The organism is Staphylococcus schleiferi, from assembly GCF_025558325.1.
GTDB classification, from domain to species: Bacteria; Bacillota; Bacilli; order Staphylococcales; family Staphylococcaceae; genus Staphylococcus; species Staphylococcus schleiferi.
In genome coordinates this window covers 288,358-403,700 of the sequence record NZ_CP094712.1, presented here as the reverse complement: position 1 = coordinate 403,700, position 115,343 = coordinate 288,358, and the positions used below count along the sequence as shown (strand labels likewise).

Below are 115,343 nucleotides of genomic sequence, written 5' to 3'. Positions count from 1 at the left end.
GTATAGGTACTACATGGCGCACAACAACTATGCAGTAGTATCGATGGGCGCTCGTTTTCTCTTTCCCAGTTCATGATCATTTTTCGTAAAACTTTATCATAATTAATTTTTTGGTTTTTCATTTTATCTAGTATTTGTTCTGCTTGAATCATTTTGCTCCCCCACTTATAAAAAATATCATTGATACATAAAATATAACATAAATCACTAACGCAATGAATGATTCACTTGAGCTCAATGATAAGAGGATTCGCCGTTAACAGACCCGATGATGACCTCAAGAATATATTTTTTACTTCAGACTCGCCCTTTATGTTATAATACTTTTTAGCTCGTAAATGAGGTGATTAAATACTTGAGCTTTTATGAATATATGCAGATTTACATTGGTGATGATACCCCATTAGGTGATTTGGCGAGACATATGCATGCAGATGCTAGATTTCCTAAGGAGCTTCATACGTCCGATGAAATATTAGCATGCTTTCGTGAAGCTTCATGTCTCGGTCAATTGAATTTAGCTGTTATTAAACGAGCGATTGCAATTTATTTGCAATTTGGACAAAGCTAAATGAAGACCTCACATTCACTTTATATGGAATGTATCACCTCTAACAACGCCTCTTGCGCTCAAGTCAAGAGGCGCCTTTTTTATTTAGTTACTTCTCTCTAAGCATCAGACGCCAATAAAAAGCGCCTGACCTTCAATGTAAATCCATACATCTTAGCCAGACGCTATCCTAAGTGACTCAGAAACATCACCCGTAACCTTTTGTCTCATTATTCTATTGTCATTAGATTTAACCTTCCCGAAAAATTTGCTTCATTGAACGTCCACGTGACCGCTCATCAATCATTTTGTCTAAATACCGAATTTCTTTCATGAGTGACGGTTCCATTTCTTCAATCCGTTCACCACAAATTATCCCTTTTATTTTTTTACGCTGTGGATTCAGGTGTGGCGCTTGCTTAAAAAACATCTCAAATGTCGTTCCATTTTTTAAATTTGATTCAAGCATATCTTGAGAATAACCTGTGAGCCAACAAATGATTTCATTAACATCTTGATACGTACTCCCTACTTTATTCATTTTACGCACATAATAGGGATAAACTTCATTTACTTCCACATGATAAATATGGTATGCCATCGCATTCACGCCACCTTTGTTTTCACTTTAATGCTCAAATTTCATATGAATCAACCAAGCAAAACGATTTTGTTGTTCAAATTCTGCAGTGCCATTTGCCGCTTCTACAATCTTTTCAAGTTCATCTTTAAATGGATAGTATTCGGTTTGTAAGTCCTCGACTAAATTGACATACATTTTATCTGTGTAGTATTGAATGATTTGGTTTTTATTCATTTCCGATTCAAATAACGTATCAATAAAAACGATATGGCCATTTGGTTTTAAAAATTGTTTCATATAATTCAGTGCTTCTTGTTTGCCTTGATGATCTAAATGATGAAAGGCAAAACTCGACACGATGGTATCGAATTTTTTCTCTACTGGAATTTTTAAAAAGTGACCTTCTATCACATGGATGCCTTCTTTTTGGTTGGCAATGGCTCTCATATCTTCTGATGGGTCAATTGCCGTCACGTCTAAGCCTTGATTGATTAAATGTTGGGTTAAATTCCCTGTTCCTGCACCAATTTCTAATACTTCACCTGTTGATAATTGTGCAATTTGGTCTAACATCTTTGAATAACCTTCAAAGACATCTTTATATTCGTTTTCTTTGCTCGTATTAAATACCGTATCATCATATCTTTCTGCCCATTTTTCAAACACGTCCATGAATTCCATAGCAATCTCCTTTTTATTTCTTAGTAATTCGATATGTATTATATACTAAAAAGTTCGCTCTGCCAATCACTTCAAATTATCGTCACAATCTTTGACTCCATTTAGTTAAAAATGACTTTCGTAAGCATTGGATGCATGACGAAATTCCTTACAATTCGTTTAGATATTTGAATACAAAAAGGTGTAAGCCACTTGGCGCAATGCAATTTTTGCGCTATGACTTACACCTTTTATTTTGATTCACTTTTGATTTTTAAACTCAAACGAAAAATACGTTTAAAATATTATTCCAATATGTTACTCTTATCAGCTTTATCTGCAAGTCCTTGTGCTAAAGGATCTAAATAAGGTTTACCAATGAGACCTACAAGGAAGAAGCCGACACCAAAGGCTGTGAGCATTGTTAATTTAAAAACTAAAATTTGTGGTACAGGGCCACCTACTGCTTCTCTCAATGCATCAATACTATATGAGAACGGTAAGTACGGGTGGATTGTTTGGAAAAACTGAGGTGTAACCTCAATTGGGAACGTCCCACCGCCGCCGGCAATTTGTAATACTAATAATACGATAGCCAGCGCTTTACCCGGGTTACCTAATACAGAAACCAATGTATAAACAATAACCGAGAATATGATGGCTGAATATAAACAAATGGTAATAAAGAGCCATACTGACTCAACCGATGCTTTCAGAATAACGATGTCCCCTATTGAAACAATAAGCGCTTGAATCATGTTCATAACGACAAATAGTCCCATTTTACCTAAATAAGTCTCACGTATTGTTAAATATGGCTTCAATTCAGGATGCTTATTATGTGTTGTAAGCAAGCTGACAAGCAACAGTGCACCTACCCAAATAGAGAGTGCTGTATAGAATGGTGTACTTGCTGAACCGTAATCTTTAACTGGGAACACATTTTCTTTTTGTAAATCGATTGGATTTGAAATGACGCCCGCTTGTTTTTTGAGGTCATTACGCAATAAATCAATCAACTCTTCAATCGTATTGTCTCTATCTAATTGCTTAAATATTTTATTCGCTTTTTTCAAGTCTTTTTCAACACTTGGAAAATCATTTTTAGCAAAGTCCGCAAGATTGCTTAGCGCTTCTTTCGCTTTCGGTTGGTTTGCATCAAGAATTTGACGTAAACGGTCGTATTTTGCGAATGCTGTTGGTAAATTTTCATTAACTGTTTGTGTCGTTTCAGAAATTTTGTTTTCAAGGGCAGGTAAATCATTTTTTACAAAATCAGACGCATTGTGAACTTTTTTCTTAAATTCTGGGAAGTAAGCTTGCGCTGCTGACATTGCACGAATGTACTCTGCTTCAACAGCAGGTAACGTATCACTCAAACGTTTCAAACGCTCATTGGCATCTGATAATATCGTTTGGCCGCTACGTATAATCGATTGCACCTTTTGAAGTTTTTCTTGTGCAACATTCAATGTCACTGCACCTTTGTCTAGTGCTTTACCTAAAGCGTGTGAAACATCCAATAACTTATTCGCAACATCGTTTTTCAACATCGTTTGCGCTGCTTTAATTTGTTTTTGAATATGATCTACACGTTTGATGATATCCATCGCTTCTGCTTTACCAGAATTACCTGCTGCAATAGCATCGTTTAACTTGTTCAAGCGTTTCGTTGCTTCTTTAATATCATCCTGCGCTGTTTTCAATTGTGCTTGGGCTTCACTCAAATTAACGCCTTCTGTACGTTCAACATCAGATAAAAAGTCGCGATAATCTCTAATTGTTTTATTCGCATGGTTCATACGCGCAATAAGATGAGATAACGGTTCTTTAAATTGTGAAGCGTCATTTGAGCTGATAATACCATAGCCCATATTTTTAGCAGCATCCAAATCATCTTGAGTCGCTTTTAATTGCGAAGCTGCTGCTGAATTGACATCTTGCAATGATTTTGAATAGGCAGACTCTAAAGATGCTGCATCATCATTCGATATTACTTGTCCATTTGGTAATGGTTGACCACTCGCGTCATTCGCCGTACTTACTTGGCTTGTCTGATAATGAGACTGATGCGTACTTTGTGGCGCTGTTTGAACATTTGCTTGCTGACCTTGTTGATTTTGTGCACGAGAAACGTCATTCGCTAATTGATCATTCGCTTGACTTGCGTTGTTAACAACTTCTCCATAAGCTCGAATGCGTTGCTCGATAGAAGGTAACAACTGTTGTGCTGAGTTGAGGTCTTTCAATGCTTTATCTGTGCCACCAATCGCTATGTCCACCCCTTTGTTAATTGTTGGAAAACGGTTTGGCACTTGGCTTGCAGCTTGTAAAATACGTTCAATTTCAGGGAGTGAATTATCTAATGCAACCACTAATTTTGCACGCTCATTGATTGCAGGAATACTTGCATTCAACTGGTTGAGTCGCTCAGTTGCATTGACCGCATCGTCTTTATAGCGATCTAACTCTCTGAATTTATCTGCGTATTGATCAAGCTGATCTTGATGTTCATTTAAGTAAATCAAACCTTCACGGAAGCGTTCAATTTTAGGTAATGCGTTATTTGCAGCATAAATTCCATCACGAACTTTTTTATATGCTGGAAGCTCATCTTCAAGTTTAATCCCTAAACGATCTGCTTCTTTAAGCAATACTTTCGTTACGGTTTCATTAAATTTCTGATTGGCTTTTTTCACGATCTCGCTCGAACCTGCGTCAGTCATTTTAGGCGCAATGGCGTTGAGCTTTTGGTTCACTTTATATTCCACTTTTGCTTGTTGTGGGTCTTTACGTAAAGTACCTGTAATTTGATGTGTAAATCCTTCTGGAATATAGAGCGCTGCGTAATATTTACCCATGCGTAAATCATGATCTGCTTTTTCACGACTTACAAATTGCCAATCAAAATGGGTATCTTTTTTCAAAGTATCCTCAAGGCGATTACCAACATTCAATTTTTTATTACGTACCGTATCACCCTTGTCTTCATTTACAACAGCAACTTTAATGTGGTTTGTATTTGAATAAGGATCCCATGTTGCTTCCAAGTTAAACCAAGCATAAAAGGATGGTAAAATCGCTAATCCTAAGATAATGATGATTGCACCAGGGGTCTTGGCAATCTTCTTAATGTCCATCAGAAATAATTTGATGGCGTTCTTCATTTCCTCACCTCAATATCTACTCAAACACTTTATAAATCATGATGATTCATGTAATATAAGTATGTGCAATATTTATTTATTTGTTGTTTCAAATTAAAGTTAACATATGTCAACAAGTTGCAAAGACACACCATAGTATAACAAGTTCATCCTTAGTTTGTATAGCATTTATCATGTCTTTCATATATCACTTTTTATACAAACTGAGTCGTTTCGTAACCAAAAATATGACTTACATTTCTAGGATATGAGTCTCCCTTTTTGATTGCAAGACAAAAACTATATAGAGAAAAGGAGTAACGCTTTGAAAAGTAAATTTATTTTCACAGGTTTATTGACCACAGCCCTTATCTTTCCCCCTGTCACATCAAACTTGGCACATGCTGCCTCACCTAAAGCGACAGAAACTGTAAAAGATAAAATTTCAGATGTAGATGATGAACAAGAAACATCACAAGATCGCAATCATGATGACAGTTCAAAAGAGAGTTCCTCTGAAAAATCAGATGACTCAAAACAAGATAAAAAGACAAAAGAAAAGCGTTCCAACCATAGTACGCATACTTTTGATCATCCATCTCAATCAAGTTTTTCTTCGATTGGGAATTGGCCAACGTATAAGAAAAGTAATGACTGGTTTAGCGACCTATTCCACCATTCTTTCAATAATCAAAGTGACGATGCACAAAACAGTCACTTCATAAACGAACCGCAGTCAAGTGACGCTTCATCTTCATCCGAAGCATCACCTGCTGAGAACACTTCAAATAATGAACAAAGTGCTACTCAACCTGAAGATCGTGACTTTTTCGATGCGCTTAACGATATTTTAAAAGGCACTCATCATACTACAAATGATCAACAGTCATCTTCTGACTCAGAAGCATCTCGTGATGACCAAGACACATCCGCTTCTGAAGACGATTCAACTGCAAAAGATGATTCAGTTACAAAAGATGAGAACAATAACCCTTCACAATCTGATGATCAAGACAGTGAACAACCGCAGATGAATGATTCACAGTCATCTTCAGAAACAGACCATTCAAGTGCACATGACACAACTTCAAATAAAGATGACAATCAAACAGATGCGCAACAATCAAATTCAGAAGACAAGCAAGATCAAGAGCAAAGCAGTGCTTCAACATCAAAAAGTAAAAATGATGATATGATTGATTCACTTTTAGATGAATACAGTGATAACGCAACAAAAACACATCAAAATTATCAGAAACAGAAACATAAAAATTCAAACGGTCATGATGAGCAAATCCCTGAACCCGATGCATTGAAACATTCACGTGAACAAGCACCTGCGCAAACATTTAAAGATTTGCCTCAAAATAGTCATTTACGTCAAACAACGTTATTTGAACAAATGCCAAGTCGTAATGATGCTTCATCTTCATCCGATACATTTCGCGTTGTACCAACAGAATCGACGCGTAAATTTATCAATGATATTGCCAAAGATGCACATGACATCGGTCAAAAAGAAGATATTTATGCTTCGATTATGATTGCGCAAGCGATTTTGGAATCTGATTCGGGTCGAAGTACATTATCACGCGAACCGAATTTCAACCTTTTCGGTATGAAAGGGAGCTATAAAGGAGAATCTGTAGGTTTTAACACATTAGAATCTGACGGACACTCAATGTATCAAATTCATGCAGATTTTAGAAAATACCCAGATCGTAAAGCTTCGTTAAACGATTATGCAGATTTAATTAAAAATGGTATTGATGGCAATCCTTCTATTTATAAAGGAACATGGAAAAGTGAAAGCTCCAGCTATCGTACAGCTGCTTCAGAGCTTGTCGGTACATATGCAACGGATCCACAGTACGACGAAAAATTAAAATCATTGATTAAAACTTATGATTTAACACGCTTCGATCATAAAAAAATGGGTTCATTATTAGACGAAGATACAATGAAACAAAATAGCGAAGCCGTAAGTGGTGACTTTAAACCATTCAGAGCGGCAAGTGCTTCACCATACCCTCAAGGTCAATGTACTTGGTATGTATACTCTCGAATGGCACAATTTGATAAGGATATCGCAGGAGATATGGGTAATGCGAGTGACTGGACTTACTCAGCATTAACGAAAGGCTTCTCTGTTTCAAGTGAACCTGAAGCACACACTGCTGTTGTCTTCAAACCTGGTCAATTAGGTGCGGACCGTTACTACGGTCACGTTGCTTTTGTTGAAAAGGTAAATAAAGATGGTTCTATCGTTGTCTCTGAATCTAACGTCAAAGGGCTAGGTGTCATTTCTTATCGTACAATCGATAAAGAAGATGCTGACTCTTTAGACTATATTAAAGGTGGCACTTCAAACGAATAACCTTTATTCATTACAACTTGATATACAAAAAAGAACAGCAACACAAACTGATTTGACAGTGCGTGTTGCTGTTCTTTTTATCTTCGGTTATTTTATTGTTTACGTTTTTTCAAATATTTAATTAATAAACCGATACCTAAAATGACGACAATAATACCAATTGGTAATGCTGCATTTTTAGTCATTTGACCTGAGTCTGGTAATTTAAAATTACCATTTTCATCAAATAAGTTATCTAAGAAGTTGTCACCTGTTGCGAGTTTATTTACTTTTTGGTACGGATCAATGGTTGGTTTCGGTGCAAAATCATGTTGGAATAATCCACCTAGGCCACCAGAAGGTCTTTGGTTCAGTAGTTTTCTTAATTTATCATTTGTACTTTCAGATGGTAACAATAAACGATGACGTTGATTTGTTAAATCTAAAGTTGGCAAATGGCGTAATGGCGATAAAATGTCATTAATATTAGTACGGAAATCATTTCTAACATCTTTGATTTGTTTTTGTAGTGTGAGTAAGCGATTTGCTTGTGCATCCAACTCGCCATGAATTAATTTTAGTAAATCTTTTGTATTATGAATATCCTTTGAAATACGTTGTGCAATTAATGACGCATTATCTGGATTTAAACGACCATCCAAAATAGCTTCAATCGCGTCTTTTTTATTATGCGCTTGTTTTAATAGCGCATTTAAAATATCATCGCTCGTTGCTTTACCATTGGATTTATAATACTTTTTGAGTCTACTCAAAATTTCTTGATTTGAAGGATGCCCTTCCATGATTTTTTGAGCTAATTGTTTCGCTTTTTGTTCATCAAAACGCGTACTTAATAAAGTTGTCACCAAATCTTTAGTGTGCGCTGTGTTATCCAACATACCTAACAACAACGTATCACTATGTGTTTGTTTCAAATCATCAATCGCTCGTTGCAATTGGTCGGCAATTTGTTGATTGTTTTGACCATGTGTATGAATCTGCTTTGCGATTGCTGCTGCTTGTTTATCATTATATAAGTCACTTAATATCGACTTAACCGCAGCTTGTTTATCATTGGCTGCTTTTAAACGAGATAATATTTCATCATTTTGTTGGTTCAATTGTGATGCAACAGTCTTCGCACTTTCATGCAACTTTTGTTGTTGCTTAGGTGAGAGGTCTGAGCGGCTACCAATTTTATTTTGAAGCTCATTTAAATGTTGACGTTTTTGCGCTAAGTAATCTTCAGATTGATCAGCAACCGATTTTGAAGCCATATCATCAATTTGTGATACAACGCTGTCTCGATCATTAAGCAAATCTTTTAACGCCTCATCGCGTTGATTTAACTTTTGGTGCAATGTGTTTCTATCTGCTGTTAAATCACGATCCATTTGATGAAGTTGGTCTTTTGTACCACTCAAATGTTTGCGCATTTCTTCAGCAATGTCATTGTTTGTATCGGGTTGATCGTCAGAAGTGGCATCATTTTTGGGTGTTTCATCACTCTGTTTTGGACGGTTATCACTTTGCGATTGGCCTTGTGTACCATCATTATTTTGTTCAGGCTCAGACTTTGGTTGTTCTGTCTCTTTTTTCGATAAATCATTGATTGTATCTATCAATTTCGACAAATCATCATCATCCGATGTATTCGTATGCGATGGTTGAGGGGCATCTGTTCTATTTTTGGCTTGAGGTGTTGCCTGTTGATGTCTGTCAACTTCTTTTTTTAACTGTTTGATTCTTTGATCGATACTGTCTAGTTGCGGTCTAACGTCATCCTTCGTCTCTGCATCTTTCGCTTTTTTATTTGCTGCTTCAGCTTCTTCAATGATTTTGTTAATACTTTGTTGAGAATCATCATTTGCGCGTAGAAGTTCTAAGAAATCATTTTTATAATCTGTATTCAATGAATCCATTTTATTAATTTGATGTTCTGCATCGTCAAGTAATCGTTGAATATCATCGTCTGACTGAGTTGATGCATGTGCATAAGAAGGGGAGGTTGCACTGATTGGATAATAGAATAATGATCCTACTAAACAAAGCGCGGTACCAGTTTTTAATAAATGATGGCGCACATTGACATGTCGCGTTGATTTTGACTGAGTCATGTCATCCTTCCTTTCTTTTTCATGTTACTATTATAGACCCTTCGTTGAAATTTTTAAATATTTATTATCTAAAAATGTATGAAACAAAATGTAATTGTGAAAATCTAGTTCATAATGAATGAAAAACCTTTAATATTCGCTTCATTATCAAAGAAATAAATTAGAATTGCTTACTATTTATATCTATAATAAAATTTAAAATTTTTACATAATAACAAAAAGCAACTCATGGCCACCTATTTGGACCCTCAGTTGCTTTTAAACTATTTTTTTCAAAGATTCTTTAACAAGCACTTAAATTAACCTTTGTATATCACTATATAATGCTTTAGGATCTGAAGCATTCAACAATTGCACTCATTTGTCATCTTGCATTAATGCTTTTGATAATTGTTGGAGTACTTTCAAGTGTGTGTCATGACTATGCAGTGGCACTGCAATTAAAAAGATTAATTGTGGCCATGTACCATCTAAACTCTCCCATTCTACACCTGTATCATTTTTTAACACAGCGACAACAGGCTGACGAATCGCATCTGTTTTTGCATGGGGCATCGCAATGTTCATTCCGAGCGCAGTCGTTGCCTCTGCTTCTCTAGCTAAAATAGCTTTTTTGAGTACGACTTCATCATTAACATAGCCAGCCTTTTGCAACGCATCAACCAATATATCAATCGCATGATCTCGTGAGATTGACTGATTGATGTTTAAAATCACATTCGCATCAAACAGTTCGTCAACTTGAGCACTCTCATCTTTAGCCTCTACGGGTGACACCGCTACATGCGTATCATCGCGCATTTCCTTTGTGCGTTCGTTTGGCATTTGATCTACTTGTTCGTTACTACTCCGACGTGCAACAGGTTTTTTTCTTAAAATTAACACGACTGCCATCGTCACGAAACTTCCGACTATGACCGCAATCGCAAACATAAGGATGTGATCAATGCCGCCTAAAACTGCAACAATAGGTCCACCATGTGCAACACGATCCCCGACATGACCCAGCGCCGCAATCACTGAAGCAATCATAGCCCCTATCATGTTTGCAGGTATGACGCGTAATGGATCTTGTGCAGCAAATGGGATGGCCCCTTCTGTAATACCAAACAAGCCCATCGTAAAGGAGGCTTTACCCATTTCAATTTCATTTTGATTGAATTTACTCTTTTTGATAAATGTTGCGAGTCCGAGTCCAATCGGCGGTGTACAAACTGCAACAGCAACCATTCCCATTACACTATAGTTACCTTCAGCAATTAAAGCAGAACCAAATAAAAATGCCACTTTATTCACTGGGCCTCCCATATCAAAAGCAATCATGGCACCAATAATCATCGCTAAAATGACGATATTTGCGCCTTGCATGCCTTTTAACCAAACTGTCAAAGCGCTGAACACACTGGCAATAGGTGCACCAATCACAAATATAAAGATTACGCCTACCAGAACAGAAGCAATGATTGGAATCACAATAATAGGCATAATCGGCGCCATAGCTTTAGGAACTTTTACATTTTTAATCCACTTAGCGATATAGCCCGCTAAAAATCCTGCGACAATTCCTCCTAAAAAGCCTGCACCTGCATCACTGCCATAAAAACTTCCATCCGCCGCTATCGCGCCTCCAATCATACCTGGAACGAGTCCTGGTTTATCAGCTATACTCATCGCGATATACCCAGCTAAGATAGGAACCATAAAACTAAAAGACAATGCCCCTATTTTTTCAAAAGGCTTCCAAAACGAGTCATCCGGAATTACTAAACCATGTGTTGCGGTCTTTTCGCCTCCTAATGATAAGGCAATGGCAATCAACAATCCCCCTACTACAATAAATGGGACCATGAAAGAAACACCATTCATAAGGTGCTGATAGACTGCTTGAACACCCTGATGCTTCGTAGACGTATTGTTCTCTGAAACACCTTCAGAAGATGCATTCATTTTATCACCTTGATAGATTGGCACATGTCCATCAATAACGCGTTGTATCAGAGCTTCTGGTTGATGAATTCCTGCACGGACGCTTTCTCTAATTAAAGGTTTTCCATCAAAACGTGATAAGTCAACTTGTCGATCTGATGCAATAATAATACCGTCTGCTTTTTCAATCTCTTCTGCTGTCAATTCATTTTCGACCCCGATACCGCCTTGTGTCTCAACTTTAATGCTGACACCTAGCTTTTTTGCAGCTTGTTCTAACTTTTCTTGTGCCATATATGTATGTGCAATACCATTGGGACAAGATGTGATTGCAAGTATGTTCACGCCTAACACTTCCTCTTTCTAAAATTCAAATACACCTCCATATTATCCCCTTGCTGATTGTATTTCAACGAATATTTTAAGCGCTTACAACATAGTATGTCTGATAAAGTCTTATATATAAAGCGATTTTTGAACCCATAAAAAACACATCATAAGAAAAGTGGTAGCAAATGACAGATTTGATGCATTGCTTTAAATCAAGCTTTCATCAAAAACAATCTTCCCTACCACCGTGATCCCTTCAAATTTTTGTTCAATTTAACAATGCGCATTTAAAAAATCGGATTCTGTTCCATGTGGGATTTGCATGCTTAACTTTCATCATAAACTTCAGTACAGTATCCATTAAAATGACAATGGGGACATTCGAATTTCCGTGTTGTTGATGTATGGCTTGCAAACGCCCAAGTCCATAAGTCAGGTTTGAACGTTGTCTGACAGTTTGGACATTGATATTTTACCTTGCCATAATAATCGACTGTCATACGGTACGCAACAATAGCACTATAAGTCAATGCTATAGCTGTTGGCCACGCGGTTTGGCTTTTCAAACTAAGACTGATTCCAATGACATTAGCGAATGATGCTGTAGTACCCAGGACCATCGTTTTTTGTGTTAACTGAGATAAATAAGGTTGATTTTTCATTATTTTCTCAATGTCCGATAGTGTATGCACAGGTGCTGTTGATGACGTAGCAATCATTTTTTGAATTGTTTTCATCTGCTTTAATTGAAGTTGTTGTTGCTGAATCATTTCTTCTGATGCACTTATTTTTTGTTCTAAAATTGAACGAACCGTCTTAAGTGTGCCCTCTGCATGAATCAATTTTCGGATTTCAGCCAAACTTAAACCTAAAGACTTCATCATTAAAATCAGGTTCAATTGTTCCGCTTCACGATCAGTATAAATACGATATTGATTATCTTTAACAAAGGCTGGCTTTAATAACTTTTGTCGATCATAATATTGTAACGTTCGCTTTGAAATATTGAACTTTTCAGCAAGCTCACCTGTCGAATAATGGGACATTGATCTCACCTCCTTATTTACGTTGTACACGATGACCTTACGTCATGGTCAACAATCTTATGCATAATTGCGAGCATTTTTTGAGGTTCGTCTATAAAAGGTGCATGTGCCGTATCTTGAAAGGCATAGAAATGCTTATCTTTTGAAGCCACACGATCAAAAAAGGCTTTACTATCTTCATACGTCGTTTGCAAATCATGGACACCTTGCAAAACGTAAAAAGGCACTGTTATTTCCTGGGCAATATCATTTAAATCGACATTGGCCATCTCATTCGTTAAGTGCTCAAATGTTGAGAGACTCCCTCTCACAATGTTAATCCGCTCTATTAATTTATAGTAAGGTGTCGACATCATCACTTTAAACATACGCCATAACGAATAGCCATGACTTGAAAACCCAACTTTATAACGCTCTGTGTAACGTTGGCGTACGCGACCATAGTAGCGATTTGTATTAAACTGACGCGTGAGGTGTACACGGTTTAACCGTTTAACCGCATTTTGATTGTTTTCTTCATGAGCTAAAAAGCGTAAATGATCAAGTATAAGCTGTTCATTATGAAAAACATTTCCCAGTTGCCCCATACCAATATAAGCTGCAATCACTTCTGGATAACGGTGCGCTACATGGGTACCGATAATGGTTCCAAACGAGTGACACATTAAAAACACTTTATCTTGATGAAAATGTAAACGTAAAAATTGGATAAGTTGATATAAATCATCAATGAGGTCGCACATCCCTACTATTTGACGTGTATACGACATCCCCGTCCCTCTCTGATCCCAATATACGACCGTATACTGATCCGTCAAATCAATATGGTGTGCGCGAAAAAATGGATAAAGTGGAAAACCTGGTCCCCCATGCACGACTAATAAAATTGGATTTTGTTCATCCTTTGTTTCAATAATAACGCCTTGGCGATGTCCATTTAGAGAAAGATATAATTTCTTCACTTTGCGGCCATCTGCTTCTATATATGTTTTCATCTCTACACCTCAAATCTTTCATATCAATTATAAATCATTTCTTATCCTTTAGAGTAAGCGAACACCTTAAAACCATAAAAAAAGGCTTTGGACGTGATACGCGCGTCCAAAACCGTGAAAGGATTTGTATTCAATTTGTCGATACACCATGCATTATTTTTTGTAATGATAGTCGATTGTATACGTAGAGACTTTGTTTTTAATGATTGGACTTTCTGTGTCCTCTCGATGACTTCTCACGTTTTTATGTGAGGCTTTAAAAACATCTGAAGAAAGCCAATTTTTAAATGCTTGCTCTGATTGCCAAATGGTTAAAATTTTTACTTCATCAAATTCTTCTAAATCATTCGTTTGTGTCACATACATTTCTATAAAGCCATCAATCGTTTCAATGCCTTGACGTTGATGAAAACGTTGCATCGTTTCCTGCGCTGTTCCTTTTGTTAATGTCAATTTATTTTCTGCCATAAACATCATACTTCCAACTCCTTATTCCTGATACGCATGGGCAAAAACCACTTTAGTTTTAATCAATTGTCCAAGACGCGTCAAACATCATCTATCGCACTCAAACTTTGATTATCTTCTGACACCCCTATTATATTTGATAACGATTATCAATATCAACTATAATCCAGATTTCACGTCTTCATTTCATATCAAAATGGATTTGAAGTTGTGATGAACATCACATCATAGAACATCCCCATTCTAGTAAACACCCTGTGTAACAAATGAAAAGGAGAGCGGATTGCGAATCATCTCACAGTCCCTCTCCCATTTTTTATATTACCTTTTACATTGACCTATTTTTTACGCATTTTAAGACGGGTCGTCTACTTTGATAGATAAATATTTAGTTTCTAAATAGGGTTCTATGCCTTCAATGCCACCTTCACGGCCGTAGCCACTTTCTTTCATGCCACCAAAGGGGGCATGAGCTGCTGAAGGTCCACCATCATTCCATCCAATCACACCGTAATCTAAATGATTATAAATATATAAACCTGTACGATAATCATTCGTGAAGAAATAAGCAGCGAGTCCAAATTCTGTATCATTAGCCATTCGAATGGCTTCGTCTAAATCCTCATAACGCATAACTGGCGCCACTGGACCAAACGTTTCTTCATGCATACATTTCATCTCTTGGTTGGCTTGTGTGACAACGACTGGATTAATGAAATTACCGCCTAATTTCACTTCATCCCAGCTTCTAGATAGTTGTCCGCCATGTTGTTTAGCATCTTGTAAGTGATCAATCACTTTTTCAACTGCCTTTTCATTAATGAGCGGTCCAACTTTAACATCTTCTGCCATGCCATCTCCCACTTTAAGCGCATGGACTTGTTCAATTAACTGTCGCTCATATTCATCAGCGATCGCGTGGTGAACATAAATACGATTTGCGCAAATACAAGTTTGACCTGCATTTCTAAATTTAGTCGCAATTGTTTGCGCAACCGCTTGGTCAATATCAGCATCTTTATGTACAATGAGCGGAGCAAGGCCCCCGAGTTCCATTGTGACATTTTTAACTGTACTGGCAGATTGTTCAATTAATTTTTTACCTACGGGTGTTGAACCTGTAAATGTAACCTTTTGGACATCGGGATGTGTCGTAAAGATTTCGCCTGCTGTTTTACCGCTTGCTAAGACATATGAAATTGCGTCTTCAGGTATGCCCGCTTCATGGGCAAGTTCAACTAATCGAATCGTCGTCATTGGGGTTTCAGTGGCAGGTTTACAAACAATTGTACAGCCTGCTGCGAGTGCAGGTGCCATTTTTCTAGTAATCATCGCCGCTGGAAAGTTCCATGGTGTAATTGCTGCGACCACCCCTACTGGAAACTTATCAATGATAATCTTTTTATCTGGGGTATTCGCGGGCACTGTTCTGCCATATGTTCTTTTAGCTTCTTCAGCATACCAATCGACATAAGAGACTGCGTAATCTACTTCTCCGAGTGCTTCTGCGTAAGGTTTGCCCCCTTCTAATGTAATTAATCGGGCTAAGGCTTCACGATTGTCTTTAATTAAAGCCGACCAAGCCCATAATAAACGTGAACGTTCATGGGCATCGACATCACGCCACGATAAAAATGCTTGATGTGCTCGCTCAATTTTAGAATGAATGGCTTGCTCGTCAGTATAAAGATAAGTTGCAATGACTTCACCTGTAGAAGGATTTTTGACTTCTAAATTTGACATTTTACCATCTCGCTTCCTCTCAATGAATAGATTTTAAATGTGCTCAATTTTTTTGTTATGCTTATCGTAACACTATCTTCAATTTGTTACATACTTTTCATCCTGAATATGCTAGATTATAAGTATAACTTGAGGAAAGTAGTGATTAGAAAATGACAACCGCAATTCCAAACTGTCCACAATGTGATTCAGAATATACTTATGAAGATGGGGCTGCTTATGTTTGTCCGATGTGTGCGTTTGAATGGACAAAAAATGCAGTTGAAGAAGCGGCTGCCGTAGAAATCATTCGTGATGCAAATGGCAACGAACTAAAAGACGGTGACACGGTTTCAGTTATCCGTGATTTAAAAATTAAAGGCACATCAGGCGTCATCAAACAAGGTACAAAAGTTAAAAATATTAAACTCGTCGCCCCAGAAGATGGTCATGATATTGACTGTAAAATCCCCGGTTTTGGTCAAATGGGCTTAAAATCAGAAGTTGTAAAAAAAATTAACTAACATATAAAATAAAGGATGAAACAATAAACCTTTTCTGGATTATCATTGTTTCATCCTTTTTTATTTCAAGTTAAAATGTATCTCTGACAGAAGCGATGGCCTCGTCCATAGATTGTCCAGTTGATAATGACACACTTGCGATAAAACTGCCTTCTACAATAGGCGCATCGACTTTCTCAATTCGGTAATGCCCTACATACATTTCAATAGCCATATCTAAATTCATTTCTGAAGACCCAATGTCAAAGAAACAAATCGCATCTTCTTCTAAATCATTCAATACCTCTGAGATTGTTTCAAACGAAGTCCCTATTTCACCATCATTACCACCCACGGCAATAACACTCACACCTTGTGCCATTTGTTCTAGTAAATCTTTTGTACCTTCTGCAATTTTTTCACTGTGACTAATGAGTACGATACTTGTCATTTCTTTTCATCTCCTATTAATGCATTTAAAATATATACGCTACTTTGTGCACCTGGATCTACATAGCCTAAACTCTCTTTTTTAAAGTAAGATGCACGCCCTTTAGTGGCTTCTATATCACGAGTCGCATCTGCTAATGCTTGTAATTTTTCTAAATCTACACGCTCACCATTTTCCACCGCTTCTCGCGCGCGTGAAATGACATCATACATCGTTTTTTCTTCTCGCGTTACTTTGCCGCGTTGTGCAACTGCATCTTCAAATGCCTTTAATATTGCGATTAGATTATCATGGTCAATGTCATCTTTAGCAACTTGTGACATTTTGACAAAACTAAAACCATATAAAGGACCTGAAGCGCCACCGACTTTAGACATTAATGTCATCCCTGTCGATTTGAGTAATGTCGCAATAGACTGATCATCAAGCTGTGCAGGTAGTGCCTCAAAGCCACGTCTCATATTGACGCCATGGTCTCCATCGCCAATAGCACGATCGAGATCAGTTAAATGGGCTTCTTCTCTTTCAAAGATATCTTTTAGAGCTAATAAACGTTCCTTTAAAATTGTCACATCCATTGTTACATCCTCCTATGAATTAAAATTTCGACTTGTTGTAGGCGCATTAAGTGCTGCTAAAACATGGGCATCATATGGCGCAAATGTGAGTGAAAAACCTTGCATATCTAATGAAGTCATATAGTCCCCAACGAACCATCCTTTGACAACTTTACCTTCTTTTTCTAATTGCTGCGCTACGTATTTTGTGACGATATTGAGTTCAGAAAGCGGTGTACCGCCCATGCCATTAATCATGACAATCAATGCATCACTGTCGACTTCTTGTTCTAGTTTTGTGGTTAAGCGTTGAACAATTTGGGCAATCGGTTCTATTTGAGTTCGTTCTAATCCTCGTTCACCGTGAATACCGATTCCGATTTCCATCTCATCTTCGCCAATATCAAAACCATATTTGCCTGTAGTCGGTACTGCAGGTGGCATGATTGCCATACCAATAGAGCGAACGCCTTCAAGAAACTGTTCAATTTTTGTTTTGAGTGCTTTAAGATGTGTACCTTGTTCAGCTAAATAGCCCGCATATTTATGTACCCATACGGTGCCGGCAACGCCTCTTCTTTTGTCCGCATCATCAATGGCAATGTCATCTTTGACAATGACCATTTCGACGTTAATGCCTTCCATCGCTGCCATATCTTGTGCCATCTCAAAGTTCATGACATCTCCTGCATAATTTTTAACAATTAATAAAACGCCATCACCATTATCTACTGCTTTGATTGCCTCTAATACTTTATCCGGAGTTGGAGATGTAAAAACCTCACCGCATACTGCTGCATCTAACATGCCCTCTGCAACATAGCCAGCATGTGCAGGTTCGTGACCACTGCCACCCCCTGATACTAACGCAACGCCAGATGTTTTTTTGTCTTTCCGAACGACAACCGTTTCTGCTATGACATCAATATTAGGGTTCGTATACTTCAAGCCATCTAACATGTCGTTTAAAAACTGTGTCTTTTCTTGAATTAACTTTTTCATGTTGTCACCTGCTCTCATCTTTTCTTCTATTATAACTTTCTACAATGAAAACGTTCACGTCAAACGATTATTCAACAGCAATTGATGCAAAAAAAGAGTAGCACCGTCATCTAAGCCACCTCTTAGAAAACGACACTACCCCTTTTAAACATCCCTACGACTTTATTTTACAATTGTATATTAGAAGAATATTGCTGTTAAAACTGGGACTACCGCAACAACAATAACCCCTACGAGTACAATCGCGATGCTCGCCATTGACTCTTCAACTTCGCCAAGTTCTTTCGCTGCAGCTACACCTAAAGTGTGGCCACTTGTACCTAATGCTAAACCACGTGCAATTTTATTATCGATGTGGAACCATTTTAATAATTTATTTCCTAAAGCATAGATAATAACTGCATTCAGTATAACAGCTAAAGATGTAAGTTCTTTAATACCATGAATTCCTTCAGAAACAGGTAATGCAATTGCAGTCGTTGCTGCTTGCGGAAGCATTGATGCAATGATGTCATTACCAAACTGTAACGCTTTGGCAACAAAGAAAATACCTACTAATGCGACGACCGTACCAATTCCTATACCACCTATAATACGGTGCCAGTGTTTTAAGAGCACATCACGCTTTTTATATAAAGGTATCGCGAATGAAATTGTTGCAGGTGCAAGGAAGAAATTAATCACATCGCCACCTATTTTATATTTTTCATATGGAATGCCTGTAAAGTGTAGGAATGCCACACCTACAACCATTGCAACAAATAATGGTGCAAATAAGAAGAAACCATTTGTTTTTTTAAATAAATATGTTGCAATTAAGAATGGAATGACGGATAACAAGATACCAAAATATGGGGTATTAATACCTAAATGATCAACCATGTGAGTGTGCTCCTTTCATTTCTGATTGTGCTTTTTCTGGTTTTTGTGCGTTATTTTTAGTCGTTACACGCATAATAATTTGTGATGCAAAACCTGTACATACAAGCAACAGCACTGTAGAGATAATAATGAGACCAATAATCAAAATTGGGCTTGCACTAATAATCCCTAATGAATTAACGACTGAAATCCCCGCTGGTACGAATAAAAATCCGATGTTATTCGTTAATGCTGTCCCTACTTTTTCAACTTGTCCCAATTTCACAACACCTGTGCATAATAAGATAAACAGTAAAACAAGTCCTATTACTGATGCTGGCATTGGAATCGGCATAAACGATTCAATGATACTTGAAACAAATAACACTAACGAAATCACTAAAACTTGATGCAAAAAGCTATACGTTTTTTCAACTTTTTGTTCCATCTTCACGGCCTCCTGTGTGCTTCTGATTGACTTCATTATAGTATGAAAAGAAAGGTTCACTGCGTTTTCACGCTGAAATGCAAAAATAAGGGGGTGAAATGCATTATGTGCATTTTTTCACACATTACATATTTTTCTCAATTAAATATAAAACATCTTTTAAATGTCAGCGTGACGCTATTCTATCTTCTTTTTCAATCTACAAAAATAGTTAAATCATTCTACTAACAAGTGCTACCTACGCTTCAGAAGCCTTTATATCAAGCGCTCGTACCACGAAATCCTACTTGCCGAGATGGTAGAACAAAATCAAATCAATCTTTGCTTTGTCACCATTTGTTATGTGAGATAAACACAAAAAAGACACTCAAAATTCATAATTCTGATGTGCACCCTAAATGTTAGATTTTAGGTCTAACTTTTGGGGGTCACTCCATTCCATCAAAATTTTGAGTGTCTTTTTCATTTTCTAAACTTATTAATCATTGGTTTATGATGTGAGACCCATCACTTGCTTAAAACTTTTCATATAGGAACGACTCACTTGCATTTTCACATCATTTGTCAAAGTGACCATATAGGTCGAATTAAACCAATGTTCTATAGCTTGAATGTGCTGTCGATTAATAATATTTGCACGATGAATTCTAATAAACTGCGGTGTATTCAACTTTTTTTCATATGCGCTTAAAGGCTCTGTTGTTTCAAACGTACCTTGTGTCGTATGAATCGTAGTGAGTCCTTTATTAACTGAAATACCGATTACATCAGAAAGATTCAGCATATGGATACGGTCATCAATCTCAATCGGCAAAAGTGTTTCCACATTCGTAACAGGAGGCATGTCCTGTGCCGCTTTGCTTTTTTTAAGTTGCGCCTGAACTTTTTGAACGGCTTGCTCGACGCGGCTTTGTTCGAATGGCTTCATAATATAATCTGTCGCATTTAATTCAAAGGCTTGAACAGCAAATTGGTCATGTGCCGTGGCAAACACAATCGCAGGTGGGGACTTCATTTTTTGAATTTTACGTCCTAGCTCAATGCCATTTTCATCCATTAAGTTAATATCTAAAAAAACAAGGTCGTAGTCGTCTACTAACAATGCCTCGATCGTTTCACTCACATTCTCTGCTTCATTCAAAACGTCGAAGCCACCGATACGATTTAATAAATAGATTAACTCATTACGCGCAAGAGGTTCATCATCAACTATTAACGCCCTCATGCTTTATCCCTCCTTTTGTTGATAAGGCAGCGTACACCATACCGTCGTTCCTGTGTGACTTGTATCAAAATGTAAAACTGCATCATTACTGAATAAACCTTTTAATCTTAAATTTAAATTTTCTAAAGCACTGCCTGTGCCCGATTCTGATTCAACGGCAGTTTGACCTAGTAAAGATAATTTTTCTTTCGGAATACCTTGCCCATTATCACAAACCGATATCACTAATTGTTGTTGATTTTCAACCCGTGCAACAACTCGAATACGATTGTCTTTCTTTCGCTTTGGAAAAGCATGTTTTACCGCATTCTCAACTAAAATTTGAATTAAAAATGGAGGGACAAGGGCTTGTGTCACATCCTCTGGAACATCAAAAGTCACATCAAATCTGCCTGGGAAACGCGCTTGTTCTAATGATAGATAAGCAGACACTTGGCTTAGCTCTTTTTCTAAAGTAATTGTATTTTGGCGAGAGCCTTGTAAATTTGAACGGAAGAAATGACTCAGTTCTAATAAGAGCTCTCTCGCCTTTTCACTATCGATTCGAACAAGTGCAGAAATCGTGTTCATCGCATTAAAAAAGAAATGCGGATTGACTTGTGCTTGTAATGATTTAATCTCTGCATCTTTCAATAATTTACTCTGCATTTCAGCCTCACCCAATTCGATTTGACTACTAAATATTTCAGCTAACCCTTCCGCCAATTGACGTTCTACGAAAGTAAGATTGTTCGGATTCGTAAAATACATTTTTAAAGTTCCCGTCACTTTGCCATGCATCTTCAAAGGAATCACAATGGCAGCGTGTAATGGACAATGCGGGTGTGTACATCCGATTTCACCTTTCGTATGAACTTCTTTAAGCTGCCCTGTTTGTAAAACTTCTTTTGATAAATCCGTTATAATTTCTTTTTTCGGAATGTGATGATCACTCCCAGCACCCACATGCGCTAAAATATCATGTCGATTTGTAATCGCTACGGCAGAAACTTTCATCAACTCTTTAATAATCATTGCCACATGCTTGGCAGAATCTTCATTCAGCCCTTCTTTGAAGTAAGGCAACGTCTGATTGGTTAATTGCAACACGTCATGCGTTTGTACAGCTCTCATTTGCTCTTCTTGCTTTAATGTGGAACTAATAATAGACATAAAAATAGCAGTCCCTGCACTATTAACAATAATCATTGGTAATGCAATTAACGAAATCAAATCAATCGCATAATGTTTATCTTGCGCAAACGAAAAAATACAAATCATTTGGACAATCTCCATTGTCGCCCCGATTAATGCACTTTTTCCTATTGAAGGATATTGATTTTTTTGACGTGCTTGCTGACCAAAATAACCCGAAATCAAACCGATAAATAATGAGGAAATTAAATACGTATAGGCTTCAGCGCCTCCCATATATAACCGGAAGAGCCCTGAAAAAATCCCTACGAATACTCCAACAAATGGACCTCCCACTAATCCAGCAACCCCAATTGTTAAAACACGTGTATTGGCTAACGATACATCATCATCTAAATGAAAATAGATACTTCCAGATAGGATGTCACCATTGCGAATGACAATCCCTGTAAAGTTAGACATCAGCGCAAAAAGGCTAAATATCAAGCAGAGTTGCCATTTTGAGGGCCACATTTGTCGTTGCTGCATCGTGTTTTTAAAGTAACTGGAATTCATTAAAATATAGGCAAGGATAATAATGAGACCCACACGTTCCAATAGTAATATCGTCAAATTAAACACTGAATATTTCTCCTTTTTCAACTGATTATTAATTTATTATATTTTAACATAATAAATAGAAATGACGTGTGCAATTGGATGAAATTCAAAGAAGTGGCCTATTTTACAGCAGTAATCAGTTGTAAATTCACCTTATGTATAGCATTCAAGCCTTTGCTTTAATAGTTAGATTATTGATTGGACTTTTGACTTTAATATTTGCTTGTATAAAAAATTAGTCGTTTTTATGATATTTTTTAGTTACTAAACAAACTGATATAATCACACCTATACTTAAAAACATTAAAAGACAGGGTTGGAAATGTCATTTCTAACCCCGTCCTTAAGTTAAAATCGTTTGATATAACTTATCTCAGTTATTTTAAATCTTGAAGATAACTGCGACCGAATTCTGGAAGCGGTACGCCAAAGTTATCTGCAATGGTTGCCCCAATTGAACTAAATGTTGTATCCGTATCGAGCGCTTGACCTTCTTTAAATTTCGGACTGTACATCAACACTGGAATGTATTCACGTGTGTGATCTGTGCCTTCTGCCGTTGGATCATTGCCGTGGTCAGCTGTAATGATGAGTAAATCATCTTCACGCATCGCAGCCATTAATTCCGGTAAACGATTGTCAAAGTCTTTCAAGGCTTGCGCGTAACCGGGTTTATCACGACGATGCCCATACAATGCATCAAAATCGACTAAGTTTAAGAAACTTAAACCTTTAAAGTCTTTTTGTACGATTTGCATCAGTTGGTCCATCCCGTCCATGTTACTTTTCGTACGTACGGCTTCTGTAACACCTTCGCCATCGAAAATATCATTAATTTTACCGATGGCAATGACATCGTAATCATGATCTTTAAGTGTGTTCATCACTGTTGGGCCAAAAGGTTTTAAGGCATAGTCATGACGATTACTTGTTCTTGTGAAGTGTCCCGGTTCACCAACATATGGACGTGCAATCACGCGACCGACTAAATATTTCGGGTCTTTTGTTAATTCACGTACTTTTTCACAAATGTCATAGAGTTCTTCAAGTGGAATAATCTCTTCATGTGCGGCAATTTGAAGCACAGGGTCTGCGGATGTGTATACAATCAGATCGCCTGTTTTCATTTGATGTTCGCCCCACTCATCAATCACTTGTGTACCTGAAGCCGGTCGATTCACAACGACTTTACGTCCCGTGATTCGTTCGATTTCATCAATTAATTCTTGTGGAAAACCGTTTGGATACACTTTGAACGGCTGCATGATATTCAAGCCCATCATTTCCCAATGACCTGTCATCGTATCTTTACCGACTGAAGCTTCGCTTAATTTCGTATAATACGCTTTGGGATGTGCAACTGCCCCTACGACAGGTAAGGCATCAATATTACCCAAACCTAATTGTTCGAGATACGGTAATTTTTGGTCAAATCCTTCTAACGTATGTTTCAGTGTGTGGGACCCTTCATCGTTAAAATCTTTCGCATCTGGGGCCTCTCCTATCCCAACAGAATCCATGACAATCAAATGTACACGTTGAAATGGTGCTGTCATATAAATCACTCCTCGTATAATAAGTTCGTATAATAAGTTTTAGTTTTCTAATTTAAATTTGATTTGGATATTCTTGGGTGTTCCTAGATAATGAACCTATAGACCGAAAGGACTCTAAAATAGGTATGGCTAACCACTCCTACATTGATTAATTTAATATTGTTATCGTTTAATAGTCTGCGTCGGATTCTAATCCTTGCATGATTTGAACACCTGCACTTGCGCCCACACGTGTGGCACCTGCCTCAACCATTGCGTTAAAATCTTCTAAGCTACGCACACCGCCGGAGGCTTTCACTTCTAATGCATCCCCGACAGTCTCTTTCATTAATTTCACATCTTCAGGTGTGGCACCACCACCCGCAAAGCCAGTGGATGTTTTCACAAAATGTGCACCTGCTGCTTGTGCTAATTCAGAGGCTTTCACTTTTTCTTCATCTGTCAGTAAAACCGTTTCAATAATGACTTTAACCGCATGGCCTTGAGCCGCTTTGACTACAGCTTCAATATCTTGTTGTACATCAGCGTAACGTCCATCTTTTAAAGCGCCAATGTTGATAACCATATCGATTTCATCTGCACCTTTACGTAAAGCATCTTCTGTTTCGAAAGCTTTCGTTTCTGTCGTTGATGCACCCAATGGAAAACCAATCACCGTACACACAAGCACGTCACTATCTGCAAGACGTTCGGCAGCGTATTGAACATGCGTCGGATTGACACAAACCGATTTAAAGTGATACGTTTTGGCCTCTTCAATGATTTGATCAATTTGTTGACGTGTTGATTCTGGTTTTAACAACGTATGATCGATATATTTTTCAAATTTCATATAACATGCTCCCTCATCGTATATATTTTTAATATCTTACTTAATTATACAAGTTGGTCGCTCAAAATACGATTGTTTTATATCAGATAAAATTGCTAAGCATTTAGTATTGCACACCATTCTCGTGTACATTTCAGTTGTCTTTTTTTCACATTGCTTTATTTCCTAGTTCTCCCACCGTAAAAACCTATACAGAATATCTATTCTTTATTTTTCAGAATTTTTTGTTGAAATCTGAATATTCATATGCTAACATACTCATATTCTCTCAAAACACTTTAACTCGGTAGAGAACGAAATCGAGGCGATATGATGATGCATCCTTTAATTTTAGACAAAGAAAAAGAGCTTCAGTTTTTAAATATTGCTGAATCTCGTAACTTCGAGCTCATAGACACACCTTTTATCGAAACATTAGTTTGGGAAACACTCTCTTCTGATGATCTTAAACAAATGTCTGAAAGAAGTGTTTGGCAATCTGGTTCACAGCTTTATGCTTTGCGCAATGATTTTACAGATCAACTGGTGCGCTATTACCAAGACTATCCTTTACAACATCGCGCAGTTGCATATGCTGGTTCAATTGTCCGAAATCAGCACGTCTGTACACAACTAGGCCTAGAATATTATCAACCGAGTATTCAAGAGATTCACGAGACGTTTGAAACATTTAAGTTGTACATTGAACAATGCTTAGAAGATCAAATTCAATATGTCGTAATCGGTCATTACCAATTAACGGATTTATTATTAAGCGATGTGCAACACGACACACAACTATTGACATGGATTGCACAGCGCAATATTTCTGAATTGAAATCTGCTTTAGGGCTCAGTCATCCCATTGTTCAATTGTTGTTAACACCGACACATCAACAACTCAGTTTACTGAACAGCTTATTCCCAAGCGATCACTATATTTTGCGGAGTTTGAATCGTTGGCATACCTATTTCAAATCGTTAGGTATCACCCCTATCCATCTCGATATGACACCCCAACCTCCGCGGTCGTATTATAAAGGCGCCTTTATTCATGCACATCTGAAAAAAAGCAATCTGACTTTAACAGGCGGTTATTACAAAGATACTTTAGAAGGATTTGGTTTAGGACTCACATTATAACGAGAAGGAGTGACTATTGTGTTAACTATTGCATTGGCAAAAGGACGTTTACTGAAAAGTTTGATTGCCTACTTAGAACAACAGGGGCAGATTGAATTGGCTTCACAGCTTCAGTCGCAATCCCGTCAACTTCAAATCAAAACTGAAAATTTTCGTTTTCTTTTCGTTAAAGGAAATGACGTTCCTATATATGTAGAACAAGGGATTGCGGACATCGGTATTACAGGAAGTGATATTTTAAACGAGCAGAAATATGACGTTAATCAACTTATTGCCCTCCCTTTTGGACAATGTCATTTTTCTGTCGCTGCTTTTGAAACGACAGAAGCATATCACAAAATCGCAACTTCTTATCCGAAAACAGCCCGCGATTATTTTAAATCCACAGGTCGTGACATTGAGTTAATCGAACTTTCGGGCTCTATTGAGTTAGCTTGTGTCATTGGCATGGTTGATGGCATCGTTGATATCGTACAAACCGGTAGTACACTTCGCTCTAATGGCCTTGTCGAAAAGGAACAGATTTCCAGTATACAAGCGCAATTAATTACAAACCGTCAAAGTTTTTTCACTGCCGCATCAGAAATTGATGCATTTATTCAAATGTTAGGGGTGTCACTCATTGATGATTAACAGCACAACATTTTTACAGCAATTACAATCTGAAGCACAGTTTAACCAAAACCTTCACGAGCAGGTGGCCGCCATCTGTGAACGTGTCAAAAATGAAGGTGACCGTGCATTATTCGACTACAACAAGCAATTTGATCACGTACAAGTGCAATCACTAGAGATACCTCGTTCAGAGCTGGAACAAGCTTTGACAAATTTGGAGCCTGAATTAAAAGCAGCACTCCAACATAGTCATCAAAGAATCGAACATTATCAGCAACAAATTAAATATCAACAACAAAATACAACACAAGAACTCTACGAAGTCTATTATCCTATCGAAAGTGTAGGGATATATGTGCCGGGAGGTAAAGCAAGTTATCCATCTACTGTCTTAATGACCGCGACACTCGCGAAAGTGGCAAATGTTAAAAATATCATTGTTGTCACACCACCCCAAACCAATGGCATTGCCCAAAGTGTTCTTGCTGCTTGTGCAATTGCCGGTGTCGATCGCGTGTATCAAGTCGGTGGCGCCCAAAGTATCGCAGCATTAGCCTATGGCACAGAAACTATCCCTAAAGTAGATAAAATCGTTGGTCCAGGCAATCAATATGTGGCGTATGCGAAAAAATATTTGTACGGAGAAGTAGGCATCGATCAAATTGCAGGACCGAGTGAGATTGCACTTATTATAGATACCCATAGCGATATGGAGGCCATTGTCTATGATGTTTTCGCCCAAGCTGAGCATGATGAAATGGCAAGAACTTATGTCCTTTCAAACGATAAATCCGTCCTTAAGGCGCTTGAACAGCGTATCCAATCTGAACTTAAAAATGCACAGCGCTCAGAAATATTAGCAGAAAGTTTAAAGCATCATCACTACTTAATTCACACTTTAGATTTTAATGATAATTGTAAAGTTATGAATGCCATTGCACCTGAACATGCTTCAGTTCAAACTGCGCATCCAGAACGATACATCCCTTTCATCCATTATGTAGGGAGCTTGTTTATAGGGCGCTATGCACCAGAAGCCATTGGAGACTATATCGCTGGGCCGAGTCACGTGCTGCCTACACAACGAACAGCACGCTTTCAACACGGACTGTCTGTGAACGATTTTTTAACTAAACATACGGTCATTCATCTGAATGCTTCAACGTACCAACACACCTATGCTGATGCCGCTCGAATAGCGGATGACGAACAATTAATCAATCATAAAAAATCACTAGAAATTCGAAATAGAGGTGACACACAATGATTCGCATGAATAAGAATGAAAGCCCGATAAAGCCGCTTAATGATGAAACATTAATGAATCTTATCAAAAATTGTGATTACCATTTATATCCAGATACTGATTATGACCGCTTTCGCCAAGCTTATGCGAATTATTATGGCCAGCAATTCAGCAGTCAACAACTATGCTGTGGAAATGGTTCTGACGAATTAATACAAAAATTGATGCTTATTATGCCAGAAGGTCCCTGTTTAACGCTCAATCCCGATTTTTTTATGTATCAAGATTATGCACGGCAGGTGAAGCGTCAAATTCGTTTTGTTGATGCCTCACCTGATTTAACATTTTCACTTGAAACGATACTTGGTCGCATCGATGAAGTACAACCTCGTTTTTTCATTCTCAGTAATCCACACAATCCAACGGGACACCGTTTTACTGAAAATGAGTTAATCACTATCGCAAAACAAATGAAAACGATAGAAGGCTATTTAATCATTGATGAAGCCTATGTTGACTTTTCAACACCATTACAAATCGAACTGGAAGATCATATCCTAATCATGCGTACACTTTCCAAAGCTTTTGCTATGGCGGGGTTACGACTCGGTGTCTTAATCAGTACAGAAAAAACCATTTCAACTATACGCCAAATTGAACACCCTTATCCTTTAAGTGCATTCACGCTATCTATCGGTATTTATCTATTTGAACATATGGAACAAACAAAAGTGTTCGTCCAATACCAACGACAATTGAGTCAGCGCTTAAAAGAAATCATGATGAAATATGCCAGTTCCCATATGCATATCTTTCCAAGTGATACTAATTTTGTTTTAACATCAGGCTCTCAAGCCTTATCACTCGGCCATTACGTTAAAGCACGTGGCTTTCTACCACGCTTTTATCATTCGAAAGATGAAAAAATGTTAGCTGAATGCGTACGTTATTCCATCATTGATTATCCACAGTTAAATCAATTTGAACAAGTCGTGAAAGAATGGAGTGAACAGCAATGACATATCAAATTCGCCGCGAAACGACAGAAACTAAAATTGACATTAAACTCAGTGTATCGAAAAAAGAGAGTCAAATTCATACTGGTGTCGGATTTTTAGACCATATGCTCACATTATGGAGCTTTCATAGTGGCTTAGCGTTACAAATTGACGTTGAAGGTGATACGTGGGTCGATGATCATCATACGACTGAAGATATCGGTATCGTTCTTGGACAACTGTTACGACAGTTGATTAAAGATAAAGTTCATTACACCCGTTATGGTACCCAATATATTCCAATGGACGAAACATTAGCACGTGCTGTTGTCGATATTAGCGGCCGCCCTTACCTCAACTTTCAAGCGGACTTCAGCAAGGAAAAAGTGGGCCAGTTTGATACAGAACTCGTCAAAGAATTTTTTAGAGCTTTAGTGTTTAATGCCTATTTAACGGTTCACATCGACTTACTTCATCAAGGAAATACGCACCACGAAATTGAAGCCATTTTCAAAGCATTTGCGCATGCTTTAAAACAAGCGCTACGCGATTCAGAAGACCGACGTATCCCTTCATCTAAAGGTGTGATTGAATGATGATTGCAATCGTAGACTATGGACTTGGCAACATTTTTAATGTGCAACGCGCAGTGAACCATCTTGGTTATCCGTCTATCGTAACGCGCGAACCAGAAAGGATAGAACATGCAGACGTCTTGATTCTGCCAGGCGTGGGCCATTTCAAAGACGCAATGCAAGCCATTCATCAATACGGGCTATACGATGTATTGAGACAACACCAGCAACCCATTATCGGTATTTGTTTAGGTATGCAACTTTTGTACTCTTATAGCGATGAAGGCCATGTGTCCGGACTTGATTTAATCAAAGGGAAAATTCACGAAATTCAGACCCCCTATACAGTGCCACATCTTGGTTGGAATCAGTTAAAAAGTGAAATCCCCGCGTTAAACAAAGATGTCTATTATGTCCATACTTATCAAGCGCCAATGTCACCTGCAGTCATCGCCTATAGTGACTATGGCACGTCTATTCCGGGCATCGTTCAACAAGATGATTGTATTGGTATTCAATTTCATCCAGAAAAAAGTGGCGATTACGGTTTACAGATTTTAGAACAAGCGTTAAAAGGAGGTTGGCAACATGATTAAACTTTGGCCTGCGATTGATTTAATAGGAGGTAAAAGTGTACGCCTCACAGAGGGAGACTATCAAACAACTGAAGTTATGATGCGCAGTGCTGAGAAAAGTATCGAATTTTACAGTCAGTTCGATAGCGTTGATCGTATTCACATCGTCGATTTAATAGGTGCCAAATCACAACGCTCTATCGAGATGGACGCGATTCAACAGTTAGTTCAAATGAGTCAAAAACCGATTGAAGTGGGCGGCGGTATTCGTAACAAAGAGACGATTCAAGCCTATTTATCATCCGGTGTGGATTACTGCATTGTCGGCACTCAAGCCATAATAGATCAAGCCTGGCTGACTGAAATGAGTCATTTATTTCCCGGGAAAATATTGGTATCTGTCGATGCAAAGCAAACTGCGATTCAAATTAATGGGTGGACGGAAGAAACTGTCCTCGATGTCTTTGATTATGTCTCCCAAATCCAACACCTTCCTTTAAATGGCATCATCTATACCGACATCACGAAGGACGGAAAAATGAGTGGTCCTAATTTTGATACAACAGCTCAACTCGCTAAGAATAGTACATTACCGATTATTGCTTCGGGAGGCATTCGACATCAAGCAGACTTACAGCAGTTAGATGTGCTCGGTGTTTCAGCAGCAATCGTCGGTAAAGCAGCGAATCAAGCCTCATTTTGGGAGGGATTAACTTGATTAAAAAAAGAATTATTCCTTGCTTAGATGTTAAAGACGGTCGTGTTGTCAAAGGGATACAGTTTAAAGGTCTCAGAGACATCGGTCATCCGGTAGACCTTGCGCTATATTATAATCAAGCTGGCGCGGACGAGCTTGTCTTTTTAGATATTTCAAAAACAGAACAGGGGCACGCACTCACACTCGATATCATCCAACAAACTGCCTCCCAGCTTTTTATCCCCTTAACGGTGGGTGGTGGCATTAAATCTTTGGACGAGATATCTCAACTTTTAAGACATGGTGCAGATAAAGTGTCCCTTAATTCAGCAGCACTCAAAAATCCTGATTTCATACAGCAAGCGAGTCAAAAGTTTGGAAAACAGTGTATATGTATCGCAATCGATAGTCTATACGATCAAAGTACGAATGATTATTATTGTTGTACCCATGGAGGTAAGCGACAAACGCCCGTTCACGTCTACGATTGGGTTCGGCAAGTAGAGGCATTAGGTGCTGGAGAGCTTCTCATCACAAGTATGGCACATGATGGAATGAAACAAGGCTTCGATATTACACATCTGAATCAAATTTCTAAATTAGTCAATATCCCCATTATCGCTTCAGGCGGTGGTGGTCACGCACAACACTTCACAGAATTATTCACACAAACTCCTGTCTCTGCTGGATTAGCGGCAAGCATTTTACACGATAAAGAAACAACCGTGGCAGCAATCAAGCGTGAACTGAATCAAGGAGGTGTCCCTGTAAGATGGACTTAAAACCCGATTTTTCAAAAGGCCTACTTCCGGTCATTTTGCAAGATAGCAAGACCCAACAAGTGCTCATGTTGGGCTATATGAACGAAGAAGCTTTTCATAGAACAGTGCAAGAACAAGTCACATGGTTTTACTCAAGATCAAAGCAGCGACTTTGGAAAAAAGGAGAATCATCCGGCAATATACAACAAGTCAAAGAGATGCATTTAGATTGCGATCAAGATACGTTATTGTTGCTTGTGGAACCGATGGGACCGACTTGTCATACTGGTGCACAAAGTTGTTTCAATACGACTCCCTCTTTTCAACTTCAACAACTTGAAAGTACCATTCGCCAACGGTTGAAAGCAGATGATTCCAACTCTTATACGCAATACCTTCTCAATGAAGGCATTGAAAAAATCAGTAAAAAGTTGGGCGAAGAAGCTTTCGAAGTCGTGATTGCTGCCATGAAACAAAACACTTCTGAAGTCATTTCTGAAAGTGCTGATTTACTTTATCATCTGTTTGTTTTACTCGAATCACAAAATATCACTTTCAATACAATAGAAGACGAGTTACAAAAAAGGCACCGTATTCAAAATAATTTTAAAGGTGAACGTCAAAAGATTGAAAAATGGTGAAGCCTTTGACATGATCCGTCATAAAAACAAGCATTATGATTTCAAACTTAAAAACAACCCTCTCCTTGTATCACATTAAACTCGGAAAGGGTTGTTTTAAATTAGACGTAAACTTCAATCATCTCGTATTTAAGTTTACTTTTAGCTTAATCGATAGCGCCTGCATTTTCATCATGTTTACCATGAATATAATAATCAACATGTTCAGGCTCAAGTGGTTGAATACCACGAATAATATCTGCTGCTTTTTCAGCAAGCATTAATACAGGTGCGTGAATATTACCATTTGTTGTTGTTGGCATCACTGACGCGTCTACTACACGTAAGTTTTCCATGCCGTGTACTTTCATTGTTAATGGATCTACGACTGCCATTGGGTCTGAAGCAGGACCCATTTTTGCACTACAAGATGGGTGTAATGCTGTTTCAGCGTCTCGACGCACCCAATCTAAAATTTCTTCATCTGTTTGAACAGAAGGTCCTGGTGAAATTTCTCCACCATTATAAGGGTCAAGTGCAGGTTGTTTTAAAATGTTACGTGCGACGCGGATAGCTTCAACCCATTCGCGTTTATCTTCCTCTGTAGATAAATAGTTAAATACAAATTTTGGTTTAACATATGGGTTCGTTGATGTGATTTTCAAGCTACCTCTTGAATTTGAATACATTGGTCCAACATGAACTTGGTAACCATGTGCTGTATCTGCTTTTTGTCCATCATAGCGTACTGCAAGTGGTAAGAAATGGAACATTAAGTTTGGATATTTCACATCATTATTTGAGCGAACGAATCCACCACCTTCAAAGTGGTTACTTGATGCTGCACCTGTACGACGTGTTAACCATTCCAAACCAATAAATGGCATTTTGAAAATATTTAAGCTAGGTTGTAATGAGACAGGCTCTTTACAAGTATGTTGAATATACACTTCTAAGTGGTCTTCAAAGTTTTCACCGACACCCGGTAAGTGAATACGAGGTTCGATACCTAATGAACGTAAATGTTCAGAATCACCGATACCTGACAATTGTAGCAATTGTGGTGTGTTAAATGCGCCACCAGATAAGATAACTTCTTTTGCGAGCACTTTGTGTAAACGACCATTTCGTTTATAAGTCACACCTGTAACGGTATTGCCATCAAAATGAAGTTTTTCAACAAATGCACGTGTTTTTACTGTTAGGTTTTGGCGTTTCATTGCTGGACGTAAATAAGCACGTGAAGCAGAAACACGGCGGCCATTATGGATTTGACTATCAAATGGTCCAAATCCTTCTTGACGGAAACCATTCACATCTTTCGTCTTTTTATAACCCGCTTCGACAGCTGCATCGAAAAATGCGTGGAATAACGGGTTATCAGCAGGACCACGACGTAATTTGATAGGTCCATTTAAACCACGTATTGGATCATCTGCTTCTGCACCAAAAGTCGTTTCTAAACGTTTGAAGTAAGGTAAACAGTGAGCATAATCCCAAGTATCCATGCCTTCAGGTTTACCCCATTTTTCATAGTCTAGTGGGTTACCACGTTGATAAATCATCCCATTGATTGAACTTGATCCACCTAACACTTTACCACGTGTATGGAAAACTTTACGTCCGCCCATATGCGGTTCGCCATCTGTTTCATATTTCCAATCGTAAAGGCGGTTACCTGATGGATACATTAAAGCAGCTGGCATTTGAATTAACAAATCCCAAGGGTAATCACTGCGTCCTGCTTCAAGTACTAAGACTTTTTTGTCTTTATCTTCACTGAGGCGAGCACTTAATACAGATCCAGCACTCCCACCACCGATAATGATATAATCATACATTTTGTCGTACGCTTTACTCATAACAAAAATCCTCCTCGTAGTTGTATACTGACGCGCTATTTCAAACTATGTACAGATGTGAAAGAAACGTTTAGCGCTTATCGTTGCTTTTACGTCAATCTTTCACACCTTTTTACTTTGAAAGAAGTCTGTCATATAAAATGACAAACGCTCATTCAATGGTTCAATTTATGATTCTGACTGGCCAAACCAGTGAACTGGCTCAGGGCTTGTATTCATTAAGATGTGTTTTGTTTCTAGATATTCTTCTAAACCGTGATGTCCAAGTTCGCGACCGATACCTGATTGTTTATAACCACCCCATGGTGCTTGTGCAAAATAAGGATGGAAATCATTGATCCAGACTGTACCCATTCTCATTTTTGATGCAACACGTTGTGCTTTTCCGATATCTTTCGTAAAGACACCGCCTGCAAGACCATAGATAGAGTCATTAGCTAATTTGATAGCTTCTTCTTCTGTGTCAAAACCTTCAATCGTTACAACAGGACCAAACACTTCTTCTTGAACGATACGCATAGACGTGTCACAGTTTGTGATGATTGTCGGCTCAAAGAAATAACCATTTTTTAAATCTTCTCTAGATGGTCGCTTACCACCGATAGCAATTTTTGCGCCTTCTTCTTGCGCAATAGTCATATATTTTTCAACTTTGTCACGATGTTGTTCAGAAATAAGTGGTCCCATTTCTGTATCTTCATCAAATCCATTACCTAATTTGATATTTTGAACACGCTCAATTAATGCTTTTTCAAATTTATCTTTAATAGAATGATGAACGATAATACGAGAACCCGCTGAACATACTTGACCTGCATGGAAAAAGCCACCATTTAATGCTTGATCAACAGCTAAATCAAAATCAGCATCTTCAAAAATAACATTTGGGTTTTTACCACCAAGTTCAAGCGCAATATTCGTAACATGCTCTGCGGCTTGTTTCATAATACGTTTACCTGTTTGGATACCGCCTGTAAATGACACTAAATCCACTTCAGGGTGCGTAGACATGACGTCACCAATCTCAGAGCCTGCGCCTAAAACTAAATTAATAACGCCTTTAGGAAAACCGACCTCTTCCATAAGCTCAAATACGCGAATGGTTGTTAAAGGTGTAATTTCACTTGGCTTCATGACAATAGAACAACCTGTTGCAAGTGCTGGCGCAATTTTCCATGAAGCTTGTAATAGCGGATAGTTCCAAGGTGTAATCTGAGTGACAACACCGATTGGCTCTTTAACGATTTTACTTTCTGTATTTGGGATAGGTGAATTAATTAATTCGCCCCCGTCTTTATCTGCTAAACCTGCAAAATACATAAATACATTGTGTATATCATCCATATCTGCAAGAGATTCTTCTAAAGTTTTACCTGTATCTAAAGTTTCTAAATGTGCCAATTCTTCACGGTGCGCTTTGATTTGGTCCGCAATTGCACGAACCTTCTTACCTTTGTTCTCAGCTGTTTCAAGTGCATACACACCTTCATCAAATGAACGTCTTGCTGCTAGAATTGCACGTTCTACATCTTCATTCGTACCTTCTGCTACTTCTATAATCACTTCTTGGTTATAAGGATTGAGAATTTGACGTGTCGCTTGATTGCTGCTTTCTACCCATTCCCCATCAATATATTGACGACGAGATAATTGGTTTACAAATTCCATGCATATACCTCCGTTAAGTTTGTTAAGTTTTTATTTAACGAATTTCACAAATTTAACTTTATCACAAGAAAAAGTGCCATGTCAATCGACATTGCTTGGATTTGCAGTGTGCCAAAAAAACCGTTAAATTATTAATGAACATTTGATTTATATTTAATTAAAGATTAAAATTTAGAGCGTTAACGCTATTAACGAGTTAATTTTTAGGGAGGTGAGATATCGTGGCACGACCAAAATCACACGAAGCACAACTCGAAGTCGCGAAAGATATTGTTATTAATTCAATCGCTGAAACAATGGATTTATATGGGATTAATCGTAGTGTCGGAAACCTCTACGGCATTATGTTATTCAAAGACAGCATGACATTGGATGAAATGCGTCAAGAATTACAAATGAGTAAGCCAAGCATGAGTGCGGGCGTTAAGAAATTGCAAGAATATGACATTGTTAAGCAACGCTTAACTCGAGGCAGTCGTAAACAACATTTTGAAGCTGAAAAAGACTTCTTTGAGTTTTTCTGTAACTTTTTCACTAGAAAATGGAACCGTGAAATTTCAATCAATATGGCTGCACTCAGAGAATCAGAAGCGATGATTGATAAGATTATTGCAGCTGAAGATGTGGATGAAGCAACGAGAGAAGAAGCGATAGAAATAAAAGCCCATTTAGAACATTCTCGTATTTATTACTATTGGTTAGAATCCATTAGTGATGCATTAAAATCGGGAGAAATATTTGAACACTTCCCTATTCCTGAAGCTAAAGACATAAAAAAATAAATTTTATTTCAATAACAAAGTTGGATACCTCATCAAAAAAGCTTTATGGCGTCCGTTAAGACACCATAAAGCTTTTTCTATTTTTATAGATTGTCATCCTCTTCATCTTCGCCAACTCTTAAAATCCTCAACGATCGGCGTTCAATACGTTTAAAACGATCAGCACGTGATTGTAGCGCAATCCGATCTCCTGCGAGAATCATCATAAACGAAATCATAATAATGATAAATATGACAATTAAAGGTACACCCGCAACAATAGATGCGGTTTGTAGTATTTCAAGTGCCTTTTCACCACCGACAAGCATTAACGAGAATGGAAGTAAGCATAAAGCAAACGCCCAAAATAATCGATTGGCTTTAATTGGTTCTCCTTTAACACGCTTTTGTGTTGCCGCTGCAACAATATACGACGCAGAGTCAAAGGTTGTCACCAAGAATAAAAAGGCTGAAATAATGAACAAGCCAATAACAATTTGTGGGAACGGTAAATGACTAATCACTTCAATAATCGTTGCCTCCGTGCCATGTGCATTTAAGTAATGAATCACATCAAATTGACCTGAAATTTGTAAATAAACAGCATAGTTACCAAAAATACCGAAGAACAGCACACAACCAAATGTACCGTAAACAATCGTTCCTAATATTACTTCTTTTAAAGTACGACCTTTTGAGATTCGCGCAATAAACAGACCGATAAATGGTGCGTAAACAATCCACCATGACCAATAGAAAATCGTCCATTGTTGTGGGAATTTTGTTTCCTCACGTCCGCCAATGCCACCGAACGGCTCCAACCAAGTGGCCATTTGGAAGAAGTTTTTCAACATATTACCGAAGCCAGTAACCGTTGTTTCCATAATAAAGATCGTTGGACCAACGATAAAAATAAAGCCAAGTAAAATGAAGGAAAGCCATACGTTCAAGTCACTTAAAACTTGAATGCCCTTTTTCAAACCTTGGTATGAACTATATGCAAATACAATTGTAATACATAAGAGCACGATACTCTTCACGACCATACTTGTACCATCTATACCAAATAGCTTTTCAAGACCGGCTGAAATCATAGGGACCCCTAAAGCCAGTGATGTTGCTGTTCCTCCAATAAGACCAAAGATGAATAAAATATCAACAAGTTTTCCTAAAAATTTGTCTGTCTGACCTTTCAATATTGGTCGACAAGCTTGACTGATTTTAAAAACAGGTTGCTTTTTCACAAATACGAGATATCCAATTGGTAAGGCAGGAAGTACATATATCGCCCATGCAATCGGTCCCCAATGAAACATACCATACATCGTCGCAAAGTTAAGTGCTTCGTCAGATAAAGGTTTTGCACCATGAGGCGGGCCTTGATAATAATATGCCCACTCGATGACACCCCAATATAATATATCTGAGCCAATGCCGGCACAAAATAACATGGATGCCCATGCAAAGTCACTAAATTCGGGTTTATCACTCGCACGACCTAAAGTCACTGACCCATATTTTCCAAATGCTATGTATAAAACAAAACAAAAAATCGCTAACCCCAATACGAGATAAATCGCCCCAAGTTTTGAAGTGACGAAATTATTCATCGCAACAACAACTGAACGACTCTGTTCTGGGAAGACCATCATCGGGATAACAGCCATTAATAATACAATTGCTGTCCCAATAAAAACAACCCAGTCCATTAGCTTATATTTTTTATGCACTTTAAAGCACCCCTTATTTAATTTTTAATCCCTTTGTTGTCCAATCTGCGATGTCTAAACGTTTTTTATACAAGAAATAGGTTATCTAAAAATAATAGTTAATGCAAATATCATACATAATCATAAGTTGCTCAATTTGAATATATATAACTTTTAGAGATTATAAATATTGTCAAAACGCCTTTATAAAGTACATTAAAATTGTTAAGAATTAATTTAACGTTTTTAATTATGTATTTTTATAACATTCAAATGAATAAATATTTATTTTCATTTCTTTGCCTTCTCTGCCATTTATCAGGATGTAAGAAGCGGTATTTCAGCATAAAAAAGAGGCTGAGACTTTCCATTGTCTCAACCTCTGAAGGTTTAAAATGATAAGACACACGCCGAAATATCATTTTAATATTGCATGTCTTTTTTAAATTCCGTATCTCTTTTAATAAAAATGGCTTTAACTGATTCTAATTAAAGCGATTTAAACGTTTCAATAATGAGATAAAAGTTTAAGATTGTTAAAAATATTGCCAGTGTCCAAGCGATGATATTGACCCAACGTTTATTAGTGAATGCCTCACCCATAATTTTGGGGTTATTCGTCGCGATCGTTAACGGAATAATACTTAATGGCAATGCAATACTCAAAAATACTTGGGTAAAAATCAGTAAATTTTCAATTGTTGATGGATTAGAGCCATAAAGCCATAAGCAAATGAACACCGGGATAACTGCTAAACCACGTGTGATAAGACGTCGAACCCACTGTGGAAAGCGTAAATTCACAAAACCTTCCATTACAATTTGTCCTGACAAAGTCCCTGTAATGGTAGAATTTTGTCCTGAAGCTAATAAAGCGACTGCAAACAATGTACTCATCACAGCACCACCAAAAGCGACAGAGACATGTGAAGTTAATAATGCATGGTGTAAATCATAAAATCCACCTAATGCTTTACCACTGCCAAAAAATAAGGCAGCACCTAATATTAAAAGTAAACAATTGACTAAAAATGCAAGCGAAAGTTGTAAATTCGAATCAATCGTTGCATATTTAATCGCATCTTTTTTCTCTTCAACTGAATCCCGTCCATATGCACGTGATTGTACGATTGATGAATGCAAATAAAGGTTATGCGGCATAATCGTTGCACCGATAATACCGAGTGCGATATATAAGGCACCGGGTTGTGTGACCACACCGCTTTGTGGGACAAAGCCACTTAAGACGCGTGGCCATGAAGGATTTGATAAATAAACTTCAAACACAAAGATGATAAAAACAGTCAACACAAGCACCGTAACAATAGCCTCTATTTTTCTAAAACCGAACTTAATAATCAATAATAGTAGCAAAACATCAAAAACAGTAATCGTTACCCCAAGCCATAAAGGAATATGGAAGAGTAAGTTCAATGCTATGGCACTCCCTATGACTTCTGCGATATCAGTGGCCATAATTGCCATTTCTGTAATAATCCATAAAATGACAGCTACTTTTTTATTTGTCATGTCACGTGTCACTTGTGCAAGATCCATCCCACTTGCAATACCGAGTCGTGCACACATACTTTGCAATAACATTGCGGCTAAACTTGAAATTAAAATAACAGACAGGAGGATGTAGCCGTACTGTGCCCCTCCTGCCATTGACGTAATCCAGTTACCGGGATCCATATACCCCACTGCGACAAGCGCCCCTGGTCCTAAATACATTAATGTTTTTTTCCATTTTGCAGCTTGGTTATCAAACACAACTGTACCGTTAATTTCTTCTAAGCTCTTACGCATTTGACTCATCCCTTTTCGAGCGGCTTACCTTTAAATCATTTTCTATTTAAAAAATAATTTAGGATTACCTAAATTGATAACATTATTATATATGCTTTAACATAAAATGAAAAGTAACACGTTTCACCTTTTACATTATCCGTATAATAATTGCTTAATATATCGCTATGGCATTTGACCCTTTATATTTTTTCTATGTTACCCTTTCTCAAGTGAAAATAATCTTTCTATCATGATGATTAAATTCATAGTTTGGCATAATAAACGTTGTGAATACAGCTTCTACTTAAATTGAATAGCGTTAAAATCTAAAGTTTACGTTCTTACTAAAAACGCGTGCATCACCCCTTTTATTTGATTTTCAAAAGCTTAAAACAGCAGTTTCTATTATTTTTTGAAAATAGAAATATCAAAAGGTGCATTAAACCTCATTTAAAATCCTACAGACAAAGAGAAAATCGAGATTCAAATGTAAAATAAGCATATATCAGTTTCTCAAAAAGCAATTGAACTATTCACTCCAAAATAAAAAAGCGCTAAGCTGACTTTTTCAATACAAATCAACTTAACGCATTTTTATTTCATTTTCATATCATATCGCTTTGTCGAAAAAGTACAACAAGAGCTGTCACTTTTCAATATTGGCAACAAGAACTAAACTTCCACTTATAGAAACAGCCACCATCATATGTCTACGCGATATATACTATCCATTTTCTCTTTTGGCACGTCTCCACCAACGATAAATCACAATAAGGGCCAGGATAACAAGAATTGCAATAAGTGCCTTCGAATAAAAACCGACATACTGTAGCACTTGTTCCATATGATCACCTAGTGCTGATCCTAAAAAGATCAGAAATATATTCCACACACCTGTCCCAAGTGCTGTGAAAATAATAAAAATCGGTAAATTCATACGTGTAATACCAGCAGGGATTGAAATCAAAGTTCTTAAAATCGGGACGAATCGTCCAAAGAAGATGGCCCAACGTCCATATCGATCAAACCAATGGATGGTTTTATCTAAATCTTTGCGTTTAATCCTTACATATTTACCGTATCGATCAATCCAGCGGTATAATCTTTCTTCACCAATCCATATTCCAAGATAATATAAGACAACCGAACCCGCTGTCGCCGCGACGACAGCTACCGCACATACCACTCCAAAACTTAAACTTGACTTTGTCGTCATAAAACCAGCAAAAGTTAAAACAACCTCTGATGGGAAAGGATGGATAATATACTCCACAAATATTAATAAAAAGATTCCTATGTAGCCATAATGGCCCATCACATCAACAACCCATTGTTCCATATCTTCACCTTTGATTCCTATATTGTTAAAACTTTCATACTCATCAAGTTTAACAGTCTATTTCTTCAATATTCAACTTATTACACTGCTTTATGATGCTTTTGTAAATTATTGTAAGCTATCGTCACAAAATGATAAGACAAGATCTTAGTCTCATTTTGATCAAAGAAAAGATTTTACATCAAATGGTTAGCTGCAGATATCTATGTTGTACATGTGCTCATATCAAGCTTTGCATCCAACTTATCTTTGCCAGGTCAGTCTACCCGGACACTGCCAGATAGGCTAACCGCCCTCTATTAATATTGTATTGTCGCCGTAACTCTTAATTGTGCGTCTGTTTTATTCTCATAAACATGATTAGTATTCGCATTAAAACTAATCGCTTGTGCAGCCTGAATTTCATAATGTGTCGCACCTACAGTTAGTGTTAGCGTACCTTCATTGACGATGATAAATTCTTTCGCGCCGTCTTGATGCGCCTCAGACTCTAAAACGCCTCCCGCTTCGATTCGCATACAAAACATTTCAAATGCATGTGCGTGATCATATGGAAAATAAGGATAAACCACGACAGAGTGATCCTCATTGTAAATCGGTTTAATATCTGCTTTATCAATAATCTGAATATGTTTATTATCTTGACTGATTAAAGACGTCAAAGGAATATGCAATCCATTCGCAAGCTTCCACAAAGTATTGATACTTGGATTCCCTGTTCCTTTTTCAATTTGGCTAATCATCGTTTTACTTATCCCCGTCATTTGAGCTACTTTATCTAAACTCAAACGGTGGATTTGTCTATAGTGCTGGAGGTTCTCAGCAACAACAGAATTAATATTCTCCATTTTTTAAGCCCCTTCTATTTACAATATATTGAACATGATGTACGATATGTTGTGTTCTTTATATAGAACGTTTCGTTAATTATATCAAAAAAGGCAGGCGTTTACACGATGGAACAACAATCGAATCGAATCAATTGGTTGCTTTTTATTGGCATCATGCTGATTGCAGCAAATTTACGTGCCCCTATCACCTCAGTAGGTGTAGTCTTACCAACCATTAAAGATACATTAAATTTAACAAATACAGAAGTCAGTTTCATTTCTATCATTCCATTACTCGCATTTGCGATTATTTCATCTCTTGTCGCTAAAGTCAGTCACCGCTTCGGTATGGAACGTTCATTGTTCTTTGCCATTGCATTAATTTTAATAGGCGTTGTTATACGCAGTGTGACCAATGTCAGCTTATTATATATCGGTACTATTTTAATCGGTGTCGGCATTGCATTTGGTAATGTCTTAGCGCCCGGTATAATCAAATCAAAATTCCCAATGCGTATCGGTATTATGACCGCGTATTATACCGTTGTCATGAATATTTTTGGTGCACTTTCATCATATGGCGCAGCACCTTTACTTAAATCATTTAACTATAATATTGCATTAGGTCTCATCGGTGTCGTGACTTTAATTGCTCTTATCGTTTGGACTTTCCAACTTCGTAATCATGAACAACAAGTGAACGTGGATACAACAGATGCCGTTAACGTTTGGAAATCCCCTCTTGCATGGCAGATTACATTACTAATGGGAGGGCAATCCTTAATTTTCTATTCTTTAATCAACTGGTTACCAGAATTCTTATTATCCTATGACATTCCAGTGACTTATGCTGGGCTCTATTTATCTATTTTACAACTGGCAATCATTCCGTTGACTTTCGTGACACCTTTATATGCCACAAAACTTCGTTCACAAGTGATTCCGACTGCATTTACAGGGGCACTATTTACAATAGGAATCTTAATCTTAATATTTTCACCTCATCTTGCCCTTATATCGCTCATTATTATTGGGATAGCGTTAGGTATCGCATTTGGACTTGTCAATACGTTCTTTAGTTTAAGAACTGAAAGTGGCCTTACAGCAGCTAAACTAGCAGGGATGTCTCAAGCAGTCGGCTATCTCTTTGCATGTATTGGACCGCTATTTTTCGGAATCTTACATGATGTGACAGGCCACTGGGTATTCTCATTATTGATTCTACTGTTAACTGCCATCGCTGTTATGATTATTGGTGCACGTGCAGGACGTAATACAACGATTGAAGCTTCATTAAGAAAATAAGTTTTCATGCGTTCAAGACTATGAACGATGCCGTTAAGCTTTTCATATTCCATTTTACTTTTGAACACTAAAAAGGGAGCAAGCTGTCGTCTTAATCTTTGAGACGACAGCTTGCTCCCTCTTTTTTATGATCGTTATGCTCCCCATTTTTCCTCAAAATGGCCCACTTTCCAGACGAGTAGTGCAATAAGCCATGACAGTATGAGCACGATGACTAAAATATAGCCTAACTATCCAAAATCTAATTGTGTCAACCACCCTAAAAAGCCATGGTCCCAATGTTGTTTTTCGCCAATAAGCTGAATAATTTCAATACCACCTATAACAATTGCAGCAATGACTGAAATAGCGGTCATCGTCATATTGTAAAACAGCTTTCTAGCAGGACGCTCAAATGCCCAATGATAGGCATTTGTCATGAATACACCATCTAGTGTATCGAGTAAACTCATGCCTGATGCAAATAAGATCGGCAAAGCAATGATACCTAAAAATGGCACTGTATGTTGTGACGCCCCCGCTGATAACGCCAGTAAGGAGACTTCACTTGCTGTGTCGAATCCTAAACCAAATAAGAATCCTAAAGGAAAAACATGCCAACTTTGATTAATGAATTGAAAAAGTGGTCCTACAAAGCGCATGATTAAGCCTCTTGATTCAATCAATTCATTGATTTGGCTTTCACCAATTTCTTCATATTTCAATTTTCGGGATAATTGTATTAACTGAATCAGTATAACTAAGTTTAAAAGCCCAATTAATAATAAGAAAAATCCAGAAACCAATGTACCGATTAATCCACCTGTTGATTGAAAACCTGCTAAATGGCTTTGCGCCCAATGAACGGCTAACCCCTAACATAACTGCCATTAAAAAGACCACAGTTGAATGTCCGAGTGAAAAATAAAAACCTACCCCCATAGAATTACGCTGTTGTTCTAAAAGTTTACGTACCGTATTATCGATTGCAGCAATATGATCCGCATCAAATGCATGTCTCAATCCTAATGTATAGGCGACCACGCCCATTCCAATGATGAGCGGATGACTCGCTCCGCCAATCATTAGAAAAACAACACCTATAATATGTAAAAGCAGAATCACCACAAAATAAGGAAGAGCAGCTTTAATACCTTTCGTTCTTTCCATATCTTCATCACTTCAATTCTTATTTTATAATAATAAAATCATACAACGAACTAAACAAAATTAAAAGTTTTTCCCATTATTATCAAATAAACTTTTAATGATTATATTTATTAGAGGGTTATTTTCGGCTTAAAATATAACGTCTTAATAAATACTGATGTTACGCACAAAAATAGCAATAGAGGCAACGATGATGGCACATGACATTTAACTCAATCGTCACCCAATCATCGACCTCTATTGCTTATAATAGGACATAGACATCAGATAGATGGCTCAGTCCATTTTATTATTTCATCATACGTGCCACATGTCATTCATGTTTAATGATAAATCCGGCTACCTTGTGCTTTAAATTCTTTTGCTTTTTCTTGCATGCCCTCTAATTGATCCTTATGTGCGTCTCGAATATTGTGTGAAATACGCATTGAACAGAATTTTGGCCCACACATACTACAGAAGTGTGCGACTTTAGCTGATTCTGCTGGCAATGTTTCATCATGATAGGCTCTCGCACGTTCAGGATCTAAAGACAAATTGAATTGGTCAATCCATCGGAATTCGAATCGCGCTTTACTGATTGCATCGTCACGTTCTGTAGCGCCCGGCAAGCCTTTTGCGAGGTCTGCGGCATGTGCTGCAATTTTATACGTCACTACACCTTCACGTACATCTTCTTTATTAGGCAATCCCAAATGTTCTTTTGGCGTCACGTAACATAACATGGCTGTTCCATGACTCGCAATTTGTGCTGCCCCAATTGCAGAAGTGATATGATCATATGCAAGCGCAATATCAGTGGTAAGAGGTCCTAAAGTATAAAACGGTGCTTCTTTACAGTAAAAATCAGCGAGCTCTTGGTTCTCTCTAATTTTATGCATCGGGATATGTCCCGGTCCTTCAATCATCACTTGGACATCGTGTGCCCAAGCGATTTCAGTCAATTCACCTAGCGTCTTTAATTCCGCGATTTGACTTTCATCGTTCGCATCATAAATAGAGCCTGGTCTTAAGCCATCCCCTAAAGAAACAGCGATATCGTATTGGTTTAAAATCTGACAAATCTCATCAAAATGTGTATATAAAAAGCTTTCTTCATGATGTGCGAGACACCATTGTGCCATAATTGAGCCTCCACGAGAAACGATTCCCGTTAAACGATTTACAGTTAATGGGATATAACGTAATAATACACCTGCGTGAATCGTAAAGTAGTCTACACCTTGTTCAGCTTGCTCAATTAAAGTATCTCGATACACTTCCCACGTTAAATCTTCTGCAATGCCATTTACCTTTTCTAACGCTTGATAAATCGGCACTGTTCCAACCGGCACCGGAGAGTTACGAATCAAATATTCACGTGTTGCATGAATATTTTTACCTGTCGATAAATCCATAATCGTATCTGCACCCCAATGTGTTGCCCACACGAGCTTTTCAATTTCTGCTTCAATAGAAGAAGATACTGCAGAGTTCCCTATGTTGGCATTAATTTTAACTTGGAAATTTTTACCAATAATCATCGGTTCAGACTCTGGATGATTAACATTATTTGGGATAATCGCCCGCCCTTTAGCAATTTCATCTCTTACAAATTCTGGACTGACATTTTCACGACAAGCAACAAATTTCATCTCTTTCGTAATTATCCCTTTTTTAGCATAATGCATTTGGGTAACTTGATGGCCTGCTTTGGCTCTTCTAGGTTGATATTGAAAAGGATGTGTCACTAAATTTTGATGCGACGCTGACTTAAAACCATTATCAATCGATTGCACACGACGTCCTTGATAATGTTCAACATCATGACGCGCTTCAATCCAGTTGTCACGCAATGCAGGAATTCCTTTCGTAACATCGACTTCGTAATGATCGTCATGGTAAGGGCCTGCTGTATCATACACCACGATTGGATCATTATGAAGTACTTCCGTGTCCATGATTGTGTCAGATAACTGAATTTTACGGAAGGGGACGTGGATATCAGGGTCGACACCTTCCTTGTAAATACGCTGACTTGCCGGAAAATTTTTCTTCAATTCAATTTGTTCTTGTTTCATTCCCTTTGCCTCCTAATTCATGCTCGAGGCCTTTAATTCAACTGAAAACCAAAGAAAATGCGCACTCTAGAAAAGCTGAGTGCGCATTAAAGAAACGAATATATTATGAAGTGGCAGGCGTCCTGAGATGGCTCGTTTCATTATGAAAGACTAAACCAAAATAGACAGCGTTTCAAAAAACCACTTTATCTTTTAAATCATTTCGTTTGCTTCCCTACGCTAGTATAATCTAGATCAGGTTCAAAGGGTTGAGGCTTGCACCTCTTTCAGCTCATTAAAGCACCCCTAGCAAGTTCATATTTAAGTTTTGCAAATTTATCGTAACACTAAAAATGTAATATGACAATTCATCTTAGAAAAATTGCTGTTTCTAGTATGCATTTCGTTACACCGATTGGTTTATAAACAAAGCTCAAATTATAAAATCGGTGAGACTAATTTAGCAATCGATTGTTTAAATTTAACCCAATTTGACCGGTTTTCATACCGTTCAGGTGTTAATTGTTTAGAGACTTTTAAATCTTCTTTAAATGCAGAAATCAATGATTCAGCAATATCTTGATTGTAAATCAACGCGTTCACTTCAAAGTTCAATTTAAAGCTTCGCGCATCCATATTAGCAGAGCCGACTGACGCCACTTCTCCATCGATAACCATCATTTTGGAATGAATAAAACCATTTTCGTACGTATAGACATTGACACCTTCATACATTAACAATGCGACCGTTGTCAATGTCGCCAAATGAACGAAAGGTTGGTCTGGTTTATTCGGAATCATTAGATGAATATCGACACCTGATTTTGCAGCAATTCTCAAAGCATTGACGAAGCCCACATCAGGGACAAAGTAAGGCGACTGCATATAAATAGTTGATTTCGCATTCATAATCATTTTTAAATACGCAAATTCGAGTTGTGGCCAATCTCTGTTCGGTCCACTCAGACCTAATTGCATAGCAACTTGGCCATCTTTACGCGCATTTTCTGGGAAATAACGTTCACTATAATCAAGTTGATATTCATCAGCAATTTGTGAGTTCCAATCGTGAATGAAACCAAGTTGTAACGCGTCCACACCATCACCTTGTATGCGTAGATGCGTATCACGCCAGTAACCCATCTTTTCATCTAAACCTAAATATTCATCCCCTACATTAAAGCCCCCCACATAACCGATATCGCCATCGATGACTACGTTTTTGCGGTGATTCCGATTATTGACACGAAAGTTAACGAAAGGAATAATTTTCGCGTGGAAAAACGCTTCAACCTCTACACCCGCTTCAGTTAAATCTTTTAATTTTGATTTTCTTAACTGTTTTGAACCTACCGCATCATAGAGAAGTTTAACTTCAAGCCCTTCCTTCGCTTTATCTTTTAATATTTCAAGAACAGACTTACCAAGACCATCTAGATTCAAAATATAGAATTCCATGTGTATAGAGGTTTTGGCTGCTTTTAAATCTTGCTTCATCTTTTCAAAAAGTGCATGTCCATCAGTAAATGTCTTCACATGGTTATTTTCACTCAAAAAACTCACTTCACGTGTCAACATCATTTCCACTAAATCAGATTGCTTTTCTACAACAGGATTTTCTGTTTTAAAGGTGCGATCAATGAATTGTTGCTTTTGATTTTTGACACGCGTTCGCGCATCCTCGATTTCTTTTCCTTGTTCATGACGCGAGCTTTTCAATCTTACCGCTCGACCGAAAAACAAATACAGCAAGAAACCGAATATCGGCATAATAAATAGTAACAACAGCCAAGCCCATGTCGCTGTTGCTTCACGCCGATCCCGTTCCAAAAAGATAATAAACAATGCTAAAACAACATTTATCAGAAAAAAAATACCTGATACAATTCTGTATATCATGTTGACATTCGGATCAAATATGAGTTGCAATGGTGGCTCCCCCTTATCTATTTTTGAATGTCATCATTATAACGCAATTATTAGTTTTAAGCATTTAACTGAGCAATGAATAAATTAAATCAAACAAAACATGGCGAAAATTTTTCCATTTTCAATTCATTTGGGATAAACTAAAAGAAATCATCAAAGGAGGTTTTATAATGAGCTATATTGATTATATTCCGTCTAAAGATGGGACAAAGCTTTATGCTAAAATCACACGCGCAGAAAGACTTTTTGATTTTGAACTACCAGATGATGAAACGCTTGATGAACAAATTAATGTCATTATTGTTCACGGCTTAGCTGAACATTTAGACCGTTATGATAAAATTACTGACTTTTTAGTTTCAAATTCTATCAATGTTATTCGTTATGATCAACGTGGACATGGACGCTCTGAAGGTAAAAAAACACACTATGATCATAAAGATCAAATTATAGAAGACTTAGATGCAGTTGTTCAATATGTTAAAGACAACTTCGGTAATAAAATATACTTAATCGGTCACAGCATGGGTGGTTACAACGTTGCCTTTTATGGTACACGCTACCCTGGACGCGTGAATGGTATGATAACTTCTGGCGGTGTCACTAGAGATAACAATCGTTTCTTTGCAGAAGCATACGGCGACAGACAAACACCACCAGACACGTATTTTACTAACGTTTTATCAGAAGGCATTTGCTCTGACCTCAATGTGGTTAGAGATTATATCCACGATGCACTCGTTCCAAATGAAATCTCGATGGGCCTTACTTATGCCATTGTAGATGGTATTCTCGAACTGAAAGAAAACCCAGATGCATTTGTAGATGATGTTTTGGTTTTACACGGTCAAGCAGACCCTATCGTTAATCCAAAAGATTCATTACAATTTTATGACGAAATTGCTTCACAACATAAAGCAATACGTATTTATTCAGACTTACAACATGAAATTTTTAATGAATCTAGCTATAATGACCTCATTTTCCAAGACATCGTTCAATGGATCTACCTAACGGATGAACGCCAAAGTGGCACTACGTTTTAAATGATTTCGCTTTAAACATCTCACATTTTTTAACTCGCTATAACATGCAAACGAGCCCGAAGTAACATCTTGCTACTTTTTTGGGCTCTTTTTTATGTCAGTCTCCCACTATCTCTTCTGACTTCCAACACAAAAAGTATCCCATCACTTGTCATTCCACGGCACGCGTTGTACATTGAACATAGTATAAGTCGTATTTATACAACAACTTCAATATAAGGAGAAATTTATGAAGCACGTTTACTTTAACCATGATGGCGGTGTAGATGACCTCATTTCACTGTTTTTACTTTTACAGATGGAGGATATTCAGTTAATTGGAGTCAGTGCGATTGGCGCAGATAGCTATGTTGAGCCTGCAGAGAGCGCTTCTCGTAAAATTATTAATCGTTTTTCTCGTTATCCTCTAGATGTCGCCGCTTCAGAAGAACGAGGTAAAAATCCATTTCCAAAAGACTGGCGTATGCATGCCTTTTTCATGGATGCCTTGCCTATCTTAAATGAACGGGTCCCTGTACAATCACAGTTAAGAACGGTTCCTGCATATCAAGATATCATCGATCGTCTTGAAACTTCTGAGACATCCGTGACGTTATTATTTACAGGACCTTTAACGGATTTAGCGAAAGCATTACAAGTCGCTCCTCATATTACTGAAAAAATTGAACGTCTCGTTTGGATGGGCGGTACATTTTTAGAACGCGGTAATGTGGAAGAACCTGAACATGATGGAACGGCAGAATGGAATGCATTTTGGGATCCAGAAGCAGTAAAAACTGTTTTTGATAGCACGATTCCAATCGATATGGTCGCACTTGAAAGTACAAACCAAGTGCCATTAACGCTTAATATCCGTCAAATGTGGGCAGACGAACGCCACTATCCGGGTGTTGACTTCCTAGGCGTCAGCTATGCAGCTGTGCCACCTTTAACACATTTTCAAACGAATTCGACTTATTTTTTATGGGATGTCTTGACGACAGCTTATGTGGGTCAACCTTCACTGGTCAAAAAAGAGGAAGTAAAAGCTTCCGTTTATACAAAAGGACCTAGCCAAGGTCGAACTTATTTAGACGATCAAAATGGACGTCTCATTCAAGTGATCAATCATGTTGAACATGATGCATTCTTTAAATACATTACAGAGCTTGCTAAAAAAGTCTAAATATATTGATGATCAAATATATTCTCAATAAAACGACATGCCTGAGATATGATTTATTTTAGGTTACAAAAAAGCTTTTAAATCATTAAAAGGATGGTAGAGACCGGGATTGCGTATGCGCTGTTATCTTGCGCTGCGCAATCCTTGTTATCTTTGAGGATAGGAACTGTATAAAATAAGAATGAATACAGCATTGCTTAAAGGTGTTCTATCACATTTATGAGGATGTCCGCCCTCTTTTAATCTTACTACTCTCTTTTAAAGGGTACATCTGATGATATAAAAAAGTACTGATTACAATGCATAGTATTGGCAAAATCAATCCCAACACACGTATCCCCATTTGCGTTTCAATGCGCTGATGCTGATTTGGAATAAAATGAAATAGCGACATGCCAGCACCAATCATGAGACCCGATAACGCATGTGCCGCTTTAGTCATGAAAGTATACATCGCAGTATTTAAACTGTCGTGGCGTCGTCCAAATTGCATTTCCCCATCATCAATTACATCCGCAAGCATAATTGTCACCATACCTAGCATGAATCCCGTACCGATTCTAAGAACCATTCCTCCAAATAAAACCCATCCCAATTGATGCGGTGCTACAAAACCAGAATATAACATCAAAGCAAGACCACTAATGATGAATAACATCGCGCTATTAAACGCATTTTGACGTCCTACATGTCGTATCCAAAAAGGCAAAAATAATAGCGCAAGCATTTCGACAAATAGCATACTGTTAAAATATGCAAAATATTGTTCAATATTGATGACATACTTGAAATAATAAATAAGTGTGCCATTAAGCAACTGCATGCCTAAATTAAAAGACAAGAGTAATCCCATCATAGCTAATAAAGCATGATGACGAAAAAGCATTTGTTTGATTTCTTTAAGACGTAATCGAGGGATAGGCTGAACTTTAACTGACTGATTTTCTGGAACACCTATGAGCGTCACTCCAATTGTCACTACAAAAAGCACACTACATAAAAGCGCCACAATAAACATACCAACTGAAAGATCTCCATGACCTAAAATGTGACTCAAACGGTCAATCAAATACAACCCCCATGTTCCAACAATAAAAGCAGCTAAACTCGCAAAAAAGCGTGGAATCACAGACATTGTCTCACGTTCTCTTGAATCTTGTGTCAAATTCGGCAGCCACGCCCAATAAGGAATATCCATCATCGTATAAGTCATTCCCCATAATACATACATCACTGACACATAAACATACATCATGGGTTGAGGAAATTCAAAGTTCGTAAATAACAAGAGTGTGATTAGTGCATTTGTCACTGTCCCTATCCCTAGCCATATTTTAAACTTGCCAAAACGATGCTGTGTTCGATCGACCATCATCCCCATAAACGGATCATTGACGGCATCCCATATTCTTGCAATAAAAAAAAGAAACCCCACAAAAACGGGGGATAGTTTGATAATATCCGTCACATAAAACATAAAGTAAATACTGACTAAATTAAATACAGCATCTTTACCGACGGCACCTATTCCAAATGATAATTTTTGAACTTTCGTTAACTGCGCTTTCAAATTGAATCCCCTTTTTCGATTTATAGACAGAAGCATTATTAAAAATATCATAATTCTCTCATCCATTACATTGCGCTATGATGCCACAATCAGTGATTATGCTTCCCAAAAAAGAAGTAAGACCTGAACACGTAAAATCTACGTATTCTGCCTTACTTCATCTATAAGTTGATGGCTATGATTCGAAAAAACTAAACCAGCCTATTTTTACATTCCTAATAATGATCGGATTGTCAGACCGACAATGACCGTCGTCGTAATTAAAAAGAAACCAGGAATTAAGAAACTCGTTACTTTCGTTGTCCGTGTTTCGTCAACATCGACAGCAAATAAAATCGTTGGTTGTGCAGGAATAACGAAGTTCACGTTTAATGTCTGTGCAATTGCAATAAAGAAAGTCGGTGGTATGCCGAGACTCAACACGATTGGCACGACAATAGATGCGGTCGCAGATTGAGAAATCACAATCATCGCCACTAAAGCGACAAGTATAATCATGAGCCAAGGTGCTTGTGAAACGAGGCTTCCGATACCATTTTCCATCATTTCTCGATTAGCATGTGCACTAAAAATGGTAGCCCCTAGCCAACCTGGCCCTAACACCGCAAAAATTGCACCAATGGCTGCTTGTGCAATATGTGTGGTTAAAATCTGATTCGGCTGAACTTTCACTAAAAGAAGATTAATCATTGCACTCGTATACATAAATAGTTGGACAAGATCGGTCATTTGTAAATGAACCGTTTTACCGTCTACATGGAATGTAGGTCCGATTTTCGGAAAAATACCGAAAGTTAAAATACAGATGACTGCTAATATAAATGTAAAAACACCCCATTTAACGCGTTTATCAAAAGTCTTAACCTCTTGTTTATCTTCAATAATCATTTGTTGTAACATCGTTTGCGCTTGCGCTTCACTTATTTTTGTTCGACCTACAAATGTATTAAAACAGCTGAGAATCAACATACTGATTAACGCCGTAGGTAAAACGATGGAGAGGTATTGCCCCATTGTAATCCCTAGACCTGCAAACTCTGAAATCATATAGGCAGTTGCTGAAGCCGCTGGACTACATAATAAAGCAATATTTGCTGTTAGTACGGAAGCGGTAAGTGCCTTTTTAGGCTGGATACGCGCTTTCAATGCGGTTTTAGCGATAATTGGTTCTAAAGATAACGCAATATTAGTTGTCCCAATACCAAACACAAATACAAAAACAATCATCGGTGCGATAAAGATAATTGATTTTGGAAAACGTTCAATCATTTTTGAAGCAAGTTGAACTAAATAATCAATCCCACCTGTTGCTTGAAGTGTACCGCCTGCAATTCCAATAGATAAAATAATCAGCACAGCCGTAACAGGGGCAGAACCAGGAGGTAAACCAAACCCAAAAATCATAATTAATTGGGCAAAAAGTGCAAAAATCCCACAACCCAATGCGCCTGCTGTTCGTAGACCCAAAACAATTGCGAGTATCATAATCAATATTTCTATCGCAAAAAGAAGCATTCTTTTTCTTCCTCTTTTCTAAATTTTCATGTGAATATTTTAGCATATTTAAATGAGCAGTTTAATATATAAATAAAGCGATAAATGGCTAAATTGTAACAATTGAAAAAATAAAAAGAGAACACAAACAACGGTATCAAGTCGATAACGTCGTTCACGTTCTCTCATTTATTGTATCATTTACGTTGTAATAGAGATGTTCTACTTCAAAGTTTGGATAAACTGACGAATTTCTTCTGACATTTCCTCATCTTTCAAAGCGTACTGAATCGTCGTTTTGACAAAGCCAATTTTTTCACCGACATCAAAACGTTCCCCTTCAAAATCATAGGCAAAAACTTGTTCAGATTGATTCAAACGCTCAATCGCATCTGTTAATTGAATCTCTCCACCTGCACCTTTTTCTTGATTTTCAAGATAATCAAAAATGTCTGGTGTTAGCACATATCTTCCCATAATCGCTAAATTTGATGGTGCTGTACCTGGCGCTGGTTTTTCCACAAATTTTGTCACTTCATATAAGCGATTGTCTTTTGATTTTGGATCAACAATCCCATAGCGGTGCGTTTCTTGTTCCGGTACTTCTTGAACACCAATGACAGATTTACCCGTGCGGTCATACTCTTCAATCAATTGCTGAATCGCAGGTGTGTCAGATTCAACAATATCGTCACCTAATAATACGGCAAAAGGTTCGTTTCCAATAAATTGTTTGGCTGTCCAAATTGCATGACCTAAACCTTTTTGCTCTTTTTGGCGTACATAAAACATGTTCGCTAAATTTGTAGAATGACGCACTTTTTCCAATAACGCATCTTTACCTTTTTCAGCTAAGTTATTTTCCAATTCCACTTGGTGATCAAAATGATCTTCAATCGCACGTTTATGTTTCCCTGTCACGATAATAATATCTTCAATGCCAGCACGTACCGCTTCTTCAACAATATATTGAATTGTTGGCTTATCTAATATCGGTAACATTTCTTTCGGCATTGCTTTAGTCGCAGGTAAAAAACGTGTACCTAACCCCGCCGCTGGAATAATCGCTTTTTTTACAGTCATAATAAACTTCCTTTCTACGCTAAGACTTTCCCATTAAAAAGTCTATCCCATTTTTCCATTAATTTTTCAGAATGATATAATTCGATAATTGTTTTTCTACTTTCTTTTCCGTACTGCTTAGCTAAAGCTTCATCATTGATAACTTTTAAAATCTTATCAGCCATACCAGATATATTTTGATTTTCGATTAAGTAACCATTTTCTTCGTGTCTGATAAAGTCTGAAGGTCCATATTTAATATCAAATGCAATCACAGGTTTTTCTAGTAACATCGCTTCAATAATGCTAAGACCTTGCCCTTCAAATTGAGATGTAGATACGACACAACCAAAGTCTTTAATTTTATCAGTTGCATTATCGGTATAGCCTAATAATTTAACATTTTTCTCAAGCTCATTTTCTCTTATTAAACGTTCTAATTTATTTTTCTCTTCTCCATCACCATAGATGTGAAATTCTATTTCATTATCCTTTTCCACAACTTCTTTTGCTACTTCTATTAAGTATGGTAAACCTTTTTGTGGTACTAGTCTGGAAATATGTCCAACCACTTTTCGATGTGTAGTTTCAGGGATTTGGTCTGTGATGTTAATAAAATTACTAATGACAGAAACGTTATCAATTTGGTATTCCTTGATAATATCTCTATTTTGCGCTTCAGTGAGACAAATAACACCATCAATTTTTTGTGCATTTTTCAATATATAATCTTCTTTTTCCTTAACTGCACCACTATTATCAAAATTCTTGTGATGATTAATATGAATTACAGCAAATTTCTTTGCAGCTTTATGACGAGTCGCTAGCATTTTTGGAAAACTACCTGGCCCATCACAAATCATAATATTCTTCTTATCATCTTTAACTAATTCATCTAAAAAATATGTACAAAATCCTACATTATTTTTAAATTGCTTTTTCTCATTGATCAAATATGTTTGACCGACGCTACCATTTTTGGCATTGATTTGTCTATATAAATAGAGATAGCACTTACTATCAAAAAATTGCTCAGCTATTAATTTATTTTCGTGATTAAACACATCAATTTTTTGAATCTTTTCTTCACGATAATAAATTCTTTTAATCCTTTTATTGTTTTCAAAAATATCTAAGAAGCTTGTATTCTCAAAAGATTTTTTATAAGACACGTATTCGCCAGTTTTTTGATTGAAATATCTAGAAACAGATTGACTTTCTTTTATCTCAACTGTTCCTTTTAATAACTGGTCTATAGCCTTATATAACGTTGGATTTCTTTTGTTTTTTGATTGATCTGCTTTAGCTTTATAGAAGTCAAAAGGATTCAACATTTCAGTTCTCTCATCCATCTTCCTGGATTTTTTTAATGCTTGAATAATTTCTGGATAGTCAAATTTGTAATCAAATGTAACAATGTTACCAGCAATTTTGTTGTCATAGAAAACTTTACTCCTTGTTAACATGGCAGTCGTCATACCGCCTTTATTAACATCCAATTCATGGACAATCATAAAAACTTTTTTCATTTAGTACACCCCTAATCTTCAAAATAATATCTTTAGCACTAGTTTTTATTTTTTGAATTTTCAATTAATTTAAGTTTTATTAAAATATGCATTATCTATTTATTCCTTAAAGTCATGAACAGGAAGCGATCTGATACATCCGATTGTTTTAAGTTGAATTGGACTCTAATAATAATGAGTAGTATGCATATAACACGATTAACATGGCGCATATCATGCATCATTTAAGTTGCTATTGACTGTCCTTTTCTCCCTTTTACTCTACTGTTTAGCTTTACGATATACTTATAGCAGTTGATTATCGCATCGTTAATCAATTGAGCTTTATTGCTCATTCCCTACTCGCACCGTTATAAAACAAATATGCAGATTTTAAAAAACACAATAATTAGTGTGCGTCTCTATGTGCTACTTTTAATTATAACATCACTCACATTTTGATTGGTATACAATTCAAGTATTCTTTGTCCCAATGAGAAAATAGAAGTAAATCCAATAGTTTTTCTTATCACTTTTTTAAAGAGATACATACAACAATAACTATTTACATCTCAAATAAAGTAAAATAAGATAGCACTTAGCCCTAGCTAAAAAGCTACCTTATTCATTAAATCGAATTCCTCTATTTTTTAGTTTCATCCTTTACTGTGCCTTTAATTGTGCTTTTTGTACTATCAGTGACACGACCTGTAATAGAACCTGTTTGTTTTTCAGACATATTTTGCACCTCTTTTCTATAAAGTCAAATTAAAATCAATTATTTTAATTACAACATTATCCTTTAAAACAATCAAATCATATGGTTATTTAATTATACGTATTTAACATAACGCTCTACAATCTTATTAAAAATTGTTAAAATAGTTTTAATACATATATAAGGAAGAACGTCTCATGATGAAAAAATGGATATGTTGCTTTGCGTTACTTTTGCTTTTTGGTTGTCAACAAGACCCTTCACGATCTCAAGATGCACTCACTGTTTATTCACCCTACCCACAGGATTTAATTCGGCCACTTTTGAAAGATTTTGAACAGCAGTATGATGTGAAAGTAAATCTTATTGAAGGTTCAACACAAGTGTTACTTTCAGATATTCATCGAACGCCATTAGAAGCACGAGGGGATGTGTTTGTGGGTGGCGTATTAAGTGAAACCATTGATCATTCAGATGATTTTGTCCCCTACCAAGTGTTTGATGTAGACAAATTCCATGATTTTCAATCCAAAAATCATTTAGTTACACCTTTTATGTTGATGCCTACAGTGATTGTTGTCAATAAAGATTTAATAGGGTCGATTCCGGTCAGAGGTTATGAAGATTTATTGCGACCTGCACTAAATGAACGTGTTGCTTATTCTAACCCTTACACGACTACGACAGGTTACCAACATATGCGTGCTTTATATCACTTACATCATAATACGCAAATAATTAAGCAGTTTCAGCACCATGCCGTGCAATTGGAAAAGTCTTCTCAAGTCGTAGAACAGGTTGCGACGGGGCGTTATGATGCAGGCTTAAGCTATGAACTGGATGCACGTAGATGGATGAAAAAAGGTTATCCCTTAAAATTAGTCTATCCTACTGAGGGGACTGTAATTAATATAGATGGCATCGCACTCGTTCATAATGCGCACCCAAATCCAAAAAGAGAAGCACTCGTCAAATATTTAACGGGTCGTGCAGTTCAAACCCGTTTAGCGCAAGAATTTGGTGTCAAACCGATTCGCAAAGACGTGGCAGAAGTTTCGGAAACAGGCACATTAAAACTTAAAGATATCCCTGCTATTTCTGAATCCGAATTGCCCCATGACACACATCAAGCTTTTTTGGAGCGTTTAAAATGAAAACTTACAAACCTTACCGTCAACAATTACGTCGCTCTTTCTTTCTCTCAACGGTCATGCCCGTCTTTTTAGTGATGCTCATTGGCATAATTAGTTTCTATACGCTTTATATTTGGGTGGAGCATCGTACGGTACAACAGCACGTTAATCAAACACAGCACGCTATTGTTCAAGCTTCTCAACAGACAGAATTAGATATTTCAAAATTGAAGACAACATTTAAAGAGCTCAACACGACTGATTCGCAAGATTTGACGGCATTGAACCGGATGTTATTTAAAATGATTCATGAACAACCCGGAACACTTTATTTTGTTGTGACACAACATCATCAGCAGGTAACGACAAACAATTATGAAGATCAACGACTCAATACACTTTATCTGCTTAACACATATAACGTTACATTTAAAAATGGTCCTGCATCTATCCAAATATACTTGGCACAAACGCCACGTATCGATGAAATTTTAAAAGATTCTGGCCAATCTACAGTCATCGTGGATCGTTTTGACAACATTTTATTTACAAATTCTGAACACTTTCGTCTCGATGATAAATGGCAACCTCCTCAATTTGGTTTTATATCGGATGCAGTCAAAATCAATCAAAACGGCGATCGATTGATTCAATTTAAAAATATCCATGACACCTTAGAGGATGGGATCATACTGCTCATTATTATGGGACTTGTGCTAATTTTGTTTATCTTATTCGGACTGTTTAATGCACATAACATGGCGAAAAGGCAAACCCAAGATATTGAAGCAATTATTCAACGGATTTACTATGCGAAAAATCGTCATCTCGGTCGCTACCAACCTTTAGCACAGCCGAGTGAGCTCGAGGAAATCAATACCTATATTTATGATTTGTTCGAATCAAATGAAAAATTGATACACTCTATCGAAAATACGGAACAACGTTTACGTGAAATTCAATTAAAAGAAATAGAGCGCCAGTTCCAACCGCATTTTCTATTCAATACGATGCAAACAATTCAATATTTGATTACCCTATCCCCTCAACTCGCACAACAAGTGGTGCAGCAATTATCCCAAATGCTCCGCTATACGTTACGCGTTAAATCTAATCACGTCCAAATCAAAGATGAACTTGATTATATTCAACAATACGTCGCAATTCAGAATGTGCGTTTTGATCATATGATTCACTTAGAATACGAAATTCAAAGTGATTTATATACTGCACAAATCGGTAAAATGATGATTCAGCCTTTAGTTGAAAATGCCATCAAACACGGCCGTACGGATGATAAACTTTTGATACGTATTCGCATCACTGAAAGCAAGCACGCACTCCGTGTCTTTGTTTCTGATAATGGACAAGGAATGTCTAAAGAAAAATGCAAGGAAGTAAGACATTCACTGAATGAAAGCGTGTTTGATACTGAACATTTAGGCTTAAATCATTTAAATCATAAAGCACGTATTCGTTACGGAGAACAAGCGCGATTACGTATTTTTTCAACACCTTATCAAGGCACCCTCATCGCTTATCAACTACCAAGGGAGGCGTCATCTCATGTATAAAGTCGTGATTTGTGACGATGAACGAATCATAAGAGAAGGGCTGAAACAAGCCATTCCGTGGAATGAATATCATTTTTCACATGTGTTACTAGCGAAAGATGGCATCGAAGGGTTATCACTGATTCGTGAATATCAACCCGAATTAGTGATTACCGACATTCGGATGCCACGCATGGACGGTGTAAAATTGTTAGATGCGATTAAAGATTATGATTGCAAGAAGATTATTTTATCGAGTTATGATGATTTTGAATATATGAAAGCTGGCATTCAACACCATGTCTTAGATTATTTATTAAAGCCTATCGACACTTCACAATTAACTCAATTATTAGCGCAATGGGCAACAGCATTCCAACCTGTACACCCTGCTGCACAATTAGAAGTTTTTCAACCATTGATGAAAGTTGAATATGGTGATTATTATGTCAATGTGATGATTCAACAAATACAACAGCGTTTTCATCAAAAATGTCACGTTTCTGACCTAATCGCTCCCTTACCTGTAAGCGAATCTTATTTGATGCGTACATTTAAAGAACATGTGGGTATTACAATTCTTGATTATTTAAATCGATATCGAATTTATCAATCACTTTCACTATTACAAAGTCAAAATAAACATTATGAAATTGCAGACAAAGTTGGTTTTTCAGAGTATAAAACATTCAGTTATCACTTTAAAAAGTACTTAAATATGACACCGAGCGAATATGCGAAACAACAGTAAAAGTATTCGTTCATAAAAAAAGAAAAGGCAACTCGAAGTGTAGAAAGCCAAATTCAGCTTTTACTGGGATCGAGTTGCCTCTATTAATCTCATTTATAAATGTAAGCTTCTAATTTTCTTTTCTTCAAAATATGCGACAATACCAAGGAGTATAATACCGATAAATAATGCAGCGTAGAATACGATAAATACGTCTGTCCATCCACTTAACGTATAGCCAAAGACATTTAAACCGTTTCTTTCCGGGTCAGCAATGGCAGCTAAACCTACTTTAGCCATAGAATCGCCAAATAAATATGCAAAGGATCCCGTCATTCCATTTGCTACACTAATCGCATTTTTAGGAACAAATCCTGTTAACGATACACCGATTAACAACTGTGGACCGAAAATCAATACGCCTAATGCAAAGAGTGACACGTTAACCATCGTTACACTTGTTGCATTCGTATAGAATAAGACCACGAACGTAATTAAGAACATACAGCCAATTGCGACGATAGCACGACGACCTTTTAACAAGTCAGAGATGTATCCCCATAATAAACTTGCGACAAGCGCACCCATTTCAAAATAGAATATCGTGTTAACTGCGTCTTCTTTTCCGAAATGTAATTGTTCAGAAACATAAAGTGGTGCCCAGTTATCAATACCGATACGCACAATATACACAAACACATTAGATACACATAAAATCCAGATAACCGGATTTTTCAAGATATACTTTTTGAAAATTTCCCATTTTGTCATACTTTGTGCGTCAATATTTTCTTGATCTACAGGTTCTTCCCAAATTTCTTCTGCACGATTCCATCCTAATTCTTCTGGATCATCTTTACCGATAAATAATGTGACAACACCAATAATTAACGCTATAACAGCTGGGAAAATAAACATCCCCACAACGCTACCATGGAAAAACATATTTGCGCCCCATAGTGCAAGCGCCCCTGCTATTGCACCACCGATATTATGTGACGTATTCCAAAAACCGAGATAACGCCCTCGTTTAGTTCGCGGTGCCCATCTAGAAATCGTTGAGTAACTTGCAGGTCCACCGACGGATTGAAAAATACCGTTTAGTCCCCAAAGTACAATAAATAAACCTAAAACTGAACCAAAATAACTTAACACGAAGCCCATAATTAATACAGTTATCGCAGAAAGGATTAATAAAAATGAAATAATTTTTTTCGTGTTACGTCCATCAACAAAGTAACCTAATAGTGTTTTCCCTAGGCCATAAGTAATACTAAATGCTAATCCAATATAACCTAATTCTAATGTAGACAACCCGATTTCTTCTTTTAATAAAGGTTGAGCTGCTTTAAAGTTGTTTCGAATTAAGTACATGGCCATATATGCGAGAAATACGACGAAAAAGGCTTGTAAAAAGTTACGTAACCATAATTTTCGTTGCATAGATAACGGTATGCCTTTGTTAGGAATCTTTTTAATATCAAAAAAGTTCATGCCCTTCACCTCTTGTGTTCACTTTAAATTCACTATAGCATCAACTGAAAGCGCTTAATATCCTAGAAATTATCGTTTTATCCCAAAAACTGAACTAAAGACTTTAATATTTGGAAAAGCATTTTATTTATGACAATTAAAGGTAAATATCGTCTACTTTATTCAATCTTGTATTATTAGCACATTAATTTATCCTTGCATGAAATAAGAAGTTTACTATTAAATTTTTAAGTAACTTTTATAGAAAGATAATTGACATCGTTTCTTTTGAATTTTACACTTATTTATAAATTAAACGCTTACAAGGGGGAGTCATTATGAATAAAATCGCTATCGCGGGTGCAGGTGCAATGGGAGGTCGTATTGGGAGCCAAATTAAGAAGGCTGGATATGATGTGACACTGATTGATACATGGGAAGAACATGTGAATCAAATAAATGAACACGGCCTTGAAATCGAAACAGAAACAGATACCTATACGATTCAAATTCCTGCCCTATTACCTCAAAATGTAAATGAGGCATATGACTTAGTCATTATCTTAACGAAATCTATGAAATCAGAAGAAATGCTTCAAACGTTATACGATCGAAATGCCCTTCACTCTGATACTGCTTTACTTACTATGATGAATGGTCTTGGACATGATGAACGATTTTCTAAAATTGTGCCACAAACTCAAATATTCCTTGCCGTGACCATGTGGACTGCTGGCATGCGTGGTCCTGGAAAATTACTGTTAGAAGGCACAGGGAGTATTGAGTTTCAACGTGCAGATGGCCAAGCTGATCACCGTACAGAAGTGATTCATCAAATTTTCAATGATGCACAACTTAACGCTACAATCAGTGATAATGTGTTTAAATCCATTTGGAGTAAAGCGACTGTCAACAGTGTTGTAAATCCACTGTGCACTATCCTTAACAAAACCATTTATGAATTTGGCAGTTATGTTCATTCACGTGAAATGATTCAACCCATTATTGATGAAATCGTTGCTGTGGCTCATGGTCGAGGCGTTGAATTAGACCCACAATTGCTTTTACAAAAAATTGAAGACTCTTATCCAAAAGAAACACAAGGTCTCCATTATCCTTCAATGCATCAAGACTTATATAATCGTCGCTATACTGAAGTTGATTATCTTAATGGACAAATCAGTCAATATGGTCGCGAACTAGGTATTCCAACACCGAATAATGATATGTTGACGCACTTAATCCATCAATTAGAAATGAAATGGGTTCAATAAATACTGACGCTTTAATGATTTAACAGTTGCTTCATATACACGTACACGCATTCACTTAAGAAGCCAGGATATATTTCAAAATAAATAGCGCTAAGATGATTTTTAATAGAAAATCGTCCTAGCGCTCCTTTTTTATAATATGACTTTATTTATACGTATCATCCTTCATTATTATACTTAAAAATAAGACACCTTCATTTCTTTCACTCATATTAAAAAAGACATATTCATATCATATTTTTACATATAGACTCAAACTTTATACATAATCCATATGAACAAGATGAATTAAGATAAATATTTTTACATAATTATATTGCTTTTTTAACAGAGCCACTCTATAATTTTATATAGCAAGCAACAATGTTTATTTATAACTCTATTTTATTTTCATTTTGCTTTGCTGTTTTTGATGATAGATGAATACCACTAAGCACATTCGATCAAAATGATTACATCTTTAGCGTTTTGGACGCCAACTTCAAAGGGGTTGATTTAAATGAAAGAATATCGTCACTACATACATCAAGTGGGCACGATTAAAACCTTATTAGAGGGACATCATGAAAGCGAAGTGACAATCGCTGAGTTATTACGTTACGGTGATTATGGATTTGGTACATTGAACCATACTGATGGTGATTTTGTAATTATTGATGGGCAACCCGTTCATATGAATCAATATGGAGAACATCACGGATTAAATGGTCAAGAGAAAGTGCCGTATGGCGCTGTTGTTCAATTTAGACCCCAGCATGACTTCGTAGTTAAACAAGTGGAACATGTTGATATTTTTCAACATATCAAGGAAAGGCTAATCAACACGCAGCTTTTCTCAATGACTAAACTCACAGGCGATTTTAATTATATTCACTTAAGTGTTTATTCTAAAAATCATTCACCTCACACGCTCAAGCGCCCCTTTCATATACCTCAAACTGAACGTGCAGTGCGACAAATTAAAGGTACAATTTTGATTCTTTATACACCTCATGATTTTACTGGTATTCATCCACCGGGTTTCAGTGCCTATTTCGTTTCGGAATATCATGAACTTGTAGGCAAGGTTCTTAGCTTTAAAGTTTCAAATGCTGACGCCCAACTTCAAAATTTGGATGGATATACAATGATCTGTCCTGCTGCTGAGCCATTGTTTATTAGGCATTTGTCATTATAGCGTATATTTTCTATTGATGATTTGTGGAACGTAAGTGAAGCAAGGACATATTGGAAAATAGCGAGTGCATAATCAGATTATAAAATTGAAAATACTCACCCATTAAATATCATTTGATGAGGTACTTGCTTAAGAATTTTAATGTCAATGACCGCCTTTTAAAAGAAAAGTCATACTGTTACTAATAATGATTAGCAGTATGACTTTTGGCCTATAAATTCCCTTTATATAGAAGCTAAAATAAAAAGCACTCCCACTAAATACATCAACATGTATTCAGCGAAAGTGCCTCCCATGATTACAACTGGGAAAACTCAAAAACGAATCGGTATTGAACGCATTAATTGTTTGAATAGTTTGCGTATTGTGATGCTAAGTGTTGATATTCTTTTTGAGTAAGTGCGTGTGCATCAGATGTGCTACCAACAGCAGATAAAAGAACAGCTACTGCAGCAGTTGACATTAAACCTTTTACCAATTTACTCATTCATATCACCTCTTTCACTTTTAAGTATAATTATTATACCACAAATTAATCGCACTTCAAACCTGAGATTCTAATGTATTTCACTTTTCCTTCTACTTAAAGTTCATAAAATAATCATTCAATTAAATTTATCAATAGAGGTACATCACTTTTGTAATACATTTCTTTTAAACGTTTTATTATGACAAGCAACAACTTTACAGGCTTAAGATGTCATTTTATACATTTCGTGTTCATTTAGCACACTACTGATGTAGTTTAATTTTTAGATCAACCTAAAAATCAAAACCTCAAAAATCCTTAATATTACTGAATTACTGCTAACTTTAAGCGGTTTTTAAATAATAACCGCTATCTTTTTATTTGAAACTATTTAATAAATTCGTCATACTAAGGGTGTAATTATCACGTTACGAGGAGTGAAAGGAAGTATGAATCAAGAACAACTAGAAAAAATGAAAAATGGTAAAGGTTTCATTGCAGCACTAGACCAAAGCGGTGGTAGTACCCCTAAAGCATTGCGCGGTTATGGTGTTGGCGAAGACCAATATAACAATGATGACGAAATGTTTAAATTGGTTCACGAGATGCGTACACGTATCGTAACATCACCATCATTTACTTCAGATAAAGTCATTGGTGCAATCTTATTTGAACAAACAATGGACCGTGAAGTTGAAGGTAAACATACAGGTGACTACCTTGCTGATAAAGGAATTGTACCATTCCTTAAAATTGACAAAGGTTTAGCAGATGTTGAAAATGGTGTTCAATTAATGAAACCTATGCCTGAACTTGATCAATTATTAGATCGTGCAAACGACCATAAAATCTTTGGTACAAAAATGCGTTCAAATATCTTAGAATTCAACAAAGAAGGTATCGACGCAGTAATTAAGCAACAATTTGAAGTTGCACAACAAATTATCAATAAAGGTCTTGTACCTATTATCGAACCTGAAGTGAACATCGATGCAGAAAACAAAGCTGAAATCGAAGCTTACTTAACAGAATTAATTCAAAAACATTTAGATGCTTTAGCTTCAGATGATTACGTGATGTTAAAATTAACAATTCCAACACGTGCGAACCAATATGAATCATTGATTAACCACCCTAACGTTGTTCGTGTGGTTGCTTTATCAGGAGGCTACAGCCTTGAAAAAGCAAATGAATTCTTAAAAACAAATAACGGCTTAATTGCGAGCTTCTCTCGTGCATTAATTAACGATTTACGTGTAAGCCAATCTGACGAAGAATTTGACCGCTTATTAGGCCAAACAATCGATTCAATTTACGATGCTTCAGTTAACAAAGTACAAGCGTAAAACGTTAACAAAATTAAACCGAATCGCATTTAATTTATAAATGCAAATCGCGTGGAAACACAATTTTTCAAATCAATTGTGTTTCCACTTTTTTATATCACGAAAAAACGCCTATCAGGAGGGCACAATTTAAATGTGCGCTCTGATAGGCGTTGTATGTTTGTATGACTATTTTAGTGTTCTAACATTTCATCTTTTACTTCTTCTTTTGACAATTTAGCTGGGTAATATGTTGGCCAGTTATCTAGCTCTTTTAAGACTTTGTCACGATCATTGCCCATGAAAATATGGAAGTGTTCAGATTTTTTAGGTGCAATATTGTGGTCACTAAATTGTACATATTTTGGTAAATCTTTAGACGCTTCACCTTCAAGTTTGAAAGTATAACGTACGCCACGGTTACCACCTTTGTAATCTAAAATGTCTTTACCATCATAACGGTATGTGCCAGTCATTGACTTACCGTTTTTAGTGAAAGTGATTTGATCACCTGAGATTTTAATTTTTTCTATATCTGTTTTGTAACCTTTTTCATAATATGATTTGTATTCTTTCGCAGATTTATCGCCTTTATCTTCAGCTTTATGTTTGAAGACTTCATCTAAAGTACCATCTTTTAATAAAGGATAAACAGATTGCCAGTTACCTTCATAATCAGAAAGTTCACGGTCTTTCACTTGGCTGTCTTTGAAGTAACCATCTTGGATTGCTTTTGTATGTTTATTTGCTGCTTTATCATCTTTAACTTTAATTTTTTCATTCAACGCTTTTTCAAGGTTTTTCACGTTTTCTTTCATTAATGATTGATATGTCGCATCTTTCGATTGATCATCTGTCACAGATTCCATGTTGTTGAATTTCAACGTTTTCGCATTTGTTTCTTTGCGAATTGTATCTGTCACTTTATGTGAAATATTTTCTTCATAAAGAATGTATTTCGCACCTGTATCATTAATTTCATCAACGATTTCAGTTAATTCTTTTTGTGATGGGTCTTCAGCATTTAAACCTTCAACCCCTTTTTGTACAAAACCGTAACGATCCGCTAAATAACCTAAAGATTCATGTGAAATGAATACCGCATTACCTTGACGGTCTTTTGTAATGTCTTTCATATCTTGATCAATGCCATCTAAATCTTTTAATAATTTATCCGCATTTTTCTTATATTCGTCTTTATGATCTGGGTCGCGTTTTACTAAATCATCACGAATTGCAGATACGAATTTTTTATCTAATTGTGGATCTAACCATACGTGTGGGTCATAGCCACCATGATGATGATGTTCTTCACCATGTTCATGGTCATGTCCTTCATGTTCATGTGCTTCTTCGCCATGATCATGGTCGTGTCCTTCTTCACCATGTTCATCGTGATCACCATGCTCATGCTCATCATGTTCCCCGTGTTCATGTTGATCCGTTAATAAAGTTGCTCTATCTAAATGATCCTCTAATGAAAGTTTGTGATCATCTTTTTTAATTGCCCCAGCTATTTTTTTAGATACTGGATCTAAATCATCGCCCGTATAAATAAATAGATCCGATTTACTTGCATCTATAATATCTTTTTGTGATGGTTCAAAGCTATGTAAATCCGTCCCTTTCGGATAAATAGAATCTACTTGAACATGTTTACCACCAATTTGCTTAACAAACGATTGCAATGGGAAAACCGTTGTTGTTACTTTTAATTGGTCGTTTGATGATGCTTTATCGTCACCTTGACCACAAGCCGCTAACACAGAACCCGACAATACCACTGTCGCTAATAACTTGAAACTTTTTTTCATGATGTGGTCTCCTCCTAAAAATAGTAATGATTTCGATTTAAAATTATACGCTAAACATTTCATAAGCGCAATATGCATTTTTAAAATCATTATTTTCTAAAAATGACAAATTGCAAAATCTGTTACTTTTCATGCGCCGAAATGCTTCACTTTGATCATTACTGTATAGGATGACATTGCTTTTTGACAAAATCATAAAAAAGAGACGGAACAGAAATCATTTTGATCTCCTGTACCGTCTCTACTCTATTCACCTTACACTTTATGTCTGATTCTCTCTATCTTGCTTTCATTTTGCATCAAGTCTAAGTTTGACCGCTTCCCCTACAGCTCGTGCTGAAGCTGGATTTTGTCCTGTAATTAATTGTTCCGCTTCAACGACAAAACTTTTTAATGGGATTAAGCTTTTTTGATAAAGTGCGCCTTTTTCTTTTAATGCAGTTTCTAACTGATATGGTACTTGTTTTTTACGGCGTGCTAAACCTTCTTCTCGATTTGAGAAACCTGTCAACTGTTGCCCTTCGATAAGAAAATGATTGTTCGGACGCTTAACTTCAAGTAAAGCACTCGCACCGTGACAAACTGAAGAAATAATACCCCCACGATCGTAAATGTCGTTTACCGCATGAGCAATCGTATCATGTCCTCGGAAGTCATACATGACACCATGGCCACCGGTAAAATAAATCGCATCATACTGTGTAACATCAGCTTCATCGATGGATGGCGAATGATGTAATTTCTGCATAAAACTTTCATCTTCATAATATTTTTTAGTCAAACGATCTAACGTCACTTTATTCATACTCACAGGATCTAGTGGCGTTTCGCCTCCATTGATATTGTATATATCCAATTGATAATTCGGATTATTATGGAATACATCATAAAAATGCACCAGCTCGCTCAACCATAAACCTGTTGGTAAATCAAAGCCGTCAAATAGATCATAACTCGTATTCACTATCATTATCTTTTTCATTTTGAACACATCTTTCGTCTTTTTTCACCATTATAACGAACATTTCTCGATACACTTAATGAGTTGCTTAACAATTGCGCTGTTTGATATTAGAACGCCTTCTGGCAGTGATAAGCACAAAAAAAGAACGGCAAAATCTTTTTCTCATCATCAGATTTTACCGTTTATCACTATGTGTTGTCTGGATGTGTTTTTTGACATTTAGCGATCGCTTGGTTGTAAGCTGCTAATTTTTCTTGCTTAATCATATAAGCTGCAGTATTGACCGGTTCATATGCTTCCCACTCCGCTCTTTTTTCAATCAATACAGCTAAAGAGAGCAGAGAAATTTCAGGTGATATTTTTGTTGTCATATTATAAATCTCCATTCAAGAATTGCGCCTCCCCATTGAAAAAGCTCCAATTCGCATCTGTATTTTCTACAAGGCTGATGAGTACATCTTCTTTTCGAATACCTAATTTTTGATGTAATGATTCTACCAACTTGCGATAAAAAATCGTTTTTTGTTCTTCCGTTCTTGGACGCGTGATAAGCGTAAAAACTAACACATCTGTCGTCCGTTCTACGCCTAAGCCTGTATCTAAAATTTGCATCTCATACGCTTCATGTTGCGTCACAATTTGATAGCGATCACCCACTGGGGCATGAAAGGCTTCTAGCATCACTTCATATGAGATATCTAAAACTTCCTTAATATAAGCTTCGTCTTTTCCTTTGATGAGATCTATTTTAATGATTGGCATTATCATTCTCCTTTTCATCATGATTTGAGTAACCCCATTTTAATGCGAGAAGTAGTCCTACAAATGTTCCTATAAAACCATAAAGCCAAATGGATAACATTTCATTTACAAACATTATGCTTCCCCCTTATCTACAGAGATTTGGCGCGCTCGATAATGCATGATAGAGGAAGTGACAGTAATCGTCAGTATGCCCAAAACAGTAGCAACAGCACCGGCAGACATTGTACTTGGAATCAAACCGCCAAAATAAACGATAAGATAGGACACTAAACCTACAACCATCGAAAGTTCTGCTGCGCGGGCAGGTGCTTTTCGTTTCGCATATACCGCATGTAAAATAGGACCCATTGTACCGGCTGCAATACCGGAAATCCCACTCCACATGAGGTCACTCATATAGAGCGGTGGTTTCAAAACTAACAAAAATGATAAAAGCCCCACAATCGGTACAGAAACACGACTAATACGAAAAGCAATTCGATTGGCTTTCTCTCCTTCAATATTTACCCACTTCTGTTTGACAATCAGTTTTAAAAATAAATCATTCGCAAACACTGTAGAAATGGACACAAATAAGCCATCTGTCGTTGACATAGCTGCTGCCAGTATAACGACACCGAATAAAGCAACTATGGCAGCAGGAAACGCCCATTCTATATATTGTAGTAAGGCTAAGTCTGAACTGGCGACTTGCCCACCTAATGCTACGCGACTATAAATGCCGCCAAAAAGAACAAGCAAACATAAAGCCATCACAATGATATAAGTACGTATCATGCGTCCTAAATCTTTTTCACTTTTTAGACCTAAAATTTTATTAAATAAGTGCGGCGCTGACGCAAAAGCCCATTGAATAATAATCGCACCGATAATCATTGTAAAAGAATGAAAGTGAATGGATTCAGGATTAAAAACTTGGACTAAGTGATGATTTTGATGATCTAAGTTTTGCGCAATTCCTGAAAACGTCTCATGAATGCTCCCTTTCCAAAACAGCACAATGCCAGAGATAAAAATGGCGAGTCCAGCGACTGCCATAATGATGACTTGTAGGGCATCGGTATAAATATCTGCAAGTGCACCACCTACGTAAACATAAAGGACAACAATGACTGTGATCACAATCAAACTTGAAAAGTAACTCATACCGAGTAAATGTTTGAAAATCAAAGCACCTGCTACAAGCTGACTTGCGATATAGAAAATATTAAATAATAAAATCAAAGCCGTACCAACGCGTAAAATAGGACTGTCATAAAAATCGCCCAACCAATCTGGTAGTGAGAGGGATTGCTGCTTTGTGTTTAATGATCTGACTCTTTTAGCGACCATTAAAACACCTGTAGGGCCACCGATAAACATCGCTAAAAACAACCATAAATTATTGAGTCCCCACGCATACGACCATCCTGGATAACCTAGAAAGGTTGCAGCACTTAAATACGTTGCCGCAAAAGACAACCCTAGCGTACGGGGGCCAATCCTTCCGAAGCCAGTCGCAAAATCTGAAATAGTGTTCATCTTTCTAGAACTGACAAAACCTACCGTAATCATAAGCGCCATAAAAACAATAAAGCCTATCCATGTATACACTTTAACGTCATTCATAATCATCCCCCTATATCTCTACTAAATTGGCTTTTTTATTTCGTGCTGGATGTGTTGGTTTCACTTTCGTATGGCCTTTGCCAAACATATTTTCACGTAAAGTTTTACCTTCATATTCTGTACGATATATGCCTCTTTTTTGTAATTCAGGAATGATTAAGTCCACAAATTCTTCAAATGTACCTGGAGAATAAGCTTGTGCAATATTAAAACCGTCCGCACCACCTTCATTCGCCCATAATTCCAATTGATCAGCAATTTGTGAGGGTGTGCCGATGAATTTAGCCGTCCCATTACCTAGCCCGTGATTTTTCACCGCTTCTCGCAATGTCCATTTTCGATGTGGATCTTTTGTATATAAATTGAGATTGCCTTGCATCGCTTCGGTCTCGATATTTTCGATATATTCATCTGGATCATATTGAGAAAAATCAATACCTGTATGTCCGCTTAACAACGCGACTGAACCTTCATAGCTGACTTCATTTTGAAGCGCTTCATATTTTTCATAAGCCTCTGCTTCAGTTTTACCGATAATAGGCAAAACCATTGGAAAAACAAGTATATCTTCTCCATTACGGCCAAATTGTTGTGCCCTTGTCCGAATGTCTGTGACATATGTTCGCAACGATTCAATAGAGGTATGTTTTGTAAACACAGCCTCAGCATGCTTTGCAGCAAATGTTTTACCTTTTTCGGAAGCACCTGCTTGAAATAAAACAGGTGTTCTTTGAGGGGAAGGCTCTACAAGATGCGGTCCGGGTATATCGAAAAATGTACCTTTATGGTGAATCGCATGAACTTTAGAAGGATCCGCATACGTATCTGTCTCTCGCGCTTTAACCACTGCATCATCCTCCCAACTGTCTTCCCACAGCTGATAGCTCACTTGCAAAAATTCGTCTGCACGGTTGTAACGTAACGCTTTAGGTAAGCGCTCTTTTAAACCTAAGTTTACTGCTTCACTTTCTAAATAAGACGTCACAACATTCCAACCTAATCGACCATTTGTTAGATGATCGAGTGTAGATAATTGACGTGCCAACTTATATGGCTGTGCATAAGTAGTTGAGACAGTAGGTGCAATACCAATATGCTCAGTTACTGCTGCAATGGCGGAAACGAGCGGAATAGGATCGTGTGCGGGGAGTTGAACTGCATGTTTCACTGCGGCGTCATGGGATTGGTTGTAAACACTATAAGTGCCCAAAACATCAGCAATAAAGATACCATCAAATAAACCACGTTCTAAAGTTTGAGCAATATCCGTCCAATATTTTAAATTGTGGTGTGTCGCTCCTTTATCTTTTGGATGTTTCCATAAACCTGAAGCATGGGGAGAGGGAGAGTTTTGGACGAATCCGTTAAAATGAATTTGTTTTCGTGTCATGAACATTACCTCCTAAAAAATAGGAAGATAAGGCATAGCTGTAGTTGACTTATCTTCTAGCAATTGCGCTACTGGAATTGGCACAGTGAATGCATCCTGTTGCCGCGATTTCATCGGGCCAGTCCCTCCATCTCTCTTGATAAGACGATGATGTATATTCATGGGGTACTTTTTAATAAGTGAAAGGTAAAACAATGACCGGTAGAATAATCACTTCCTTCACATGGTGGCTTACGCTTTAAAAGCGTTCATGTCAATCTACCGGATCATGAATTTCCCTTTATTTTCATTTTGTGTGACGCTTAAAAATTAAATTTTGGCAAAGCCTTTTTCCAAATCTGCAATAATATCATCAATATGCTCAAGGCCTATCGAAAGACGAATCGTCTCAGGGGCAATACCTGCTGCTTTTTGCTCTGCTTCTGTCAATTGTTGATGTGTCGTTGATGCAGGGTGAATGACAAGTGACTTTGCATCTCCTACATTCGCTAATAAAGAAAATAATTCTAAGCCTTCAATAAACTTTTTACCTGCTTCGTATCCGCCTTTGACACCAAAGGTAAAGATGGAACTTGCACCTTTTGGTAAATACTTCTCTTTTAACGCGTAATATTCACTCGTCGGTAAACCCGCATATTTAACCCATGCGACTTTATCATGCTTTTCAAGACATTGTGCAACTTTTTCAGCATTTTCGACATGTCGTTCTAATCGTAATGAAAGTGTCTCTAAGCCTTGCGTTAGTAAAAATGCATTGAATGGTGAAATCGCTGCCCCTGTATCTCTTAAAATTGTTGTACGAATTTTAAAAGCAAGTGCGGCTTCTCCAAATTTTTCACTGAACACTAAACCGTGATAAGATGGATCGGGTTCACTTAATCCTGGAAACTTGCCATTATCCCAGTTAAAGTTACCTGCATCAACAATGACACCACCCATCGATGTTCCGTGCCCACCAATAAATTTGGTCGCAGAGTGAACAACAATATTCGCGCCATATTCAATCGGACGTAAAAGATAAGGTGTCGCAAATGTATTATCAACAATAAGTGGTATACCTTGCGCTTTTGTAATTGCTGCAAGTGCATCGAAATCCTCGACATTACCTTCTGGATTCCCAATCGTTTCTACAAATAATGCCTTCGTATTCTCTTGAAGCGCATTTTCTATATTGCTGACATCTTTCGTATCTACTAATGTGACATCAATCCCATATTTAGGTAACGTATGTGTGAAAAGTGTATGTGTCCCACCATATAATGTAGAACTGGCTACGATATGATCGCCTTTCTGTGCAACAGCTTGAATCGCATATGTGATAGCTGCCATACCTGAAGCAACCGCTACACCAGCGACACCCCCTTCAAGTTCAGCCACACGTGTTTCAAGTACGTTCGTCGTAGGATTCATCAGGCGTGTATAAATATTCCCAAGTTCATCTAAGCCGAATAAATTCGCCGCATGTGCCGTATCATCAAAAGTAAAAGATGTTGTTTGATAGATCGGTAAAGCACGTGAATGGCTACTTTCATCGACTTCTTGTCCTGAGTGCAATTGCAACGTTTCAAATTTAAAATCACTTGTCATTTGACATTCCCCCTATTAATAAAAAAATAAAAGCCTACCTGATAAAGATAGACTTTTACTAGAAGACTTATCTCTCAGGTTAAATCACCTGCAGGAATTAGCACCTAACTGAATAGGTTGCCTGGTTTCAAAGGGCCTGTCCCTCCACCAATCTTGATAAGTATGATTCAATTGTTAAAATGCAAGATGTATCGCGCAAATAGAACGGCCAATACAATAACCGTGCGGGTGTTTTATTGGCTTTTAATGATACAACAAGTCTATCTAACATCCTTAACGATGTCAATATACAAATCCGAATTTTCTTACAAATTGCAAAAATTTGAAAAAATCACATTTGTGAGTATCAACACGCAGTCCGTTTATTCGATGTAAATCGACTGACTAATCATCTCGGTTTTAATAAATTGATGGACGTCAATGACACGTTGATTTAATGACCCTTTATAGGGCAAATTAGGTTGATATAATTTTTGAATGAACATCCCGTCTACAATGACATCAATCTGTTTTAATAACGCAGTCCGTTCATCATGTGCAAACCATAAGTACTCAAATAAAAAGCCTGTCCAAACCCAAATTGATTTCCGGCTACCGTAGCGTTTTCGAAAAGCACGTACTAATGGTATAACGATATCTAAATTACAAAAAGGTTCGCCCCCTAAAATGCTTAATCCTGAAATATATTCCGGCGCACACGCATCTAACACTTCCGATATCAATGTTTCCGTTGCCCGTTCACCATATCGAAAATTTTGGGCTGCCACATTGTAACAACCTTCGCATAAAAACGGGCAACCTGAAACATAGACACTACAACGTACACCTTCTCCATCGACGAAGCTTTGGTATTCGATTTTAGCAATATAACCTGCACCTTTTTTTATTTTTTGTGCAATCATGAGGGATTCGCTTTCATATGTTTCACGCGCGCGCACATTTCTTTATGACGCCCTTCAATCATTGGTCGTTGTACAGGGTTACCTAAATAACCGCATGTCCGTTTAACAACATCAACCGTTTCAGGGTTATGGTTTCCGCAATGTGGGCAACTATAACCTTTTTCAGTTGTTTCAAAGTCTCCCTCGAAACCACAGTCATAACAACGATCGATTGGGATATTTGTACCTAAATAGCTCACGCGATCATATGAATAATCCCACACCGCTTCAAGCGCTTTCACATTATGGTCTAATTTAGGATATTCACAATAATGAATATAGCCACCGCTTGCAAAATGCGGATAATCTTTTTCAAAATCTAATTTTTCGAACGGTGTCACGTCTTTCCGCACATCATAATGAAATGAGTTTTGATAATAACCTTTATCTGTAATATCAGGAATCGAACCAAACGCCTCGTAGTCTAAACGGCAAAAGCGATCTGTCAAAGACTCACTTGGTGTGCTATAAATACTAAACCAAATGTCATGCATTTCAGTCCAACTATATTGATATGCTTGCATCCGTTTTAAAATTTCAAGTGTAAAAGCTTTCGCATTTGCGTTAGTTTCCCAGTTAGGTCCAAAGAACACTGTTGCTGCTTCATAAAGTCCAATGTATCCCATAGAGACAGTCGCACGTTGCTTATTAAACAAAGCATCCACTGAATCGTTTTCATCAAGACGATATTTAAAAGCACCGCGTTTGTATAAAATTGGCGCATTATTTGGCACGGCTTCTTTCACACGTTCAATACGATAAGCCAATGCATCATGTAGCACTTGCATCCGTTCATCAAATAAAATCCAAAAACGTTCAATATCGCCTTCTGATTCAATCGCAATACGTGGCACATTTAAAGTGACGACACCTAAATTACAGCGGCCACTATTTTCATATTCACCATTTTCATTTTGCCAAGCCGGTAAAAATGAGCGACAACCCATAGGTGCTTTAAAATCACCAAGCAACTCTACCGTTTTATCGTAATTTAAAATATCTGGATACATGCGTTTCATAGAGCATTTTAAAGCTAGTTGCTTAATATCATAGTTTGGATCTGATGGTGCCAAATTCGTTCCTTTTTTTATTGAAAAGACGAGTTTTGGGAAGATGGCTGTGATTCGATCTTTACCTAACCCTTTAATCCGTGTTTTTAAAATTGCTGTTTGGACTTTGCGACTGAGTTCGTCCGTACCAAGGCCAAAGCCTAAAGTCACAAAAGGGGTCTGTCCGTTAGATGTATATAATGTATTGATTTCATATTCTAGACTTTCAATCGCATCACTAATATCTTGTGTCACACGTTGATCGACATAAGTTTCAATATGCGCTTCGTCTACAAATTGTTGCGCAATATCACGATGTTTTTGTTCGTTATATTTCGCATATGTACTTAATAATTCATCTACTCGATCAATTGTGCAACCCCCGTATTGGCTGCTCGATACATTCGCAATAATTTGAACGAGTTGTGCCGCTGCTGTTTGTATCGATTTAGGAGATGTGACTTGCGCATTGCCAATTTGAAAGCCTTGCGCCAACATCCCTTTAGCATCGATTAAACAACAATTTGTTAACGGCTGAAATGGGTGATAATCTAAATCATGAAAGTGTATTTCCCCTTTTCGATGTGCCTCTGCCACGTGTTTTGGCAGTAAATAATCTAAAGCGTACGATTTTGAGACTACCCCTGCAGTCAAATCACGCATTGTTGAAAACGTTTCACTATCCTTGTTTGCATTTTCATTTACTATTGTAGGATCTTTTGTCATTAAACCAGTAAGTTCTTTTTCCAGTTGTGTCAAAATATCACTCTTTTCTATATATAGTATCTATAAATAATCATAAACACCATATATAGTGTTTTTCAAATGATAACTGACAGATTTACGAATTTGTCATTTCTTTTCAAACATTATGTGAACAAAATATTGCGTTAGATTGGATTGGAAATTTGAAGTAAATGCCTAAATTCTTTGTAAGGCTGCACGTTTATATCACGTTTCATCTTTTCTTTTTGATTGGGGAAAGTGCTTAAAGTGTTGAACATCATAAAAAACGCTAGGACTTGTGGAGGATCCTAGCGTTTTATCTATTTATAAATTTATGGAAGGTTAGAGAAATATTGTTATTGAGAAATTATAATCTATCTTGTGGAGGGAAGCGTAAAGTGATTGTCGTTCCTTGACCATACGTACTCTCAACTTCTATATGACCACCGATTTGATGCGCCAATGTTTGAGCGATGTACAAGCCAAGTCCGGAACCACCTGTATCTTTGTGTCTTGAACTTTCGACTCTGAAAGTTCTTTCAAATATATTTTTAATATCTGATTCTGGAATACCAATACCTGAGTCAGAAATCGAAATTGCGATTTCATCATCTACTTCAAAGACCTCTACGGCTAAGGGCGAACCGTGTTCTGAAAATTTAAGCGCGTTGTCGATGAAATTCATGATGATGCGTTCTATTGCGCGCTGATCTTGTGTGAAAGGTTTGATATTTTCTGCTATTTTTATGTCTAGTTCTCTTTGTTCATGTTGTAATCGTTGTGAGTAGACTTCAAAAATAGGGATTAATAGTTGATCAATGTGAATTTGCGTCAGTTCATTTTCTTGGTAGTTAACGGTGATGACGTCTGTGATATCATCGAACATTCTTGATAGTCGATCTGACTGATTAATTAAGATACTGTAGGCCTTTTGTGTATCTGATTCACTATGAATAATGCCATCTCGTAATCCCTCTGAATAGGATTTAATACTCGCTAAGGGCGTTTTTAAGTCGTGTGCGAGATTTTGCACCATATTCATTTTTTCTTCTTGCTCTTCTTTAATTAAATTCATTTGCTCTTGAATTTTATCGACCATTTGATCAAAGGATTCACTCAATTCTTTTATTTCTTTAGGGGCATTAATTTTGAGTTTCTCCGTTTCAAATTGGCCTTTTGCGATTTTCTGTGTTTTTTCATTCAACTTTTCAATCTTTTTTATCATGGGAACTGTAAAAAAGATACCGATAATTAGTGTCATCATACCGGAAAGGAATGAACACAATGTCAAAAGAATTGTAAGTGGTCCGTCAAACCACATCAGTTTGTATAATGTATAAAATAAAAATGTCGTTGTAATAATCGTAACGATAAACGAATAGATTAATTGTTTACGTATCGTCATTTAAATCTGCCTCTGAAACTTATAGCCTAGACCCCATACCGTTGCGATAATATAGTCGTCATAGCCATATTTTTCTAGTTTTTCGCGAATACGATGGACATGAACATTAAGCGTGTTCATATCTTCATAATACTCATAACCCCAAACTTGTTCTAACAAATCTGTCTTGGACAATGCGACTGATTCATTATTTGCAAAATGCCATAACAATTCGAACTCTTTGATGCGGAATGGGATAAGTTCTCCCTCTAATTCTACGGTTTTAGTTAAATTATTTAATACGAGTTTTCCACAGCGAATCGTGTCTTGTGTGGAAGGACTTGTGACGTTGACACGGTGCAGAAGATTTTTAACACGTATGACTAATTCACGTGGACTGAATGGTTTTTTGACATAGTCATCAGCCCCCAACATTAAACCGAAGATGGTGTCATGTTCGCTCGTTTTAGCAGTTAGATAAATATATGGGATGTCGAGTCCTTTATTCTTCATTTCACGTACAACTTCGTAACCATTCATCTCGGGCATCATGATATCAATTACCATGACATCCACATGGGTATCCAACAATTCCATTGCTTCTACGCCATTAGATGCGGTTGAAACGTGATAGCCTTCATATTCGAAATAAGTTTTACAGATTTCTCTGATGTCTTGCTCGTCATCAACTATGAGTATGTGCGCCATTTTCATCATTCCTTATATTTTTACGTTTGATGAAATGATTTAAACTAATTGCCGCTAATGTTTCTTTATTCATTAATAAAATGACAAAGAATAAAAGTTGCACTGGGTAAGTAAAAATCATATCAGCTAAAATATAATTTAACATAATGAACACGCCAAAGAAACTCGCAGTGTAAGATAACACACCTAAAATGAGACCTAAACCAATGGCAATCTCACCAAGTTGTACCATCCACTTGAAAAGTTCTAAATGATTTGCAACACCGAACTCGAAAAATGTCTTAAACCATTGGGGGGAATCTTGGTTGTCACGAATGACTGACACAAGCCCGTCAATTGCAAATCCACCTGTTAACTTTTCAAAGCCTTGCATCAGTATATAAAAACCTGAGCCTAAACGAATAAGGAGAATTAAGACTTTATAAGCTATCGACATATCTTCACTCCTTTCTTATTGATGTTGTTTCTTGTTGATTACTTGATGTTTGTCTTGATGATTATTTAAGTTTTGCAGAACCGAAGATAACGTGTGCTTTGTCACAGTAGATAGTCACTGTATCGTAGTCTTCTGCTTTAACACCTTTAAGGTCAAAAGTTTGTGTAGACTCGTCATACTTAACTTCGTCTAATTTTTCACCTTTTTTGATGTCGTTACCTTTAGTTAAGTAAACGTGTAAGTCTGGACCTTTTGATGATTCGTAGTCTGTTAACATTAACTTACCGTCTTTGATTTCAGCTTTACCTTTAACTGTTTCGTTGTTTTCACCTTTAAAAGTACCTGATTTCATTACTTTTGAGTTATCTACATTTTTATCTTGCATAGATGTCTCAGCTTTGTTGTCTTCTTTTTTGTCCATGTTGTCATTGCCACAAGCACCTAATAAAAATGTTGTCGCTAATGCACCTGAAACTAAAGCCATTTTTATATTCATAAATAATTCCTTCTTTCTAAATTGATATTACATGTATCATTGTAAATAACGTGATTGTTGATTGACATAAACTAGGTATTAATAATTCTTAAATAATTATTAACAGTCATTTCTTATATATTTTCCAATTATTTATATATATAAGAATGAAACAAAATATAAGATGATGAAGGTTATAAGTGGCGTAAATACCGCATTTTCCCCTTTACTTGCCAGGCAAATACATCTACTCAATCATGTTTAACTCTTTTATTTTTGATTTATCTTATCGATTGAGTTTATCTTATGACAAAATATTTTATACGACAGAAAAAATAAACCTCACCGTTAAATGTAATGATCAAAGACTTTTTCAAAAGAACACTCTATCAGTCATTACACGTCACGATCAGGCTTTTAAATATTTTACTTCTTATATTAATAGATTACTTTCTCACAATAATACGCTTCGAATTTCATATAAATTTATTGCTAAAAATGGCACTATTTTATTTCTCTAAAATACTAATAAACCCTATAAAATAGCATCATTCATAAATATTTTTAGGTTTGCCTAACTTTTTGATTTACAAAGCTAAAATTATATGCTATCTTAAAAGTGTTCAAATTGATATACGTGAATAACAAGTGAATGTCCACTTATCATTTTTTTACAATGATTCATCTGGTCTCAAAGGCATGGTCTCATGCGTACTCTGTGATGACCGTATGAACGTTTTGAATAAATTAATGAAGTCACGTGCATCTTTTGAACATGACAATTGAGATATTCATACTTTCATATTTTATGTTGGTAGTTATCTCGATTGCTATAGAAATCTAAATTTGTCGTCGTAATGACAATGATTGTGTGCACACAATTCAATTTGAAGCCATTTTTAAACATGACTTACAAATTCGACATGATTTATTTTTCTATCGTATAGGTCACTTCAGCAAAGGGTCAAAATCATACACATATCAGTCATTCCTTAAAGGACAACAGTAGGCAAGAATTAATATTCCCTTAACAAGTAAAAGCCAAGTTGAACAATTTTAGGCCATTAACAGATGGCGGATTGTTACAACAGAAATGTTTATCCTCCATAGCTAAAGTAAGATTAAACAACAGGTATGAACTCCTAGTGAATTGTCATAACAAAATCGCATGTCATCCCTCTAGTACATGTGATTCTACCGACAATATGATAATGTCACTAAGAGCACATGTATCATTATGTCAAATAGCCCTTAGCATAGTGATACACGATGGTCGTTACGCCATACCCCTATAAGCGTAACACCTCCAAATAATTACAACTTGATTCTATAGTAGCGCGGATTGTTGGTATATCGATACACTCCCTTTCGTATATATCAATAGTCTCGAAACATCTAGTATCATTTTTACAACTCTAGATAATTAAAAATCATCTTAAAATCTTAAAACCTTTATACCCCAGATGTGCTTCATCTCACATCTGGGGTCCCTTATTTTATTTGCCTTTTGATTGAGTCTCCTTCTTGATATTCCGACTTTCCACCTTACACATGTTAATGACAGACACTTCACTTTGAGTAGCAACTCGATACTACCGAAGACCTTTGAATATATCTCAACCAATGCTATATATGGTCTATGTATAAAAAAGAAGGGCTGTACACTTTATATGGTGGTTATGTGTCTATAATAATTAAGTCGCAAACTTCCGATTGCTTCTTCGAGTCTCGCTTTCCCAGGCGCCTTACCTCAACTAATTTTGGCTTTTATTGTAGCTCATAAGAAGCCAAAATGGATTTTCGGTTTCGGCTCTATGCCTCGGGAGTCTCGACTCGGTACGCAATCTATTTAAGCAATTTCACTATTGAAAAGTGGCATTGCTTACTTTATGAATCACACGTTTTACAGAAGATGCAGAAACGTTACAATCACTTGCGATATCAGTTTCTGAGCGAACTTGTGTTGCTTTATCTATAATGGCTTTCTGAACATGGTTTGAGATAAAACAGTTATCCTCAACAACATTTGTTTTAGAAGTAAAAGTCCGACCACAAACCATACATTTAAAACGTTGTTTTAACAGATTTAAATACACTGCTATCTCTTGGAATCTTAAAAAAGTAATTCGCGATAAACGTATTCCGTGTTTGTGTATTCGGTTTGGATTCGTATGATAACAGTGAGGACAAGTCATAGGCTTGTATGAAAGGGTACCAAAGATGACGTTAGATTTCTTACCTCTAATAACTACATCTTCTTCAACTTTAGTGATTTTAATATTATTATCTTTAATTTTTAGTAACTTTAATATATCATTACACATAGGCGCAATATGTCTCCTTTATTTTTGGTTTAGTCACTTAAAATTATAGAGGCATTTGCGCTATTTTTGTACAAAAAAGCAGGATGACTTATGTCATCCCACCATAAAAAATGAAGAACCAAAAGAAGTGACACATGATCGTAACCTCGTTTTTGGAAGTTATTAAAACGATATGTCCCACTTCTTTAATATAACGTCAATTTATATTTCAAATTCTTTTTTTAAATCATCAAGATAAGGCATACCACCTTGTGCACCCATACCAGTCACTGAATGACTTGCCGCTAAATTAGCAAATTCAATGGCTTTTGTCAGTGTATATCCTTTTTGTAAACCGACTGCTAGCGCACCATTAAAAGTATCGCCTGCACCTGTCGTATCTTTGACTGTTCTTTTAAAACTTGGCACTTTCACGAGTGAATCTCCATTATGATAAATTGCCCCTGCTGAACCTAATGTCACAATCAATTGATTCGGGTACTTTTCAAGTGCAGTTTCGATAGACACGCCATCGAACATTTTGGCACTTTCAGTTTCATTAGGTGTTAAGTATGTTGCTTGTTCAATCATCTGTTGTGGAATCTCACGATAAGGTGCTGGATTTAGAATAGAAATCACTTCATGTTCATAACAATACGCAATGACATGTTTCACTGTTTCTTCAGGTATTTCTTGTTGGATTAAGACGATATCTTTCGGTTTTAAACGTTCTAAAAAAGGTTGAATTCGCTGTGGTGTCACTTCATAGTTCGCAGAAGGCACAACAATAATACGGTTATCGTTTTGAGAAAGTGTGATATGTGCTGTTCCCGTTGGTACGGAATCAATCACTTGAATGCCGTCCATCTGTACGCCATTTCGTTCGAAATTCTCTTTAAGTTGTGTTCCGAATGTATCATTACCTACACATCCGATCATGTGAACATGATCACCTAACCTAGCTGCTGCAACGGCTTGATTTGCGCCTTTACCGCCTGGAGTTGTGAAAAAATGCTCACCCAAAACCGTCTCTCCTTGTTCAGGTACAATTTCTGAAGACACAACCAAATCCATTGAAGCGCTTCCAATTACATATATGTGTTGCATAACGATTCCTCCTTGATGTTTCTCTTCTATTCCATCTTATCCATTTGCCCGTCATTTTGCTAATATAATGATACCTATAAATTTAAATTTCAAATATATTCTAGTGTTTTGTTTTTCCCACTACGAATATCGATATCACTTTTTAGAAAGCGCTATCTTATTATTATCTACATTTAAGCTATTCTAGTATGTTTTTTCCTTCATCATGCTTCCAAAAACAAATTCATAACGTCATTTAGATTTACAGCACTCAAGCTTTCCGTTTTTATATTATATTCAATAATGATATATTGAATATATATTACGACTACTTGAAAGGAGTTTTCATGTATGACTGAATTTAAACTTGGCGCACAAATGCCTAACTTTGAACTTAAAGCAACAGATGATTCAACTTTTAATTTCCATCAATTTCAACAAGACTACCCAAACCAATGGTATTTCGTGATTAATTTCCGTGGTTCTTGGTGTCCAGTATGTATGGAAGAGTTGGATCAATTAATTAAAAATAAAGGTTATTTTGAAGGAAAAGATATCAAAATTATCTTAACTTCAGATGATAGCGCTGAAAACTTACAAAAAATGGTAGAAGAAAAAAACGTCCCTTATCCAGTTTTAGTAGATAAAGACTCAAAATTTGCAGATACTTACGGTGTTTTCAAACACCCAGATGACTCTATTTATGATGATCACGGCGCACATAACGAGCCAGCTTATTTCTTAATATCTGAAGACAATCGTTTGTTATATCAACAAAAACAAACGAATCCATTCGGACGCCCAACAATGACTGAACTTCGTAAAACAATCCAATATATTAAAAAAACATACCAAAGCCAATCATAAAGTATCGCTGAAGTATGCAGTTGCGTTCATTTTAAATTTGCACTACAACAATTGAACCGAGGCTGGAAACGAAATCCCAGCCCCGGTTTTTTATATTATTTTCAATTTTTACTATAACTTGCTTACAATCTCAATTAACATATTTGAAAAAATCACCGTATCCATAATTGACAGTTTGAGCGATAAGGTGCATAGCATTCATTGATTAATGCTTCAAACTTTTTATTGTAGTTCCATATATAGATTAGAAAATCTAAGCTGATAATGTCTGGGTTATGACCAATTTGAGGACTAAATTTACTTTTGACGTAACGATAAAGCACGCGCAAAATACATTTCCATCTTGAATCTGTAAGCCAAATCAATAAATCCGCATTTTTGATTCGAAGTTCAAGCGTCTCCGAATAAGTACCGTCACAAATCCACTTTTCATTTTTAACTAAATTAACGATGCGCTGTTCTAAAATATGCGGTGCCATCAATTCCCCATCTTCCCAGGCAAATTGGTCTAAATGCGTTACAGGAATATGTAATCGTTCCCCTATTCTTTCAGCAAGTGTTGACTTCCCAGACCCTGGTGTCCCCACAATGACAATCCTTTGATACATCTCTCCCACTCCTGTCTTCAATATGAATAAATGCCTTGGTATTCCACATCCTGTCTTACATGTGCATATCATTATAACTCGTGGTGAAAATTCGAGTCAAAGCCATGTTGAAAACACACAGTTACAAAGTGACTTTATAGGTTGATCGTCCTAATTCAAAAAACAAAAAAATTTTAAGTTTTAATTAACAACCGTACAATTATTTTCGTAACTTTTTTATTATCAAAAAATTCAGATTTATCTTTCTAAAATCCCTTGTTTTCTGATAGGAATTATTATAGTATAGCTGTATCTTAATTGATGGAGGTTCTATTTATGGCACTATTTTTATTAGAAACACAAAATTTATCTTTTGCAAAATCATCAGTCGAATTAGATGAAAAGGTCAAACTGCTTTCTGAAAAACCCGGACCAGAACTGATTGAAGTACAAGTGACTGAAGACCTGTCACATGGTTATTTTATTGTGGAAAGTGACAGCGAAGCAGAAGCAAAACAATTTCTAGAAGATGCGTCCATACAAGTGAGTCTTGTTAAAGAAGTGCGCCTTGTAGGCAAAGACTTAGATGAAATAAAAAAAGGAGACGTTTCTATAGATTACCTCGTGACTTGGAATATTCCAGAAGGGATCACAATGGACCAATATTTAGAACGTAAAAAGAAAAACTCTGTTCACTATGAAGAAGTTCCTGAAGTACAATTTCAAAGAACTTACGTCTGTGAAGATATGACCAAATGCGTCTGCTTATATAACGCACCAAATGAAGATGCGGTTCGTCGTGCACGCGAAGCAGTCGATACCCCTATCGATGATATTGAAAAAATTTAAAATTGCGCTTCATGACAGCCGAACACGACAACACTGCGCATGACTTATTTTTCTCATTTTGTGCGCTTAAAATCTCTTTATACAATTCAACTTCATAGACATATCATTCTCAGGGAGTGTGACAATGGTTTTCATATTCAAGTCCACTCCCTCTACTCTAACTATAAAACATAGTATTCTTATATGATTTAAGGAGGGTGTTCATGATTCAAATTCAAGGACTCAATCATTATTTTGGCGCACATCATGTGATTCGAGATTTTAATTTAACGATCCCAAAAGGAAAAATTATCAGTTTTATCGGTAAAAGTGGTTGCGGAAAATCAACACTGTTAAACCTTATTGGTGGTTTTTTAACCCCTCACACCGGTCAAGTTACGATTGATGGTATACATAAAACATCCCCTTCTTCAGACTGTTTAATGTTATTCCAACATCATAATTTATTACCTTGGAAAACCATTCAGGACAACATTCAATTAGGTTTAGCACATAAAATTCCAACCGTTGAAATGAATACGTATCTTGCGACGGTAGGTTTAGAAGGCACAGGGGCTCAATTCCCGGATGCATTATCTGGAGGTATGCAACAACGGGTTGCCATCTGTCGTGCCCTTGTGCATCAACCGCAAGTGATTTTATTAGATGAACCTCTTGGCGCATTAGATGCATTTACACGTTATAAATTGCAAGACGAATTGATTACCTTACGCACACATACCCATGCTACGCTACTTTTGGTCACACATGACATTGATGAGGCCCTTTATCTTTCGGACGAAGTCATCTTGTTAGGTGAGGGTTGTCAAATCATCAAACAATATCCTATTCAACAGTCACATCCAAGAAACCGCAATGATGATCAACTGCTTGCATTACGCAATCAAATCATGGAAGACTTTGCGATCAACCATCAGATGGCTGAACCTGAATATTACTTATAGCGAGGGATTTCCATGAAAAAGATGATATTATTTTTACTCATTTGTACCCTCTTAGTCAGTGCTTGTGCGCCTCAACAGCAGAGTCAGACATCGACACATACTCAAAAAACAATAAAAATTGGCTATTTACCAATTACCCATGCAGCTAATTTAATGATGACCAAAGTAATTAACGATAAAAATCAACAGCGCACTTATAAAATTAAGCTCGTCCGCTTTAATAACTGGCCAGACTTAATGGATGCTTTGAACAGCGGACGTATTGATGGCGCTTCTACATTAATCGAATTAGCAATGAAATCAAAGTCGAAAGGGGCGCCGATTAAAGCTGTCGCACTCGGTCATCATGAAGGGAATGTCGTTCTCGGTCAAAAAGGACATCATTTACATGATTTTAAACTCAATCAGGATTATTCCTTTGCGATTCCGCATCGGTATTCGACACATTATTTATTATTAGAACGGATGAGAGAAAAACTTAATATACAACCGGGTCACTTTCATTATCATGAAATGGCACCTGCTGAAATGCCTGCCGCTTTAAGTGAAAAACGTATTTCTGGCTATTCCGTTGCTGAACCTTTTGGCGCAATAGGTGAAAAGTTAGGAAAAGGCCAACTCTTACAGCATGGCAGTGATATTATTCCAGATGCTTACTGTTGTGTACTCGTGCTTCAAGAAGATTTGATTCAACATAATCAAAAAGCTGTGCACCAATTTATGCGTGATTACAAACAAGCAGGCTACGACATGACGGACACTAAAAAAAGTGTCGACGTGATGGAAAAAAATTATAAACAAAATCGTAAAATACTTGAACAATCGGCGCAATGGACATCTTATGGCGACTTAACAATTAAGGAAAAGGGGTATCGTGACATCGCTAAAAGCGTCTCTGAACATCATCTATTCGAGCCCCCTTCTTTTGACAGTTTTGTAGATCCATCATTATACAAGGAGGGTTAGTTCCTATGAGCAATAGTCGATTATCTCAACGCTTTATACTCCCTTTAATTACTTTTGTACTTTTTCTTTTTATTTGGCAACTCGTCATCTGGATAGGTCACTATCCCCCTATCCTCTTACCAAGTCCCCTACAAGTTGGGGCAAGCATTTGGAAATTTATTATAACCGGGGAAATCGGCATCCATCTCGGTATTAGTCTCTACCGCTTCGTCATTGGCTTTATCTTTGCGATTATATTGGCAATCCCTATTGGTATTTTATTAGGCCGAAATGATGCATTTTTTCACGCGATTGAGCCTTTACTCCAATTAGTAAGACCCATATCGCCCATTGCGTGGTCCCCTTTTATCGTCCTATGGTTTGGCATTGGAAATTTGCCAGCGATTGTAATTATTTTTATTGCGGCGTTCTTTCCAATTGTCTTTAATACGATTAAAGGCGTGCGCACGATTGACCCGCATTATTTAAAAATAGCTAGCAATTTGAACTTAACCGGATGGAAGCTCTATCAAAATATTATTTTTCCAGGCGCATTTAAGTACATGATGACAGGGATACATATCGCCGTTGGAACAAGTTGGATTTTCTTGGTCTCTGGAGAAATGATTGGGGCACAGTCTGGTTTAGGCTTCTTGATTGTAGACTCACGAAATATGTTGAATTTAGAAGATGTCTTATCGGCTATCTTTTTTATCGGGCTTTTTGGATTTTTAATCGATCGGCTCATTAGTTATTTAGAAAAATTAATGCTCAAGCACTTCGGGGAATCTTAATTTATAGGAGGCGTCACGCATGTCTATCGACACACTGATTGAAAATGAATTAGAACCTTATTTAATTGATATTGATTATGGTAATTACTATGCTAAATCATTTATCCAACAACTTTTCACAGAAGGCCATTTTTCAGAAAACAATCTCATAAAAAATGCACAGTCTATCGAAAAAGTCTCAGAAGCTTGTCTGACTACGGGCTTTTGTTTATGGTGCCAACTGGCCTTCTCTACTTATTTAAAACAAGCAAAACAACCCGCACTCTATCGCGATTTGCAACAGAAAATTTTATCAGGCGAAGTATTGGGGGCTACGGGTTTATCTAACCCGATGAAATCTTTCAATGATCTTGAAAGTTTTAACTTAACACATGTTGATCATGCCGATACAATCGTAGTCAATGGACAACTACCTGCCGTAAGTAATATTGGATCTGACCACTATTTTGGTGCGATTTCTCAACATCAAAATAATGGAGAACTGGTTATGTTTATTATACGTGCCAATACAGCAGGGCTCACGTTAGAAGAAAAATCAAATTTCTTGGGCGTCAATGGTTCTGCTACATATCGCATTACTTTTGATGAAGTCAACGTGACTAAAGACCAAATTATTACTAAAAAGGCCGAACAATTTGCTTCAGCCATACGCCCACAATTTATTGCACTTCAAATTCCAATTGCACTTGGCGCGATTAAAAGTTCATTAGACTTAATCCGTCAATTTTCAAATGCACAAAACGGCATCAACGCTTATTTAGAGTATGACGTTGAAGCTTATGAACAAAGGTATCATCAGTTACATCAACAATTTTATACCTTACTTGAAAGTCATCAAGACACGTTACAAACAAAACTTTTAGAGCTCGTTCAACTAAAAAAAGCGCTCGGCTATCTTTTATTAGAAGTCAATCAAGCTTCCATGGTCAATGGCGGCTCTCGTGCTTATTCACCCAAAGCACCACAAGCGCGTAAACTCAAAGAAGGCTTTTTCTTTGCCGCACTGACGCCTACATTAAGACATTTAGGCAAACTCGAGGCCACGCTACAAGCACGATAATACCGCATCTTCAACAATTTGAAATCAACGGCTTCTTCCTCTATGGATCAATGGCCATCACTGACCGGTTTGCGTATGGGTTAATAATCCACTTTACGTAAACCGAGTTATTCTTTTTAATTCACTTCCACTATCTTTCTCCCCAAAATCCATCTAGATTAAGAAACATTTTTATCACGCACCCTATTCCTGAATTCCAACGTAGACTAAGGTGCAATAGCTATATTTATGTCTATACTGTGACCAATATCTGAAAATAAAGTTTTTTTCTCTTTACAATTTTGTGAACTATGTTATATTTCATGTAAGGGTTTACATTATGTGTAAGGAGCTGTCGCAAATGAAACAATGCACATGGGAAACGTTCAAAACATTGATACATGATGGCGATGTGATTGGTTTAGCTGCACTCACTGTTTCTAACCTTCCTACAGCTTTACTCTATGGATTAGCAGAGCAGTATGACGATACAGCTTCACCTGCGCATCTCACTTTTATGTTAGCAAATGACATTAGTACAGGAGGCCATACGATTGATTTAGACCATTTCATTCAACGCAATATGGTCGATCGCATCATCATGAGTATAATGACGGCTTCCCCTTTGACAGCGCAAGCGATTCAATCGAATCAAGTTGAGGCGTATTTCTTACCACAAGGTGTGATTGCTACACATTATCGTCAAACCAATCACCTCACACCAGGTATCATCACTAAAATCGGTCTTCATACACATATTGACCCGCGATATAAAGGCGGTAAAGCCAATGAAAAAACACAAGAATCTTTAGTCTCTTTAATTAATATGGAGGGGGAGGAATTTCTTCATTATCATTTACCAGCCATTAATATTGCACTCTTAAGAGGCACTTATGCTGATGAAAAAGGCAATATTTATATGGATGAAGAAGCGCACCTTGGCGAAAGTTACAGTGTTGCATTAAATGCCAAAGCCCATCACGGAACAGTCGTTGTTCAAGTGAAAGCTATTGTTGATAGTCGTCAACAAAATCCAAATCATGTTTTTATACCAGGTTCTCTCGTTGATTACGTTTATGTTGTCGAAGATATCGCCTATCACCGACAATTGATTCAAACACAATATAGCCCTGCGCTATCCGGGCAAATGCGTGTGGCGTCATTGCCGGAGCCACCCTTGCCATTCAGTATACGAAAATTAATTTTACGTCGGGCGGCTCAATTTTTAACAAAAGGCGATACGATTAGCATTGGCTTTGGAATCAATAACGAACTCACGAACCTCCTGCATGAGGAGCGTGTGGAACATCTGGTCCAACCGATTATGGATATTGGCATATTTGGTGGTTTTATCGGAAGTCGTGACTACTACGGTATGAATTTTAACGTTGATGCCCGTATGCGCCACGATTTAACTTGGGATTTCATTTATAACGGTGGGATTTCAATCGCATTTATGAGTTTTGCAGAAGTTGATCAATACGGTCATGTCAATGTCTCATATTTCGGTCATCGAATGAATGGCTGTGGCGGTTTCATTGACATTAGTCAGTCTGTCCAAAAAATTGTTTTCTCTGGCACATTAGTTGCTAGGGGTCAACTGAGTGTGTCGAATCAAGGCTTACATGTTGAACAAGAAGGGCAGACGCAAAAATTTGTCTCAAACGTATCCAATATTGACTTTAATGCGGATTATGCCAAGTCACTTCAGCAAGAAATCTATTATGTGACAGAACGTGCCGTCTTTCAACTCACTCAAGATGGATTGATGCTAATAGAAATCGCACCCGGACTAGATATAGAACGAGATGTCATTGCTCAAATGGGCTTTAGACCGCTCGTTTCCAAGAATCTGAAAACCACCGACACATCCATTTATCATCACGTATGGGGGGCGCTTTTAGATCGCATACAGACAGAAGCATGACGATCAAAACGAAACAAGGGGGTATATTTATGAATTTCGACTGGATCAAAACACGCGCAGATTTTGATGTTGAAAAACCAGCTGTCATCGATCCATTTAAAGGGACACAATGGACATATCAACAACTCAATATTCGTGCGGATAATATGGCACATTATCTCGAGTCACAAGGGGTTCAACAAGGAGATGTCATTGGTATATTTGCACCTAATGATGTCGCCATATTGGATTTATTATTTGCCTCATTCAAAATGGGCGCAGTCTTTCTTCCTATCAACTGGCGACTTAACCCGAAAGAAATTGCCGGTGTTGTGTCAGATTCAGGTTTAAAAATTCTTTTTTACGCAGAAAAGCATTTGAGTTCACTTAATGAGATCAATCCTGATTATTTGCATATGGATATAGATTCAGATGCATACAATCAAATAGTTGACCCCTCTCAACATCACGTTTACAAAGCCAAAGCCGTTGAGCCAACAGATCTCGCTACATTGATTTATACAAGTGGCACAACAGGTGTGCCAAAGGGCGTCATGTTTTCCTATGAATCATTCGTCAACAACGGCGCAAATGTTGAATTGACTTACAAATTCAACTCCGAGTATTTAACCATTATTTCAACACCGATGTTTCATGTACTCGGCTTTAACGATACGGTTCTTCCTACTTTAATGTCCGGTGGCACGCTTGTTTTACAACGTTATTTCAATGGCGAGGAACTCAATGACCTCATCGCACAATATCATCCTGACTTTTTGATTATGATTCCAACCATGTATTACAGCACATTGAACCAAAAAAACTTTAATCCTGACGATTTTAGAGCCATCAAGTTTGTTATTCAAGGCGGCTCGCAACCTTTACCCAGTATCCAACAAGCATTCAAAAAATATGGCATCAACATTATTAATGGCTACGGTTTAACTGAAGCCCCTCTTGTCATGGTCAATACACCTGAAAATGCACGTCACAAACCGATGAGTATAGGTAAATCGGTCATGTTTGTCGACGCAAAAGTGTTGGATGAAGATAAAAACGAAGTGGGCGATGGCGAAATTGGGGAGTTGGCCATTCGCTCTAAAAATGTGACACCTGGATATTGGGGACAGCCTGAAGAAACGAAAAAATCTTTCCATAATCAGTACTTCTTAACAGGGGATCTCGCTAAAAAAGATGAAGATGGTGATATTTACATCATTGATCGTAAGAAAGAACTCATTATCACTGGTGGCGAAAATGTCTTACCATCAGAAGTTGAAAATGCCTTAGCTGAGCATCCGTTAATTGATCGATGCGTTGTCGTGGGTTATGAACATCCAAAATATGGAGAATCTATCGCCGCGGCTATTATTTTACGAGAAAAAGTACCTGACTATGTTGAACAATTGGACAAGCATATGCGAGAACGACTTGCCGGCTACAAAGTGCCACGGATGTATTTACCAGTCACACATATGCCACTGAATTCCACACAAAAGCCAGACAAACTCGTAATTCGTGAAATGATGAATTCAAAAGTGAATAAAGAGTCATCTTCTGAAGCCAATCACAATGCATAAGGGACACATCGTATACACAATTTTGAGGAGGAATGTCAAATGACGACTGAAAAAGAAGCAAGATTGAAACAACTTTACCCTGAAGATATTTTAAGCATTTCCAAAATGTTAACCGATGGCGAATTGACATTACTTGAAGAGCTCAATCATCTGTTAGAAAGCAAATATCGCAAAGACATTAATCAACATTGGGTCAATGCAACTGTTCCAGAAGATTATTTTAAAGATATCGGTGACTTGAATTATTTTAGTCATCCCCTACTCTTTAAAGATCGTGAAAATGCAAAAACACCGAGCCAACTGTTTCAATTTTTCATGTCTTACACAATTGCACGCTTCGATGTCTCACTCGCTACTTTATTAGGGGTACATCAAGGACTCGGTCATAATACGTTTTTATTTGGTGGTAGCAAAGAACAAGTGGCCAAATATGTACCTAAATTACAGTCTCATGAACTGAGAACTTGTTTTGCGTTAACTGAGCCTGATCACGGTTCTGACGTTGCGGGTGGTTTAGAAACTGTCGCTGAGCAACGTGGTGATGAGTGGGTGTTAAATGGTGCCAAAAAATGGATTGGTGGCGCCCATGTTTCGGATGTCATCCCTGTATTTGCGATTAATAAAGCGACAGGGAAGCCACATTGCTTTATTGTGACACCTGATCAAGAAGGCGTCGACATTGAAATTTTAGAAAATAAAATTGCTTTACGTATTGTCCCTAATGCACTGATCCACCTTAATCAAGTGACAGTAAAAGAGTCTGACCGCTTACAAAACATTACAAGCTTTAAAGATATCGCTAAGATTCTTTACTCTACACGCGCAGGCGTCGCATATATGGCTACCGGCGCACTTGCTGGGACATTGCGTGCCACACTCGATTATGTAAAAGAACGTCAACAATTCGGAAAATCAATTAGTCAATTTCAACTTGTTCAAGAGAAACTGGCGATGATTCAAGGTAATCTCACACATGCGATGGCGATGTGTGCACAGCTGGCACGCATGCAAGAAAATGGTGAATATGATGAGGTCGCAACATCTACAGCCAAAATGATGAATACGTTACGACTTCGAGAGTCTGTTGCGATGGGACGCGGCATAACTGGAGGTAATGGTATTTTAGCAGACACGTATGACATTGCACGCTTTTTCTCAGATGCTGAAGCCATGTACACGTACGAAGGGACACATGAAATTAATGCCCTCGTCATTGGCCGCGCATTAACAGGAACTTCCGCATTTATTTAAATCATTTATGCTTTGAAAGTCACCTGTCACACAATGTCATATTAATTAAGCTTGAAATTGCTTAGAAATGGAGGAATGATGATGACGATCAGAAAAGTTACAATCCTTGGTGCTGGTACAATGGGCGCACAATTAGCCGCAGTATTGGTCAATGCAGGATTAAAAGTTAAATTATTAGATATCGTATTAGACGAATCAGATCCAAATCAAATTTCTAAAGCAGCATACGAACGAATCACACACCCTAAGAAGCCGTTGTTATTCGATTTAGATTTTGCTTCAAATCTTTCTTATGGCAACTTTAACGATGACTTAGAAAATGATGATGCTGACTTGTATTTAGAAGCTGTTAAAGAAGACTTAAGCGTCAAACACGAAATATGGAAAAGCGTCGCACAGTCTGCACCTGCTCATGCTTACTTTGCAACGAACACATCAGGAATACCGATTGAGGCTATCGCAAAAGTTTTTAATGACGCAGACAAAGCGCGTTTTATGGGATTACATTTCTTTAACCCACCTCGTATTATGAAATTGGTCGAATTAATACCGAATCAACAAACACGTAGAGAGATTATTGATGAGATGCATACTTTCACTGAAGATGTCTTAGGTAAAGGCGTCATTGTCGTGAATGATGTACCCGGATTTGTTGCAAACCGTGTCGGCACACAAACAATGAATGATATTATGTACCGCGCAGAGCAACAAAATTTATCTATTCCTGAAGTCGATACACTCACAGGACAGATTATCGGGCGTCCAAAAACAGGCACTTATGCATTGTCTGACTTAGTTGGGTTAGACATTGCCGTTTCCGTAACGCGTGGTATGCAACAATCAGAAAAAGAAAAACCCTACTTCAAAGATGTTACTTTAGTCAATCAACTCTATGAAGCGGGCGCACTGGGTCGAAAAACGAAACAAGGCTTCTATAAGAAAGATAAAAAGCAGCATCAAAGACTTGTTTTCGATCCAAAACAACAAGATTATATTCAAGTTGAAGCGCCTCAACTCCCAATATTGGCAGAATTCAACAAAGACTTAGCGCACAATTTAGATGTCATCTTTAATGCGAAAGACCCTGCCGGACTATTTTTATGGGAAACGTTGCGTAACAATTTCTATTACGCTGCGATCAATGTCCCATACGCCACTAGTGATTTCCGTGATATCGATCGCGCAATTGTATGGGGATTCAACTGGAAACTCGGCCCATTTCAGCTTTGGGATTTAATGGGCTTTGAGCGTGTGAAAGCACGGCTACAATCTGAACTGGGTGACTTGCCAGAGTGGATTGAAGCACATGAAGATGGTTTCTATCAAGAAGGCGAAACGATTGCACATGTGACACCTGTTTCAGAAATGATTGATGAAGTCATTTGGAATCGTGATGATTCACAATTAGCAATTGTTAACAGTCGTCAACTTTTATTTAAGCTACAAAGTAAAAATAACGTTATCACTGACGGCTTTAATGATGATTTGGTCGACGCGATTGACGTATTAGAAAACGAAGCCTACTCAAGTATGGTGATCTACGCAGAAGGCCCCCACTTTAGTGTAGGGGCGAACCTCTATGCGATGAAAGAAGCACATGAAGCTCAAAAAGTAGAAGAATGGGTCGCACCTGCAATCGAAAAGCTTCATTCAAGTTTCAACCGCTTAAAATATAGTACGAAGCCTATTGTGACTGCGGTTCAAGGCCGAGCATTAGGTGGCGGCTGTGAACTGGTGCTTCATTCTCCATTTGTCGTTGCAAGTAGTGAAACGTATATCGGCTTAGTGGAGGCAGGTGTAGGTTTATTACCAAGTGGCGGAGGACTTGCTGAATTAGCTGGACGTATTCTCCAAACTGACCACCTGCTTAATGATAAACAAGCCTCTATGTCACAACGGTTACAAACAATTGGACTTGCTAAAGTTTCTACCAATGCCTTTGAAGCACGCCGTTATGGCTTTTTGAAACCGACAGACAGCATCATTTTTAATCAAGATCGACGTGTAGAAGTTGCTTTAAAACGGGCACAATTCGAAGCTGATGCACATTATAGACCTGAACCTAAGCGTCAATACATTGCCTTAGGTCAAGATTTTCTCGCCTTAGCTAAAGGTCAACTTGACGCACAACGCGAAGGCCATTTTATTAGCGATCATGACTATGATATCGCGGTACGTATTGCAACAGTGCTGTCGGGCGGAAACTTACCGCGCAACACTTATATCAATCAACGCTATATGCAAAAACTAGAGAAACAACATTTTATTGCACTTTTAAAAACAGAACCAACATATGACCGTATCAGTTATATGTTAAAAAATGGAAAGCCTTTAAGAAATTAAGTTTGTTGAGAAAGGATGATGAATATGCGTGAAGCCTATATTGTCGCATACGGACGGTCGGCAGCAGCTAAATCAAAAAACGGTGCCATGTTTCACGAAAGACCTGATGAAGTGGCAGCTCAAGTTTTATCAGGCGTCTTAAAACGGGTTGGCGGCCAATTTCGCTTTGATATGGTCGATGATGTCATTGTCGGAAATGCTTTTCCTGAAGGTTTACAAGGTCAAAACATCGCCAGAACAATTGCATTAAGAGCAGGTCTACCGGAGTCCGTACCCGGTCAAACCGTCAATCGTTATTGTTCATCTGGATTACAAACAATTGCGCTCGCAGCCAATCAGATTATAGCGGGCCAAGGGGATATCATTGTCGCAGGCGGCGTAGAACTGATGAGTGCAGTACCTATGGGAGGAAATGAACCAACCAACAATCCCATCTTAGAGGATCAAAATGTAGGCGTTTCAACGCCTATGGGTCTTACAGCTGAGAATGTTGCACAAACATACAAAGTTTCTCGAGAAGACCAAGATGCCTATGCCGTACAAAGTCATCAACGTGCTGCACGTGCACAGCGAGAGGGTAAATTTGAAGATGAGATTATACCTATCGATGTTCACAAGGTTGAATATGATGCTGAAGGTCCACAGGTACATGTAAAAACGTTTGACCAAGATGAATTTATACGCCCTGATACGAACGTTGAAACGTTGCGTAAATTACCGACCGTATTTAAATCAGACGGAACAGTCACAGCCGCAACTTCTGCACCGCTTTCTGATGGAACAGGCTTTGTCGTCGTCATGTCTGGGGAGAAAGTAAAAGCACTCAATGTCAAACCTATCGCCCGCTTTGTGAGTTTTAAAGCAGTCGGCGTAGATCCAAAACTTATGGGTATCGGCCCTGTTTACGCCATTCCTGAAGTGTTAAAATCTGCCAACTTAACGATTGATGATATTGATTTAGTTGAATTGAATGAAGCCTTTGCAGCCCAAACGTTAGCTTCTATGCGAGAAACAGGACTCAGTGCTGATAAAACGAATGTTAATGGGGGTGCCATTGCATTAGGCCACCCACTCGGTGCAACGGGTGCGATGCTTACCGCACGTTTACTCTCTGAAATGAAAAAACGACCAGACACACGTTACGGCATGGTGACAATGTGTATTGGTGTCGGCATGGGTGCTGCCGGTATCTTTGAAATGGTCCGTGAATAAAGCACATTAATCACATTGGAGAAAGTCGAAAACACAAAAATAAAAACGGAGTCAAGACAAGCGATGCGGATCAATCGCATAAAGTCTGACTCCGTTTGTTTATTGCATACGCTTAAGCGATTACTTTTGCCCGTATGCCAATTGATGAATCGTTTTAAATTGTTTAACGGTGATTTCATTAGCATGTGCTTTTTGATAATTTTGGCGGACTTTAAAGTAACGCTTTTTCAAATGTACATCGCGTAATGCTTGTTTTAATGCCGCTGCTTCATCCTCTTTTGAGAATAAATTTTGAGGTGCCGTATACGTGCGATTATGTGCAATAGCTGCATAGCCTAAAATCAGCATATCGTAATTGAAAGCTTTGCGAACGGCATCGATAATTTCGCCACCTTCATTAATATCCAAATAAATGTCGCACTTTTGATACAACTTTTCGACTGTACTTAATTCAATCGCTTGATATAATCGAACATTTTTATAACGCTCAAGTTGAGTGAGTACCGACGACATCTCAGTGACAGCGCCAATATGGAATGTCGCAAATGGACAGGACTCTATGATTGAAGCGATATGATGAATTTGATCGGTGTTTGTCATTGTGAGGATTTGGAGTTGATATGTGCTCGTCTTTTCATATTGATACAGATAACCGCCGTCATGAATAACTTCACGTGCATCTTCACTAACCGCTTCAGCAATTGCTTCATATTCTTCTTTATGTGTCACTACAATTTGGAAATCTCTTTGGCCTGTATCGTTATTAAAAATTAATTCCATATTGCCTGGGACATTCCCTTTACAATATTCTTGCCAATAGAGGACATCTTGCCCTGTATGATTCAGATAATACAGCACTGAGAAAGGCGTTCCTAATGAGTTCACCACAAAGTGGCTTAAGTCAATCTCCAACGCTTCTAAGAAAAAGGTTAAAAATGCGATATGACTTTCAAAGTGGTACTGCTCACCTTTCCAATTTAATACGACTGATTGCGCTAAGAAATTGTAGTAGATGACATCTTTACCGTCTTGATCAAAATAGCGTCTAAAAATCATGTTTCTATTTAAATCATAAACCGTTTGTGCAAAAAGCACGCCATGTTGCGTATAATGATCCACATACTGCAACTTTCCTTGTTGATTCAACCACTCAACATGACTCACATGACGGCGTTTTTCACCCGGTCTATACCGAATCATTGCGCGTTTTTGACTCATATCTTTAACCCAAGCTTCTTCATTATTCCCTTCTATTTCCCAAAATCTAGGGACAGGAACTGCATTGAAATAAAGCGGACGTCCATTTTTAGGTGCACGATAGCTCGCGAAAAATTGGTACGGTGTTATCATTCCTTCAGGCAAAAAACCATCATCTTCTAGCACAATCGTTGGCGCTTGTTCACCAGCTAAACTTAAAGAATCATATAATGCTTTTGTTTCACTATCAAAATGTTCGAACAAATTAACCATGTTGCACCTCTTCTACTAAGTCTTTCCAATTTTGTTGAATATTTTCTAATAAGTAAGGACGTGCAATTCGATAAGAGGTATCGTGTGGCTTTTTAGGTCCATGATTAAAGTATTGCACCATCGCATCCGCAAGACGCTGAATAATCGCCTCATTGCCCTCTTCTTTGACATCAATTGGAATGAGATATCCATTTTTTCCATCTCGAATAAACGTTGGATTGCCATAATTCACATCAAAACCAATCATGCCTAACCCAGAACTAACCGCTTCCATCAACGTTAAACCAAATCCCTCACTCGTAGAAGCTGCCGCAAAGAGCTTGTAATCTGTATAAACATCGTCTAATTTGACATGACCTAGCAATTGAATAAAGTCTTCTGCCTGATGACTTTGAATTAAATCTTGAAGCTGCGCTCTTTCGCCACCTTCACCATAAATATCGAATGTGAGCTTTGGCACTTCTTTTTTAGCAATCACCGCTGCTCGTACGAGCCAATCTATATGTTTCTCACTCGCCAATCTTGACGCCGTAATCATTGAATAAGGTTTACGTTTTTTGTTTGGCTTGCGCAGTTGATCTAAACATCCTACTGGAATTGTAAAAATTTTAGGCGTTGCATTTAAATATTTCTTAAATTGCTGAGCTAAAATTTCTTTTTGACGTTCTGTTGCAGTAATATAAAAATCAACCTCTTTATGGTTTGTAAATTGATATTCATAATAGTTATTCCACAAAATGTGATGTTCGTCCGTCGCATTTTCACTGAAATGTTCCGCGTGTACAACCACCCCTAACTTGCTGTCGCCACTATTTTGCATCATAGCTTGACCTACTTCAGTCGCACGATCAAAAATCACAATATCGTCAGCTGTTAAATTTAATTTTTGGAAGAAATAGGCCACAAACGCTTCTTTAGTATAAAGTTTGGCGTCTTTCATCGCATAAATATGCGTGCCACCATCAATATATTCTGTATAAGCTACTGAACCATCTTCATTGTAAAATTGGCGCATAAAAAGTTTCGCTTTATTGTCATAAGGCGCATAATATTCTGAAAAAGTTCGCACATAGCTGTAGTAATCTTTACGTACAAGCTTGCCATTAATAACAAATTCAGCAAAATCAACAATATCCTCATGTTCATTTTTTAAATAACAAGTGACATAGCTATCCCCTTGCCCCAATGTTAGCCATCTGACCTTGCCTTGTTGTTCTTCTTTCACCACATCGGCATGTAAGCTTGCTTTAATATCATCTAATGTATAAGAAGTCGGTGCAATCTTAATATCTGTAAAATACTGATATAGCCAAATGACCTCTTCATCTTTGAAGCCTATATTTTCTGTAAGGGTTTGTATATTTTCAGAACTCATAAATTCTAAAAACACAAATTTTAATGGCATTTTTAGTTCTCGTAGCAATTTAGCACGATACATTTGTGCATACTCGACACCGCTACTCGCCCACCCAATACCAAAATTAATATTATAAATTGTCAATTTGAAATCACCTCTTCTAATTCGGAAAATGCACGATTAATCTGTCCTTCTCATCAAAACCTGTAATACTTTGACAAAGGTATTTCACGATATCTTTTTTGATGGCTTCTCTCATCAGCTCAAATGATTCGAGCGCGACACGATGATACTCAAAAATAGGATTACGTTTCCCGTTTTGGCGTGCATTCACACTTGATTTTAATTTTTGTAAATGATCCACCTGTTTAATCCAATTACTGTCCACTGCTTTTAAAATCGCCTTTTGTACAAATTGTGTGTAAAAATACGTATTTAATTTCGCTTGTTGATATTGCAATTGTTCTTCAAATAACTGCATTAAATATTGAATAACCTCATCCGAGTTATTTAAATTCAATGCTGATATTTCACTTGTAAACTGAAAGCTTAAATTTTTATAAATATAATCAATGAGCATGCCTTCAGACACGGTCGCTTTTTTAACAAGTGTGGTAAACACTTCATGCGCGATACTTTCAAGTTGCTGATGCTCTATTTTGGTCATGTTCAGAATGTGATTCCGTTCTTCATAAATCAATTCACGTTGCGCACTAATACTTTTTTCAAATTCATTGGACGTTTCTCGTGTTTGTGTCCCTTGTTCTTCTGACACCCTTTGGGCACGTTGCACAATTTTTTTAATACGTCGTTGAAAAACAAGGCTATTTTGAAGCGTATCGGCATCCATTTCCATCAATTTGTCCATGTTTAAAGCCTTTGTATCTCCCCATCGTTTAACCAAATAATCATCAATGGAAATGTAAATTTGAGACGTCCCAGGATCCCCTTGTCTACCCGAGCGGCCTCTTAACTGACGATCCACACGACTATTTTCCATATGCTCACTTATTATGACCGCTAAGCCCCCTAATGCTTTCACACCATCTGCCAATTTAATGTCCGTCCCACGACCAGCCATACTGGTTGCTACGGTAACTGCTTTTAACTGCCCTGCTTCTGCAATCATTTGTGCTTCTTTCGCAACATTTTGTGCAATCAACAAATTATTCGGTATGTCAAGGTCAAAAAATGCACTTGAAAAATATTCTGCCATTTCTGCAGTACGTGTAATCACAAGGACAGGACGTTGTTCCTGATAAAGCGCTTGAACCCGTTCAATAATGGCGATATTTTTATCTTCAGCATTTCTAAAAACACGGTCTGGAAAGTCTTGTCTTTGAATCGGCTTGTCAGTTGGAATTTGGACGACCACTTTCGTATATAAATCCAAAAATTCTTTTTCACCTAATTTGCTTGTTGCCGACATCCCGGAAAAAACATTAAATTGTTTAAACAAATTTTGAAAAGTAATGGTCGCCATCACACTTCTATCCATCGTAATTTCAACATTTTCTTTCGCCTCTAACGATTGATGTAAGCCAGATTGAAGTTTCGTACCTGGCATCATGCGTCCAGTAATGCGATCTATTAATACGATTTCACCTTGAAAAACAAAGTAGTCAAAGTTATTCTCAAACAAATGTCGCGCTCTTAAAGCTAAATTAATATTGCGCACTAAATCGAAATAAGGGGCCTCAAAAATATTTTCAACACCAAAGTATGCATTTGCTGCGTCAATACCTTGATCTGTTAGCCAAATTTCTTTTTTTGTTTTCTTCATTTCGAAATGTTGCTTTTCCACTAGCGTTTCTACAAACGTTTTGACCACCTTAAACAAGTTGGATTGAAGACGAGGCGCACCTGAAATGACGAGTGGGGTTTGTGCAGAATCTAAAATAATAGAGTCCACTTCATCGATAATGCCGTAATTCAGTTTGGGTAGGAATTTACCTTCTTTACTATCTGCTAAATTATCAATTAAATAATCAAAGCCAAGCCGTCCACCTGTCGTATAGATAATGTCATGATTATAAATCGCTTGCTTCTCGCCCTTTTCATATTGATGCTCTGGATCTTCAACAAAGCCTAAAGCGATAGTGATTCCTAACCATTCAAATAATGGTTGCATCTCTAAAAAATCTCGCTTCGCCAAATAATCATTGGTCGTAATAAGGTAAGCCCCTTTTCCAGACAATGCATTCAAGTACAAAGGTAACGTTGCTGTAAGCGTCTTACCTTCTCCTGTTTGCATCTCAGCGATATTACCTTCATGCAAAACAATCGCACCCAAAACTTGGACATCTTTAGGAAACATCCCTAACACACGCCAGCTTGCTTCTCTCACAACGGCATAGGCTTCTGGCAAGAGGTCATCCAATGTCAACCCTTGCTCTAATTTCTTTTTAAATTCCGTTGTTTTTTGTTGAAGCGCCTCATCAGGTAAAGCACGATACGCTTCTTGATAGCGATTAATCCGGTTCAATATTTTTTTAAGCTTTTTTAAACGAACTTGGTTAATTGTTTCATGAATGCGATTTGTCATCATTGCTCACCTCCACACACCTTGTCAGTTTGTAACATGGCAAGATGTCGACTTGGATTCAATAGGGGTTCGACTAACCGAAACGCTTCTGTATCCAAATGGGTTTCCGTTTGATAAACGACAACATGCGCGGTATCAGTATTCATTTCGACTTCATCATGATTTGGCCATTGGGTCACAAATGCTGTGCCTTTCATATGCGCTGTCATGACACACGCCATTGCATTGGAACGTGAATGATAACCTATGAAATGAAGTGAACATTGCTTTCCTAACACGTTAATCCGTGCCGTCAAATTTGATATCACTTGCGCTAAAGATGCTACGTCCCAATTGTGCACTGTGATGCAGTTCGGGAACTGGCGAAGCGCACTGTTGCTGATTCCATCTTTTTCGACAAATACGATATTCACTATAGGGAGACGTGGCACTTTATTTTGGATATCACTGATGTATAGTTGCACATCCAGTTGTGCATCTTCTCCTTCTTTAATACAGATTTGACGAAATTTCACAACTTTTGAAGCGGCATTTATCATTTGAAGTTCATAATTAAACGCCTGTTGTGGCATGCGTACTTCCGCTTCATGCCCACGAATAATTTGAACATCACAGACCGTGTTATCACGATGTTTAAAAATAATTTTAAAATAGATGCCATGTGAAGGTTCCACATCATAATCAAATTTAAAATGATAAGTCTGATCTTTCTTTAAAATTGGCAACGTGGGTATCGTTTTATCTTTCTGAAAATTTGTCATCATTTTCCATTGGTGTATGACAATCCCAGACGGCATTAATTCATTTTGAAAGGCTGTCTCTGACGCATGAAATCGAAATTGTGTCCCATACATAAATGTAGCGGACGTGATTTGTGTCCATCGAATATTAAAACTATTCTTTTCTTTCATGTGTCACTCTCCCAAATCGACTCTCAAGAATCATATTGTAAAAATTATCAAACCAGTTTGTAATCGTTGCCGAATCATCATTATGTCGCCCCGGTATACTGCGACTCATCACACGGACATGCTGGCGTGATAAAAGCGGCAACAGCATATTAAATGCTTCGATATCATAATCATCATCTTCCATATATGACACAGCAACAGTGGTCTCTTTAATATTCGACTGCTCTAAAACATTCCAAAATCTCCGGTTGAGTCTTTGAATTGCATCCGCATCCATTGCTTTTTCATTCTTCATCAACACGTCAATCGCGGTTCCAAATTCTTCAGGTCGTTTTAAACGCATACATTCAGCGATAGTCCCAATATTCACCAGTGGCTTTCCAACAACGATTGCTGCTGGTTTTAACTGTGCGCCATAATATAAAGCGCCAAATGATCCCATCGAAAGCCCGGATAAGATTAAATCATCATCTTTAAAACCAAGAAATTTCAACTTATCTTGAATCACTTTAATAATGTTGGATTCAAAAGACTTTGAGCCTAAATAAAATGCGCCTCCTTCTACTCTCGGATCAGCGATAAGTAGGAATGGCGTTTTAAACTTACGCATCATATAAAATCCTTCAAACCCTTCGGCAGTTCGATAACCACTGAAATAGACATTGAGGGGTGGCTTCAAATCGCCGGGATCAAAATAATGAAAAAACTCTTCTCGATTTTCATCGACATAACGTTCTCCACCTAAAATACATTGCCCCATCTCCATTCGAGACCATCTTTTGTGTATCGCACCTACCCGTAAAGTTCCGCTTCCTTTCGCTTTTGCAGTAATAAGAATATATGCGTCCTCATCTGCCACCGGTATTTCTAAAGGATGTTTCAGTTCTTCACCTTTTAAGACAAATTCTCGACTAAATTTTCCAGCTGTCCCAAAATCCAATAATCGAAGTGTAAATGAAACTTCAACACGGCCCGTGACAGTATACTCAGGCCATATTTGAATCACTTTCTCACGATCATAAACTAAATAATTTTGCCACGATAAAATGGGCTTAAAGTCTTTTCCAAAATCTCCAGTGAGCACAATCGCATGGCTTCCGTCATAGTAAGCGTCCCCTTTAAATCTTGAATTGACGATACAAGTATGAGGCGCAATCTTATCCCCATACTGTCCTGAGAACGATAAGGCTAACAACTTATGAATACATTCTTCAGAAGTCTTATAGTGAAATGGACGAATCATCCGCTCACGAACCAATGGCTCTGATTTAAATTTTGAGCCCCAAAATTGTTGATCAATATAAGTGTTGTACGGTGTAGTGACATTTTGTAAAGCCTTCATTAAAGGTTGCGAATAAGCAGTTTGTACAAAAATAAGGTCATATGTTTTATCATTCAAATATTCATTGTATGTCGCTTTATCTTCTAACGCACGGGTTGTTAAGAATTGAAAAACAACCTCCTCTTTCGTTAAAAAGTGCGATGACAAATCATTACCGCCTATTTGCAAGACTTTATATTTACGCGCCATTTTCATCACCCACTATCCAATGCGCTAATTGTTTGACGATTTGATGAGATGCATAATGTTTGGCTAACTTCATCGAATAAGCAAAAGCGCGGTTCCAATTTTTTAAATGATTTAAGAAGTAATCTGTCGCAATCGCCAAATCATCAATATGATGAAGAAGATAACCATTCACGCCATGTTGGACATAGTCTGTAGGATTACGATTAATCTGTGGTAAACCTGCCCCAATTGAACATATTTGTAAAAACAAATCTGGCTCGTCACTTAGATCAATAATGAGTCGCATCGTCGCAATTGCTTCAACAAGTTGATTTTCAAAAGGCACTTTTTTCAACACAACATATTTGATTGCTTCATCACCTACGATATCGCGAATCATTTCAGGTGTTGTGTTATTTTCACTCAATTCCTGATTGATTTGCTGCACCGTTTCATTAATCCATGACGGTATCACATCATATGCTTTACTCAACAATTCCACACGAACTTGTGGATGCTGTTGCATTTCCACTTTCAATTGCGCCATTGTGCGTTCGAATAGTAATGGGTCGATTCCGTCTATCCATACACCTATCTTCATTTCGTGAAGCTGACTACTGATATTCGCATGAACTTGAACATCAAAAGGCGTAATACGCATAATTTGATTGTCACATTGAAATTGCTTTTGATAATGCGAAAGACGTTCCTCATTATCAACCGTATCTACAAGCCAGTAACGTCCTTTTTTAATTGAAGCAAACTCATTTTCAGGTTCTGCACTTTTTCTGCCTTGAAATATGGAAAAACAGAGCTGTTCACATGGAATGTGCGCCGCAACCAAATGATTGTGGCGTATATCCGATGCAACAATCACCGATTCAATAGGTGTGTCCGTACGATCTATATATCGTTGGAACCATTCATGAATAATGTCTGTCATATGTGCATAAGTGATTTGATTAAAAAGATGTTGATATTTGTGATGAATTTCAACTTTTCCAGTAGCGCCATCTTCTTTCATCACCCAGTCACCATCAAATGTCATATAAAGTTGATAATCTATCTGTCCTTTATCGTCATAAACCATCACACTAGATAGAAAACCGCGATCATCAAAAATATAACGTCGGCATTTCACATCGTTTTCAAATGTCTCTATCCAAATGAGATAGCCCTCTTGACTAAAATAGATATTTGAATACTGAGACTCCGCAGTGATTGCACGAATATAAAATGGCATATATATAAACTCTGTTTCTTCAGGCCAATTGAGTCGTCGATAGTCCACAGATTGTGGCGTTTGATGTTTAAAGCCTTGAATCTCATCAAATAATGACCAATAATGTGCATCAAACAAGTCATGTCGATGTAAAAATGTACGTAAATCAGGACTATAATTTAATAGCACAAGTTCAAATGGCTGCTCATTTTTAAGATGCATGCCCATCAGACTGATCAAATCATCAAATTCTGTTTTAGTTTTTTTAAAAAAGATGGGTTTGGCATGGCTTTGCCACCAATTCTCATCGCTATACCACGCCGGGATAAAACATTTCATAATTGTCTCCTCACCAATATTGTTTTAAAACATGTTGATACTTATCGAAATAGAGATAGGTTCTAAACGTATCTGCAATATTAATCGCAATATAAACTAAAATAATCAATTGTACGGCTAAATATATTTGTTGAGACAAATGCGGGATAAATAATGAGCAATACAGCGGTATGCCAATGATAATCCCGACAATAAACGTTCCAAACCAACATATTCTTGTAGCCATGCGATTGAGATAAGCGGATGTCTCTTTTCCAGGCCGCACACCTATAAAATAATTTCCACTTTTCAAGAAATTTTTTGAATTTTGCTTCGTATTAATCATTAACCGTGACAGAAAATACCCTAATACGATTTGTATTAATAAATACGTACTGATGCCGATATAATTATCGAAAGAAAAAATTTTAATATGGGCAGTCCGTCCTATCGTTAAACTCAGTGCTAGATTTAACGTACTATTTAATAGTAGAAAGACAGATAAACCAATCATGATGGATAGACTTCCACCTGGATTGAGTTTCCATGCTAAATAATTCACCGTATTTTCTTTTGAAATATCTAAAATATCTTGATATTTTGTTCGGTATTCTATTAATTCAATCAGTAATAAAGTAAATAGCGCTGCCACAATCAATACAGTGACAATGATGATTTCGTATGTTTCTATATTTAATTTAGGTCCATGCTGATTAAATATAGATCTCACAATACTTAACATAACGATTGGCATTGGCCCGGCAACGCCATTTCTTACATTTTGATCGGCAAGCCAAACGAGCATCATTGAGCCCGCAATTAAAATTAATAATAAAAGCAATGCATTGGATTGTTTTAAATGACTATGATAAACGAATTGATTTAAAACAAAGCAGCCTTGCACAATACTCAAAATTAAAGTCAGAAACTTTTCTTTAAAATGCTTTTCCGCTCGTGTTTGTCTCATCGATTTCTCAATGTTTTTGTAAGACCATAAGCTAATAATAAGCATTGCTGTCAACCATGGACCGAGTACAAGTGAAAAAACATTCAATCTTGAAATATCTCCACCCATATTAGAAACAGCTAGCCTATAAAACCCATTGCCATGATGTTTCATTGCATGTGCACTGATGATTGGAACATGGCTTCCTAATATGTATATCAATAAAATAAGAATTGTGAACAGTATTCTTTTGTGTAGAATTTTGTACTCGTATTGTTTAAAAATACGCTTAATCATATTACCTCTCACATTAACCCTCTTTTATATAAAACATGGGGTCAAAGGGGCTATCCCTTTGACTTTATTGTTCTAGCCCCTTCTACCATGTTTGAACTTAATTTTATTGTTCAGATGATTGTTGATCATCCTTTTTATCTTTTTTAGATTTTCTTAACAATCCAAGACCTGCAAACATTGCTGCAACCGCTGCAAACAAGCCACTTTGTGATGTTGTTTGACCCGTATCTGGTAATGTTTGTTCAGATTCTTTTGCTTGTTGCATTTGCGTGTCTGATGATTGCATTCTTTGAGCATCCATCGAAGGCGTCGCATCTGTCATTGCATTCATAGCAGATGATTCGCTATCAGATGAAGTTTGAGACATTGACGTACTTGCTGATCCGCTTGCTGACAATGATGTGCTCACTGACGTACTTGTTGATCCACTTGCTGACAATGACGTACTCATTGACGTACTTGCTAATCCGCTTGCTGACAATGACGTACTCATTGACGTACTTGCTAATCCGCTTGCTGACAATGATGTACTCATTGACGTACTTGTTGATCCGCTTTCTGACGTTGATGTGCTCATTGACATACTTGTTGATCCACTTGCTGACAATGACGTACTCATCGATTGCGATTCTTTAACAGAAAGGCTCATTGATACACTTTCGTATGTTGACAAGCTATCTGATGCACTTGTAGACATACTTACTGAATCACTCATATGATGAGACGCTGATAATGACGCACTTTCATCTGCACTTACAGACATCGCTTCTGATACAGATGTACTTGTTGAAGTACTCAACGAAGCACTTGTTGACGCGCTCACTGCTTCAGATACAGCTTGCGTTACACTTGCTGACAGTGATGCTTCTGTTGATGTTGAAGCTTCCGCACTTGCCATTTCACTCAATGATGCACTCATAGATTGACTATTCAAACGCGCTTCTTCTACTGAATGACTTAACGATGCTTTGTCAGAGTTCGATGCTGAAATCGATGCACTTGAAGCTGTACTTATCGATGCGCTTGTTGATGCTTTTTCTACGATTGAAGTAGAAGTTGATGCACTTTCTGCAGCTTTTTGTGAAGCTTTTTCATATTCTGAAAGGCTTGCTGATTTTGAAAGTGATGCTGACTCACTTGTCGAATGTTGTACAGACTGATGTGCTGACTTAGACAATGATGCTTGTTCTGATTTCGACGCAATTTGTGATTGAGATGCCGTATTTTTCATCGAAGTACTTTCAGATACACGTTGGCTCATGGATGCTTGTTCAGAAGCCCTCACTACACCTGATTGACTCGCTGATGTACTTACTGATGTAGAAGCGACTGTTGAATCACTTGTCGATGTACTTGCTGATAATGATGCTGACTCAGCTGAAGCAATCTCACTTGGCGTGTGATTTTTGTGGCTTTCAATTGCGCTTGTTGATAACGATGTGCTCATCGATGCGCTAGCTGAAAGACTTCTGATGTCATTAAACATCAATGACACGCTTGTTGACGCACTCACTGATAATGATTGGATTTGTGAACCAAATTCAGAAACGCTTGTTGATACACTTGCTTTATCAGCATCTACTTTTGAATTCGATTCTGATGTACTTGCTGACGCACTTTCTGATTGAGATTCTGCCAATGATTGTTTTTCTGACATTTGTGCAGACAATGAATCACTTAGAGAAGCATTCATCGATGCACTTGTTAATGTTGAAACAGAATTTGCTTCATACTCAGAAGCAGCCATTGATGCCAAATTGCTAGTTGAAGTGCTGATTGACGTGCTCTTATCTGCACTTGCAGACTGACTCATTGTTGCAACAGTTTCATTAGATTGATCTGCTGACATGCTCATTGATTCAGACTCACTCATAGCACGACTTAACGAACTACGCTCTGATGCACTTGCCGATTCACTCAACTGTTCAGTGGACTTAAGTTCAAGATTTGTAGACATCGCTGTTGATTGTGAATCAGAAGCAGATGTACTTGCTGAACTACTGCTCATAGCACTCATCGACGCACTAGCCAAACGTGAAGCTGACAATGATTGTTGATCTTTAAGGCTCACGCTAGACGCATTTGACATAGAATCAACAGTAGATTTGCTTGTTGATGCACTTACAGACTCACTGATTAACTCAGATACATTAGTAGGAAGTTTATAAGACGTTGACGTACTCATTGATTCACTAATTACACCGATTGGTAAATCTGTTGTTAATGGTTTGCCTGTTGAAGTCATCACATGTGTCGCAGATTCAGATGCTGACGTACTTACCGATGTTGATGTGCTCGCTGATTCAGACTCGCTTGCTTTGTTCACTGATTCAGATGTTGATGTGCTCACTGATGTTGACGTACTTGCTGAAGCCGACTCGCTTGCTTTGCTTGCCGACTCAGATTCTGATGCACTCACTGACGTTGAAGTACTTGATGATGTCGACTCACTAGCTTTGCTTGTCGACTCAGATGTTGAAGCACTTACTGATGTTGATGTGCTCGCTGATGCAGACTCGCTTGCTTTGTTCACTGATTCAGATGTTGACGTACTTACTGACGTTGACGTGCTTGCTGACGCGGACTCGCTTGCTTTGCTTGCTGACTCAGATGTTGACGTACTTACTGACGTTGACGTGCTTGTTGATGCTGATTCGCTCGCTTTGCTTGCCGACTCAGATTCTGATGCACTCACTGACGTTGAAGTACTTGATGATGTCGACTCACTAGCTTTGCTTGTCGACTCAGATGTCGAAGCACTCATCGATGTTGATGTGCTCGCTGATACCGATTCGCTTGCTTTGCTTGCCGACTCAGATGTTGATGCACTCACTGAAGTTGAAGTACTTGATGATGTCGACTCACTTGCTTTGCTTGTCGACTCAGATGTCGAAGCACTTACTGACGTTGATGTGCTCACTGATACTGACTCGCTTACTTTGTTCACAGACTCAGATGTTGACGTACTTACTGAAGCGGACTCGCTCGCTTTGTTCACTGATTCAGATGCTGATGCACTTTCTGATGTCGACTCACTTGCTGATACCGATTCGCTCGCTTTATTTGCAGACTCAGATGTCGAAGCACTTACTGACGTTGATGTGCTCACTGATACCGATTCGCTTGCTTTATTTACCGACTCAGATTCTGATGCACTCACTGACGTTGACGTGCTTGTAGAAGTTGACTCACTTGTTTTGTTCGCCGATTCAGATGCTGATGTGCTCGCTGATGCAGACTCGCTCGCTTTGCTTGCTGACTCAGATGTTGACACACTTACTAATGTTGATGTGCTTGCTGAAGCTGACTCGCTTGCTTTGTTCACTGATTCAGATGTTGACGCACTTTCCGACGTTGACGTGCTCGCTGATGCAGACTCGCTTGCTGCTACTGACTCGCTTGTTTTGTTCGCCGATTCAGATACTGATGTGCTCACTGATGTTGATGTGCTTGCTGATACTGACTCGCTTGCTTTATTTGCCGACTCAGATTCTGATGCACTCACTGACGTTGAAGCACTGTTAGATACAGATGTTGAAGCTGAATCACTCACCGATGTTGACGCACTTGTTGACGTCGATTCACTCGCCACTCGGTTTGATGTAGACACAGATTCGCTTGTCGATACTGATGCACTCTTAGCTGCTGATGTGGAATCTGATTCACTTGTTGATACAGATTCGCTCTTAGCTAACGACGCGGAATTCGATTCACTTACTGAAGTTGAATCACTTATCGATGTCGATGCAGAAGCTGATTCGCTTACCGATGTTGACGCACTTGTCGATTTTGACTCGCTTGCTACTCGGTTTGATGTTGAAACGGACTCACTTGTCGATACTGACTCACTCTTAGCTAATGACGTTGAGTTTGATTCGCTTACTGACGTTGAAGCACTTGTCGATATCGATTCACTCGCTACTCGATTTGAATTTGATACAGATTCACTTGTCGATACTGATGCACTCTTAGCTGCTGATGTTGAATCTGATTCACTCACTGATGTTGACGCACTTCTCGATGTTGACTCGCTCGCTATTCTGTTCGAATTAGATTCCGATTCACTTGTCGAAACCGATGCACTCTCAACTGCTGATGCTGAGTCTGATCCACTTACTGACGTTGATGAGCTTGTTGAAGTCGACTCGCTCGCTACTCGATTTGAAGTAGAAGCTGATTCGCTTGTCGAAACTGAATCGCTCTTAGCTACTGATGTAGAGTTTGATTCACTCACTGACGTTGATGTGCTTGTCGATGTTGACTCGCTTGCTACTCGGTTTGATGTTGATACGGAATCACTTGCAGATGCGGAATCACTATTAGCTACTGATGTTGAATCTGATTCACTCACCGACGTTGACGCACTTGTTGAAGTTGACTCACTAGCTACTCTGTTCGAATTTGATACAGATTCACTTGTCGAAACCGATTCACTATTTGCTGCTGACGTTGAGTTCGATTCGCTTACTGACGTTGAATCACTCTTTGCAGCTGATGCGGAATTCGATTCACTTACTGAAGTTGAGTCACTTGTCGATGTACTAGTAGAAGTTGATTCGCTTGCTACTCGGTTCGATGTTGAAACGGACTCGCTTGTTGATACCGATGCACTTTTAACTGCTGATGCAGAGTCTGATTCACTTACCGACGTTGACGTGCTTGTCGATGTCGATTCACTTGCTACTCTGTTCGAATTTGAAACAGATTCGCTCGTTGAAGCTGATTCGCTATTAGCCACTGATGTTGAATCTGATCCACTTACCGATGTTGATGTGCTTGTCGATGTGGATTCGCTTGCTACTCGGTTTGAATTTGAAACCGATTCGCTCGTAGATACAGAATCGCTATTAGCTACTGATGCTGAGTTTGAATCACTTACTGACGTCGATTCGCTTGCTACTCGATTTGAATTTGATACAGATTCACTTGTCGAAACCGATGCACTCTCAACTACTGATGATGAGTCTGATTCACTTACTGACGTTGATGTGCTTGTTGAAGTCGACTCGCTCGCTACTCTATTTGATGTTGATACAGACTCACTTGTCGATACTGACTCACTCTTAGCTAATGACGCTGAGTTCGATTCACTTACTGACGTTGAACCACTATTAGCCACTGATGTGGAATCTGATTCACTTGTTGATGCAGACGCACTCTTAACTGTTGATATTGAATCTGATTCACTTACTGATGTTGATGCACTTGTCGATGTGGATTCGCTTGCTACTTGATTTGATGTTGAAACGGACTCACTTGTCGATGCCGAGTCACTATTAGCTACTGATGTTGAATCTGATTCACTCACCGATGTTGATGCACTTGTTGATGTTGACTCGCTTGCTACTCGGTTTGATGTTGAAACGGACTCACTTGTTGAGACTGAATCACTATTAGCTACTGATGTAGAATTTGATTCACTTGTCGATACTGATGCACTCTTAGCTGCTGATGCAGAGTCTGACTCACTTACTGATGCTGATGCACTTGTTGACGTCGACTCGCTTGCTACTCGATTTGAATTTGAAACCGATTCGCTCGTAGATACGGAAGTACTATTAGATACAGATGTCGAGTTTGATTCACTTACCGATGTTGACGCACTTGTCGATGTTGACTCGCTTGCTACTCGGTTTGATGTTGATACGGAATCACTTGTCGATGCTGATTCGCTCTTAGCTACGGATGTTGAATCTGATTCACTCACCGATGTTGATGCACTTGTCGATGTCGACTCACTTGCCAATCTATTTGATGTTGAAACCGATGCGCTCTTAGCTAACGATGCGGAGTTTGATTCACTCACCGATGTTGATGTCGATGCTGATTCACTTTTAGCTAATGACGCGGAGTCTGACTCACTTACTGACGCTGATGTGCTTGTTGATGTTGATGTCGACTCGCTCGCTAATCGACTTGAAGTCGATAATGATTCGCTTGTTGAAGTCGACTCACTTTCAGCTACTGACAACGAGTCTGATTCACTTGCCGATATAGATGTACTTACCGATGCAAATTCGCTCTTTAATCTTTTTGAAGTAGACACTGAATCACTTGTTGAAGTAGAGGCACTCGTAGATAATGATTCTAAATCCGAATCGCTTTCAGATATTGATGTACTTACTGATTTAGCTACACTCACTACTCTATTAGACGTTGATGTGCTCGTTGATTCGCTTGCTAGACGAGCAGAAGTTGATTCAGACTCACTAACTGATGTCGATTTTGCTGTACTTAAGCTTTCTGATTTCTCAATCGATTGACTTTTTGCTTCGCTATTCTTCACAGATGTCGATTTTGATGCACTTACTCTTTCTGATTCTGCTATTGAGTGACTCTTCGCTTCGCTATTCTTCACAGATGTCGATTTTGATGCACTTACTCTTTCTGATTCTGCTATTGAGTGACTCTTTGCTTCGCTATTTTTCACAGATGTCGATTTTGACGTACTTACTCTTTGTGATTCCGCAACTGAGTGACTCTTCGCTTCGCTGTTCTTCACAGATGTCGATTTTGATGTACTTAAGCGTTTGGATTCCGCAATTGAATGACTCTTCGCTTCACTATTTTTCACAGACGTCGATTTTGATGCACTTAAGCGTTTTGATTCTGCGATTGAATGACTCTTCGCTTCGCTATTCTTCACAGACGTTGATTTTGACGTACTTAAGCGTTTGGACTCTACAATCGAATGGCTCTTCGCTTCGCTATTCTTAATCGATGTTGATTTTGATGCACTTAAGCGTTGTGATTCTGCAACTGAATGACTTTTCGCTTCACTATTTTTTACAGACGTCGATTTTGATGTACTTACGCGTTGTGATTCCGCAACTGATTGACTCTTCGCTTCGCTATTCT

At 37.6% G+C, this 115,343-nt stretch carries 93 protein-coding genes, 1 pseudogene and 3 riboswitches (1 of these 97 running past the window's edge); of the genes and pseudogenes, 35 read left to right on the top strand and 59 right to left on the bottom strand.

The features are described from left to right. Positions 1 to 152: the beginning of an epoxyqueuosine reductase QueH gene (locus tag MUA40_RS01660; RefSeq protein WP_016426071.1), read on the bottom strand. It extends 595 nt beyond the left edge of the window; the window shows 152 of its 747 coding nt (coding positions 1-152); its start codon is at positions 150 to 152; its stop codon lies off the left edge, out of view. Between the two features lie 203 nt (positions 153 to 355). Between MUA40_RS01660 and MUA40_RS01655 the strand changes: the two genes are divergently transcribed. Next, positions 356 to 571 (top strand): YozE family protein, encoded by a 216-nt coding sequence (locus MUA40_RS01655; protein WP_016426070.1) that lies wholly within the window; start codon positions 356 to 358, stop codon positions 569 to 571. Positions 572 to 800: 229 nt separating this feature from the next. On the opposite strand, the gene MUA40_RS01650 is transcribed toward MUA40_RS01655, so the two are convergent. The 3 genes from MUA40_RS01650 to MUA40_RS01640 all read right to left on the bottom strand — a co-directional run bounded on the left by MUA40_RS01650 (position 801) and on the right by MUA40_RS01640 (position 4,960). Then, positions 801 to 1,151 (bottom strand): DUF2200 family protein, encoded by a 351-nt coding sequence (locus MUA40_RS01650; protein ID WP_167732613.1) that lies wholly within the window; start codon positions 1,149 to 1,151, stop codon positions 801 to 803. 27 nt (positions 1,152 to 1,178) lie between these two features. Beyond that, the gene (locus MUA40_RS01645; RefSeq protein WP_016426068.1) at positions 1,179 to 1,814 is read right to left on the bottom strand and encodes a class I SAM-dependent methyltransferase; all 636 of its coding nucleotides are present in this window, start codon (positions 1,812 to 1,814) and stop codon (positions 1,179 to 1,181) included. A gap of 284 nt (positions 1,815 to 2,098) precedes the next feature. Then, the gene (locus tag MUA40_RS01640) at positions 2,099 to 4,960 is read right to left on the bottom strand and encodes a YhgE/Pip domain-containing protein (protein WP_016426067.1); all 2,862 of its coding nucleotides are present in this window, start codon (positions 4,958 to 4,960) and stop codon (positions 2,099 to 2,101) included. Positions 4,961 to 5,264: 304 nt separating this feature from the next. Here MUA40_RS01640 and MUA40_RS01635 point away from each other — a divergent pair, with 304 nt between their 5' ends. Beyond that, on the top strand, positions 5,265 to 7,316 hold the full coding sequence (locus MUA40_RS01635; RefSeq protein WP_126496058.1) for an amidase domain-containing protein: 2,052 nt from the start codon (positions 5,265 to 5,267) through the stop codon (positions 7,314 to 7,316). Between the two features lie 92 nt (positions 7,317 to 7,408). On the opposite strand, the gene MUA40_RS01630 is transcribed toward MUA40_RS01635, so the two are convergent. The 6 genes from MUA40_RS01630 to MUA40_RS01605 form a co-directional block, all read right to left on the bottom strand. Continuing rightward, positions 7,409 to 9,412 (bottom strand): midas domain-containing protein, encoded by a 2,004-nt coding sequence (locus MUA40_RS01630; protein ID WP_016426065.1) that lies wholly within the window; start codon positions 9,410 to 9,412, stop codon positions 7,409 to 7,411. Positions 9,413 to 9,769: 357 nt separating this feature from the next. After that, on the bottom strand, positions 9,770 to 11,683 hold the full coding sequence (locus MUA40_RS01625; protein WP_126496468.1) for a PTS fructose transporter subunit IIABC family protein: 1,914 nt from the start codon (positions 11,681 to 11,683) through the stop codon (positions 9,770 to 9,772). Positions 11,684 to 11,994: 311 nt separating this feature from the next. Beyond that, positions 11,995 to 12,714, bottom strand: a complete 720-nt coding sequence (locus tag MUA40_RS01620) for a MerR family transcriptional regulator (RefSeq protein WP_016426062.1) — start codon at positions 12,712 to 12,714, stop codon at positions 11,995 to 11,997. 17 nt (positions 12,715 to 12,731) lie between these two features. After that, entirely contained in the window at positions 12,732 to 13,709 is a 978-nt protein-coding gene (locus tag MUA40_RS01615; protein ID WP_167732608.1) for an alpha/beta fold hydrolase, read from the bottom strand. Positions 13,710 to 13,862: 153 nt separating this feature from the next. Further along, positions 13,863 to 14,183 (bottom strand): antibiotic biosynthesis monooxygenase, encoded by a 321-nt coding sequence (locus MUA40_RS01610; RefSeq protein WP_037559566.1) that lies wholly within the window; start codon positions 14,181 to 14,183, stop codon positions 13,863 to 13,865. A gap of 348 nt (positions 14,184 to 14,531) precedes the next feature. Further along, on the bottom strand, positions 14,532 to 15,920 hold the full coding sequence (locus tag MUA40_RS01605; protein ID WP_016426059.1) for an NAD-dependent succinate-semialdehyde dehydrogenase: 1,389 nt from the start codon (positions 15,918 to 15,920) through the stop codon (positions 14,532 to 14,534). 152 nt (positions 15,921 to 16,072) lie between these two features. Between MUA40_RS01605 and MUA40_RS01600 the strand changes: the two genes are divergently transcribed. Next, entirely contained in the window at positions 16,073 to 16,423 is a 351-nt protein-coding gene (locus MUA40_RS01600) for a zinc ribbon domain-containing protein YjdM (RefSeq protein ID WP_016426058.1), read from the top strand. 70 nt (positions 16,424 to 16,493) lie between these two features. Here MUA40_RS01600 and dhaM read toward each other — a convergent pair whose 3' ends face one another. The 9 genes from dhaM to deoC all read right to left on the bottom strand — a co-directional run bounded on the left by dhaM (position 16,494) and on the right by deoC (position 25,068). Next, positions 16,494 to 16,853 carry a dihydroxyacetone kinase phosphoryl donor subunit DhaM gene (gene dhaM / locus MUA40_RS01595; RefSeq protein ID WP_126496471.1) on the bottom strand — a complete coding sequence of 120 codons (360 nt, stop codon included), beginning with the start codon at positions 16,851 to 16,853 and terminating at the stop codon, positions 16,494 to 16,496. Further along, positions 16,850 to 17,431 carry a dihydroxyacetone kinase subunit DhaL gene (gene dhaL, locus MUA40_RS01590; protein WP_016426056.1) on the bottom strand — a complete coding sequence of 194 codons (582 nt, stop codon included), beginning with the start codon at positions 17,429 to 17,431 and terminating at the stop codon, positions 16,850 to 16,852. The genes dhaM and dhaL overlap by 4 nt, the downstream gene beginning before the upstream one ends. A 12-nt stretch (positions 17,432 to 17,443) precedes the next feature. Next, on the bottom strand, positions 17,444 to 18,412 hold the full coding sequence (gene dhaK / locus MUA40_RS01585; protein WP_016426055.1) for a dihydroxyacetone kinase subunit DhaK: 969 nt from the start codon (positions 18,410 to 18,412) through the stop codon (positions 17,444 to 17,446). Positions 18,413 to 18,592: 180 nt separating this feature from the next. Continuing rightward, positions 18,593 to 19,294 (bottom strand): antiholin-like protein LrgB, encoded by a 702-nt coding sequence (gene lrgB / locus MUA40_RS01580; protein WP_016426054.1) that lies wholly within the window; start codon positions 19,292 to 19,294, stop codon positions 18,593 to 18,595. Further along, the gene (gene lrgA, locus MUA40_RS01575; RefSeq protein ID WP_371317747.1) at positions 19,287 to 19,727 is read right to left on the bottom strand and encodes an antiholin-like murein hydrolase modulator LrgA; all 441 of its coding nucleotides are present in this window, start codon (positions 19,725 to 19,727) and stop codon (positions 19,287 to 19,289) included. Before lrgA ends, lrgB begins: the two co-directional genes overlap by 8 nt. Before the next feature lie 484 nt (positions 19,728 to 20,211). Then, positions 20,212 to 20,946, bottom strand: a complete 735-nt coding sequence (locus MUA40_RS01570) for a response regulator transcription factor LytR (RefSeq protein WP_016426052.1) — start codon at positions 20,944 to 20,946, stop codon at positions 20,212 to 20,214. A 3-nt stretch (positions 20,947 to 20,949) separates the two neighbouring features. Continuing rightward, a complete protein-coding gene (locus MUA40_RS01565; protein WP_016426051.1) occupies positions 20,950 to 22,701 on the bottom strand; it encodes a sensor histidine kinase in 1,752 nt (583 codons plus the stop codon). 356 nt (positions 22,702 to 23,057) lie between these two features. Next, positions 23,058 to 24,236 carry a phosphopentomutase gene (deoB, locus tag MUA40_RS01560; protein ID WP_155976537.1) on the bottom strand — a complete coding sequence of 393 codons (1,179 nt, stop codon included), beginning with the start codon at positions 24,234 to 24,236 and terminating at the stop codon, positions 23,058 to 23,060. A gap of 169 nt (positions 24,237 to 24,405) precedes the next feature. Further along, on the bottom strand, positions 24,406 to 25,068 hold the full coding sequence (gene deoC / locus MUA40_RS01555) for a deoxyribose-phosphate aldolase (protein WP_016426049.1): 663 nt from the start codon (positions 25,066 to 25,068) through the stop codon (positions 24,406 to 24,408). Positions 25,069 to 25,380: 312 nt separating this feature from the next. Between deoC and MUA40_RS01550 the strand changes: the two genes are divergently transcribed. From MUA40_RS01550 to hisIE, 9 genes are read left to right on the top strand one after another with little or no spacing between them, the layout of a single operon-like run. Then, entirely contained in the window at positions 25,381 to 26,190 is an 810-nt protein-coding gene (locus MUA40_RS01550; RefSeq protein ID WP_016426048.1) for an ATP phosphoribosyltransferase regulatory subunit, read from the top strand. A gap of 18 nt (positions 26,191 to 26,208) precedes the next feature. Continuing rightward, positions 26,209 to 26,823, top strand: coding sequence for an ATP phosphoribosyltransferase (gene hisG / locus MUA40_RS01545; protein ID WP_016426047.1), 615 nt, complete (start codon positions 26,209 to 26,211; stop codon positions 26,821 to 26,823). Continuing rightward, positions 26,813 to 28,072 carry a histidinol dehydrogenase gene (hisD, locus tag MUA40_RS01540; protein WP_167732605.1) on the top strand — a complete coding sequence of 420 codons (1,260 nt, stop codon included), beginning with the start codon at positions 26,813 to 26,815 and terminating at the stop codon, positions 28,070 to 28,072. The genes hisG and hisD overlap by 11 nt, the downstream gene beginning before the upstream one ends. Beyond that, positions 28,069 to 29,070 carry a pyridoxal phosphate-dependent aminotransferase gene (locus MUA40_RS01535; protein ID WP_167732604.1) on the top strand — a complete coding sequence of 334 codons (1,002 nt, stop codon included), beginning with the start codon at positions 28,069 to 28,071 and terminating at the stop codon, positions 29,068 to 29,070. Before hisD ends, MUA40_RS01535 begins: the two co-directional genes overlap by 4 nt. Further along, complete coding sequence (hisB, locus tag MUA40_RS01530; RefSeq protein WP_016426044.1) at positions 29,067 to 29,645, top strand: imidazoleglycerol-phosphate dehydratase HisB; 579 nt, start codon at positions 29,067 to 29,069, stop codon at positions 29,643 to 29,645. Before MUA40_RS01535 ends, hisB begins: the two co-directional genes overlap by 4 nt. Then, a complete protein-coding gene (gene hisH / locus MUA40_RS01525; protein WP_037559564.1) occupies positions 29,645 to 30,220 on the top strand; it encodes an imidazole glycerol phosphate synthase subunit HisH in 576 nt (191 codons plus the stop codon). The genes hisB and hisH overlap by 1 nt, the downstream gene beginning before the upstream one ends. Next, positions 30,213 to 30,917 (top strand): 1-(5-phosphoribosyl)-5-((5-phosphoribosylamino)methylideneamino)imidazole-4-carboxamide isomerase, encoded by a 705-nt coding sequence (gene hisA, locus MUA40_RS01520; RefSeq protein WP_016426042.1) that lies wholly within the window; start codon positions 30,213 to 30,215, stop codon positions 30,915 to 30,917. The genes hisH and hisA overlap by 8 nt, the downstream gene beginning before the upstream one ends. Continuing rightward, positions 30,914 to 31,678 carry an imidazole glycerol phosphate synthase subunit HisF gene (gene hisF / locus MUA40_RS01515; protein ID WP_016426041.1) on the top strand — a complete coding sequence of 255 codons (765 nt, stop codon included), beginning with the start codon at positions 30,914 to 30,916 and terminating at the stop codon, positions 31,676 to 31,678. Before hisA ends, hisF begins: the two co-directional genes overlap by 4 nt. Next, positions 31,669 to 32,298, top strand: coding sequence for a bifunctional phosphoribosyl-AMP cyclohydrolase/phosphoribosyl-ATP diphosphatase HisIE (hisIE, locus tag MUA40_RS01510; RefSeq protein WP_016426040.1), 630 nt, complete (start codon positions 31,669 to 31,671; stop codon positions 32,296 to 32,298). The genes hisF and hisIE overlap by 10 nt, the downstream gene beginning before the upstream one ends. Before the next feature lie 146 nt (positions 32,299 to 32,444). Here hisIE and betA read toward each other — a convergent pair whose 3' ends face one another. Together betA and betB are read right to left on the bottom strand one after the other, a co-directional pair. Continuing rightward, positions 32,445 to 34,139 (bottom strand): choline dehydrogenase, encoded by a 1,695-nt coding sequence (gene betA / locus MUA40_RS01505; RefSeq protein ID WP_262569767.1) that lies wholly within the window; start codon positions 34,137 to 34,139, stop codon positions 32,445 to 32,447. A 168-nt stretch (positions 34,140 to 34,307) separates the two neighbouring features. Further along, a complete protein-coding gene (betB, locus tag MUA40_RS01500; protein ID WP_016426038.1) occupies positions 34,308 to 35,807 on the bottom strand; it encodes a betaine-aldehyde dehydrogenase in 1,500 nt (499 codons plus the stop codon). A gap of 221 nt (positions 35,808 to 36,028) precedes the next feature. Here betB and cudC point away from each other — a divergent pair, with 221 nt between their 5' ends. Beyond that, complete coding sequence (cudC, locus tag MUA40_RS01495) at positions 36,029 to 36,589, top strand: choline uptake/conversion transcriptional regulator CudC (RefSeq protein ID WP_016426037.1); 561 nt, start codon at positions 36,029 to 36,031, stop codon at positions 36,587 to 36,589. 83 nt (positions 36,590 to 36,672) lie between these two features. On the opposite strand, the gene MUA40_RS01490 is transcribed toward cudC, so the two are convergent. The 4 genes from MUA40_RS01490 to MUA40_RS01475 all read right to left on the bottom strand — a co-directional run bounded on the left by MUA40_RS01490 (position 36,673) and on the right by MUA40_RS01475 (position 42,255). Beyond that, positions 36,673 to 38,277 (bottom strand): BCCT family transporter, encoded by a 1,605-nt coding sequence (locus MUA40_RS01490; protein WP_037559562.1) that lies wholly within the window; start codon positions 38,275 to 38,277, stop codon positions 36,673 to 36,675. 489 nt (positions 38,278 to 38,766) lie between these two features. Beyond that, the gene (locus tag MUA40_RS01485) at positions 38,767 to 40,086 is read right to left on the bottom strand and encodes an Nramp family divalent metal transporter (RefSeq protein WP_016426035.1); all 1,320 of its coding nucleotides are present in this window, start codon (positions 40,084 to 40,086) and stop codon (positions 38,767 to 38,769) included. Positions 40,087 to 40,792: 706 nt separating this feature from the next. Continuing rightward, positions 40,793 to 41,407, bottom strand: a complete 615-nt coding sequence (locus tag MUA40_RS01480) for a DedA family protein (RefSeq protein WP_016426034.1) — start codon at positions 41,405 to 41,407, stop codon at positions 40,793 to 40,795. A gap of 299 nt (positions 41,408 to 41,706) precedes the next feature. Further along, on the bottom strand, positions 41,707 to 42,255 hold the full coding sequence (locus tag MUA40_RS01475; protein WP_016426033.1) for a helix-turn-helix domain-containing protein: 549 nt from the start codon (positions 42,253 to 42,255) through the stop codon (positions 41,707 to 41,709). Between the two features lie 108 nt (positions 42,256 to 42,363). On the opposite strand from MUA40_RS01475, the gene MUA40_RS01470 reads away from it, so the two are divergent. Continuing rightward, positions 42,364 to 43,542 (top strand): CynX/NimT family MFS transporter, encoded by a 1,179-nt coding sequence (locus tag MUA40_RS01470; protein ID WP_262569766.1) that lies wholly within the window; start codon positions 42,364 to 42,366, stop codon positions 43,540 to 43,542. Between the two features lie 134 nt (positions 43,543 to 43,676). Here MUA40_RS01470 and MUA40_RS01465 read toward each other — a convergent pair. The 3 genes and pseudogenes from MUA40_RS01465 to cls form a co-directional block, all read right to left on the bottom strand. Further along, positions 43,677 to 44,691: pseudogene (locus MUA40_RS01465) on the bottom strand (HoxN/HupN/NixA family nickel/cobalt transporter). A gap of 323 nt (positions 44,692 to 45,014) precedes the next feature. Then, a complete protein-coding gene (gene thiC, locus MUA40_RS01460) occupies positions 45,015 to 46,751 on the bottom strand; it encodes a phosphomethylpyrimidine synthase ThiC (protein WP_016426030.1) in 1,737 nt (578 codons plus the stop codon). Between the two features lie 194 nt (positions 46,752 to 46,945). Then, positions 46,946 to 47,048: riboswitch (TPP riboswitch) on the bottom strand. A 120-nt stretch (positions 47,049 to 47,168) separates the two neighbouring features. Next, positions 47,169 to 48,659, bottom strand: a complete 1,491-nt coding sequence (gene cls, locus MUA40_RS01455) for a cardiolipin synthase (RefSeq protein WP_262569765.1) — start codon at positions 48,657 to 48,659, stop codon at positions 47,169 to 47,171. A 170-nt stretch (positions 48,660 to 48,829) separates the two neighbouring features. On the opposite strand from cls, the gene MUA40_RS01450 reads away from it, so the two are divergent. Together MUA40_RS01450 and MUA40_RS01445 are read left to right on the top strand one after the other, a co-directional pair. Beyond that, on the top strand, positions 48,830 to 49,705 hold the full coding sequence (locus MUA40_RS01450) for an alpha/beta hydrolase (RefSeq protein ID WP_016426028.1): 876 nt from the start codon (positions 48,830 to 48,832) through the stop codon (positions 49,703 to 49,705). A 229-nt stretch (positions 49,706 to 49,934) separates the two neighbouring features. Further along, entirely contained in the window at positions 49,935 to 50,870 is a 936-nt protein-coding gene (locus MUA40_RS01445; RefSeq protein ID WP_016426027.1) for a nucleoside hydrolase, read from the top strand. 217 nt (positions 50,871 to 51,087) lie between these two features. On the opposite strand, the gene melB is transcribed toward MUA40_RS01445, so the two are convergent. The 4 genes from melB to MUA40_RS01425 form a co-directional block, all read right to left on the bottom strand. Then, positions 51,088 to 52,440 (bottom strand): melibiose:sodium transporter MelB, encoded by a 1,353-nt coding sequence (gene melB / locus MUA40_RS01440; protein ID WP_016426026.1) that lies wholly within the window; start codon positions 52,438 to 52,440, stop codon positions 51,088 to 51,090. A gap of 207 nt (positions 52,441 to 52,647) precedes the next feature. Next, a complete protein-coding gene (locus MUA40_RS01435; RefSeq protein ID WP_016426025.1) occupies positions 52,648 to 53,955 on the bottom strand; it encodes an anaerobic C4-dicarboxylate transporter family protein in 1,308 nt (435 codons plus the stop codon). 201 nt (positions 53,956 to 54,156) lie between these two features. Then, the gene (gene galU / locus MUA40_RS01430; protein WP_016426024.1) at positions 54,157 to 55,017 is read right to left on the bottom strand and encodes a UTP--glucose-1-phosphate uridylyltransferase GalU; all 861 of its coding nucleotides are present in this window, start codon (positions 55,015 to 55,017) and stop codon (positions 54,157 to 54,159) included. A 14-nt stretch (positions 55,018 to 55,031) separates the two neighbouring features. After that, a complete protein-coding gene (locus MUA40_RS01425; RefSeq protein WP_167732596.1) occupies positions 55,032 to 56,525 on the bottom strand; it encodes a glycosyltransferase in 1,494 nt (497 codons plus the stop codon). Between the two features lie 897 nt (positions 56,526 to 57,422). On the opposite strand from MUA40_RS01425, the gene MUA40_RS01420 reads away from it, so the two are divergent. The 3 genes from MUA40_RS01420 to MUA40_RS01410 are packed head-to-tail and all read left to right on the top strand — an operon-like array spanning position 57,423 to position 60,659. Continuing rightward, positions 57,423 to 58,376 (top strand): extracellular solute-binding protein, encoded by a 954-nt coding sequence (locus MUA40_RS01420; protein ID WP_316958476.1) that lies wholly within the window; start codon positions 57,423 to 57,425, stop codon positions 58,374 to 58,376. Further along, positions 58,373 to 59,929: a sensor histidine kinase gene (locus MUA40_RS01415; protein WP_016426020.1), complete on the top strand. Its 1,557-nt coding sequence runs from the start codon at positions 58,373 to 58,375 to the stop codon at positions 59,927 to 59,929. Before MUA40_RS01420 ends, MUA40_RS01415 begins: the two co-directional genes overlap by 4 nt. Then, the gene (locus tag MUA40_RS01410) at positions 59,922 to 60,659 is read left to right on the top strand and encodes a response regulator transcription factor (protein WP_016426019.1); all 738 of its coding nucleotides are present in this window, start codon (positions 59,922 to 59,924) and stop codon (positions 60,657 to 60,659) included. The genes MUA40_RS01415 and MUA40_RS01410 overlap by 8 nt, the downstream gene beginning before the upstream one ends. A gap of 93 nt (positions 60,660 to 60,752) precedes the next feature. On the opposite strand, the gene uhpT is transcribed toward MUA40_RS01410, so the two are convergent. Further along, the gene (gene uhpT / locus MUA40_RS01405; RefSeq protein WP_262569762.1) at positions 60,753 to 62,132 is read right to left on the bottom strand and encodes a hexose-6-phosphate:phosphate antiporter UhpT; all 1,380 of its coding nucleotides are present in this window, start codon (positions 62,130 to 62,132) and stop codon (positions 60,753 to 60,755) included. Positions 62,133 to 62,449: 317 nt separating this feature from the next. On the opposite strand from uhpT, the gene MUA40_RS01400 reads away from it, so the two are divergent. After that, the gene (locus MUA40_RS01400) at positions 62,450 to 63,385 is read left to right on the top strand and encodes a ketopantoate reductase family protein (protein ID WP_016426017.1); all 936 of its coding nucleotides are present in this window, start codon (positions 62,450 to 62,452) and stop codon (positions 63,383 to 63,385) included. Positions 63,386 to 63,884: 499 nt separating this feature from the next. Then, complete coding sequence (locus MUA40_RS01395) at positions 63,885 to 64,562, top strand: acetolactate decarboxylase (protein ID WP_016426016.1); 678 nt, start codon at positions 63,885 to 63,887, stop codon at positions 64,560 to 64,562. A gap of 340 nt (positions 64,563 to 64,902) precedes the next feature. Here the strand turns inward: MUA40_RS01395 and MUA40_RS01390 are convergent, their stop codons facing one another. Then, positions 64,903 to 65,049: a hypothetical protein gene (locus tag MUA40_RS01390; protein ID WP_155976540.1), complete on the bottom strand. Its 147-nt coding sequence runs from the start codon at positions 65,047 to 65,049 to the stop codon at positions 64,903 to 64,905. Positions 65,050 to 65,480: 431 nt separating this feature from the next. Between MUA40_RS01390 and MUA40_RS01385 the strand changes: the two genes are divergently transcribed. After that, positions 65,481 to 66,377 carry a fructose bisphosphate aldolase gene (locus MUA40_RS01385; RefSeq protein WP_126495958.1) on the top strand — a complete coding sequence of 299 codons (897 nt, stop codon included), beginning with the start codon at positions 65,481 to 65,483 and terminating at the stop codon, positions 66,375 to 66,377. A gap of 173 nt (positions 66,378 to 66,550) precedes the next feature. On the opposite strand, the gene adcA is transcribed toward MUA40_RS01385, so the two are convergent. From adcA to rbsK, 16 genes are all read right to left on the bottom strand, one after another. Beyond that, positions 66,551 to 68,170 (bottom strand): zinc ABC transporter substrate-binding lipoprotein AdcA, encoded by a 1,620-nt coding sequence (adcA, locus tag MUA40_RS01380; RefSeq protein ID WP_194513490.1) that lies wholly within the window; start codon positions 68,168 to 68,170, stop codon positions 66,551 to 66,553. Positions 68,171 to 68,459: 289 nt separating this feature from the next. Next, a complete protein-coding gene (locus tag MUA40_RS01375; protein ID WP_262569761.1) occupies positions 68,460 to 69,152 on the bottom strand; it encodes a type 1 glutamine amidotransferase domain-containing protein in 693 nt (230 codons plus the stop codon). Positions 69,153 to 69,322: 170 nt separating this feature from the next. After that, positions 69,323 to 69,505: a hypothetical protein gene (locus tag MUA40_RS01370; protein WP_126495956.1), complete on the bottom strand. Its 183-nt coding sequence runs from the start codon at positions 69,503 to 69,505 to the stop codon at positions 69,323 to 69,325. 1 nt (position 69,506) lies between these two features. Next, positions 69,507 to 69,896 (bottom strand): tautomerase family protein, encoded by a 390-nt coding sequence (locus MUA40_RS01365; protein ID WP_016426010.1) that lies wholly within the window; start codon positions 69,894 to 69,896, stop codon positions 69,507 to 69,509. Continuing rightward, entirely contained in the window at positions 69,883 to 70,011 is a 129-nt protein-coding gene (locus MUA40_RS01360; protein WP_016426009.1) for a hypothetical protein, read from the bottom strand. Before MUA40_RS01360 ends, MUA40_RS01365 begins: the two co-directional genes overlap by 14 nt. Further along, entirely contained in the window at positions 70,011 to 71,507 is a 1,497-nt protein-coding gene (locus MUA40_RS01355; RefSeq protein ID WP_167732592.1) for a sodium:solute symporter family protein, read from the bottom strand. Before MUA40_RS01355 ends, MUA40_RS01360 begins: the two co-directional genes overlap by 1 nt. Before the next feature lie 10 nt (positions 71,508 to 71,517). After that, positions 71,518 to 72,897 carry an LLM class flavin-dependent oxidoreductase gene (locus tag MUA40_RS01350; RefSeq protein ID WP_016426007.1) on the bottom strand — a complete coding sequence of 460 codons (1,380 nt, stop codon included), beginning with the start codon at positions 72,895 to 72,897 and terminating at the stop codon, positions 71,518 to 71,520. A gap of 46 nt (positions 72,898 to 72,943) precedes the next feature. Then, a riboswitch (SAM riboswitch) is annotated at positions 72,944 to 73,043 on the bottom strand. A gap of 163 nt (positions 73,044 to 73,206) precedes the next feature. Further along, a complete protein-coding gene (locus tag MUA40_RS01345; RefSeq protein WP_167732591.1) occupies positions 73,207 to 74,484 on the bottom strand; it encodes an O-acetylhomoserine aminocarboxypropyltransferase/cysteine synthase family protein in 1,278 nt (425 codons plus the stop codon). 64 nt (positions 74,485 to 74,548) lie between these two features. Then, positions 74,549 to 74,647: riboswitch (SAM riboswitch) on the bottom strand. Between the two features lie 199 nt (positions 74,648 to 74,846). Then, entirely contained in the window at positions 74,847 to 75,386 is a 540-nt protein-coding gene (gene nrdG, locus MUA40_RS01340) for an anaerobic ribonucleoside-triphosphate reductase activating protein (RefSeq protein WP_016426004.1), read from the bottom strand. Further along, positions 75,383 to 77,233 (bottom strand): anaerobic ribonucleoside-triphosphate reductase, encoded by a 1,851-nt coding sequence (gene nrdD, locus MUA40_RS01335; RefSeq protein WP_126495954.1) that lies wholly within the window; start codon positions 77,231 to 77,233, stop codon positions 75,383 to 75,385. Before nrdD ends, nrdG begins: the two co-directional genes overlap by 4 nt. A gap of 334 nt (positions 77,234 to 77,567) precedes the next feature. Continuing rightward, positions 77,568 to 78,605 carry a sensor histidine kinase gene (locus MUA40_RS01330; protein ID WP_016426002.1) on the bottom strand — a complete coding sequence of 346 codons (1,038 nt, stop codon included), beginning with the start codon at positions 78,603 to 78,605 and terminating at the stop codon, positions 77,568 to 77,570. Next, positions 78,606 to 79,292, bottom strand: a complete 687-nt coding sequence (locus MUA40_RS01325) for a response regulator transcription factor (RefSeq protein WP_016426001.1) — start codon at positions 79,290 to 79,292, stop codon at positions 78,606 to 78,608. Next, a complete protein-coding gene (locus MUA40_RS01320) occupies positions 79,270 to 79,728 on the bottom strand; it encodes a DoxX family membrane protein (RefSeq protein WP_016426000.1) in 459 nt (152 codons plus the stop codon). The genes MUA40_RS01325 and MUA40_RS01320 overlap by 23 nt, the downstream gene beginning before the upstream one ends. A gap of 61 nt (positions 79,729 to 79,789) precedes the next feature. Continuing rightward, on the bottom strand, positions 79,790 to 80,224 hold the full coding sequence (locus MUA40_RS01315) for a DM13 domain-containing protein (RefSeq protein WP_016425999.1): 435 nt from the start codon (positions 80,222 to 80,224) through the stop codon (positions 79,790 to 79,792). A gap of 1,841 nt (positions 80,225 to 82,065) precedes the next feature. Then, a complete protein-coding gene (locus tag MUA40_RS01310) occupies positions 82,066 to 82,527 on the bottom strand; it encodes a transposase family protein (RefSeq protein WP_262569756.1) in 462 nt (153 codons plus the stop codon). A gap of 201 nt (positions 82,528 to 82,728) precedes the next feature. Continuing rightward, positions 82,729 to 83,613, bottom strand: coding sequence for a ribokinase (gene rbsK / locus MUA40_RS01305; protein ID WP_016425997.1), 885 nt, complete (start codon positions 83,611 to 83,613; stop codon positions 82,729 to 82,731). A 330-nt stretch (positions 83,614 to 83,943) separates the two neighbouring features. Between rbsK and MUA40_RS01300 the strand changes: the two genes are divergently transcribed. After that, positions 83,944 to 84,459 (top strand): peroxiredoxin family protein, encoded by a 516-nt coding sequence (locus MUA40_RS01300; RefSeq protein WP_016425996.1) that lies wholly within the window; start codon positions 83,944 to 83,946, stop codon positions 84,457 to 84,459. Between the two features lie 152 nt (positions 84,460 to 84,611). On the opposite strand, the gene MUA40_RS01295 is transcribed toward MUA40_RS01300, so the two are convergent. Next, positions 84,612 to 85,067, bottom strand: a complete 456-nt coding sequence (locus tag MUA40_RS01295) for a P-loop NTPase family protein (protein ID WP_016425995.1) — start codon at positions 85,065 to 85,067, stop codon at positions 84,612 to 84,614. 315 nt (positions 85,068 to 85,382) lie between these two features. On the opposite strand from MUA40_RS01295, the gene MUA40_RS01290 reads away from it, so the two are divergent. From MUA40_RS01290 to MUA40_RS01245, 10 genes are all read left to right on the top strand, one after another. Next, on the top strand, positions 85,383 to 85,895 hold the full coding sequence (locus MUA40_RS01290) for a DUF4242 domain-containing protein (RefSeq protein WP_016425994.1): 513 nt from the start codon (positions 85,383 to 85,385) through the stop codon (positions 85,893 to 85,895). 203 nt (positions 85,896 to 86,098) lie between these two features. Continuing rightward, positions 86,099 to 86,839, top strand: coding sequence for an ABC transporter ATP-binding protein (locus MUA40_RS01285; RefSeq protein WP_016425993.1), 741 nt, complete (start codon positions 86,099 to 86,101; stop codon positions 86,837 to 86,839). A 12-nt stretch (positions 86,840 to 86,851) separates the two neighbouring features. Next, positions 86,852 to 87,805, top strand: a complete 954-nt coding sequence (locus tag MUA40_RS01280) for an ABC transporter substrate-binding protein (RefSeq protein ID WP_016425992.1) — start codon at positions 86,852 to 86,854, stop codon at positions 87,803 to 87,805. Positions 87,806 to 87,810: 5 nt separating this feature from the next. Beyond that, positions 87,811 to 88,578, top strand: coding sequence for an ABC transporter permease (locus tag MUA40_RS01275; protein ID WP_167732897.1), 768 nt, complete (start codon positions 87,811 to 87,813; stop codon positions 88,576 to 88,578). A gap of 19 nt (positions 88,579 to 88,597) precedes the next feature. Next, complete coding sequence (locus MUA40_RS01270) at positions 88,598 to 89,638, top strand: acyl-CoA dehydrogenase family protein (RefSeq protein WP_155976542.1); 1,041 nt, start codon at positions 88,598 to 88,600, stop codon at positions 89,636 to 89,638. A 340-nt stretch (positions 89,639 to 89,978) separates the two neighbouring features. Then, positions 89,979 to 91,544: a fatty acid degradation protein FadX gene (gene fadX / locus MUA40_RS01265; RefSeq protein ID WP_155976543.1), complete on the top strand. Its 1,566-nt coding sequence runs from the start codon at positions 89,979 to 89,981 to the stop codon at positions 91,542 to 91,544. A 29-nt stretch (positions 91,545 to 91,573) separates the two neighbouring features. Next, complete coding sequence (gene fadD / locus MUA40_RS01260) at positions 91,574 to 93,103, top strand: long-chain-fatty-acid--CoA ligase FadD (protein WP_126496139.1); 1,530 nt, start codon at positions 91,574 to 91,576, stop codon at positions 93,101 to 93,103. Positions 93,104 to 93,142: 39 nt separating this feature from the next. Then, positions 93,143 to 94,354, top strand: coding sequence for an acyl-CoA dehydrogenase FadE (fadE, locus tag MUA40_RS01255; protein WP_016425987.1), 1,212 nt, complete (start codon positions 93,143 to 93,145; stop codon positions 94,352 to 94,354). Between the two features lie 81 nt (positions 94,355 to 94,435). Continuing rightward, entirely contained in the window at positions 94,436 to 96,697 is a 2,262-nt protein-coding gene (gene fadB, locus MUA40_RS01250; protein WP_016425986.1) for a 3-hydroxyacyl-CoA dehydrogenase/crotonase FadB, read from the top strand. A 24-nt stretch (positions 96,698 to 96,721) separates the two neighbouring features. Then, entirely contained in the window at positions 96,722 to 97,909 is a 1,188-nt protein-coding gene (locus MUA40_RS01245) for a thiolase family protein (protein ID WP_016425985.1), read from the top strand. A gap of 120 nt (positions 97,910 to 98,029) precedes the next feature. On the opposite strand, the gene gtfB is transcribed toward MUA40_RS01245, so the two are convergent. The 8 genes from gtfB to MUA40_RS01205 form a co-directional block, all read right to left on the bottom strand. Beyond that, entirely contained in the window at positions 98,030 to 99,379 is a 1,350-nt protein-coding gene (gene gtfB / locus MUA40_RS01240; RefSeq protein WP_016425984.1) for an accessory Sec system glycosylation chaperone GtfB, read from the bottom strand. Next, entirely contained in the window at positions 99,372 to 100,880 is a 1,509-nt protein-coding gene (gene gtfA, locus MUA40_RS01235; RefSeq protein ID WP_262569752.1) for an accessory Sec system glycosyltransferase GtfA, read from the bottom strand. The genes gtfB and gtfA overlap by 8 nt, the downstream gene beginning before the upstream one ends. 16 nt (positions 100,881 to 100,896) lie before the next feature. Next, the gene (gene secA2, locus MUA40_RS01230) at positions 100,897 to 103,281 is read right to left on the bottom strand and encodes an accessory Sec system translocase SecA2 (RefSeq protein WP_155976638.1); all 2,385 of its coding nucleotides are present in this window, start codon (positions 103,279 to 103,281) and stop codon (positions 100,897 to 100,899) included. Beyond that, on the bottom strand, positions 103,281 to 104,192 hold the full coding sequence (gene asp3, locus MUA40_RS01225) for an accessory Sec system protein Asp3 (RefSeq protein ID WP_126496509.1): 912 nt from the start codon (positions 104,190 to 104,192) through the stop codon (positions 103,281 to 103,283). The genes secA2 and asp3 overlap by 1 nt, the downstream gene beginning before the upstream one ends. Continuing rightward, positions 104,176 to 105,723 carry an accessory Sec system protein Asp2 gene (gene asp2 / locus MUA40_RS01220; RefSeq protein WP_262569750.1) on the bottom strand — a complete coding sequence of 516 codons (1,548 nt, stop codon included), beginning with the start codon at positions 105,721 to 105,723 and terminating at the stop codon, positions 104,176 to 104,178. The genes asp3 and asp2 overlap by 17 nt, the downstream gene beginning before the upstream one ends. After that, positions 105,713 to 107,263 carry an accessory Sec system protein Asp1 gene (asp1, locus tag MUA40_RS01215; protein WP_016425978.1) on the bottom strand — a complete coding sequence of 517 codons (1,551 nt, stop codon included), beginning with the start codon at positions 107,261 to 107,263 and terminating at the stop codon, positions 105,713 to 105,715. The genes asp2 and asp1 overlap by 11 nt, the downstream gene beginning before the upstream one ends. A 10-nt stretch (positions 107,264 to 107,273) precedes the next feature. Further along, complete coding sequence (gene secY2, locus MUA40_RS01210) at positions 107,274 to 108,485, bottom strand: accessory Sec system protein translocase subunit SecY2 (protein WP_262570061.1); 1,212 nt, start codon at positions 108,483 to 108,485, stop codon at positions 107,274 to 107,276. 103 nt (positions 108,486 to 108,588) lie between these two features. Next, positions 108,589 to 110,811 (bottom strand): LPXTG cell wall anchor domain-containing protein, encoded by a 2,223-nt coding sequence (locus tag MUA40_RS01205; protein WP_191876934.1) that lies wholly within the window; start codon positions 110,809 to 110,811, stop codon positions 108,589 to 108,591. Between MUA40_RS01205 and MUA40_RS01200 the strand changes: the two genes are divergently transcribed. Further along, positions 110,714 to 113,719: a hypothetical protein gene (locus MUA40_RS01200; protein WP_262569749.1), complete on the top strand. Its 3,006-nt coding sequence runs from the start codon at positions 110,714 to 110,716 to the stop codon at positions 113,717 to 113,719. The genes MUA40_RS01205 and MUA40_RS01200 overlap by 98 nt on opposite strands. A gap of 642 nt (positions 113,720 to 114,361) precedes the next feature. Next, entirely contained in the window at positions 114,362 to 114,748 is a 387-nt protein-coding gene (locus MUA40_RS01195; protein ID WP_242678357.1) for a hypothetical protein, read from the top strand. The last annotated feature ends 595 nt before the right edge of the window (positions 114,749 to 115,343 follow it).

Coding starts and splice junctions, on each gene's coding strand:
- MUA40_RS01490 (WP_037559562.1), bottom strand. CDS start 38,277: ATGGACTGGGTTGTTTTTATTGGGACAGCAATTGTATTATTAATGGCT.
- MUA40_RS01535 (WP_167732604.1), top strand. CDS start 28,069: ATGATTCGCATGAATAAGAATGAAAGCCCGATAAAGCCGCTTAATGAT.
- MUA40_RS01645 (WP_016426068.1), bottom strand. CDS start 1,814: ATGGAATTCATGGACGTGTTTGAAAAATGGGCAGAAAGATATGATGAT.
- MUA40_RS01315 (WP_016425999.1), bottom strand. CDS start 80,224: ATGAATATAAAAATGGCTTTAGTTTCAGGTGCATTAGCGACAACATTT.
- MUA40_RS01445 (WP_016426027.1), top strand. CDS start 49,935: ATGAAGCACGTTTACTTTAACCATGATGGCGGTGTAGATGACCTCATT.
- betA (WP_262569767.1), bottom strand. CDS start 34,139: ATGAGTAAAGCGTACGACAAAATGTATGATTATATCATTATCGGTGGT.
- MUA40_RS01385 (WP_126495958.1), top strand. CDS start 65,481: ATGAATCAAGAACAACTAGAAAAAATGAAAAATGGTAAAGGTTTCATT.
- MUA40_RS01480 (WP_016426034.1), bottom strand. CDS start 41,407: ATGGAACAATGGGTTGTTGATGTGATGGGCCATTATGGCTACATAGGA.
- hisIE (WP_016426040.1), top strand. CDS start 31,669: ATGGACTTAAAACCCGATTTTTCAAAAGGCCTACTTCCGGTCATTTTG.
- MUA40_RS01610 (WP_037559566.1), bottom strand. CDS start 14,183: ATGTTTATGGCAGAAAATAAATTGACATTAACAAAAGGAACAGCGCAG.
- MUA40_RS01275 (WP_167732897.1), top strand. CDS start 87,811: ATGAGCAATAGTCGATTATCTCAACGCTTTATACTCCCTTTAATTACT.
- asp3 (WP_126496509.1), bottom strand. CDS start 104,192: ATGAAAGAAAAGAATAGTTTTAATATTCGATGGACACAAATCACGTCC.
- asp1 (WP_016425978.1), bottom strand. CDS start 107,263: ATGAAATGTTTTATCCCGGCGTGGTATAGCGATGAGAATTGGTGGCAA.
- MUA40_RS01270 (WP_155976542.1), top strand. CDS start 88,598: ATGTCTATCGACACACTGATTGAAAATGAATTAGAACCTTATTTAATT.
- fadX (WP_155976543.1), top strand. CDS start 89,979: ATGAAACAATGCACATGGGAAACGTTCAAAACATTGATACATGATGGC.
- MUA40_RS01345 (WP_167732591.1), bottom strand. CDS start 74,484: ATGACAAGTGATTTTAAATTTGAAACGTTGCAATTGCACTCAGGACAA.
- MUA40_RS01320 (WP_016426000.1), bottom strand. CDS start 79,728: ATGTCGATAGCTTATAAAGTCTTAATTCTCCTTATTCGTTTAGGCTCA.
- MUA40_RS01425 (WP_167732596.1), bottom strand. CDS start 56,525: ATGAAAAAAGTTTTTATGATTGTCCATGAATTGGATGTTAATAAAGGC.
- deoB (WP_155976537.1), bottom strand. CDS start 24,236: ATGACAGCACCATTTCAACGTGTACATTTGATTGTCATGGATTCTGTT.
- MUA40_RS01410 (WP_016426019.1), top strand. CDS start 59,922: ATGTATAAAGTCGTGATTTGTGACGATGAACGAATCATAAGAGAAGGG.
- MUA40_RS01295 (WP_016425995.1), bottom strand. CDS start 85,067: ATGTATCAAAGGATTGTCATTGTGGGGACACCAGGGTCTGGGAAGTCA.
- fadE (WP_016425987.1), top strand. CDS start 93,143: ATGACGACTGAAAAAGAAGCAAGATTGAAACAACTTTACCCTGAAGAT.
- asp2 (WP_262569750.1), bottom strand. CDS start 105,723: ATGGCGCGTAAATATAAAGTCTTGCAAATAGGCGGTAATGATTTGTCA.
- rbsK (WP_016425997.1), bottom strand. CDS start 83,613: ATGCAACACATATATGTAATTGGAAGCGCTTCAATGGATTTGGTTGTG.
- lrgB (WP_016426054.1), bottom strand. CDS start 19,294: ATGGTTGATCATTTAGGTATTAATACCCCATATTTTGGTATCTTGTTA.
- hisA (WP_016426042.1), top strand. CDS start 30,213: ATGATTAAACTTTGGCCTGCGATTGATTTAATAGGAGGTAAAAGTGTA.
- MUA40_RS01355 (WP_167732592.1), bottom strand. CDS start 71,507: ATGAATGACGTTAAAGTGTATACATGGATAGGCTTTATTGTTTTTATG.
- hisB (WP_016426044.1), top strand. CDS start 29,067: ATGACATATCAAATTCGCCGCGAAACGACAGAAACTAAAATTGACATT.
- MUA40_RS01600 (WP_016426058.1), top strand. CDS start 16,073: ATGACAACCGCAATTCCAAACTGTCCACAATGTGATTCAGAATATACT.
- uhpT (WP_262569762.1), bottom strand. CDS start 62,132: ATGAACTTTTTTGATATTAAAAAGATTCCTAACAAAGGCATACCGTTA.
- MUA40_RS01290 (WP_016425994.1), top strand. CDS start 85,383: ATGGCACTATTTTTATTAGAAACACAAAATTTATCTTTTGCAAAATCA.
- MUA40_RS01435 (WP_016426025.1), bottom strand. CDS start 53,955: ATGCTTCTTTTTGCGATAGAAATATTGATTATGATACTCGCAATTGTT.
- adcA (WP_194513490.1), bottom strand. CDS start 68,170: ATGAAAAAAAGTTTCAAGTTATTAGCGACAGTGGTATTGTCGGGTTCT.
- MUA40_RS01605 (WP_016426059.1), bottom strand. CDS start 15,920: ATGTCAAATTTAGAAGTCAAAAATCCTTCTACAGGTGAAGTCATTGCA.
- MUA40_RS01450 (WP_016426028.1), top strand. CDS start 48,830: ATGAGCTATATTGATTATATTCCGTCTAAAGATGGGACAAAGCTTTAT.
- MUA40_RS01325 (WP_016426001.1), bottom strand. CDS start 79,292: ATGGCGCACATACTCATAGTTGATGACGAGCAAGACATCAGAGAAATC.
- MUA40_RS01415 (WP_016426020.1), top strand. CDS start 58,373: ATGAAAACTTACAAACCTTACCGTCAACAATTACGTCGCTCTTTCTTT.
- MUA40_RS01650 (WP_167732613.1), bottom strand. CDS start 1,151: ATGGCATACCATATTTATCATGTGGAAGTAAATGAAGTTTATCCCTAT.
- MUA40_RS01285 (WP_016425993.1), top strand. CDS start 86,099: ATGATTCAAATTCAAGGACTCAATCATTATTTTGGCGCACATCATGTG.
- MUA40_RS01390 (WP_155976540.1), bottom strand. CDS start 65,049: ATGAGTAAATTGGTAAAAGGTTTAATGTCAACTGCTGCAGTAGCTGTT.
- MUA40_RS01360 (WP_016426009.1), bottom strand. CDS start 70,011: ATGTTTGTAAATGAAATGTTATCCATTTGGCTTTATGGTTTTATAGGA.
- MUA40_RS01310 (WP_262569756.1), bottom strand. CDS start 82,527: ATGTGTAATGATATATTAAAGTTACTAAAAATTAAAGATAATAATATT.
- MUA40_RS01245 (WP_016425985.1), top strand. CDS start 96,722: ATGCGTGAAGCCTATATTGTCGCATACGGACGGTCGGCAGCAGCTAAA.
- hisH (WP_037559564.1), top strand. CDS start 29,645: ATGATTGCAATCGTAGACTATGGACTTGGCAACATTTTTAATGTGCAA.
- secA2 (WP_155976638.1), bottom strand. CDS start 103,281: ATGACAAATCGCATTCATGAAACAATTAACCAAGTTCGTTTAAAAAAG.
- deoC (WP_016426049.1), bottom strand. CDS start 25,068: ATGAAATTTGAAAAATATATCGATCATACGTTGTTAAAACCAGAATCA.
- MUA40_RS01280 (WP_016425992.1), top strand. CDS start 86,852: ATGAAAAAGATGATATTATTTTTACTCATTTGTACCCTCTTAGTCAGT.
- dhaL (WP_016426056.1), bottom strand. CDS start 17,431: ATGGATGTGACAATTTTAAAGGAACGTTTATTAGCTCTAAAAGATATC.
- MUA40_RS01615 (WP_167732608.1), bottom strand. CDS start 13,709: ATGAAAACATATATAGAAGCAGATGGCCGCAAAGTGAAGAAATTATAT.
- betB (WP_016426038.1), bottom strand. CDS start 35,807: ATGGAATTTGTAAACCAATTATCTCGTCGTCAATATATTGATGGGGAA.
- MUA40_RS01365 (WP_016426010.1), bottom strand. CDS start 69,896: ATGCCAATCATTAAAATAGATCTCATCAAAGGAAAAGACGAAGCTTAT.
- secY2 (WP_262570061.1), bottom strand. CDS start 108,485: ATGATTAAGCGTATTTTTAAACAATACGAGTACAAAATTCTACACAAA.
- MUA40_RS01330 (WP_016426002.1), bottom strand. CDS start 78,605: ATGACGATACGTAAACAATTAATCTATTCGTTTATCGTTACGATTATT.
- MUA40_RS01485 (WP_016426035.1), bottom strand. CDS start 40,086: ATGCGTAAGAGCTTAGAAGAAATTAACGGTACAGTTGTGTTTGATAAC.
- dhaK (WP_016426055.1), bottom strand. CDS start 18,412: ATGAAAAAGTTAATTCAAGAAAAGACACAGTTTTTAAACGACATGTTA.
- MUA40_RS01300 (WP_016425996.1), top strand. CDS start 83,944: ATGACTGAATTTAAACTTGGCGCACAAATGCCTAACTTTGAACTTAAA.
- MUA40_RS01395 (WP_016426016.1), top strand. CDS start 63,885: ATGAAAGAATATCGTCACTACATACATCAAGTGGGCACGATTAAAACC.
- fadD (WP_126496139.1), top strand. CDS start 91,574: ATGAATTTCGACTGGATCAAAACACGCGCAGATTTTGATGTTGAAAAA.
- nrdG (WP_016426004.1), bottom strand. CDS start 75,386: ATGATTGCACAAAAAATAAAAAAAGGTGCAGGTTATATTGCTAAAATC.
- thiC (WP_016426030.1), bottom strand. CDS start 46,751: ATGAAACAAGAACAAATTGAATTGAAGAAAAATTTTCCGGCAAGTCAG.
- dhaM (WP_126496471.1), bottom strand. CDS start 16,853: ATGACAAGTATCGTACTCATTAGTCACAGTGAAAAAATTGCAGAAGGT.
- MUA40_RS01630 (WP_016426065.1), bottom strand. CDS start 9,412: ATGACTCAGTCAAAATCAACGCGACATGTCAATGTGCGCCATCATTTA.
- MUA40_RS01640 (WP_016426067.1), bottom strand. CDS start 4,960: ATGAAGAACGCCATCAAATTATTTCTGATGGACATTAAGAAGATTGCC.
- fadB (WP_016425986.1), top strand. CDS start 94,436: ATGACGATCAGAAAAGTTACAATCCTTGGTGCTGGTACAATGGGCGCA.
- MUA40_RS01400 (WP_016426017.1), top strand. CDS start 62,450: ATGAATAAAATCGCTATCGCGGGTGCAGGTGCAATGGGAGGTCGTATT.
- MUA40_RS01370 (WP_126495956.1), bottom strand. CDS start 69,505: ATGACAACAAAAATATCACCTGAAATTTCTCTGCTCTCTTTAGCTGTA.
- MUA40_RS01350 (WP_016426007.1), bottom strand. CDS start 72,897: ATGACACGAAAACAAATTCATTTTAACGGATTCGTCCAAAACTCTCCC.
- MUA40_RS01620 (WP_016426062.1), bottom strand. CDS start 12,714: ATGTCCCATTATTCGACAGGTGAGCTTGCTGAAAAGTTCAATATTTCA.
- MUA40_RS01470 (WP_262569766.1), top strand. CDS start 42,364: ATGGAACAACAATCGAATCGAATCAATTGGTTGCTTTTTATTGGCATC.
- MUA40_RS01475 (WP_016426033.1), bottom strand. CDS start 42,255: ATGGAGAATATTAATTCTGTTGTTGCTGAGAACCTCCAGCACTATAGA.
- gtfB (WP_016425984.1), bottom strand. CDS start 99,379: ATGGTTAATTTGTTCGAACATTTTGATAGTGAAACAAAAGCATTATAT.
- MUA40_RS01550 (WP_016426048.1), top strand. CDS start 25,381: ATGATGCATCCTTTAATTTTAGACAAAGAAAAAGAGCTTCAGTTTTTA.
- MUA40_RS01570 (WP_016426052.1), bottom strand. CDS start 20,946: ATGAGGGCGTTAATAGTTGATGATGAACCTCTTGCGCGTAATGAGTTA.
- MUA40_RS01420 (WP_316958476.1), top strand. CDS start 57,423: ATGAAAAAATGGATATGTTGCTTTGCGTTACTTTTGCTTTTTGGTTGT.
- galU (WP_016426024.1), bottom strand. CDS start 55,017: ATGACTGTAAAAAAAGCGATTATTCCAGCGGCGGGGTTAGGTACACGT.
- MUA40_RS01375 (WP_262569761.1), bottom strand. CDS start 69,152: ATGAAAAAGATAATGATAGTGAATACGAGTTATGATCTATTTGACGGC.